This is a genomic window from Williamsia deligens (assembly GCF_024171765.1).
Lineage (GTDB): Bacteria > Actinomycetota > Actinomycetes > Mycobacteriales > Mycobacteriaceae > Williamsia_A > Williamsia_A deligens.
In genome coordinates, this window is record NZ_JAMTCI010000001.1 from 1,476,389 (window position 1) to 1,589,595 (window position 113,207).

At 70.2% G+C, this 113,207-nt stretch carries 113 protein-coding genes and 1 pseudogene (2 of these 114 running past the window's edge); 56 read left to right on the top strand and 58 right to left on the bottom strand.

The window, feature by feature from the left end; genetic code table 11:
• Positions 1-166 carry the 5' end (the start) of a MarR family winged helix-turn-helix transcriptional regulator gene (locus LX14_RS07180; protein WP_253646549.1) on the bottom strand. Its footprint begins 314 nt before the window's first position, so the window shows 166 of its 480 coding nt (coding positions 1-166); the start codon lies at positions 164-166; the stop codon falls past the left edge of the window.
• 104 nt (positions 167-270) lie between these two features.
• On the opposite strand from LX14_RS07180, the gene LX14_RS07185 reads away from it, so the two are divergent.
• Together LX14_RS07185 and LX14_RS07190 are read left to right on the top strand one after the other, a co-directional pair.
• Entirely contained in the window at positions 271-636 is a 366-nt protein-coding gene (locus tag LX14_RS07185; protein ID WP_253646550.1) for a DoxX family protein, read from the top strand.
• 92 nt (positions 637-728) lie between these two features.
• Positions 729-2,081, top strand: a complete 1,353-nt coding sequence (locus LX14_RS07190) for a lipase family protein (RefSeq protein WP_253647923.1) — start codon at positions 729-731, stop codon at positions 2,079-2,081.
• 12 nt (positions 2,082-2,093) lie between these two features.
• Here LX14_RS07190 and dnaB read toward each other — a convergent pair whose 3' ends face one another.
• A complete protein-coding gene (gene dnaB, locus LX14_RS07195; protein ID WP_253646551.1) occupies positions 2,094-4,301 on the bottom strand; it encodes a replicative DNA helicase in 2,208 nt (735 codons plus the stop codon).
• 502 nt (positions 4,302-4,803) lie between these two features.
• On the opposite strand from dnaB, the gene LX14_RS07200 reads away from it, so the two are divergent.
• Positions 4,804-5,856 (top strand): DUF3089 domain-containing protein, encoded by a 1,053-nt coding sequence (locus LX14_RS07200; RefSeq protein WP_253646552.1) that lies wholly within the window; start codon positions 4,804-4,806, stop codon positions 5,854-5,856.
• Between the two features lie 67 nt (positions 5,857-5,923).
• Here LX14_RS07200 and rplI read toward each other — a convergent pair whose 3' ends face one another.
• The 4 genes from rplI to rpsF form a co-directional block, all read right to left on the bottom strand.
• Positions 5,924-6,379 carry a 50S ribosomal protein L9 gene (rplI, locus tag LX14_RS07205; protein WP_253646553.1) on the bottom strand — a complete coding sequence of 152 codons (456 nt, stop codon included), beginning with the start codon at positions 6,377-6,379 and terminating at the stop codon, positions 5,924-5,926.
• 17 nt (positions 6,380-6,396) lie between these two features.
• Positions 6,397-6,663 carry a 30S ribosomal protein S18 gene (rpsR, locus tag LX14_RS07210; RefSeq protein ID WP_253646554.1) on the bottom strand — a complete coding sequence of 89 codons (267 nt, stop codon included), beginning with the start codon at positions 6,661-6,663 and terminating at the stop codon, positions 6,397-6,399.
• Between the two features lie 30 nt (positions 6,664-6,693).
• Positions 6,694-7,215 (bottom strand): single-stranded DNA-binding protein, encoded by a 522-nt coding sequence (locus tag LX14_RS07215; RefSeq protein WP_253646555.1) that lies wholly within the window; start codon positions 7,213-7,215, stop codon positions 6,694-6,696.
• 142 nt (positions 7,216-7,357) lie between these two features.
• Positions 7,358-7,645 carry a 30S ribosomal protein S6 gene (gene rpsF, locus LX14_RS07220; RefSeq protein WP_253646556.1) on the bottom strand — a complete coding sequence of 96 codons (288 nt, stop codon included), beginning with the start codon at positions 7,643-7,645 and terminating at the stop codon, positions 7,358-7,360.
• Positions 7,646-7,789: 144 nt separating this feature from the next.
• On the opposite strand from rpsF, the gene LX14_RS07225 reads away from it, so the two are divergent.
• Together LX14_RS07225 and LX14_RS07230 are read left to right on the top strand one after the other, a co-directional pair.
• The gene (locus tag LX14_RS07225) at positions 7,790-9,793 is read left to right on the top strand and encodes a DUF7064 domain-containing protein (protein ID WP_253646557.1); all 2,004 of its coding nucleotides are present in this window, start codon (positions 7,790-7,792) and stop codon (positions 9,791-9,793) included.
• Positions 9,794-9,796: 3 nt separating this feature from the next.
• Positions 9,797-11,299, top strand: coding sequence for a glycosyltransferase family protein (locus tag LX14_RS07230; protein ID WP_253646558.1), 1,503 nt, complete (start codon positions 9,797-9,799; stop codon positions 11,297-11,299).
• Here the strand turns inward: LX14_RS07230 and LX14_RS07235 are convergent.
• The 3 genes from LX14_RS07235 to LX14_RS07245 are packed head-to-tail and all read right to left on the bottom strand — an operon-like array spanning position 11,203 to position 15,398.
• A complete protein-coding gene (locus LX14_RS07235; RefSeq protein WP_253646559.1) occupies positions 11,203-12,774 on the bottom strand; it encodes a glycosyltransferase family 87 protein in 1,572 nt (523 codons plus the stop codon). The genes LX14_RS07230 and LX14_RS07235 overlap by 97 nt on opposite strands.
• 10 nt (positions 12,775-12,784) lie before the next feature.
• Positions 12,785-14,959 (bottom strand): transglycosylase domain-containing protein, encoded by a 2,175-nt coding sequence (locus LX14_RS07240; RefSeq protein ID WP_253646560.1) that lies wholly within the window; start codon positions 14,957-14,959, stop codon positions 12,785-12,787.
• 34 nt (positions 14,960-14,993) lie between these two features.
• A complete protein-coding gene (locus tag LX14_RS07245) occupies positions 14,994-15,398 on the bottom strand; it encodes a DUF5318 family protein (RefSeq protein ID WP_253647924.1) in 405 nt (134 codons plus the stop codon).
• Between the two features lie 199 nt (positions 15,399-15,597).
• Here LX14_RS07245 and LX14_RS07250 point away from each other — a divergent pair, with 199 nt between their 5' ends.
• From LX14_RS07250 to LX14_RS07260, 3 genes are all read left to right on the top strand, one after another.
• Positions 15,598-16,194: a PadR family transcriptional regulator gene (locus LX14_RS07250; RefSeq protein WP_253646561.1), complete on the top strand. Its 597-nt coding sequence runs from the start codon at positions 15,598-15,600 to the stop codon at positions 16,192-16,194.
• Positions 16,187-17,284, top strand: a complete 1,098-nt coding sequence (locus LX14_RS07255; protein ID WP_253646562.1) for an inositol-3-phosphate synthase — start codon at positions 16,187-16,189, stop codon at positions 17,282-17,284. The genes LX14_RS07250 and LX14_RS07255 overlap by 8 nt, the downstream gene beginning before the upstream one ends.
• Positions 17,285-17,442: 158 nt before the next feature.
• Complete coding sequence (locus tag LX14_RS07260) at positions 17,443-18,288, top strand: DUF1206 domain-containing protein (protein WP_253646563.1); 846 nt, start codon at positions 17,443-17,445, stop codon at positions 18,286-18,288.
• On the opposite strand, the gene LX14_RS07265 is transcribed toward LX14_RS07260, so the two are convergent.
• The gene (locus LX14_RS07265) at positions 18,263-18,865 is read right to left on the bottom strand and encodes a TetR family transcriptional regulator (RefSeq protein ID WP_253646564.1); all 603 of its coding nucleotides are present in this window, start codon (positions 18,863-18,865) and stop codon (positions 18,263-18,265) included. The two genes, LX14_RS07260 and LX14_RS07265, sit on opposite strands and share 26 nt — an antisense overlap.
• A gap of 56 nt (positions 18,866-18,921) precedes the next feature.
• Here LX14_RS07265 and LX14_RS07270 point away from each other — a divergent pair, with 56 nt between their 5' ends.
• Positions 18,922-19,605 carry an enoyl-CoA hydratase/isomerase family protein gene (locus LX14_RS07270; RefSeq protein ID WP_253646565.1) on the top strand — a complete coding sequence of 228 codons (684 nt, stop codon included), beginning with the start codon at positions 18,922-18,924 and terminating at the stop codon, positions 19,603-19,605.
• Here the strand turns inward: LX14_RS07270 and LX14_RS07275 are convergent.
• Positions 19,589-20,836: a lipase family protein gene (locus LX14_RS07275; protein ID WP_253646566.1), complete on the bottom strand. Its 1,248-nt coding sequence runs from the start codon at positions 20,834-20,836 to the stop codon at positions 19,589-19,591. The genes LX14_RS07270 and LX14_RS07275 overlap by 17 nt on opposite strands.
• Positions 20,837-20,941: 105 nt before the next feature.
• Positions 20,942-22,177: a DNA polymerase IV gene (gene dinB, locus LX14_RS07280; RefSeq protein ID WP_253646567.1), complete on the bottom strand. Its 1,236-nt coding sequence runs from the start codon at positions 22,175-22,177 to the stop codon at positions 20,942-20,944.
• A gap of 114 nt (positions 22,178-22,291) precedes the next feature.
• Between dinB and LX14_RS07285 the strand changes: the two genes are divergently transcribed.
• Complete coding sequence (locus LX14_RS07285; RefSeq protein ID WP_253646568.1) at positions 22,292-23,107, top strand: LLM class F420-dependent oxidoreductase; 816 nt, start codon at positions 22,292-22,294, stop codon at positions 23,105-23,107.
• A complete protein-coding gene (locus tag LX14_RS07290; protein ID WP_253646569.1) occupies positions 23,104-23,529 on the top strand; it encodes a thiol-disulfide oxidoreductase DCC family protein in 426 nt (141 codons plus the stop codon). Before LX14_RS07285 ends, LX14_RS07290 begins: the two co-directional genes overlap by 4 nt.
• A gap of 108 nt (positions 23,530-23,637) precedes the next feature.
• Here LX14_RS07290 and LX14_RS07295 read toward each other — a convergent pair whose 3' ends face one another.
• On the bottom strand, positions 23,638-24,516 hold the full coding sequence (locus LX14_RS07295) for a helix-turn-helix transcriptional regulator (RefSeq protein WP_253646570.1): 879 nt from the start codon (positions 24,514-24,516) through the stop codon (positions 23,638-23,640).
• Positions 24,517-24,666: 150 nt separating this feature from the next.
• On the opposite strand from LX14_RS07295, the gene LX14_RS07300 reads away from it, so the two are divergent.
• The 6 genes from LX14_RS07300 to LX14_RS07325 all read left to right on the top strand — a co-directional run bounded on the left by LX14_RS07300 (position 24,667) and on the right by LX14_RS07325 (position 30,461).
• Positions 24,667-25,431, top strand: a complete 765-nt coding sequence (locus LX14_RS07300; protein ID WP_253646571.1) for a glucose 1-dehydrogenase — start codon at positions 24,667-24,669, stop codon at positions 25,429-25,431.
• A 50-nt stretch (positions 25,432-25,481) separates the two neighbouring features.
• The gene (locus tag LX14_RS07305; RefSeq protein ID WP_253646572.1) at positions 25,482-26,519 is read left to right on the top strand and encodes a zinc-binding dehydrogenase; all 1,038 of its coding nucleotides are present in this window, start codon (positions 25,482-25,484) and stop codon (positions 26,517-26,519) included.
• On the top strand, positions 26,516-27,280 hold the full coding sequence (locus tag LX14_RS07310; protein ID WP_253646573.1) for a glucose 1-dehydrogenase: 765 nt from the start codon (positions 26,516-26,518) through the stop codon (positions 27,278-27,280). Before LX14_RS07305 ends, LX14_RS07310 begins: the two co-directional genes overlap by 4 nt.
• Before the next feature lie 128 nt (positions 27,281-27,408).
• Positions 27,409-27,795 carry a cyclophilin-like fold protein gene (locus tag LX14_RS07315; RefSeq protein ID WP_253646574.1) on the top strand — a complete coding sequence of 129 codons (387 nt, stop codon included), beginning with the start codon at positions 27,409-27,411 and terminating at the stop codon, positions 27,793-27,795.
• A gap of 28 nt (positions 27,796-27,823) precedes the next feature.
• The gene (locus tag LX14_RS07320; protein ID WP_253646575.1) at positions 27,824-28,237 is read left to right on the top strand and encodes a (R)-mandelonitrile lyase; all 414 of its coding nucleotides are present in this window, start codon (positions 27,824-27,826) and stop codon (positions 28,235-28,237) included.
• Between the two features lie 142 nt (positions 28,238-28,379).
• The gene (locus LX14_RS07325; RefSeq protein ID WP_253646576.1) at positions 28,380-30,461 is read left to right on the top strand and encodes a PhoX family protein; all 2,082 of its coding nucleotides are present in this window, start codon (positions 28,380-28,382) and stop codon (positions 30,459-30,461) included.
• Positions 30,462-30,464: 3 nt separating this feature from the next.
• Here LX14_RS07325 and LX14_RS07330 read toward each other — a convergent pair whose 3' ends face one another.
• The 5 genes from LX14_RS07330 to LX14_RS07350 all read right to left on the bottom strand — a co-directional run bounded on the left by LX14_RS07330 (position 30,465) and on the right by LX14_RS07350 (position 35,002).
• Positions 30,465-30,848 carry a hypothetical protein gene (locus tag LX14_RS07330; RefSeq protein WP_253646577.1) on the bottom strand — a complete coding sequence of 128 codons (384 nt, stop codon included), beginning with the start codon at positions 30,846-30,848 and terminating at the stop codon, positions 30,465-30,467.
• 52 nt (positions 30,849-30,900) lie between these two features.
• Complete coding sequence (locus LX14_RS07335) at positions 30,901-31,920, bottom strand: CNNM domain-containing protein (RefSeq protein WP_253646578.1); 1,020 nt, start codon at positions 31,918-31,920, stop codon at positions 30,901-30,903.
• The gene (locus LX14_RS07340) at positions 31,917-33,272 is read right to left on the bottom strand and encodes a hemolysin family protein (protein ID WP_253646579.1); all 1,356 of its coding nucleotides are present in this window, start codon (positions 33,270-33,272) and stop codon (positions 31,917-31,919) included. The genes LX14_RS07335 and LX14_RS07340 overlap by 4 nt, the downstream gene beginning before the upstream one ends.
• 80 nt (positions 33,273-33,352) lie before the next feature.
• On the bottom strand, positions 33,353-33,634 hold the full coding sequence (locus tag LX14_RS07345; RefSeq protein ID WP_253646580.1) for a YrhK family protein: 282 nt from the start codon (positions 33,632-33,634) through the stop codon (positions 33,353-33,355).
• A 51-nt stretch (positions 33,635-33,685) separates the two neighbouring features.
• Positions 33,686-35,002: a lipase family protein gene (locus LX14_RS07350; RefSeq protein ID WP_253646581.1), complete on the bottom strand. Its 1,317-nt coding sequence runs from the start codon at positions 35,000-35,002 to the stop codon at positions 33,686-33,688.
• A gap of 99 nt (positions 35,003-35,101) precedes the next feature.
• Here LX14_RS07350 and LX14_RS07355 point away from each other — a divergent pair, with 99 nt between their 5' ends.
• Entirely contained in the window at positions 35,102-35,710 is a 609-nt protein-coding gene (locus LX14_RS07355; RefSeq protein WP_253646582.1) for a TetR/AcrR family transcriptional regulator, read from the top strand.
• Position 35,711: 1 nt separating this feature from the next.
• On the opposite strand, the gene ggh is transcribed toward LX14_RS07355, so the two are convergent.
• On the bottom strand, positions 35,712-37,052 hold the full coding sequence (gene ggh / locus LX14_RS07360) for a glucosylglycerate hydrolase (RefSeq protein ID WP_253646583.1): 1,341 nt from the start codon (positions 37,050-37,052) through the stop codon (positions 35,712-35,714).
• A 163-nt stretch (positions 37,053-37,215) separates the two neighbouring features.
• Between ggh and LX14_RS07365 the strand changes: the two genes are divergently transcribed.
• The 4 genes from LX14_RS07365 to LX14_RS07380 all read left to right on the top strand — a co-directional run bounded on the left by LX14_RS07365 (position 37,216) and on the right by LX14_RS07380 (position 40,203).
• Entirely contained in the window at positions 37,216-37,476 is a 261-nt protein-coding gene (locus tag LX14_RS07365) for a hypothetical protein (RefSeq protein ID WP_253646584.1), read from the top strand.
• A gap of 64 nt (positions 37,477-37,540) precedes the next feature.
• The gene (locus LX14_RS07370; protein ID WP_253646585.1) at positions 37,541-38,710 is read left to right on the top strand and encodes an EAL domain-containing protein; all 1,170 of its coding nucleotides are present in this window, start codon (positions 37,541-37,543) and stop codon (positions 38,708-38,710) included.
• Between the two features lie 89 nt (positions 38,711-38,799).
• Complete coding sequence (locus LX14_RS07375; RefSeq protein ID WP_253646586.1) at positions 38,800-39,495, top strand: YceI family protein; 696 nt, start codon at positions 38,800-38,802, stop codon at positions 39,493-39,495.
• Positions 39,496-39,525: 30 nt separating this feature from the next.
• Positions 39,526-40,203 carry an SDR family oxidoreductase gene (locus LX14_RS07380; RefSeq protein WP_253646587.1) on the top strand — a complete coding sequence of 226 codons (678 nt, stop codon included), beginning with the start codon at positions 39,526-39,528 and terminating at the stop codon, positions 40,201-40,203.
• Positions 40,204-40,227: 24 nt separating this feature from the next.
• Here the strand turns inward: LX14_RS07380 and LX14_RS07385 are convergent, their stop codons facing one another.
• Positions 40,228-40,584, bottom strand: a complete 357-nt coding sequence (locus LX14_RS07385) for a VOC family protein (protein WP_253646588.1) — start codon at positions 40,582-40,584, stop codon at positions 40,228-40,230.
• Positions 40,585-40,670: 86 nt separating this feature from the next.
• Here LX14_RS07385 and LX14_RS07390 point away from each other — a divergent pair, with 86 nt between their 5' ends.
• The 3 genes from LX14_RS07390 to LX14_RS07400 all read left to right on the top strand — a co-directional run bounded on the left by LX14_RS07390 (position 40,671) and on the right by LX14_RS07400 (position 44,052).
• A complete protein-coding gene (locus LX14_RS07390; protein ID WP_308214080.1) occupies positions 40,671-42,263 on the top strand; it encodes an MFS transporter in 1,593 nt (530 codons plus the stop codon).
• Between the two features lie 75 nt (positions 42,264-42,338).
• Positions 42,339-43,163 carry an alpha/beta fold hydrolase gene (locus tag LX14_RS07395; RefSeq protein ID WP_253646590.1) on the top strand — a complete coding sequence of 275 codons (825 nt, stop codon included), beginning with the start codon at positions 42,339-42,341 and terminating at the stop codon, positions 43,161-43,163.
• Between the two features lies 1 nt (position 43,164).
• Complete coding sequence (locus LX14_RS07400) at positions 43,165-44,052, top strand: DUF5996 family protein (protein ID WP_253646591.1); 888 nt, start codon at positions 43,165-43,167, stop codon at positions 44,050-44,052.
• A 7-nt stretch (positions 44,053-44,059) separates the two neighbouring features.
• Here LX14_RS07400 and LX14_RS07405 read toward each other — a convergent pair whose 3' ends face one another.
• The 3 genes from LX14_RS07405 to LX14_RS07415 all read right to left on the bottom strand — a co-directional run bounded on the left by LX14_RS07405 (position 44,060) and on the right by LX14_RS07415 (position 46,439).
• The gene (locus LX14_RS07405) at positions 44,060-44,899 is read right to left on the bottom strand and encodes a sulfurtransferase (RefSeq protein WP_253646592.1); all 840 of its coding nucleotides are present in this window, start codon (positions 44,897-44,899) and stop codon (positions 44,060-44,062) included.
• Positions 44,900-44,960: 61 nt separating this feature from the next.
• Positions 44,961-46,007, bottom strand: coding sequence for a hypothetical protein (locus LX14_RS07410; RefSeq protein WP_253646593.1), 1,047 nt, complete (start codon positions 46,005-46,007; stop codon positions 44,961-44,963).
• A gap of 42 nt (positions 46,008-46,049) precedes the next feature.
• Positions 46,050-46,439: a nuclear transport factor 2 family protein gene (locus tag LX14_RS07415; protein ID WP_372505273.1), complete on the bottom strand. Its 390-nt coding sequence runs from the start codon at positions 46,437-46,439 to the stop codon at positions 46,050-46,052.
• A 124-nt stretch (positions 46,440-46,563) separates the two neighbouring features.
• On the opposite strand from LX14_RS07415, the gene LX14_RS20925 reads away from it, so the two are divergent.
• Together LX14_RS20925 and LX14_RS07425 are read left to right on the top strand one after the other, a co-directional pair.
• Positions 46,564-47,649: a GGDEF domain-containing protein gene (locus LX14_RS20925; protein WP_253646595.1), complete on the top strand. Its 1,086-nt coding sequence runs from the start codon at positions 46,564-46,566 to the stop codon at positions 47,647-47,649.
• A 7-nt stretch (positions 47,650-47,656) separates the two neighbouring features.
• Positions 47,657-49,138 (top strand): amidase, encoded by a 1,482-nt coding sequence (locus LX14_RS07425; protein WP_372505367.1) that lies wholly within the window; start codon positions 47,657-47,659, stop codon positions 49,136-49,138.
• A gap of 20 nt (positions 49,139-49,158) precedes the next feature.
• Here the strand turns inward: LX14_RS07425 and LX14_RS07430 are convergent, their stop codons facing one another.
• From LX14_RS07430 to LX14_RS07460, 8 genes and pseudogenes are all read right to left on the bottom strand, one after another.
• Positions 49,159-49,656 carry a DUF427 domain-containing protein gene (locus LX14_RS07430; RefSeq protein WP_253646596.1) on the bottom strand — a complete coding sequence of 166 codons (498 nt, stop codon included), beginning with the start codon at positions 49,654-49,656 and terminating at the stop codon, positions 49,159-49,161.
• A 62-nt stretch (positions 49,657-49,718) separates the two neighbouring features.
• Complete coding sequence (locus LX14_RS07435) at positions 49,719-50,342, bottom strand: response regulator (RefSeq protein ID WP_308214082.1); 624 nt, start codon at positions 50,340-50,342, stop codon at positions 49,719-49,721.
• Entirely contained in the window at positions 50,339-50,725 is a 387-nt protein-coding gene (locus LX14_RS07440; RefSeq protein WP_253646597.1) for a sensor histidine kinase, read from the bottom strand. Before LX14_RS07440 ends, LX14_RS07435 begins: the two co-directional genes overlap by 4 nt.
• A 17-nt stretch (positions 50,726-50,742) precedes the next feature.
• Positions 50,743-51,582 (bottom strand): annotated as a pseudogene (locus LX14_RS21050) (histidine kinase); the annotation flags it as partial.
• Positions 51,583-51,584: 2 nt separating this feature from the next.
• Positions 51,585-52,370: an ABC transporter permease gene (locus LX14_RS07445; protein ID WP_253646598.1), complete on the bottom strand. Its 786-nt coding sequence runs from the start codon at positions 52,368-52,370 to the stop codon at positions 51,585-51,587.
• Entirely contained in the window at positions 52,367-53,278 is a 912-nt protein-coding gene (locus LX14_RS07450; protein ID WP_253646599.1) for an ABC transporter ATP-binding protein, read from the bottom strand. Before LX14_RS07450 ends, LX14_RS07445 begins: the two co-directional genes overlap by 4 nt.
• Before the next feature lie 73 nt (positions 53,279-53,351).
• Positions 53,352-53,849, bottom strand: a complete 498-nt coding sequence (locus LX14_RS07455; RefSeq protein ID WP_253646600.1) for an SRPBCC family protein — start codon at positions 53,847-53,849, stop codon at positions 53,352-53,354.
• A 30-nt stretch (positions 53,850-53,879) separates the two neighbouring features.
• Positions 53,880-54,449: a TetR/AcrR family transcriptional regulator gene (locus LX14_RS07460; RefSeq protein WP_253646601.1), complete on the bottom strand. Its 570-nt coding sequence runs from the start codon at positions 54,447-54,449 to the stop codon at positions 53,880-53,882.
• Between the two features lie 107 nt (positions 54,450-54,556).
• On the opposite strand from LX14_RS07460, the gene LX14_RS07465 reads away from it, so the two are divergent.
• Both LX14_RS07465 and LX14_RS07470 read left to right on the top strand, forming a co-directional pair.
• A complete protein-coding gene (locus LX14_RS07465) occupies positions 54,557-55,438 on the top strand; it encodes an alpha/beta fold hydrolase (RefSeq protein ID WP_253646602.1) in 882 nt (293 codons plus the stop codon).
• A 1-nt stretch (position 55,439) separates the two neighbouring features.
• Positions 55,440-56,438 (top strand): NADP-dependent oxidoreductase, encoded by a 999-nt coding sequence (locus LX14_RS07470; RefSeq protein ID WP_253646603.1) that lies wholly within the window; start codon positions 55,440-55,442, stop codon positions 56,436-56,438.
• A 15-nt stretch (positions 56,439-56,453) separates the two neighbouring features.
• Here LX14_RS07470 and LX14_RS07475 read toward each other — a convergent pair whose 3' ends face one another.
• A complete protein-coding gene (locus tag LX14_RS07475; RefSeq protein WP_253646604.1) occupies positions 56,454-57,275 on the bottom strand; it encodes a DAPG hydrolase family protein in 822 nt (273 codons plus the stop codon).
• Positions 57,276-57,472: 197 nt separating this feature from the next.
• Here LX14_RS07475 and LX14_RS07480 point away from each other — a divergent pair, with 197 nt between their 5' ends.
• The 5 genes from LX14_RS07480 (at position 57,473) to lon (ending at position 63,139) form a co-directional block, all read left to right on the top strand.
• Positions 57,473-58,099: a TetR/AcrR family transcriptional regulator gene (locus LX14_RS07480; protein ID WP_253646605.1), complete on the top strand. Its 627-nt coding sequence runs from the start codon at positions 57,473-57,475 to the stop codon at positions 58,097-58,099.
• 172 nt (positions 58,100-58,271) lie between these two features.
• The gene (locus LX14_RS07485; RefSeq protein WP_253648037.1) at positions 58,272-59,462 is read left to right on the top strand and encodes a hypothetical protein; all 1,191 of its coding nucleotides are present in this window, start codon (positions 58,272-58,274) and stop codon (positions 59,460-59,462) included.
• Between the two features lie 10 nt (positions 59,463-59,472).
• Positions 59,473-59,994 carry a DUF8176 domain-containing protein gene (locus LX14_RS07490; RefSeq protein ID WP_253646606.1) on the top strand — a complete coding sequence of 174 codons (522 nt, stop codon included), beginning with the start codon at positions 59,473-59,475 and terminating at the stop codon, positions 59,992-59,994.
• Entirely contained in the window at positions 59,991-60,758 is a 768-nt protein-coding gene (locus tag LX14_RS07495; protein WP_253646607.1) for a DUF8176 domain-containing protein, read from the top strand. The genes LX14_RS07490 and LX14_RS07495 overlap by 4 nt, the downstream gene beginning before the upstream one ends.
• 59 nt (positions 60,759-60,817) lie before the next feature.
• Positions 60,818-63,139: an endopeptidase La gene (gene lon, locus LX14_RS07500; RefSeq protein WP_253646608.1), complete on the top strand. Its 2,322-nt coding sequence runs from the start codon at positions 60,818-60,820 to the stop codon at positions 63,137-63,139.
• Between the two features lie 4 nt (positions 63,140-63,143).
• On the opposite strand, the gene LX14_RS07505 is transcribed toward lon, so the two are convergent.
• From LX14_RS07505 to LX14_RS07515, 3 genes are all read right to left on the bottom strand, one after another.
• Positions 63,144-63,809: a cation efflux transmembrane domain-containing protein gene (locus LX14_RS07505; protein WP_253646609.1), complete on the bottom strand. Its 666-nt coding sequence runs from the start codon at positions 63,807-63,809 to the stop codon at positions 63,144-63,146.
• Positions 63,810-64,139, bottom strand: a complete 330-nt coding sequence (locus LX14_RS07510) for an ArsR/SmtB family transcription factor (protein WP_253646610.1) — start codon at positions 64,137-64,139, stop codon at positions 63,810-63,812.
• Between the two features lie 75 nt (positions 64,140-64,214).
• Positions 64,215-65,006, bottom strand: coding sequence for a hypothetical protein (locus LX14_RS07515; RefSeq protein ID WP_253646611.1), 792 nt, complete (start codon positions 65,004-65,006; stop codon positions 64,215-64,217).
• Between the two features lie 272 nt (positions 65,007-65,278).
• Here LX14_RS07515 and LX14_RS07520 point away from each other — a divergent pair, with 272 nt between their 5' ends.
• Together LX14_RS07520 and LX14_RS07525 are read left to right on the top strand one after the other, a co-directional pair.
• Positions 65,279-66,394, top strand: coding sequence for an alpha/beta hydrolase (locus LX14_RS07520; RefSeq protein WP_253646612.1), 1,116 nt, complete (start codon positions 65,279-65,281; stop codon positions 66,392-66,394).
• 17 nt (positions 66,395-66,411) lie between these two features.
• Complete coding sequence (locus LX14_RS07525) at positions 66,412-66,747, top strand: TfoX/Sxy family protein (protein ID WP_253646613.1); 336 nt, start codon at positions 66,412-66,414, stop codon at positions 66,745-66,747.
• A 3-nt stretch (positions 66,748-66,750) separates the two neighbouring features.
• Here LX14_RS07525 and LX14_RS07530 read toward each other — a convergent pair whose 3' ends face one another.
• Together LX14_RS07530 and leuS are read right to left on the bottom strand one after the other, a co-directional pair.
• Positions 66,751-67,452: a YoaK family protein gene (locus tag LX14_RS07530; protein WP_253646614.1), complete on the bottom strand. Its 702-nt coding sequence runs from the start codon at positions 67,450-67,452 to the stop codon at positions 66,751-66,753.
• A 9-nt stretch (positions 67,453-67,461) separates the two neighbouring features.
• A complete protein-coding gene (leuS, locus tag LX14_RS07535; RefSeq protein WP_253646615.1) occupies positions 67,462-70,296 on the bottom strand; it encodes a leucine--tRNA ligase in 2,835 nt (944 codons plus the stop codon).
• A 79-nt stretch (positions 70,297-70,375) separates the two neighbouring features.
• On the opposite strand from leuS, the gene LX14_RS07540 reads away from it, so the two are divergent.
• Together LX14_RS07540 and LX14_RS07545 are read left to right on the top strand one after the other, a co-directional pair.
• Positions 70,376-70,807 carry an SdpI family protein gene (locus LX14_RS07540; protein ID WP_253646616.1) on the top strand — a complete coding sequence of 144 codons (432 nt, stop codon included), beginning with the start codon at positions 70,376-70,378 and terminating at the stop codon, positions 70,805-70,807.
• On the top strand, positions 70,807-71,814 hold the full coding sequence (locus LX14_RS07545; protein WP_253646617.1) for a bile acid:sodium symporter family protein: 1,008 nt from the start codon (positions 70,807-70,809) through the stop codon (positions 71,812-71,814). The genes LX14_RS07540 and LX14_RS07545 overlap by 1 nt, the downstream gene beginning before the upstream one ends.
• Here LX14_RS07545 and LX14_RS07550 read toward each other — a convergent pair.
• Positions 71,771-72,511 (bottom strand): mycothiol-dependent nitroreductase Rv2466c family protein, encoded by a 741-nt coding sequence (locus LX14_RS07550; RefSeq protein WP_253646618.1) that lies wholly within the window; start codon positions 72,509-72,511, stop codon positions 71,771-71,773. The genes LX14_RS07545 and LX14_RS07550 overlap by 44 nt on opposite strands.
• A 53-nt stretch (positions 72,512-72,564) precedes the next feature.
• On the opposite strand from LX14_RS07550, the gene LX14_RS07555 reads away from it, so the two are divergent.
• Positions 72,565-74,088, top strand: coding sequence for a Mur ligase family protein (locus LX14_RS07555; protein ID WP_253646619.1), 1,524 nt, complete (start codon positions 72,565-72,567; stop codon positions 74,086-74,088).
• On the opposite strand, the gene LX14_RS07560 is transcribed toward LX14_RS07555, so the two are convergent.
• Together LX14_RS07560 and LX14_RS07565 are read right to left on the bottom strand one after the other, a co-directional pair.
• A complete protein-coding gene (locus LX14_RS07560) occupies positions 74,061-74,606 on the bottom strand; it encodes a molybdenum cofactor biosysynthesis protein (protein ID WP_253646620.1) in 546 nt (181 codons plus the stop codon). The genes LX14_RS07555 and LX14_RS07560 overlap by 28 nt on opposite strands.
• A 71-nt stretch (positions 74,607-74,677) precedes the next feature.
• Positions 74,678-75,322 (bottom strand): YqgE/AlgH family protein, encoded by a 645-nt coding sequence (locus LX14_RS07565; protein WP_372505276.1) that lies wholly within the window; start codon positions 75,320-75,322, stop codon positions 74,678-74,680.
• Between the two features lie 106 nt (positions 75,323-75,428).
• Here LX14_RS07565 and LX14_RS07570 point away from each other — a divergent pair, with 106 nt between their 5' ends.
• Complete coding sequence (locus tag LX14_RS07570; RefSeq protein WP_253646621.1) at positions 75,429-76,775, top strand: MFS transporter; 1,347 nt, start codon at positions 75,429-75,431, stop codon at positions 76,773-76,775.
• Here LX14_RS07570 and LX14_RS07575 read toward each other — a convergent pair.
• Positions 76,738-77,406: a hypothetical protein gene (locus LX14_RS07575; RefSeq protein WP_253646622.1), complete on the bottom strand. Its 669-nt coding sequence runs from the start codon at positions 77,404-77,406 to the stop codon at positions 76,738-76,740. The two genes, LX14_RS07570 and LX14_RS07575, sit on opposite strands and share 38 nt — an antisense overlap.
• A 107-nt stretch (positions 77,407-77,513) precedes the next feature.
• On the opposite strand from LX14_RS07575, the gene LX14_RS07580 reads away from it, so the two are divergent.
• On the top strand, positions 77,514-78,605 hold the full coding sequence (locus tag LX14_RS07580; RefSeq protein ID WP_253646623.1) for an aminotransferase class V-fold PLP-dependent enzyme: 1,092 nt from the start codon (positions 77,514-77,516) through the stop codon (positions 78,603-78,605).
• Between the two features lie 48 nt (positions 78,606-78,653).
• Positions 78,654-78,959: a GlsB/YeaQ/YmgE family stress response membrane protein gene (locus tag LX14_RS07585; protein WP_253646624.1), complete on the top strand. Its 306-nt coding sequence runs from the start codon at positions 78,654-78,656 to the stop codon at positions 78,957-78,959.
• Between the two features lie 27 nt (positions 78,960-78,986).
• On the opposite strand, the gene LX14_RS07590 is transcribed toward LX14_RS07585, so the two are convergent.
• Genes LX14_RS07590 through LX14_RS07600 form a run of 3 tightly spaced genes read right to left on the bottom strand, consistent with a single transcriptional unit; the run spans position 78,987 to position 82,421 of the window.
• The gene (locus LX14_RS07590; RefSeq protein ID WP_253646625.1) at positions 78,987-80,174 is read right to left on the bottom strand and encodes an acyl-CoA dehydrogenase family protein; all 1,188 of its coding nucleotides are present in this window, start codon (positions 80,172-80,174) and stop codon (positions 78,987-78,989) included.
• A gap of 43 nt (positions 80,175-80,217) precedes the next feature.
• The gene (locus LX14_RS07595) at positions 80,218-81,804 is read right to left on the bottom strand and encodes a glycerol-3-phosphate dehydrogenase/oxidase (RefSeq protein ID WP_253646626.1); all 1,587 of its coding nucleotides are present in this window, start codon (positions 81,802-81,804) and stop codon (positions 80,218-80,220) included.
• Entirely contained in the window at positions 81,801-82,421 is a 621-nt protein-coding gene (locus LX14_RS07600; RefSeq protein ID WP_253646627.1) for a TetR/AcrR family transcriptional regulator, read from the bottom strand. Before LX14_RS07600 ends, LX14_RS07595 begins: the two co-directional genes overlap by 4 nt.
• A 20-nt stretch (positions 82,422-82,441) precedes the next feature.
• Between LX14_RS07600 and LX14_RS07605 the strand changes: the two genes are divergently transcribed.
• Positions 82,442-84,085, top strand: coding sequence for an FAD-binding oxidoreductase (locus tag LX14_RS07605; protein WP_253646628.1), 1,644 nt, complete (start codon positions 82,442-82,444; stop codon positions 84,083-84,085).
• Positions 84,082-85,005 (top strand): diacylglycerol kinase, encoded by a 924-nt coding sequence (locus LX14_RS07610; protein ID WP_253646629.1) that lies wholly within the window; start codon positions 84,082-84,084, stop codon positions 85,003-85,005. Before LX14_RS07605 ends, LX14_RS07610 begins: the two co-directional genes overlap by 4 nt.
• A 270-nt stretch (positions 85,006-85,275) precedes the next feature.
• Here LX14_RS07610 and LX14_RS07615 read toward each other — a convergent pair whose 3' ends face one another.
• A complete protein-coding gene (locus LX14_RS07615; protein WP_253646630.1) occupies positions 85,276-85,812 on the bottom strand; it encodes a Dps family protein in 537 nt (178 codons plus the stop codon).
• A gap of 179 nt (positions 85,813-85,991) precedes the next feature.
• On the opposite strand from LX14_RS07615, the gene LX14_RS07620 reads away from it, so the two are divergent.
• On the top strand, positions 85,992-86,210 hold the full coding sequence (locus LX14_RS07620) for a hypothetical protein (RefSeq protein WP_253646631.1): 219 nt from the start codon (positions 85,992-85,994) through the stop codon (positions 86,208-86,210).
• A gap of 1 nt (position 86,211) precedes the next feature.
• Here LX14_RS07620 and LX14_RS07625 read toward each other — a convergent pair whose 3' ends face one another.
• The 6 genes from LX14_RS07625 to LX14_RS07650 are packed head-to-tail and all read right to left on the bottom strand — an operon-like array spanning position 86,212 to position 91,613.
• Complete coding sequence (locus LX14_RS07625; RefSeq protein ID WP_253646632.1) at positions 86,212-86,820, bottom strand: SAM-dependent methyltransferase; 609 nt, start codon at positions 86,818-86,820, stop codon at positions 86,212-86,214.
• Positions 86,821-86,833: 13 nt separating this feature from the next.
• Entirely contained in the window at positions 86,834-87,610 is a 777-nt protein-coding gene (locus LX14_RS07630; RefSeq protein WP_253646633.1) for a PIG-L deacetylase family protein, read from the bottom strand.
• Positions 87,607-88,629, bottom strand: coding sequence for an acyl-CoA dehydrogenase family protein (locus LX14_RS07635; protein ID WP_253646634.1), 1,023 nt, complete (start codon positions 88,627-88,629; stop codon positions 87,607-87,609). Before LX14_RS07635 ends, LX14_RS07630 begins: the two co-directional genes overlap by 4 nt.
• An 8-nt stretch (positions 88,630-88,637) precedes the next feature.
• A complete protein-coding gene (locus LX14_RS07640) occupies positions 88,638-89,396 on the bottom strand; it encodes a glycosyltransferase family 2 protein (RefSeq protein ID WP_253646635.1) in 759 nt (252 codons plus the stop codon).
• Complete coding sequence (locus tag LX14_RS07645) at positions 89,389-90,057, bottom strand: HAD family hydrolase (protein WP_253646636.1); 669 nt, start codon at positions 90,055-90,057, stop codon at positions 89,389-89,391. The genes LX14_RS07640 and LX14_RS07645 overlap by 8 nt, the downstream gene beginning before the upstream one ends.
• Complete coding sequence (locus LX14_RS07650) at positions 90,054-91,613, bottom strand: catalase (protein WP_253646637.1); 1,560 nt, start codon at positions 91,611-91,613, stop codon at positions 90,054-90,056. The genes LX14_RS07645 and LX14_RS07650 overlap by 4 nt, the downstream gene beginning before the upstream one ends.
• Positions 91,614-91,714: 101 nt before the next feature.
• Here LX14_RS07650 and LX14_RS07655 point away from each other — a divergent pair, with 101 nt between their 5' ends.
• Entirely contained in the window at positions 91,715-92,431 is a 717-nt protein-coding gene (locus LX14_RS07655; RefSeq protein WP_253646638.1) for a GAF and ANTAR domain-containing protein, read from the top strand.
• A 19-nt stretch (positions 92,432-92,450) separates the two neighbouring features.
• Here the strand turns inward: LX14_RS07655 and LX14_RS07660 are convergent, their stop codons facing one another.
• The 3 genes from LX14_RS07660 to LX14_RS07670 form a co-directional block, all read right to left on the bottom strand.
• On the bottom strand, positions 92,451-92,888 hold the full coding sequence (locus LX14_RS07660) for a hypothetical protein (RefSeq protein ID WP_253646639.1): 438 nt from the start codon (positions 92,886-92,888) through the stop codon (positions 92,451-92,453).
• On the bottom strand, positions 92,888-94,051 hold the full coding sequence (locus tag LX14_RS07665) for an EAL domain-containing protein (RefSeq protein WP_253647928.1): 1,164 nt from the start codon (positions 94,049-94,051) through the stop codon (positions 92,888-92,890). Before LX14_RS07665 ends, LX14_RS07660 begins: the two co-directional genes overlap by 1 nt.
• A gap of 425 nt (positions 94,052-94,476) precedes the next feature.
• Positions 94,477-95,961 carry a CCA tRNA nucleotidyltransferase gene (locus LX14_RS07670; RefSeq protein ID WP_253646640.1) on the bottom strand — a complete coding sequence of 495 codons (1,485 nt, stop codon included), beginning with the start codon at positions 95,959-95,961 and terminating at the stop codon, positions 94,477-94,479.
• 119 nt (positions 95,962-96,080) lie between these two features.
• On the opposite strand from LX14_RS07670, the gene LX14_RS07675 reads away from it, so the two are divergent.
• The 10 genes from LX14_RS07675 (at position 96,081) to LX14_RS07720 (ending at position 109,745) form a co-directional block, all read left to right on the top strand.
• The gene (locus LX14_RS07675) at positions 96,081-97,220 is read left to right on the top strand and encodes an NUDIX hydrolase (protein WP_253646641.1); all 1,140 of its coding nucleotides are present in this window, start codon (positions 96,081-96,083) and stop codon (positions 97,218-97,220) included.
• Positions 97,217-99,748, top strand: coding sequence for a DUF6049 family protein (locus LX14_RS07680; RefSeq protein ID WP_253646642.1), 2,532 nt, complete (start codon positions 97,217-97,219; stop codon positions 99,746-99,748). The genes LX14_RS07675 and LX14_RS07680 overlap by 4 nt, the downstream gene beginning before the upstream one ends.
• Before the next feature lie 155 nt (positions 99,749-99,903).
• Positions 99,904-103,671 carry a murein biosynthesis integral membrane protein MurJ gene (gene murJ, locus LX14_RS07685; protein ID WP_253647929.1) on the top strand — a complete coding sequence of 1,256 codons (3,768 nt, stop codon included), beginning with the start codon at positions 99,904-99,906 and terminating at the stop codon, positions 103,669-103,671.
• 7 nt (positions 103,672-103,678) lie between these two features.
• On the top strand, positions 103,679-104,329 hold the full coding sequence (locus tag LX14_RS07690) for a DNA-3-methyladenine glycosylase I (protein WP_308214083.1): 651 nt from the start codon (positions 103,679-103,681) through the stop codon (positions 104,327-104,329).
• Positions 104,326-105,357: an NAD(P)H-dependent flavin oxidoreductase gene (locus tag LX14_RS07695; protein ID WP_253646643.1), complete on the top strand. Its 1,032-nt coding sequence runs from the start codon at positions 104,326-104,328 to the stop codon at positions 105,355-105,357. Before LX14_RS07690 ends, LX14_RS07695 begins: the two co-directional genes overlap by 4 nt.
• An 86-nt stretch (positions 105,358-105,443) precedes the next feature.
• Positions 105,444-106,094, top strand: coding sequence for an RNA polymerase sigma factor SigM (gene sigM / locus LX14_RS07700; protein WP_253646644.1), 651 nt, complete (start codon positions 105,444-105,446; stop codon positions 106,092-106,094).
• Positions 106,091-106,888 (top strand): RsmA family anti-sigma factor, encoded by a 798-nt coding sequence (locus LX14_RS07705; RefSeq protein WP_253646645.1) that lies wholly within the window; start codon positions 106,091-106,093, stop codon positions 106,886-106,888. Before sigM ends, LX14_RS07705 begins: the two co-directional genes overlap by 4 nt.
• A gap of 116 nt (positions 106,889-107,004) precedes the next feature.
• Complete coding sequence (trxB, locus tag LX14_RS07710) at positions 107,005-107,994, top strand: thioredoxin-disulfide reductase (RefSeq protein WP_253646646.1); 990 nt, start codon at positions 107,005-107,007, stop codon at positions 107,992-107,994.
• An 82-nt stretch (positions 107,995-108,076) separates the two neighbouring features.
• Positions 108,077-108,415 carry a thioredoxin gene (gene trxA, locus LX14_RS07715; protein ID WP_253646647.1) on the top strand — a complete coding sequence of 113 codons (339 nt, stop codon included), beginning with the start codon at positions 108,077-108,079 and terminating at the stop codon, positions 108,413-108,415.
• Between the two features lie 136 nt (positions 108,416-108,551).
• A complete protein-coding gene (locus tag LX14_RS07720) occupies positions 108,552-109,745 on the top strand; it encodes an N-acetylmuramoyl-L-alanine amidase (RefSeq protein WP_253646648.1) in 1,194 nt (397 codons plus the stop codon).
• 27 nt (positions 109,746-109,772) lie between these two features.
• Here LX14_RS07720 and LX14_RS07725 read toward each other — a convergent pair whose 3' ends face one another.
• The 4 genes from LX14_RS07725 to rsmG form a co-directional block, all read right to left on the bottom strand.
• The gene (locus LX14_RS07725; RefSeq protein WP_253646649.1) at positions 109,773-110,480 is read right to left on the bottom strand and encodes a hypothetical protein; all 708 of its coding nucleotides are present in this window, start codon (positions 110,478-110,480) and stop codon (positions 109,773-109,775) included.
• 129 nt (positions 110,481-110,609) lie between these two features.
• The gene (locus LX14_RS07730) at positions 110,610-111,614 is read right to left on the bottom strand and encodes a ParB/RepB/Spo0J family partition protein (RefSeq protein ID WP_253646650.1); all 1,005 of its coding nucleotides are present in this window, start codon (positions 111,612-111,614) and stop codon (positions 110,610-110,612) included.
• A complete protein-coding gene (locus tag LX14_RS07735) occupies positions 111,614-112,651 on the bottom strand; it encodes a ParA family protein (protein WP_372505368.1) in 1,038 nt (345 codons plus the stop codon). Before LX14_RS07735 ends, LX14_RS07730 begins: the two co-directional genes overlap by 1 nt.
• A 54-nt stretch (positions 112,652-112,705) precedes the next feature.
• Positions 112,706-113,207, bottom strand: the 3' portion of a protein-coding gene (rsmG, locus tag LX14_RS07740) for a 16S rRNA (guanine(527)-N(7))-methyltransferase RsmG (protein ID WP_253646652.1). Its footprint extends 194 nt past the window's final position; 502 of the gene's 696 nt are visible here — the last part of the coding sequence; the start codon falls outside the window, past its right edge — the gene reads right to left on this strand; it ends in the stop codon at positions 112,706-112,708.

A 113,207-nucleotide genomic window follows, 5' to 3' on the forward strand; every position in this document is an offset into this window, starting at 1 on the left:
CGAGCACCTGGTAGTCGCCCAGCGTCATCTGCGACTGCTGCCGCAGGTCGCCGTCGAGCGTCCGCGGGATCACCACGAGACTGCGGGCCAGCGCCTTCCAGACGCGGAGCTCCCGGTCGTCGAGTGGACCGGTCGGCGCGGCCGCGCCGGAGTTCTCGTCGTCCATGCCGACCCCTCTCTCGCGTCCCGACGACATTACTTGCGTCAGCAACTACTGTCTGCGAGTCTGGGGTCCTTGCTCACGCAACCATCTACCCGGGAGACCACATCATGGGCATCGCCGCCATCATCCTCAGCATCCTGCTGGCACTGATCAGCGCCGGAGCGGGCGCTCCGAAGGCCGGCCTGAAGGGGCCCGCCACCGAGCAGCTCACCGGCCGCGGGTTGAGCGCGAACCTCGTCCGCTTCATCGGTGCCGCCGAGGTCGCCGGTGCGCTCGGCCTGTTGATCGGCCTCGCGTGGCATCCGCTGGGCATCCTCGCCGCGATCGGCCTGGTCATCGTGTTCATCGGCGCCGTGGTGTTCCACGCACGCTTCGGCGACTTCTCCGACGCCGAGCGTCGCGGTGGCGCCGTTCCGTCCGTCGTCGTGGCTCTGCTGTCGGTCGTGACGCTGATCGTCGTGATCGCGGCCTGACTCCGCCGATCACGAGTCGACCCGGCGGTTCGGTTACCGTCGGGGAGACTCCGACACGACGACGTGTCGGATCCCCGACAGAGGACCCCACCATCAGCGCACCAGACCCCGCGCGACACACGACACCGGAACGCCCCTTCGCGGCCCCACACGAGCCGTTCGAGCCGGGACGACGGCCGCTACTCCCGTGCGACGACGAGTTCTATCGACCGGTCGACGGTTTCGAGGACGTCGACCCCGGCACTATCCTCCGGTCGCGCGACGTGGAACTGGCCTTCCTGGGTCTGGTGCCGCAACGGGTGCGCGCGGCGCAGCTGAACTACCGGACCGTCGACCTGCACGGCGAACCGATGGTCGCGGTGACGACCGTCCTCGTCCCCGAGCGCGGCATCGCCGACCGACCGACGCCGGTCGTGTCGTACCAGTGCGCGATCGACGCCATCACCGGGCGATGTTTCCCGTCCTACGCACTACGCCGGCGAGCACACGCCGTCGGTGCCCTGCCGCAGTTCGAGTTCCTGCTCATCTCGGCGCTGCTCGCGGAGGGATGGGTGGTGTCGATCCCCGACCACGAGGGGCCGCAGGGCCTGTGGGGCATCCCGCGCGAACCCGGGTACGTCACGCTCGACGGGCTCCGCGCCGTGCTCGCCTACGAGCCCGCCCACGTGCACCCCAGATCGCCGGCGGCCCTCTGGGGCTATTCCGGCGGCGGGCTGGCCTCCGCGTGGGCCGCGGAGATGTACGCCCGCCATGCGCCCGAGCTGAACCTCGTCGGGGCGGTACTCGGTTCTCCCGTCGGCGATCTCGGGCACACCTACGAGCGCCTGAACGGCGCGCTCTTCTCGGGCCTGCCCGCCCTGGTGGTCAGCGCCCTGCGCCACGTCTACCCCGAGCTCGATCGCATCATCGACGAGCACGCCACCCCGTCCGGCCGCGCGAAACTCGCCGCGCTGCAGTCGATGACGACGACGGAGGCTGTGGTGCGGTTCATGTTCACCGACATGGGCGCATTCCTCGACCGCCCCCTCGACGAGATCCTGGCGCTGCCACAGGTGCGCGAGGTCTTCGACTCCATCCGCCTCGGACAGTCGCCCCCGACGATCCCGGTGCTGATCGTGCAGGCCTGCAACGACACCATCGTCGCCGTCGACGACATCGACGAACTCGTCCGCACCTACGTCGCCGCCGGGACCGACGTGACCTACCACCGCGACCGCTTCAGCGAACACATGCTGTTGCACCCGCTCTCCGCGCCGACAGCCCTGCGCTGGTTGCGCGAACGCATGGAAGGCCGCCCCGTCGACGAGAACCGCCGGCGGACCACCTGGCCGGCCCTGTTCAACCCCTCGACCTATCGCGGCATGATCCGACTGGGGACCATCGCCGGGAAGGTCATGGTGGGCAGACCGATCCCGCGTCGGGAGCTCTCCGAGCTGGACCGCTGACGCCGGACCGAACTACCCGCGGGCCATGTTCCGGAAGCGGGACATGTGGAGCTGGTGGGCGACGGTGATCGTGGCCGTCGGGCCGTTGCGGTGCTTGCCGAGGATGATGTCGGCCTCGCCCGCGCGGGGGTCGTCGCGCTCGATGGAGTCCGGGCGGTGCAGCAGGATGACCATGTCGGCGTCCTGCTCCAGCGATCCGGACTCGCGGAGATCGGAGACCTGCGGCTTCTTGTCGGTCCGTTGCTCGGGGCCACGGTTGAGCTGACTGATCGCGACGACGGGCACCTCGAGCTCCTTCGCCAACAGCTTGAGCTGACGGGAGAACTCCGAGACCTCCTGCTGACGGGACTCGACCTTCTTGCCCGACGTCATCAGCTGCATGTAGTCGATGACGACCAGGCGCAGGTCGTGACGCTGCTTGAGGCGACGGGCCTTCGCGCGGATCTCCATCATCGTCAGGTTCGGTGAGTCGTCGATGAAGAGCGGCGCCTCGGAGATCTCGCCCATCCGACGGGCCAGGCGGGTCCAGTCGTCGTCGCTCATGCGGCCCGACCGCATGTCGGCGAGTTTGATGTTCGCCTCCGCCGAGAGCAGTCGCATGACGATCTCGGTCTTGCCCATCTCCAACGAGAACATCGCCGAGGTCAGCTGATTCGCGATCGAGCAGCTGCGCAGGAAGTCCATCGCCAGGGTCGAGTTGTGGGTGGGGATCATCGACTCGCCGGCGAGGTACAGGTGCGCGGCGTTGTCGACCTGGACGCAGCGGACCGGGACGCTGTCGACCGGTCGCACCGCGACGATGCGCCGCGAGCCCGACGGGCGACGCAGCTCCTTGTGACGGATCGCCTTGCGGTGCACCGTGAAGACGTCGTCGTCGGCGTGGACACGCACCCACCCGGTGGCGGCGCGGCGGTACGAATACCCCAGCCCGGCGGCGAGATCGGCGACGACCGAGGTCATGTGCTGCGTCGCCGCGGGGACGGTGATCCACCCGTCGTCGTCGACGATGCCCCTCGCGTCCAGCAGGCCGGCCAACAGCGCCCGGCGCTGGGCGACCGATCCCCGCAGGTACTCGTACGGGATCCGCCCGCCGAGGTCGGACATGAGGGCCATGACGTCCACCGGCCCCTCGGCGTCGATCCGCATGGCGATCTCGGGGTCGTCGAAGGCCATGCCCGCCAGCGCCGCGACGGTGTACGGGCCATAGCAGAAGCGCTTGCGCGGCAGGCTGAGCGGAGCGGCGTTGCGCACGATGACCGCACCCTCCTGCCCCTGCAGCTGCGCGGTGGTCTGCACCGACGATCCGCTCTCGGTCTCGGTGAGCCACTGATGCTGCTCGTCGGCGACGAGGACGGACCCGTCGGAGAACTCGACCTCGAAACACGGCCGCTCGGTCATGACCTCGGTCGCGGCGACGACACGGGTGGGCAGGCCCTGCGCGTCGAGCAGGTGGTCGCCCACCTTGACCTCACCCATCGTCGTCCAGCCGGTCGGCGTCGGCAGCGGCGTGTCGAGCGCCAGCGCCTTGCCCACACCGGGGCGCGCGGCGACGATGATCATCTGCCCCGGGTGCAGGCCGTTGGTCACGGAGTCGAGATCCGCGAAACCCGTTGGCACACCCAACGACAGGCCGCCGCGGGACGCGATCGAGTCGATCTCGTCCATGGTCGGCTGCAGGAGCTCCTCGAGCGGGACGTAGTCCTCGGCCGTGCGGCGCTCGGTGACCTCGTAGACCTCGGCCTGGGCACGGTCGACGACCTCGGCCACATCCTGGCCGTCGTCACCGCCGTAGCCGAACTGCACGATCCGGGTCCCGGCCTCCACCAGCCGTCGCAGGATCGCCTTCTCGGCGACGATCTGCGCGTAGTAGCCCGCGTTGGCGGCGGTGGGCACCGTGGAGATCAACGTGTGGAGGTACGGCGCACCGCCCACGCGGCGGAGCTCTCCGGCCCTCTCGAGCTCTGCGGACACCGTGACCGCGTCCGCGGGCTCACCCTTGCCGTAGAGCTCCAGGATCGCGTCGTAGACGGCCTGATGGGCCGGTCGGTAGAAGTCGCCGGGACGCAGGACCTCGAGGACGTCGGCGATGGCGTCCTTCGACAGCATCATGCCGCCGAGGACCGACTGCTCGGCCAGGAGATCCTGGGGTGGCTGACGTCCGAAGTCCTCCGAGGGTGGCTCGTCACGCGGCGTATGACCGCGCTCATCCACAACAGCCACAGCTGATCCTCCCGACTCGACCCTGCCCGGTCTGTGCTCGAGGCACCTCGCCCCGCCGCCGGTTCTACCGGTCGGCACCGACACCGCAGAACGGCGCGGGCGACAGGGGATGACACTAGGTCCGGTCGTGGCAACCTCCAACCGGAGCTGTGGACCGATGTGTGCACATCCTGTGGACCGAGGGGGGTGTCGGTGTGCACCGCCTGTGCACAGCTGTGGATGGATCGGGACCCGTACGCCCGTCCACGCAGGTCAAGCGGGGGTAAAGCCGTGGACAAAGAAAATCTGAGATCGTCCGGCGTGTCGCCCCGGTCCGCACAGTCGGGCGTGTTCGGCGACGGGGCAACACACGGGCGCTGTCGGTCGTGTGAACGTCGCCCTACCACGGGGGAACGGCCGATCCACCGCCCTGCCCGCGCCCGGTGACACGAATCCGGCGGCCGGACAAAACAGTACGTCCGTCTTCCGACGGCGGAGAGTCGGATGCGGTCTACTCGACCTCATGAACCGACGTCGTTCCTCGCGCTCCGTGTGGCGCCGTGTCGCCCTGCTGACGGTCATCGCCGTGCTCACCCTCACCGGCTGGGGCGTCGGCACCGCCGGAGCCGCTGAGGGCACCGGCTCGACGGTCTGGCTGTGTCGCCCCGGACAGGCCGACGACCCGTGCGGTGGGCGCAGCGCGGCACCGGTCGACTGCTTCTACGTCTACCCGACCGTGTCCCTCGCGCTCGGGACCAACGCCCCGCGTCGGGTCGGCCCGGAGGAGCGCCTCATCGCCTCACAGCAGGCGGCGCCGTTCGGCGCGCAGTGTCGGGTCTGGGCTCCCGTGTACCGCCAGAGCACCCTGCGGGGCCTGTTCACCGCACGCACGCCCGCGGACCGCAGAGCCGCTCTGGCCCTGGCCTACTCGGACGTCAGATCCGCGTGGCGGGATTACATCGCCCACGACAACGGTGGCCGCGGTGTGGTGCTCGTCGGTCACTCCCAGGGCACCACGATGCTGCGGACACTGCTCCGGGAGGAGATCGAGCCGGCCGCGGTCCACGACAGGCTCGTGTCGGCGCTCCTGCTCGGCGGCAACGTCCTCACCCGTACGGGATCACCTGTCGGCGGGGACTTCACCCGTACCCCGCTGTGCACCGCTCACGACGAGACCGGTTGTGTCGTCGCCTATTCGACCTACGGACGGACCCCGGAGCCCGACGACCGCTTCGGTCGTGTGCCCGCGGACGGCGTCGGCCCGTCGCGCCCGTTCCCGAGCGGGCCGGGCTACGCCGTCGCGTGCACGAACCCCGCCGCGCTCGGGACATCGGCGCCGGCGGCGCTGCACAGTCGTCTGGCCGGACAACGCATCTCGGGATACACCGCGCGGTGCGTCACCGTCGGCGGCGCTCAGGTGCTCGAGGTGTCCGGCGCAGGCCCGGTGCCGGCCTCGGCCCTGCCGGAGCTCCCGAACCGATCGTGGGGGCTGCATCTGCTGGACGTGAACATCGCCCAGGACGACCTCACCGGCCTCGTCGCATCCCAGGCGCGCGCCTACCTGCGGACCCACTGACCGACCGCACAGACACCTCGGCCCCGGACGTGTGGACGTCCGGGGCCGAGGTGTGCGGTGCTGTCTGTCAGCCGGCGGCGACGACCGAGATGTCCACCGAGGCGGTGACATCCGGGTGCAGTTCGACCTTCACGGGGTACGTGCCGACGGCCTTGATGTGACCCTTCGGCAGCGACACCGACCGCTTGTCGACGACAGGGCCGCCCGCGGAGCGGATCGCGGAGGTGACGTCGGCGGTGGTGACCGAGCCGAACAGCTTGCCCGAGTCCTGGGTCTTCACGGTCAGCGTGACCGCGTCGAGGGCCTCGAGGGACTGCTTGATCTCGTTGGCGTGCTCGAGGCCACGCACGGCGCGGGCCTCCTGGGCGCGACGGATGCCGTCGACCTGCTTCTGTGCGCCACGGGTGGCCGGGATGGCCAGACCGCGGGGCAGCAGCAGGTTCCGGCCGTAGCCGTCCTTGACCTCGACGGTGTCACCGGCGACACCGAGGTTCTCGACCTCGGCGGTGAGGATGAGCTTCATGGTGTGATCCCTTCCGCTCAGCGCGCCGTCGAGGTGAACGGCAGCAGCGCCACCTCACGCGAGTTCTTCACCGCGACAGCGACGTCGCGCTGGTGCTGGACGCAGTTGCCGGTCACGCGACGCGACCGGATCTTGCCCCGGTCGGACAGGAAACGACGCAGCAGCGACGTGTCCTTGTAGTCGATGACGAGGTTCTTCTCCTTGCAGAAGGTGCAGGCCTTGGCCTTGACCACCTTCTCGGCGCGGGCCTTACGGCCTCCGCCGCTGCTCTTTGCCTTGGGCATTCGTGGTTCTCCTGATGCAGATGTGTCGTGTCAGAACGGGGGCTCGTCGTCGCTGCCGCCGAACGACCCGCTCGCCGGGGCGCTGCCCCAGGGGTCGTCGGTCGCAGCTCCGCCGGACTGACGGCTCGCGCCGCCACCCTGTGAGCCGGACCCGTAGTTCCCGCCTCCGCCGCCACCACCGCCACCGCGCGATGCGCGGTTGACCTTGGCCGTCGCGTATTTCAGCGACGGACCGACCTCGTCGACCTCGAGCTCGACGACCGTACGCTTCTCACCCTCGCGGGTCTCGTACGAGCGCTGCTTGAGTCGACCGGAGACGATCACGCGTGCACCCTTGGTGAGGCTCTCCGCGACGTTCTCGGCGGCCTCCCGCCAGATGCTGCAGCGCATGAACAGCGCCTCGCCGTCTTTCCACTCGTTCGACTGACGGTCGAACATGCGCGGGGTGGACGCGACGGTGAAGTTCGCGACCGCGGCGCCGGACGCCGTGAAGCGCAGCTCCGGATCTGCCGTGAGGTTCCCGATGACGGTGAGGACGGTGTCGCCGGCCATGGATCAGCTCCCTTGTCGGTGGGGGTCGGTGCGTATGAGTCGGGCTCGGTGTGGGTGATGAAGCCTGTGCCTCATTCGACCCGCCGGGCGGCGATTCGGTTCCGCGTTCGGCGAAATCCGCGTCGACACCCGACCCGTGGGCTCACTTGCCCGAGCGCAGCACCTTCGTCCGCAGCACCGACTCGTTCAGCTTCAGCTGACGATCGAGCTCGGTGACGGTCTTGGGCTCGGCATCGATGTCGATGACGGCGTAGATCGCCTCGGAGTGCTTCTGGATCTCGTACGCCAACCGGCGCTTACCCCAGATGTCGACCTTTGCGACCTTGCCGCCGTCGTTGCGGATCACGTTGAGGAACGTGTCCAACGACGGGGCCACGGTGCGCTCGTCGAGACTCGGGTCGAGGATGACCATCAATTCGTAGTGACGCATGGGGATCCCATCACCTCCTGTGGACTGATATCGGCCACGGACTGTCCGTGGCAGGAGGGTCGCCTGCGTCGGCAACGGGCCAACGGTACAGCAACGAGCCCTGACCAGCGAAATCACAGCGGGGGCACCGGTACTGTCTCCGACGTGCCCGGATGGTGGTCGCCCGACGACATCGACGCCGACTGGGTCCGCGTCGTCCTGGGCATCGGCGACGCGACGGCGTGGCGGGCCGAGCGCGTCACCGAGGGGCGGCCGACCATGACGGCGCGGTTGCACATCTCCCGCACCGACGGGTCGTCGACGTCGGTGGTCCTCAAATGCGTCGACCCGGCCTACACCGGCCCGTCTGATCCGCTGTCGCGCGAGTACCGGTTCCACGTCTGCTCCGGCGACCTGCCGATCCCGACCGCGCGGTGCCTCGCCCATCGGTTCGACGAGGGGACGCGGCGGTTCTGGCTCGTGTTCGACGACGTCGGCCCCGGACACTACGGCGACGACCTCGTGGGTCCCACCTTCACCGCGGGTTTCCTTGCGATCACCTCGCTCGCGACCGTGCACCGGGCGAGCGGTGCCGCCGCGCAGCGACCCGAGTGGATCGATCCGCTCCCCGTCCCCGACCGCGCGTCGCTGGGCGCGGACTACGTCCGCTTCGTGCAGCGGTACGGCGAACGCATCGACCCGGTGCACCTCTCGATCGCCAACCAGGTGGTGGCGGCGATCGGCACCCTCACCGACCACGCCGGTCGCCTCGGCGCGCGCACCGGGATCGTGCACGGCGACCTGCGCTACGGCAACGTCCTCGTCGGTACCCGGGAGGCCGGAAGACCCGTCGTCCTGACGAACTGGGGCCAGGTGTCGTGGGGGCCGTGCGCGGTCGACCTCGCATCGTTCCTCGCGCTGTCGTCTCCCCCGGACACCCGCCGCCAGACCTACGACGAGATCCTGCGCCACTATCAGCTCGCGATGGGCGGGGCGGCGTCGTCCGACGACGTCGACGCCCTCCGCCGCGAGATCCACGACCACGCCTTCCTCGTGCTGGTGCAGGTGATCCGCTGCGCGGTGCAGACGCCCGGGTGGGGGCTCCAGCAGCGGGGGCACCCCTCGGATCTGTGGCTCACGCTGTTCGCCCGCGCCTGCACGTTCCTCGACGACCTCGGTCGTCCGCCGGCCTCGGCCGCATCCGCCCGGCCTGCCGGGTCCGCCCATCCGGGCGACGAGTTCGCCCACCCCGACGCCGTCACCGACGGCCGCAGCGAGGAGTGGACCCTCGCCGTGGCCGACGTCGACGCCGGCGTGGGGGCGTGGTTCCGGTTCGGACGGCACTCCGGTATCACCGAGGGCGCCTACCTCACCCTCGCCGTCACCGGCCCCGACCTCCCCGCGGTGACCCTCTCGACCTCCACCCCCGACCCCGATCCGACGCTCACGGTGATCGCGGACACAGTCGAGTTGCACCACGACGTCGTCGAGCCGTTGCAGCACGTGCATCTGGGCCTGTCGGGGACGGCGAGTGCGGCGGGCTCGGAGGTCGGGCTCGTCGCGGACCTGCACTGGTACACGGCCGCGACCCCGGCGGCCTACGGCGTCTCCCCTCTGCTGCTCATCCCCTGCGCGGTGACCGGCACCATCACCGTCTCCGGGATGGGGGCGGACCGGACGATCACCCTCGACGCGCCCGGCTACCGCGAACACGCCTGGGCGGGCACCGACTGGTGGGAGATGCGGTGGACGGCGTTCACCGCGCACTTCGACGACGGCACCGACATGAACGGGATCGATGCACGCGTCCCCGGTCTCGCGCCGGTGTCGCTGGGTCAGGTGCAGTCGCCGGGCGTCGCGCCGGTCCTCCTCGACGTGTCCCGGGTGCTGAGCGGACCCGACGACGACCCCGACGACGAGACCGCTCCGTGGATCGTCGCGGTGGAGCCCGGCGCGTTCACGCTCACCTTCACCCCGGTCGCCGACGCGTCGGCCCGCCGCCCCGGCCCGGGCGGCCGGGACGCTCTGCTCCGCCGGGCCTGGGGGACCTTCACCCGCAACGACGGTCGCACCGGCGTGGGATGGCTCGAGACCGAGGCGGCACCGATCGGACCGGGCACCCCGCCACGGGGTCTGCACAGTCCACCGCAGCTTCCCCCTAACCTGTAGCCCATGTCCGCCGTGCCCGTCGCCGATCGTCGACGGCTGCGTCGACACGCCCTCCGCGGTGAGACCGCCGTCCTGCTGCTCGTCCTCATCCTGTTCACCCTCGCGTTCATGACGCTGGGTTTCCTCGGCAAACTCGACTGCGGGGGCCCGCCGTACGACGCCGCCGGCCGCAGCGCGCACTGGCCCGTCGGCAAGCACGAGCTGCTGATGCCGTGTTACTCGGATCTGCAGTTCCTGTGGATCGGCCGGGACATCAACAACCACGTCTTCCCGTTCATCCACGGGGGCATCCGACCGGACGGGGTCCTGTTCGGCGGAGCTGTCGAGTACCCCGTGCTGTCGGGTGTCCTCATGTACATCGGCGCGATCGGCGCCCACACCGACACCCAGTTCTTCGTCCACTCGGCGATCCTGTTGGCGCCGTTCGGGATCCTCGTCACCGTCATGTTGGGTCTGCTCACCCGGTGGTGGGCGCTGCTGTGGGCGGCCACGCCCCCGCTGATCCTCTACGCCTTCCACAACTGGGAGTTGCCCGTCGTGGCGACCGCGGTCGGCGCGGTGGCGATCATGGCCTACGGGGAGTCGATCTCACCCACGACCGGCCGACCCCGGATCCCGTTGCGGGTCAGTGCCTCCCTGGCGTCGGCGGTCCTGGCGGTCGGCTTCTGTCTGAAGCTGTACCCGGGACTGTTCGTCGTCCCCCTCGCGCTCTACGTCGCCACCCGCGGTCTGCGACGCGTCGACCCCGCGGCCGGGCGTCGGGCCCTGGACATGGTCGGGGCGGCGTGGGTCGTCGGCACCGCCGTCGTCGTGGTCGCGGTGATCGAGCTGCCGTTCATGATCCTGGGGTACGCGGGCTGGAAGGCGTCACTGACGTTCCAGGGCAGACGGAAGTCCGACGTCGACACCAACTCGATCTGGTACTGGGGGCTGCGACATCTCACCGACGGCATGACCCCCACCTACAACTCGATCGTGGGTGTCGCGTCACCGCTGCTGATCCTGGTGTCGTTCGTCGCGGTGATCACGCTGGGCGTGCGGATGTGGCGGTCGGGTGCCGTGTTCCCGTGGGTGGGGGTGAGCGCCGCGATGCTCGCCGGGTTCATGCTCTTCCACAAGGTCCACTCCCCGCAGTACACGCTGTGGATCCTGCCGTTCTTCGTGCTGCTGCAGGTGCGGTGGCAGCTCATCGCCGTCTACCTCATCGGCGATCTGGCCCTGGACCTCACCATCTTCCGGCTGTTCGGCATCTACACGTCCGGGGAGCCGATGAAGTGGTGGGTGATGACCGGCGTCAACATCGGCGTGTGGTCCCACATGGTGGTCCTGGCCGTCCTGCTCGTCGCGTTCGTCCGGGCGCCCGTCCGGTGGGCACGCCCCGGCGCCGACGACGCGCTCCCCCTGCGCGACTATCCGACAGCGGTCGCGGTCTCCGCGGGACGCGGCCGTCGGGACACCACCGAGTCCGGCGCCTCGTCGAGCACGCCGCCGGCCGGATCGTCGTAGCGACGACCGTCGACGCCGGCGCGGACGAGATCGGCACGGGGGTGGTAGATCTCCCAGATCACCACGGCGCAGAGTCCCAGCACGGCGAGGAACCGCAACACGATGGCGGCCGTGAACCACTGGTCGGGTAGCCATTTCACGTCCGCGGGCAGATAGAGCCCCATCCGCGGGATCCACACCGCGGCGTCGAGCACCATCCACGCCATCAGCAACCGGAACCGCGGGATGGCGAGCACGGCCAGCGGGACCAACCACAGCGAGTACTGCGGGCTCCACACCTTGTTCACCAGCAGGAAGCCGGCGAGGATGAGGAACATCAACTGCGCCACCCGTGGTCGCGTCGGCGCGGTGAGCCCGATCGCCGCGACCGCGATGCACACGACGACGAACAGTCCGACGAACAGTGCGTTCACCAGCGCCGAGCTGCCGTTCACATCGGCACCCCAGCGGTACCCCGACACCCGGGTGACGACCGTGAACCACGTGTCGGGATCGGTGCCACGCGAGGAGTTGTAGCGGAAGAACTCGTACCAGCCGGCCGGGAACAGCGCCATCACGGGCAGGTTCACGACGAGCCACGTCGCCGCCGCGACCGACGCGGTGACGAAGAACTCACGGACCTTGCCCGCACGCAGGCACAGCACGGCCAACGGGATGAGCAGGAGCGCCGGATACAGCTTCGCCGCCGCACCCAGCCCGATGAACAACCCTGCCGCCCAGGGGTTCCGCCGAGCCCACGCCAGCATCGCCAGCGCGAGGAACGCGGTCGCGATGGTGTCGAAGTTGGTGAACGCGTGCACGATCACCAGCGGCGACACCGCGGCGATCGCCGCCGACCAGATGCGTACCCCCGCGGTGAGCGCCGTCGCCCAGATGGTCACCAGCCAGAACAGCGCCAGACCCAGCGCGGACACGACGAAGAACAGCACCACGCTCAGCGCCGACGGGACACCCCAGTGGTCGTGCGCCCACTGCCAACCCATCGCGACCTGCGCCGCGCCGTACATGTACATGCCGGTGAGGACCGGGTACTCCATCCGTCGCTCCTGCGGCGACCCGTCCGGCTTGTTCTCCGTCCACGACACCTTGTAGGGCAGCGCGCCGGTGTCGAGCCGTTCGGCGGTGTAGAGCGGCACGGTGTCGGAGTAGCAGAGAGCGATGTACTGCCGGTGGTTGCTCCAGTCGAGTTGTTGCACACCGGTCTGCGGGTTGGGCGCCTGCTGCAGACAGGCCGCCTTCCCGTACCACCCGAGCGCGAGCGCGACGAGCGTGAGCAGGAGCAGGACGCGCAGCGGGGTGAAGGTGCGGGACCGCCCCACCACCGCGTGCAGACCGACAGGCCCGCCGATCGCGATCGACCCCTCCCGGGCGACGGGGTCGGCGAGGCTGGGCAGGACGCGGTCGTCGGCGGTGCGCTGATCGGGCGCGAGCCGCGTCGGCGACTCGACCGCATCCGAGTCGACCGCATCCGCCACGTCGGGAGCCTCAGCCGCCGTTGGCGAACGGATCGTTCTGCTCCGGGGTCGGGGTCACCACCGTCTCGGTCGGCGGACCGGGCAGCGGGATCGTCACGCCCGGTGCGAGCGTGGCCGACGGCGGCGCGAACGTCGTCCTGGGCGCCTCCGGCTCGGTGGTCTCCTGGCTCCGACGGGTCTGCGTCGGTGCGTCGGTGGTCTGCGGCGCCTCGTACGGGACACCGGCGACACCGCCGATGGCGGCGGGCTCCGGGAAGTCCTCGATCGGCTGCCCGTCCAGCGCACCGTCCATCGCGGCCTGCCAGATGTCCGACGGCAGGCCCGAGCCGTAGACGATGGACCCGGTGTAGTTCTTCAGCGCCACACCGGCATCCGTACCGACCCACACGGCCGTGGACAGCTGCGGGGTGTACCCCACCATCCACGCGTCCTTGTTCTGGCCGGTGTCCCCGAGCTGGGTGGTACCGGTCTTCGCGGCCGACGGCCGACTGCCGTCGTCGAGCGCGTGCCCGCGCGAGTAGGCGGCGATGGGCTGCATCGCCGACGTCACGTTGTCGGCGACAGCCGCGGAGAACCGACGTTCGCCGGCGTCGGCCTTGCGCTGGTACAGCACGGTGCCGTCCGCGGTCTCGACCTTCTGGACGAAGTGCGGCGCGTGATAGACGCCGCGGTTGGCCAGCGTGGCGTACGCCGACGCCATGTCGATCACGCGGGACCGGTACTGGCCGAGGACCACGCCGCCCTCGACGCCACCCTCGATCGGGTTCCCGTCCTTGTCGAGGTTGACCAGCGTCTGCTTGATGTTGCCGAAGCTCTCGGCGATCCCGGCCTGGTGGGCCGCGTCGGCGACAGCCTGCGCCTGCCCGTCGAGGTCGAGCATGAGGCGGTAGTAGACGGTGTTCAACGAGAGCTTCAGCGCCGTCGCGAGATTGCAGGAGCCGCAGCTCTCACCGTCGGAGTTCGTGACGGTGTTCCCACCGGGGGCCGTGAACGACGAGGAGCTGTACACCTTGGACAGCGGGATGCCCTGCTCGAGCGCCGCGACGAGGGCGAACACCTTGAACGACGACCCCGTCTGCAACCCGGCCTGGGCGTAGTCGAAGCCCTGCCCGTTGTTGCCGCCGAAGTAGCCCTTCACCGCGCCGGTCCCGGGGTCGATCGACACGACCGCGTCGCGGATGTCCTTCGGCTCGCCCTCGAGTTGGCCGTTGGCGGCCGACACCACGGACCGCTGCACCTGCGGGTCGATCGTGGTGGTGATCTTCAGGCCCTCGGTCTGCACGTCCTGCTCGGAGATGTTCAGCGAGTTCAGCTCCGCGAGCACCTGCTGCTTGACGAGCCCGTTCGGACCGGAGGTCACGTTGCCCGAGGTGTCGCGCGGCGCGACCACCCGCGGGTACTTCAGCGCCGCCTCGTCCTGGGGCGTCAGCGCGCCGATGGTGACCATGCCGTCGAGCACATACCGCCAGCGCTCCTGGGCGGCAGCCGGGTTCGTCGCGGGGTCGTAGTAGGACGGCGACCGGATGGACGACGCGAGCACCGCGGCCTCCGGGACGGAGACCTGGCTGATGTCCTTGTTGAAGTAGGCCTTCGCCGCCGCCGACACCCCGTAGGCGCCACGCCCGAAGTAGATGGTGTTGAGGTAGGCGGCCATGATGTCGTCTTTGGTCCACTCGTTCGACATCTTCGTGGCGATCGCGAGTTCCTTGAACTTACGGGTGTAGCTGCGTTCGTCGCCGACGAGGGCGTTCTTCACGTACTGCTGGGTGATGGTAGACCCGCCGCCGGCGTCGGCGTTGTTGGTCACCTGACCGAGCGCGGCTCGGGCGAGACCGGAGATCGAGAACCCGGCGTTGGTGCGAAACTCGCGGTCCTCGGCGGCGATCACCGCGTCCTGCATCGCCTTCGGGATCTTGTCGATGGAGACGTCGGTGCGGTTGCCCTCGGGCGGGACGATGCGGGCGATCTCCCCGCCGCGCGAGTCCAGGATGGTGGCCACCTGGTTCTGCTTGATCGCGTCGGGACCCGGCACAGAGGCGCCGAGGTAGGTGAAGAGGAAGACCACCGCCACGACGACGACCCCGAGCGGCACGAGGCAGCCGATCACCCCGGCCACCCAGGCCACCACATTCAGCCGCGACCGCTTCGTGTCCTGCGTCGCGCGCGCACCAGTTCCGTTGCTCACCGTTCTCGTTCCATCGCTCTCGTCGTTGCGCGGATCAGTCTGCACTGCCCGCGGCGCGGCGGGACCGTCGCTGCCGCGGCCGGGGGACCCTTCCTGCGACGAACGACTGCACCAGATGGTTCCAGCGACAGCTGCGGCACACCTCGACGACGTGCACCGAGAACTCCTCGCTGTCGGCTGCGAGCCGCGTGATCTCCTCGATCGACCTGGCCGAGTTGTTCACGGTGCCCAGGCGATCGCCGAACACCCACGACACCAGGGTCAGTTGTTCCTTGCGGCAGATGGGGCAGATGACCTCGCTCGGCCTGCCGTGGAACGCCGCGGCACGCAGCAGGTACGGGTCCGCGTCACACACCGCCCCGACCGCTGTCCGACCGGCGTCGACCTCCGACAGCAGCGAGCGACGCTGGAGCGCGTAGTCCACCGTCTGTCTCTGCACCAGCACGCAGACAAGAGTACGTGGCCCGCCTCGGGCCGGGTCCTGCATCCGGGGCCGGTGCGACGACGTCCCCGGATCGCCGGGCGGCAAACTCCGGTTCACGTCCGGTTTCCTGTCCCGGTTATATCGGCCCGATACATGTGTGTGTAGCATCTGCTGTACACGTTCGTTCGACAGGTCGTCAGAAGGAGTTCATCCAGTGCTGGAGTTGGCGGTGCTCGGTCTCCTCCTCGAGGCCCCGATGCACGGCTACGAGTTGCGCAAGCGGCTCACCGGGTTGCTGGGTGCCTTCCGCGCCTTCTCCTACGGCTCGCTGTACCCGACCCTGCGTCGGATGCAGACCGACGGCCTCATCGTCGAGGACGCCGGACCACAGGGGACGCTCAAGCGGCGGGCGCGACGGGTGTACAAGCTGACGCCGGCAGGCCGGGAACGGTTCGCCGAGTTGGTGGCGGACACCGGTCCGCAGAACTACACCGACGACGGCTTCGGGGTGCACCTGGCGTTCTTCAGCCGCACACCGGCGGTTGCGCGCATGCGCATCCTCGAGGGTCGTCGTCGTCAGGTGGAGGAGCGCCGCGAGGGGCTCCGGGAGGCGGTGGGTCGCTCGACCCGCGCCGTCGACCGGTACACCCGTCAGCTCCACCAGCTGAGCCTGGAATCCAGCGAACGCGAGGTGCGGTGGCTCAACGAGCTCATCGCAGCCGAATCCGCGGCCGAGCCCGACGGTCCGGTCCTCGAACCCGACACAACTGCAGTTTCGCAACAGAATGAAGGAGAGCCCGACCATGGGTGACACAAACTCAGTCCGCGTGGCCATTGTGGGTGTGGGTAACTGCGCCTCATCCCTGGTCCAAGGCGTGCAGTACTACAAGGACGCCGACGAGACCGCCACGGTCCCGGGCCTCATGCACGTGACCTTCGGCAAGTACCACGTCCGCGACGTCGAGTTCGTCGCCGCGTTCGACGTGGACGCCAAGAAGGTCGGGTTCGACCTCTCCGAGGCGATCTTCGCGTCGGAGAACAACACGATCAAGTTCGCCGACGTCGAGCCGACCGGTGTGACCGTGCAGCGCGGCCACACCCTCGACGGCCTGGGCAAGTACTACCGCCAGACCATCACCGAGGCCGACGGCGAGGGCGGCGATGTCGTCCAGGCGCTGAAGGACAACAAGGTCGACGTCCTCGTCTCCTACCTCCCCGTCGGGTCCGAGCAGGCCGACAAGTTCTACGCGCAGTGCTGCATCGACGCGGGTGTCGCCTTCGTCAACGCCCTGCCGGTGTTCATCGCCTCCGACCCCGAGTGGGCCGAGAAGTTCCGCGCCGCGGGCGTGCCGATCGTCGGCGACGACATCAAGAGCCAGGTCGGTGCCACCATCACCCACCGCGTGATGGCGAAGCTGTTCGAGGACCGCGGCGTCGCGCTGGACCGCACCTACCAGCTCAACGTCGGCGGCAACATGGACTTCAAGAACATGCTCGAGCGTGAGCGTCTGGAGTCCAAGAAGGTCTCGAAGACCCAGGCCGTCACCTCGAACCTGCACGGTTCGCTGGCCGGCAAGATCGAGGACAAGAACGTCCACATCGGGCCCTCGGACCACGTCGCGTGGCTCGACGACCGCAAGTGGGCCTACGTCCGCCTCGAGGGTCGCGCCTTCGGCGACGTGCCCCTGAACCTCGAGTACAAGCTCGAGGTCTGGGACTCCCCCAACTCCGCGGGCATCATCATCGACGCCGTGCGCGCCGCGAAGATCGCGCTCGACCGTGGCATCGGCGGACCGGTCATCCCGGCCTCGGCCTACCTCATGAAGAGCCCCCCGAAGCAGCTCGCCGACGACGTCGCGCGCACGCAGCTCGAGGAGTTCATCATCGGAGCCGATTCCTGACGAGCAGAATCGGGATCGGAGCCGACGCCTGATCTGATCTCTCACGACCACGGCCCGTCATCTCTGCGGAGATGGCGGGCCGTCGTCGTGTCGAGGGTCCTTCCGTCCGGCACCCGTGCGGGGATACCGTGCCCGAGTCGGGAAGGGCGGGTGAGGTGATGGCGGGCAACGCGGATCGACCCTCCTCACGCAACCCGTTCACCGCCGCCGTCGACCACGCCACCGACAGCTCCTGGTTCGAGGCGGCCGCGCGCGCCGGCCACGTCGTGAGCGGGATCGTCCACGTGTTGATCGCGTACGTGATCGTGCGGATCGCGGTCGGGGCCGGTGGCAACGCCGACCAGTCGGGCGCGCTGGCCACCGTCGGCGGGACGACCGGCGGCACCACCGCGCTCTACGCCGGTGCCGTCGCGTTCGTCGCGATGGCGCTGTGGCGGCTGGCCGAGGCGGCGATCGGGGTGCACGCCACCGAGCCCGACGATCCCGACGACGACGGCCCGTCGGCCCTGCTGGACCGCGGCAAGGCACTGAGCCTGGCCGTCATCTACCTCGCATTCGCGTGGACCGCAGCCCGATTCGCGTTCGGGGACCATTCCTCGAGCGGGAGCGAGAACGCCGGGATGAGCGCGCGCCTGATGGACTCCACCCTCGGCGTGTGCGCCCTGATCGCCGTCGGGGTCATCGTCGTCTGTGTCGGGGCCTATCACGTCCACAAGGGCGTCACGCGCGCGTTCCTCGACGATCTGACGATCACGGACGTCGCGGTCGTCCGGGTGACCGGCCTGGTCGGGTACACCGCGAAGGGACTCGTCCTCGCCCTGGCCGGCGTCCTCCTGGTCGTCGCCGCACTGCGGTCGGACCCGTCCAAGGCCACCGGGCTCGACGGAGCGGTCAAGACACTCGGCAGCGCGCCCGCCGGCCCGTCGGTGTTGCTGATCGCCGCGGTCGGACTGGCCACCTACGGGGTCTACGCCTTCGTCATGGCCCGCTTCGCGCGGATGTGACCGTCGCGATCACTGCTCGGACCGCCGCGTCGAGTTGCCGACGACGCGCGTCCAACTCCACGGTGTCCGCCGCTGCAAGCGCGCTGCGCGCGAACGTCTGAGGGAGTTCGATCACGACCAGTGCGGTGGTGGACAGACCGTCGTCCCCGAGACGGCGCGCGGCGGCGCCCATCAGCGCCATGCTGCGTTCGTCGACTTCGCGGACCTGATCGAGGGTGGCCGGGGACAGCTTGAGGCCCAGCACGTCCCGTCGCGTCAGGCGCTCCAGGAGGCGGACGTCGTCGGGATGTCGCAGACAGAAGTCGAACGACGCGACGGCGAGCGCCGCAGCCACGTCCGCCCGGGCCAGGTCACTCGTGTCGACCTCCCCGACACCCGCCTGCGACCGCGACACCGCTCGGATCCACGCTCCGGCCAACACGTCGTCGATCCCCGCGAAGCGGTGGTAGATCGACCCGACCGGCGCCCCCGACCGCCGGGCGACAGCGGCCACCGTCGTCTTCCGGACACCCTCGGCGAGGACGCAGGATCGGGCTGCGTCGAGCAGGTCGTCGACGGCGAAGACGGTCCGGGACATGACGGCATCATCGCAGACAGTTGACGAATAATTGTTCTAGAGCTTATGTTCGCCATATGACACCCACCCTGGACATGCGCGACTCGGTCGCCGTCATCACCCTCGGCGACGACGAGAACCGCTTCTCACCCGAGGCTCTCGACCTGCTCGACACCCATCTCGACAGCGCTCGGGACCAGGCCGGGGCGCTGGTGACCGTCGGCACCGGGAAGTTCTGGTCCAACGGTCTCGACCTCGACTGGCTGATGGGCCACGGCGACCAGCTCGAGTGGTACGTCGGGCGGGTCCATCACCTGTTCGAGCGTCTGCTGACCTTCCCCATGCCGACCGTCGCCGCCGTCAACGGACACGCCTTCGGCGCGGGTGCGATGGCCGCGATCGCGCACGACTTCCGCATCATGCGCAGCGACCGCGGCTACTACTGCTTCCCCGAGGTCGACATCGACATCCCCTTCACACCGGGGATGGCGGCGTTGATCCAGTCGAAGACCGTGCCGACCACAGCTGTCGATGCGATGACCACCGGACGCCGGTACTCGGCGACCGAGGCGGTCGACGCCGGGTTGGTCGACGCAACCGAGCCTCTCGACACTCTCCTCGATGCGGCCATCGCGCGTGTCACACCGCTCCTCGGAAAGAACCCCGCGACCGTGGCGGCGATCAAGTCGACGATGTACGCCGGTCCGATCGCGGCGTTGCGCGACCGGACCGGGCGACCGTCGGTCAGTTCGCCGAGTTGAACCGGTCGTAGAGGAACTGCGACGCCGGCAGCGTGCCGAACAGGTACGGGAACACGTGGTTCGCCGCCAGCTTCGGGAAGATCGGCGGGGTGCCGTCGGTCACGACACGCACGTTCGCGCCCTGCGACCGCCAGCTGCGCACCATGGCCATCACCTGGCTGTTGGGGATGATGTCGTCGTTGATGCCCGTGTCCACCAGGACCGGCGCATTCGGCTTCATCTTCCCGATCAGCTGCTCGGCCAACGCCTTCTGGATCTGCGGGTACTTCTGCGAGATCTGGTACAGCGACTGGCCCGACGTGGTCCAGCCGTTCGTGCGCTGGAACCCGTAGCGGAAGACGGTGTCCCCGATGCACGAGGTGGCGAGCTGCTTGAGCGCGGCCTTGCCCGCGGGGCTCGCCTCCCGCTGGATCAGCGGACCGAGCTCCGGGTAGCGCGCGACGAGTCCGTTGACCGTGTAGCCGATGACACCCGCGATGGACGAGCCGTCGACGGCCTTGAGGACGACCTCGAGATCCGCCGGGGGCGCACCTGCGTAGGTGCCCTTGATGTTCAGCTCCGGTGCGTACGTCGAGGCCATCTCGGCTGCCGACGCGGTCGCGCCACCACCCTGCGAGTAGCCCCAGAACCCGATCGGCGATCCGGCGGGCAGCTTGCCCAGGTTGAGCGCAGCGCGGGCACCGTCGAGGACGGCGTGACCCTCCTCGATGCGGTTGACGTAGGTGTGGACCCCCGGCGTGCCCATCCCGATGTAGTCGGTCATGAGGACCCGGTAGCCCTGGTACAGGAGGAGGTTCGCGAACAGGCTCTCGTAGTTCGAGCCGAGCGCGAGGTTCTTCGTGTCGAGGGACGCAGGGAACGCGACGAGCTTCGACGGGGCGCAGTCGTCGCCCTGGCCGATGGTCCCGGGCGCCATGACGACGGTCGGTCGCGGGCCGCGACCGCGCCACGGCGCGAACGGCTCGATGTAGGTGCCGGTGACCGCGGTGGGCGAGCCGTCCTGCAGGCGCGAGGTGTACATGACCGTCTTGGCGGCCCCCGGGAACGGGCGGGGGTCGCCCGGGATCTGCAGGAAGATCGGCGTGGGCCGCGTCTTCACGATCGCACCGTTGCCGGACGGCAGTTGCCCCGGCGGCGTGTAGAACGCGTCGCCCGGTGCGGCCTGCGCTGCGGGCGCACCGATGGCGACGACGGTGGCCGCCGTGACGGCGGCGGTGGCGATGACGGTCATGACCCCACGAAATGACTTCACAGCGCTGACTGTAAGCCACACCACACCTGTTGGACAGACGGGTCGGGCAATGTCCATCTGCCGACCGTCCCCGTCGTGCGTGCGTCAATCGGGCAGCAGCGGCGTCTCGTCGTGGTCGGCGCGTCCGACGAGGGTCCCCCGGGTCACCGACGACGACCCGAAGCGGGATCGGAGATCGTCGAGTGTGGCGTCGAGAGCGCCGGTGTCCATCGCGATGCGGCCACCGCTGACCTGTGCCGACGACCCCTTCTCCTGCTCGCGGAACGGCAGCGACAGTTGGTAGGGATCGGCGTCGGCGAGGTTGGTGAGCGCCACCCCCACGAGCGTGCACCCCCGCTCGGCGATGAGCGGTCCCGCGTCGGCGAGGAGTCGTCGGGCAGCTGCGAGGATCAGCTCCGTGGAGTCGGTGGCGTCGACGAGGGTGTGCGACCGCGACGCCCGGGTGAAGTCGTCGAATCGCAGCCGGAGGACGACGGTGCGGCAGACACGGTCGGCCCGGCGGAGTCTGCGGCCCAGTTTGTCGGCGATGGCCATGACGGTCGCGTCGAGGTCGGCGAATGCGTGTGGACCACGCCCCATCGCCCGCTGGGCGCCGATCGAGCGATGGCGCACCCCGGTCGTCACCCGCCGGGGATCCTGTGCGAGCGACAGCGCGTGCAGGTGTGCGGCGGCGCCCCGCCCGACCATCGATGCGAGCGCCTTCTCGCCGGCGTCGGCGATGTCGCCGACCGTCGTGATGCCGTGCGCATGCAGCTTCGCCGCGGTCACCTTCCCGACGCCCCAGAGTCGCTCGATGGGCAGTGGGTGCAGGAACGTGATCTCACCGTGCGGCGGGACCTCGATCAGCCCGTCGGGTTTGGCCACCGCACTCGCCACCTTGGCGAGGAACTTGGTCCGTGCGATCCCCACGGTGATGGGCAGACCGACCTCACGCGCGACGCGGGCCCGCAGGTCTCGACCGATGTCCATCGGGGACCCGCGGATCCGGCGGAGCCCGCTGACGTCGAGGAAGGCCTCGTCGACGGAGATGCCCTCGACCAGGGGTGTGGTGTCGGCGAAGATCGCGAAGACGTCGCGGCTGGCCTGGGTGTAGGCGGCGAACCGGGGCGGGACCACCACCACGTCGGGGCACAGCCGGCGCGCGGCGCTGCCGCCCATCGGCGTGTAGATCCCGAACGCCTTCGCCTCGTAGCTGGCCGCGAGCACCACCCCGCCACCGACGATCACCGGACGCCCCCGCAGCGACGGGTCGTCGCGCTGCTCGACGGAGGCGTAGAAGGAGTCGAGATCGGCGTGCAGGATCGAGGCCGTCGCCCTCATCCCGGCGCCCTCCGATGTCACCCCACTGCCCACGCGCTCCATCGTCCCAGTCGGCACCGACAGCGATCGCGCGAACTTGTGGCCAAGATCGCCGGGCTCGGGTTGACTGTTCCCATGGCGAAAGACGTTCGCATCGGAGTCCAGATCCAGCCGCAGCACGCCCCCGAGTACGGGATGATCCGAGACGCGGTCCGCCGCGCCGAGGACATCGGTGTCGACGTGGCGTTCAACTGGGACCACTTCTATCCGCTCTACGGCGATCCCGACGGCGCCCACTTCGAGTGCTGGACCATGCTGGCCGCCTGGGCCGAGCAGACGTCACGCATCGAGATCGGCGCGCTGGTCACCTGCAACAGCTACCGCAACCCCGAACTCCTCGCCGACATGGCGCGCACCGTCGACCACATCTCCGGCGGCCGACTCATCCTGGGCATCGGGTCGGGATGGTTCGAGAAGGACTACGACGAGTACGGCTACGAGTTCGGCACGGCCGGTTCACGTCTCACCGATCTGGGACGCGCCCTGCCGCGGATCGTGGACCGCTGGGGCAAGCTGAACCCCGCGCCCACCCGCAAGATCCCCGTGCTCATCGGTGGCGGTGGCGAGAAGAAGACGTTGCGCTACGTCGCCGAGTACGCCGACACCTGGCACTACTTCGTCGACCCCGACAGCTACCGCCACAAGTCCTCGGTGCTCGAGTCGCACTGCGCCGACGTCGGCCGCGACCCCGGCGAGATCGAGCACTCGGCCGGCGTGGAGTTCAACCCGGCCGACGCGGCCTCGGGCGACGCGCTGAAGGACCTCGTCTCCCGCGCCGAACAGCTCCATGCCGAGGGCGTCACGTTCTTCACCGTCGGTGTGACCGGCCCCGACTACGACCTCACCGGCGTGGCCGAGCTCTGCCGCTGGCGCGACTCGATCAGCGGGTGACCGCCCCGCCCTCGGGGCCCGGCGTGCTGTTCTTCGACGGACACTGCGGCATGTGCACCCGGTCGCGAGACCTGTTGGAGCGCATGAACCGGACCGGTGACGTCCGATTGGAACCACTCCAGGCCGCCGACACGGTCGAGCGGTTGTCGGCGGCTCTGGGGCGGCAGCTCTCCCAGGACGAGTTGATGGCATCCATCTGGTGGCTGGGCGACGACGGTCGCGTGTGCTCGGCGGCCGAGGCAGCTGCTGTCGCCGCGGCCGTCGCGACCGGACTGCCGGCACCTCGGTGGGCGTACCGGATCCCCGGCGCGGGACCGCTGTCCGAGGCCGCCTACGGCTGGGTCGCCCGCAACCGCGGACGCTTCCCCGGGACCACCCCGTACTGCGAGCGGGAGCCGTCGGCCTGTCCGTCGACGGATTGACCATCACCCGAGACCGCCACAGCGGCGACGGCACCGTCACGTCGAGGGAGTCGAACACCGTTCCGTCGCAGCATCGTCCGACAGCGAGGTCGCGTCGGGTCGAGCACGTCAGGTGCTGTGAGTGGATCTCGGGGTCTGATGATCGCGGGCCAGCCAACTCCCGAGCAGTCGCATCGATTCCTCGGCTGCCGAATCGGGCGCCGGGGTGTAGACGGTGAGGGTCAGCCCGATGTCACCGGGCAGAGGCATGACCTCGTAGCCGAGTTCGATGTCGCCGACGGCGCTGTGGTGGAACGTCTTCACGCCGGACACGTGTCGCCTGACCTGATGGGCCGACCATCGAGAGCGGAATTCGTCGGACCGCATGGACAGTTCGCCGATCACCTGAGCCAGGGCGCGATCGCGGGGGAAGCGCCCGGACTCGGTGCGCAGGATGGCGACGTTGGTGTCGGCGGCTCGTTGCCAGTTGGGGTAGGTGGTGTGCGACCGCGGATCGAGAAAGATGAAGCGGGAGTGGTTCACCGGACGCTCGGTGGCGATGTACATGTCCGAGTACAGCGCACGCGCCAGATGATTGGTGGCGATCATGTCCTGCGACGCGGTGCAGACGAAGGCCGCGGCGCCGGTGATCGCGTCGAGCATCGCCTGCAGTGGGGGTCGCACCGCCGTCGGTCGCGACGGCGTCGACGGTCGAGCGCGGGTCGACGGGGTCGCGGCATGGGCGAGATCGAGAAGGTGGTCGTGTTCTGCGTCGTCGAGTTCGAGGGTGCGGGCGAGCGCAGACAGCACCGAGTCGGACACCCCGGCGAGGTCGCCGCGTTCGATCCGGGAGTAGTACTCGACGCTGAGGCCCGCCAGGGTCGCGACCTCGCTGCGTCGCAGGCCGGGGACCCGCCGGTCCGACCCAGCAGGCAGTCCGACCTGTTCAGGACGGAGTCGGCCGCGGCGGGTGGTGAGGAAGTCCTTGATCTCCGCGCGGGTGTCCATGTTCTCCGACCATACGGCGACCTCGGCCCGCGAGGGGTGCCCTGCGAGTACACCCATCGACAGTGACTTCCCGGGGTTCTCGATCTGCCGTTGTGTAGACATCACAGCGGTCCGACCGGCCGCTGGACACGATGAGGAGGCAAGGCGGCCGTGCCGGCAATTGATTTCACGACGAAGGTCGCATTCATCACGGGCGCAACTGGCGGGATCGGGCTGGCCACGGCCAGGGCTTTCGCGGATGCGGGGGCGGCGGTGGTGATCGTCGATCTCGACCAGACCGCGCTCGACGAGGCAGCCGCCGACATCGTCGCCGCCACCGGGGTGGACGTTCTCGCGGTCAGGTGTGATGTCACCGACGCTGATGACGTGGAGTCAGCAGTGAACACTGCAATCGAACGCTTCGGGCGAATTGATATGGCGTTCAACAACGCTGGTGTCGAACAACCCCACGCCGACCTTGCCGACGTCACCGTCGACGACTGGGACCGCATCGTTCAGGTCGATCTGACCGGGGTGTTCCTCTGCATGAAGTACCAGCTCGCTGTGATGCTCGAACACGGCGGCGGCACGATCGTCAACACCTCATCGGGGGCCGGGGTGAAGGGATTCGCGGGCCAAGCCGCCTACGCGGCAGCCAAACACGGCGTCGTCGGCCTCACCCGATCGGCCGCCCTGGACTACGCCGCCCGCAACATCCGCATCAATGCCATCTGCCCCGGGATCATCGACACCGAGATGATCGAGCGCTTCTCCGGGGACACCCCAGAAGGCCGGCAACAGGTCATCGACCAAGAACCGATCGGACGGTTGGGAACCCCTGAAGAGATCGCAGCGGCGGTGCTCTGGCTGTCGTCGGATCAATCCACGTTCGTCGTCGGACACGCAATGGTCGTCGACGGCGGTCAAACGGTCTGATTCCGCCCCGACAGAGCAGCCCACTCCTCCACCGAAAAGGAAGAAACGTCATGAAGGCAACACTGATGTACGGCGCCGGCGATGTCCGCGTCGAACAGGTTCGTGACTCCACCATCACCGAGCCGACCGATGCGCTGGTGCGCATCACCGCGACCTGTGTCTGCGGCAGCGACCTCCATCCCTACGGATCGATGTCGCCGGATGACGGACCTGCGCACATGGGGCACGAGTTCATCGGGATCGTCGAGGACATCGGTGCGGAGGTCACGACCCTGCGCACGGGCGACCTCGTGGTCGCGCCGTTCGCGTTCTCCGACGGGACCTGTCAGTTCTGCCGGGCAGGCCTGCAGACCTCATGCGAGCAGGGTGGGTTCTGGGACGGGCTCCCGGGCGAGGGCGGTCAGGCCGAGGCCATCCGCGTCCCCCTCGCCGACGGCACCTTGTTCCCGCTCCCCGTCGCGGCCGACTCGGCCCTGATCCCGTCGCTGCTCACCATCTCCGATGTCCTGGGCACCGGCTACCACGCCGCCGTCCGCGGGGGTGTTCGACAGGGCTCAACAGTCACCGTTGTCGGCGACGGCGCGGTCGGGCTGCTCGCAGTCCTGTCGGCGAAGCGCCTCGGTGCCGAGCAGATCATCCTCATGGGACGCCATCAGGCACGTACTGACCTGGGTCGCGAATTCGGCGCCACCGACGTGGTGTCGGCGCGCGGCGACGAGGGCGTCGCCGCCGTACGGGACCTCACGGGCGGGTTCGGTACGAATGTGGTCCTCGAAGCGGTCGGTCACCTGCCGGCCTATGAGCAGGCGTTCGGCGTCGTGCGCGTCGGCGGGACCATCAGCCGGGTCGGTGTCCCTCAGTACGACGACGCCCCGATCGGATTCGCCAGCCTCTTCGGCGGCAACGTCACCCTGACCGGCGGGCCAGCACCCAGCCGGGCCTACATGGAGGAGTTGTTGCCCCCGATCCTCGACGGGTCGATCGAACCGGGGAAGGTGTTCGACGCCACCACCGATCTCGATGGTGTCCCGGGCGGATACCGCGACATGGCCGACCGCACCTCGCTGAAGGTGCTGGTCACCCCATGATCAGTTACGACTACACCGGACAGGTCGCCCTGGTCACCGGCGCCGCGAAGGGTGTGGGGTTTGCCGCGGCCGCCGCCTTCGCCACCCAGGGGGCCGCGGTCGTGTTGGCCGACCGTGACGCCGACGCCCTTGACCACGCTGTCGACAGCCTCCGCGCCGACGGACACACCGTGCTCGCCGTGACCTGCGACGTCGCGGACGAGGAATCGGTTGCCGCGTTGGTGCGCAGCACGGTCGACGAGTACGGGCGGCTCGACGCGGCCTTCAACAACGCGGGCATACAGGTGCCCCGAATCGACGTGGCAGATGAGCCCGCCGAGAACTTCGACCGCGTCGCATCTGTGAACCTCCGGGGCGTGTGGGCGTGCATGAAACACGAGCTGCGGCAGATGCGCGCGCAGGGCGGCGGCGCGATCGTGAACTGCTCGTCGCTCGGTGGCCTCGTCGGTAACCCCGGGCTGGCCTCGTACCACGCGACGAAACACGGCGTCATCGGCCTGACCTCCAGTGCGGCACTGGAATACGCCCCGCGTGGGGTCAGGATCAACGCGGTGTGCCCCGGCACCATCGACACCCCGATGGTCGCCGACATGCTCGAGAAGGGCGCGCTGGAGGACGGCGCGATGACAGCAGCCATCCCGATGGACAGACTCGGCCGCCCCGACGAGATCGCGGCAGCGGTGCTCTGGCTGTGCAGTTCTGCCGCGAGTTACGTCACCGGCGTCGCGCTGCCCGTCGACGGTGGGTACGTGGCCCGATGAGACTCGCGACGGCGCTGCGGCGAGGAGGTGTCCTGGTCGCGGTCGGGACGATGATGGGTGGATGCGCCGCGCCCGACAATCCGGTCCGCCCCGGGGAAGGGGAAACGGTCGCCCGAGCATCGAGGGCGATGGGTTCGAGTTCGGCGGTGCCACCGACCGTCGCCGCCGAGCGACTGGTCATCACCGCCGGCGGGGTGCGACTTTCCGCAACCCTGCGTGACACCGTTGCCGTGCGGGATCTGTTGTCCCAGCTGCCCCTGAGCATCGAGATGAGCGACCACGGAGGCGTGGAGAAGACCGGTCGGCTTCCCCGACCGCTGACGACATCCGACGAGCCGTCCGGCGCGGACCCAGACTCGGGCGACCTCGGCTATTACGCACCGGGCAACGATCTCGTCCTCTACTACGGCGATCAGTCGTACCACCAGGGCATCGTGATCCTGGGACGCCTGGACGGCGATCTGACAGAACTCGCCCGGACACCGGGCCCGATCACTGTCACCGTGCAGCGGTGACAGCGATGACACATCAGGAGGAGCGACGATGAAGATCACCCGAAGCAGCACCGGCGACAGCGCCGTCTCGACGACCAAGGGCCCGTCGGACTGGTTCACCGGCGACGTGTACGTCGATGCCGCCGCCGCATCGCCACCGCCCTCACGCGTGTCGGCGAGCATGGTGCACTTCATGCCGGGCGCTCGGACGCATTGGCACCGGCACGCTCTGTCGCAGACTGTGTTCGTCACCGAGGGGGTAGGACTCTGCCAGCGTCGTGGAGGACCGATCGAGGTCATCCGGCCGGGCGACCGCGTGCTGTTCGAGGCCGACGAGATCCACTGGCACGGAGCCACCGCGGACAGGTTGATGGTGCACCTGGCGATCAACGAATCCGACGACGAGAACGACGCGGTCGAGTGGCTTGAGCCCGTCACCGACGACGAGTACACCCTCCGCTGACCGGTGAGACGCGGCGCGCGGGGTCCCCGGGCGCAACGATGACGAGCTGCTTTGCCATTCGTTTACTCCACGCTGGAGGGGACTTTACCTCACGCACGTAGCGTTCGCGGGTCACCGTCCCTCCCCAGCCCTGGAGTACTGCGTGGTCCGCATCGCCCTGCCGTTGTTCACCTCGGATCGCACTCGCGCGGGATCGTCGAGTCGCGCGCACGTCACGTGCAGGTACAAGTGCGGTGAGGCCTGCTGGCAGGAGCCGGGCAACACCAGTGACAACGCCTTTTTCGGCGACGTCGTCCGATCGATGGTCTCGCGCAGGTCGGTGCTGACGGGTACCGCGACCGCGGCGATCGGGGTCGGCGCAGCATCGGTGCTCGCAGCATGCGGGGACAGCGGGTCGACCTCGTCCGCGCCACAGACACCCCCTGTCACGGGCACCGGGACGGGGACCGGGATGGACTTCACCGCGGTCGCGCCGAACACCCGCGACGCGGTCGTCGTCCCGGACGGGTACGAGCAGTCGGTGGTGATCCGGTGGGGTGACCCGGTGCTCCCCGGGGCGCCCGAGTTCGACTTCGCCGCACAGACCCCCGAGGCCCAGGAGAAGCAGTTCGGCTTCAACAACGACTTCGCCGGACTGATCCCCGTCGACGGGCAGGCCGACCGCTTCCACCTCGTCTGCAACCAGGAGTACACGACCGAGGAGTTCATGTTCCCCGACTACCGGTCGAAGGAACCCACCGAGAACCAGGCCCGGGTCTCGATGGCCGCGCACGGGATCACCGTCGTGGAGGTGCGCACCGAATCCGGGTCCGGGAAGCTGACCCCGGTTGTGAACGAACGGAATCGACGGATCACCGCGTCCACACCGTTCACGCTGACCGGCCCCGCGGCGGGGAGCGAGTTCGTGCGCACGTCGGCGGATCCCGCGGGTACCCGGATCCTCGGCACCATCGGGAACTGTTCGGGCGGGATCACGCCGTGGGGCACCATGCTCTCCGGTGAGGAGAACTTCCCCAACTACTTCAGCGGGGCGTCGTCGGTCACCGACCCGACGGCGAAGGAGCGCCTCGACCGGTACAGCTTCGACGACGATGCCGACTACCACCAGTGGGGTCGGTTCGAGGAGCGCTTCGACCTCGCGCGGAACCCCAACGAGGCCAACCGCTTCGGGTACATCGTCGAGGTCGATCCCCACGACCCGTCGTCGACGCCGATCAAGCACTCGGCTCTAGGTCGCACCAAGCACGAGTCGGCCACCATCCACGTCACCGACGACGGGACCGTCGTCGCCTACTCCGGTGACGACGAGCGCTTCGAGTACATCTACAAGTTCGTCTCGTCGCGGAAAGTGCGACCGGGCACGGGATCGTCGGCGATGCGGAGCAACCTGCGCATCCTCGACGAGGGAACGCTGTACGTCGCCGTGCTGACCGGCGACAGCCCCCAGCAGGTCGACGGATCCGGGCGACTGCCCACCGACGGGAAGTTCGCCGGCGGCGGCCGCTGGGTGCCCCTGCTGACCGTCGATGAGTCGGGGAAGGCCACATCGCGGATCGACGGGATGTCAGCCGCCGAGGTCGCGGTGTTCACCCGCATCGCGGCGGACAAGGCCGGCGCCACGAAAATGGACCGCCCCGAGGACATCGAGCCGCACCCGACGACCGGCAAGGTCTACTGCGCCCTCACGAACAACAGCAAGCGCGGGACCGACGGGAAAGCCGCTGCCGACGAGCCCAATCCGCGCAACGAGAACAAGAACGGGCAAATCCTCGAGATCACCGACGACCACGCCGGGACCGAGTTCACCTGGGAACTGCTGCTGGTCTGCGGCGACCCGGCGGCCGCCGACACCTACTACGGCGGATTCGACAAGACGAAGGTCAGTCCCATCTCGTGCCCCGACAACGTCGCGTTCGACCCGCACGGCAACCTGTGGATCTCGACCGACGGCAACGCGTTGAAAAGCAACGACGGGTTGTTCGCCGTGGCCCTCGACGGACCGAACCGCGGTGAGACGAAGCAGTTCCTGACGGTCCCGAAGGGCGCCGAGACGTGTGGCCCGATCATCGGATCCGAAAGAGTCCTCGTGTGCGTCCAGCACCCCGGCGAGACCGACGACGCGACCGTCGCGAATCCGGTGTCGAACTGGCCCGACGGCGGGTCGAGTCAACCGCGTCCCTCGGTCGTGGCGATCTGGAAGAAGGACGGGTCGATCGGCGTCTGAGGATCAGCCGCGGTGTGCGGGACGGTCACCGGCCAGCGCGGCCAGCGCGGAGACCAATCCGCCCCCGTTGATCACCGCCCAAGCGATGTTCCCGGGCTTGCCGCCCGACTGCGCTGCCGCCACCGCGTGATTCACGCCGAAGAGCGTCGACAACACCGCGAGCCCCCGCAACTGCGCGCGCACCGGGTCCTGGTCGCCGGCGACGATCGCACCACCGGCGACGAGCGTGCCGAGGTTCCAGATGGCGATCTCCCGTTGCCAACCGGCGTTGCGTCCCCATGCGGTGGTGTCGGCGAACTTGTCCGGGAAGACGCCCTGCACGACGAGGGCGACGGAGGTCCCTGCCAGCCACGTGGCGGTGGCGGCGCGAACGGTGGGTCGGTACACGGTGTCCTCCTCGTCGATCGGCGAGCCGACCGTACCGCGGATTCACGACGGTCTAGGACACCGCCGGCTCCGTGCCACGGAGAATCCGGTCGGCGACGTCGGTCACCGTCACCACACCGAGCGTCGTCTCGTTGTCGATGACCACTGCGAGATGAGTCCGATCGGACCGCATGGTGTGCAGCAGGTCCTCGAGACGTTCCTGGGGTGCCACCCGCACCACCGGGCGCATCAGGTCGCCTGCGGTCGCATCGGCGGGACCCGCGACGGCGTCGCGGGCATGCACCATGCCCACCGGGGCGCCTCCGGATCGCACGAGCAGTCGGAGGTGTCCGGATGCGGCCGCGGCAGAACGGATCTGCGCCGCCGAGGCATCGATGTCGACCTGGGCCGGTTCACGGTCCCGCTCCCCGAGCACGTCGGCGACGGTCAGCTGCTGCAGGTCCAGTGCGCTGAGCAGCCGCCCGCGGTACTCCTCGTCGAGGGCGCCGGTCGTCCCGGAGTGTTCGACGAGGTGCCGGAGCGCCGCGGGGTCCTGGCCCGACGACGTCTCGTCGACCGGTTCGACACCCGCGCGGCGAAGGAACCAGTTCGCGATCGTGTTGAGCGACAGCAGCAACGGTCGGGTGACGACGAGGAACGCCCGCATCGGCAACGCCAGCATGATCGCGGACTTCTCGGGGTGCGCGATGGCCCACGACTTGGGCGCCATCTCGCCGACCACGAGGTGCAGGAACGTCACGATGATCAGGGCGAGGACGAACCCCGCCACGTCGGCCACCCACAGGGGCGCGCCCCATCCCTCGATGAGCGGCGTGAGTGCATAGTGCACAGCAGGTTTCGTGACCGCACCGAGCGCGAGGGTGCACACGGTGATGCCCAGCTGGGCGCCGGCGAGGAGGACCGACAGGTCGGTCGCGCTCCGGACCGCGGCGCGGGCCGAGCGGCTGGTCGCTGCCTCCTCCGCCAGTCGGTGGGTCTTCGCGGCGATGAGTGCGAACTCGACCGCGACGAAGAACGCGCTGGCCGCGATGAGCAGGGCGCTGACGGCGACGATGACCCAGGGGATGCTCATCGCAGGACCTCCGATCCCTCACGCAGGTCGACATCCACGACGGCTGGCACCCTCCGTCGCACCTCGCGCACGGTGAGCGCGAGGCGGTACCGCGGGTGGTCGTCGGTCCGCGCGGCCTCGGTGGGGTCGGGTTCCAGGTCGACGATCACGGTCTCGTCCGCACGGGGGAACCGTTGCAGCGTCGAGAGAATCGCTCCGGCGACGGTCTCGTGGTCTCCCGCGGGCAACCTGTGGCCGACCAGTCGTTCGAGTTCGTCGACCGCGAGGTCGCCCCGGACCGTCCACGACGACTCTGTCGACGACCGGAGTGCGGCGACCACCGCGTCGTGCTCGTCGGCGATGTCGCCGAGGAGTTCCTCGGCGATGTCCTCGCGGGTGAGGATGCCCGCGAATCCGCCGTACTCGTCGATCACGGCGACCATCTGGACGCGTCGGGTGTCCATCTCCTGCAGCACGTCCGGCAGCGGCAGCGACGTCGGTACGGCGACAGCGGGACGGGCGGCGTCCGACGCGGTACCGCTCGTCGAGTGGTCGAGGAGGTCGTGCAGGGAGACGATTCCGTGGAGGTCGTCGTGGTCCGTTCCGAGGACCGGGTACCGGGTGTGTCCGGTCGCCATCCGCGCACGCACCTCGGCCACCGGCAGTTCCGCCGGGACGACGTCGACCCGCGGCCGGGGAACCATCGCGTGGTCCGCTGTGCGCGTGGGGAAGTCGAGGATGCGGTCGAGCAGGGTCGACGTGTCGTCGTCGATCTCACCGGTCGCCCGCGAGGCGGCGACGATGTGGATCAGGTCGCGGGGTGTGGCCGAGTGCTCGACGTCGTGGACCGGTTCGATCTTCAGGGCCTTCAGCAGCAGGTTCGACGACTGGTCGAACAGCCAGATCAGCCACCCGAACAGCGACAGATACAGATTCGTCGAGCGGGCGAGGCGGCGCGCCACAGGTTCGGGCCGGGCGATCGCGAGGTTCTTGGGGAACAGCTCACCGAACACCATCTGCACGCCGGTCGACACGACGACGGCGACGATCGTGCCGATGGTGACGCCGACCGCGGTGCCGACGCCGATCCCGCCCAGGAGGTCGCCGACACCCTGGCCGATCAGGGGCTCGGCGACATAACCGACGAGCAGTCCCGTCACGGTGATGCCCAGCTGCGCGCCCGACAGCATGAACGACGTCCGGCGGGTCACGGTCAGCGCGCGCGCCGCCGCACCGTCGCCGGCGTCTGCCGCCGCGCCCAGTCGCGAGCGGTCGGCGGCCATGTACGCGAACTCCTGCGCCACGAAGTACCCCGTGAACGCGGTGATGACCACGACCACCAGCAGTCCGAAGAGGATCTCGAGGATGATCACGCGTGCAGCATCTCAGCCGGGAGAGGGTCCATGAGCAGCTGACGAACGGGTGAGAGTAAAAGTTCCTTTACTCGCGGGGCTCAGTAGTCATCGCCGACGTCGGCCTGCGCCGACCCGCCGCGAATCCGCTGGATGTGGAACCGCCGACTGAGGCGGATGGCCGGTCGAACGAGGAACTGGATGCTGCCGATGAGGAAGAACCAGGTCGCGGCGAAGGTCGTCGACTCCCAGAAGAACAGGATGCTGCCGATCACGAACCACACGGCGATGAGGAAGTCGTTGGCGATGCTCGCCGCCTCCCACCGCTGACGCACGATCAACTCGTCGTGCCCGATGCGGAAGCTGAGATCTCTGTCGGTCATCGTCCGAGTGTCCTCGACCGACCGACCTACCGGGCAGGCCGGTGGCCTGGTTCAGCGACAGCGCGGTACCGGCACCCCGGTGAAGCGGTCCTCGACCCACCGGGCGGCTCCGGGCACGTTGGTGATCTCCGGTAGCGCGTGTCCGACAGCTGTGCCGGGCAGCAACGGCGGGAACGGGATCAGATCCAGCGTGACGGGGACACCCCGGCCGCACCACGTCGAGGCCAACACCCGGACGTTGCGGGTCGGGACGGCGTCGTCGTTGACGTTCGACGACAGCAGCACCGGCGATGTCGGTGTGAGCCGACCGACCGTCTGTTCCTCCACGACTCGGCGCCCGACCGGGTCGTTCATCACCGCCGTGCCGAGCGAGCCACCACTCTTCGTCCACTGCGACGAGCGTTGGAACGAGTAACCCAGCGTCTGCAGGACGCACTGGTTCGCGGTGTCACGCATCATCGCCCGACCGCTCGCGTTCAACACCCGCTCCAGGACCGGCTCGATCTCGGGGTTCGTCCGGACGGCACCGTTGAGGAAGTACCCCACCGCTCCGATCAGCGTGCTGCCCTCGGCCCGGGCCAGGGTGTCGGCCAGCTGCACCGGCGGTGCGCCGGAATACGTCCCGACAAGCCGCATCTCCGGGGCGTAGGCCGGTTGCAGCTCCGCGGCGGCCGCGACGGCGTGGCCGCCCTGGGAGTACCCCCAGAACGCGACGGGACTGGCGGACGTCAGCGATGTCCGCGGCAGTCGTACGGCTGCTCGAGCGGCGTCGATGACGGCGTGGGCGGAGTCGACCCTGTTCGCGTACGGGTGCGGTCCGGGCGTCCCGAGGCCCAGGTAGTCGGTGAACACCACGGCCATCCCGCGCGACAGCAGGTAGTCGACGGCGATCTGCTCGTAGGCGATCGACGCGTCGATGGGCGGACGGTACTGGACGAGAGATTGCAGCGCGATGGACGGGGCGCACTGTCGACCCGCGCCGATGGTCCCGGACGCCAGGGACACCAGCGGGCGCGGCCCCCTGCCCCGCCACGGAGAGCTGGGCTCAAAGTAGGTGCCGGTCACCGCGACAGGGCGATCGTGCTCGTCGAGGCTGCGGTACATGATCCGCCGCGCCGAGCCCGGGAAGGTGCCGTCGCCGGTGGGCACCGAGAGCGGCACGGCGAACGGCTGCTGACGGATCACGTCGCCGGGCGCGGTGCCGGGCAGGACGGCGGGCGGGTCGTAGAACGAGCCCCACGGACCGGCCGGCGCGGGGACGGTGGCCGGACTCGCAGACGCACCGGGGGCCGTCGTGAGCGTCGCCATCGTGGCGAGAGCCGTGGCCGCGCCGACGATGCCGAGGAGGTGCCGGATTCGGTGCCGCATGGATCGTCCCCTTCGACGTCGCGATGTCGGACAATTACAGACAGCTCATGTCCGTAAAGTCAACGGTCGGCGCAGCGAGAGTGCTGCCATCATCGAGATGTGTCGTCGACCCCCAATCCCCGACGCGGCCGACCCCGTGATCCCGACATCGAGTCCCGTGTGGTCGGCGCGGTCGAGGCGGTCTACTGGAGCACCGGGTGGGCCGGGTTCACCGTCGACGCGGTGGCGCGAACGGCAGGGGTGGGCCGCGAGGCGATCTACCGACGGTGGCCCACGAAGATTGCTCTCCTCGTGGGCGCGTTGGAACGGACGACGCCCCTGCCGCATTCGATCGACACGGGTTCGTTGCGCCGCGACCTGATGGAGCTGGCCCGGCAGCTGCTGTCCACATACCGATCCCGGTCGGGCATGGTCGCGATCCGGGTGGCGGTGGACGCGCGAGCCTTCCCCGATCTCCTCGAGCCGCTGACGCACACCATCAGCCGCAGCCGCTTCACGACGACGCGCGACATCGTCCGGCGCGGGGTGGCCCGGGGGGAACTGCCCACCGACACCGACATCACGCTGCTACTGGAGATGCTCACCGGCGCGGTGCTCAGTCATGTGTTGTTCGCGCACGACCACGGCACGGAGTCCGCGGACGACGACAGGTACGTCGGCGTCGTCGTGGACATGACCCTCGCGTCGGTCTCGACCGGCGCGCGCTGAGTCAGTCGAGCCAGTCCAACACCGCCGCCGCGGTCCAACTCTGCTGCATGCTGCCGAGTGGCTCGCCGGTGAAGGGCTCGTAGTACTCGGCGAACGACCCGTCCTGCGCCTGACGAAGCCCCTCGTCACGCAGGCGGACCGCACGCTCAGGCCACCCACGCCGGGCGAACGCCCACGAGAACAACCACGTCATCACGGGCCACACCGGACCTCGCCAGTACTCCTTGGGCCGGAAGTCGGGGGAGATCGGTGACGTCGACGGCGGCACGACGTAGCGCAGATCCGGGTGCCCGCAGAAGCGCGGACCGTCGAACACCCGCACCAGCGTCCGTTCGCGGTCACGCGGCAGCCCGCCGCACAGCAGTGGCGCGAACGCCGCGATGGTCTCGGTGGTGATCCACCGCCCGGCACGGAGATCGAAGTCGCGCGCCATCCCGTTGCGCTCGGAGCTCGCGGCGACGACGCCGGCGCGGAAGCGGTCCGCCCACGCGCGCAGATCGCGGACGTCGGAGCGCGGCTTGGCGTAGTCCTCACCGATCGTCGCCAGCACCTCGCACGCCACCGCGAAGATCGCACTGACGAACACGTCCTCCACCGCGAAATCCATGACGGCCGGGAGCTTCTCGTCGTCGTAGTGCGCCCGCTTCATCTGCTCGACCAGCCACAGATACCGGTCGTACTCGGTGTCGCTCGGGCGCATCGCCGAGTCGTCGACGTGGTCGAGATCGGCCCGGCGGTACGGCGGCAGGTCGTCGCCGACGACGACGTTCGCGTACGCCGCATCCCACCGGGGCGAGTTGTCCATGCCGGACTCCCAGCCGTGGAACAGCGTGATCCGACCGCGGCCCTGGGGATCACGCGCGTGCGCGAGCCACCGGTGCCAGCGCACCAGGTTGCCCCAGCGGCGGTCGATGAACTCGTCGGCGGCCTGACGGGTGGTGCGACCGCGCCGACGGGAGTGGTCGAGGATGCGCTGCACGGCGATCGCGTGCACGGGGGGCTGGGTGATGCCCGAGGTGTCGACGAACGTCGGAGCATGGGCGGCCAGTCGGGCGGTCTCCCACCGCGCCGGGCCGGGGAAGTACCCGTCGCGACCGTTCGCGAACACGATGTGCGGGATCATCCCGTTGCTCCACTGCGCCGAGAGCAACGTGTCCATCTCGATGACAGCGCGTTCGACGCTCAACGGGGCCAGTCCGACCGCGACGAACGCCGCGTCCCAGCTCCACATGTGCGGGTACAGCTTGGGCGCAGCACTCGTCATGGTGCCCAGGTCGTTGCCGCGCAAGAGGTACGCCGCACGGGCCGCCAGTTGCGTGGAGGTGAAGCCCACGTTCGCCACGCCCGCCATTCTCACCGTCGGCCGCCATCGGCGCTCGTCAGGGCCTCTGAAGGCCGATGTGCACACGGCGAATTCTCGTTATTCGATCGTTACTCCGACACGATCGGGCGGCTGTTGTCGCTGTGGGTGGGGATCACGCGGTCGACTGCCTACCGTCGAGGACATGACCGAGATGAAGTCGATCGCCGATCACGTGGCAAGTGGCGATTCGCTGGCCGAGACGGCCCGCGCCCTCGACGTCGCCGAGGACGAGGTGAACCGGTGGGCGCACGAGATGATGCTGATCCTGCGGGTCGACACCGTGACCGCCCTCGCCGATCAACTCCGCCGGATGCAGTACGGGGCGCCGACCACACAGCCGTGGGACCGGTCACTGTTCGTCCGCAAGCACGCTGACAAGGCCCCGGCCGAGTCGGTGGCCTGAGGCGACCGGGCACGACAACGCGCTCACGGCGCGCCATGTACGTCAGCGTGATCGAGAGGGAGTCATGCAGTTCGCGCCGGTTCGGCGACTGTCCGATGGGGCACTCGCGGCCGCGGAACTCCGACTACGGGGTTCCGGTCACACGCGTATCCGCAAGACCGAGGACCTGCTCCGCGCCGCGAGCCTGATGAGCCAACAGATGCCGGTGCGGTCGGCCACCCCGTCCGCCGCTCCCGGCGTCGCCACCGCGGTCGACGTCGCCGATGCACTGCCGCTGCTGGTGTCGATCGACCTCGACATCACCTCGACCTTCACCGACTCCGACCTGCACCCGCTCAGCAAGGTCGTCGTGTGCGTGTCACCGGACGACGTGATCGCCCACCCCCACCGCTGCCTGGCCACCATCGTCGAAGCCCGGGAACTCGGGCGCCTCATCTGTGTCGACGACATGGGATCGGCGGACAACGCCCTCGCGATGCTCCCCCTGATCGAACCGGACATCATCATCACGCCCCGGGAACTGTTGGCACGCATGGTCGAACCGGAGATGGCCGATCTCGCGAACGCGCTGCAGGCGTACGTCGAACGCAGCCACGCGGTGATCGTCGCCGAGGGCGTCGACACCGAGGACCTGCGCGAGGCCGCGCTGACCGTCGGGGCGTCGTACGGGGTGGGTGCGCTTTACCCGGCGTCCACGGATCCCCTCGGCATGATCGACGGGCCCGTCGTCCCGCTGCCAGAGACACCGGTCTGGAACACGCCGCGCACCGACCTGCCGACGCCGTACGCCATCGCCTCGCAGGGAGTCCGCCCGCGGCGCGGCACGAAACAACTCCTCATCGAGATGAGCAAGACGCTGGAGGCCCAGGCTGCCGGTGTCGGGCACTCGATGATCGTCATCGGCACCTTCCAACACAAGCGACACTTCACCACCGAGACCTCGAAACGGTGGCATCTGCTGTCCGAGGCGACGGGGTTCGCAGGTGTCTACGGCGTCGGCCTCGAGGACCGCATCGAGGGCAACGTCCAGCACGCGCCCCTCGAGCCCGAGGACGACCTCGTCAACGAGTGGACGGTCGCCGTCCTCGGACCGCACTACGCCGCGCTGCTGTCCGCCCGCGATCTGCACGACAACGGACCCGATCTCGACCGCACCTTCGACTTCGTCCAGAGCTTCGACCGCGTCACCGTCACGCAGGCCGTCAACAGCATCCTGTCGCGCTTCACGGGCTGATGGGTTCCCGCCGGGATCTCGCCCGCCGACCCGAATCGGACATCGTCGGTACGCTCGGTGCCTCACCAGGATGCGGGAGGCGCACGTCGATGCGGAAGAAGCTGTTGTGGGTGGCGGGGATCGTCGTCGTGATCGCCGTGGTGGCGGTCGTCGCCGGGCCGTGGGTCTACAAGAACTGGATCGCCGGTGACGCCGATGCCGAACTGGCGCTGCCGTCGCAGACGAGTGCGGCCACCGTCGACGTCAACGGCACGTGGGGCGTGGTCGCCGGCCCCACCTCGGAGGACGCACGCACCCAGGCCGGATATCGCGTCGACGAGGTGTTGCGGGGCGAGAACATCACCGTCAACGGCCGCACCCAGCAGGTGACCGGCACCGTGCAGGTCGCCGGCAACCGACTCTCCGAGGGCACCATCACGGTCGACGTCGCGTCGATCCGGAGCCCGGAGTCCGCGCGCGACAACCGTTTCCGCGGCGAGAACATCATGAACACCGCACAGTCCCCGACAGCCACCTTCCGGGTCACCGAGCCGGTCGACCTCTCGGGTGTGTCGGCGAGCGGCGCGCCCGCCACGGTGCGCACGGTCGGGACGATGGAGATCAAGGGACGCAGCCGACCGGTGACCACGGAGCTGAAGGTGGCGCGGTCCGGTGACTCGGTGATCGTGCAGGGGTCCGTCCCGGTCCGATGGGCCGACTACGGCGTCGAGGCCCCGAACCTCGGATTCGTGCAGGTGCAGGACACCGGCACCGTCGAGTTCCTGGTCAACCTCGCCCGACGCTGACGCCCGTGACGCGTCGGTACTGTCGCGGGCATGCCCACCGCTCTCGTCACCGGCGCGTCCCGCGGCCTCGGTGCCGCCATCGCCCGCGCTCTCGCCCCCACCCATGACGTGCTCCTCGGCGGACGCCCCAGCGGTGAGTTGGACGCGCTGGCAACGGAGCTCGACGGGGCGTCGACGTTCCCGGTCGAGTTGACCGACCACGACGAGATGGAGGCGGCGACCGAGGCGATCACCGGCCTCGACGTGCTCGTCCACAACGCGGGCGTCGGGTCCATCGGTCCGGTGGAGGACACCTACCCCGACGAGTACCGGGCGATGATGGAGGTCAACTTCATCGCTGTCGCCGAACTGACGCGTCAATTGCTGCCCGCGCTGCGGGAGGCGGGTGGCCACGTGATCGTCATCAACTCCGGCGCGGGCCGGGATGCCAAGCCCGGGTGGAGCGCCTACGCGGCGAGCAAGTTCGCGGTGCGGGCCTTCGCCGACGCACTCCGACACGAGGAACCGCTGCTGCGGGTCACGACGATCTACCCGGGTCGGATCGACACGGACATGCAGCGCGACATCGTCGCGATGGAGGGCGAGGAGTACGACGCGAGCCGCTTCCTGCGGGTGGAGTCGGTGGCCGCGGCCGTCGTCGCAGCGGTCACCACACCCGCGGACGCCCATCCGACCGAGGTCGTCCTGAAGCCGACCGGCCGGGCCTGAGGCCGCGACCGGTCGGCGGGACGGTCAGCTCGGCGGGGAGTAGATCTGCAGGTCGTTGCCGTCGGGATCGGCGAACGGGGCGATGCGTCCCCAGTCGTGGTCGCTGATGCCGCCGGGGAAGTCGACGCCCTTGTCCCGCAACGCCGAGACCTCGTCGTCGATGGTCCCGTCGGGTTGGAAGGTGATGACGGCGCCGCCACCGTCCCCGCTCCGCGAGGTCCCCTCGCGGGCGTTCAGACCGATGGTCATGGTCCCCGCGTCGATCTCGGACCAGTCCGATCCGGTCGACTTCACCGACAGACCGAGCGTTTCGCTGTAGAACCGCACCGCGCGGTCCATGTCGTCGACAGGTACCCACACCGTCGTGTTGCCCGTGGCCATGCTTCTCTCCGTTCGTCGAGGTCACCTCACGCATGCCCACTGTCGGCCTCGGCCAAACACGCCGGCCGCGATTACAGTTCTCAGCCGTGGACAGCACGTCGGCCTGGGCACCCCTCCGAAATGCCGTGTATCGCAACCTGTTCATCGCCCAGTTGGTGTCCAACATCGGCTTGTGGATGCAGACGGTGGGCGCGCAGTGGTTCCTCGTGGACCGTGGTGCGAGCCCGACCATGATCGCGCTGGTCCAGACAGCGGGACTCGCGCCCACCCTTCTGCTGTCGCTGCCCGCCGGGGTTCTCGCCGACCTCGTCGACCGTCGTCGGCTGTTGATCGCGACGTCGGTCTACTCGGTGCTCGGTGCGGCGGCGTTGGCGGCCATCGCCTGGGTCGGGGTCCTCAGCCCGGTCTCGCTTCTGGCGATGACCTTCCTGCTCGCCTGTGGTTCGGCCCTGACGTCACCCGCATGGCAGGCGATACAACCCGAGCTCGTCCCGCGGGAACAGATCCCCGCCGCCTCCTCGCTCGGGAGCGTCACCGTGAACGCCGCCCGGGCGGTGGGTCCGGCGCTGGGCGGCGTCGTGGTCGCGGTCGCCGGTCCGACAGCCGTGTTCGCGCTCAACGCGGTCTCCTACGTCGCCGTCATCGGCGCGCTCGTCCTGTGGCACCGTCCGCGCACCGACCGTGCCGTCGGTCGTGAGTCGCCGGGTTCGGCGATCGTCTCGGGCCTGCGCTACGTCCGGTCCGCGCCCATCGTCCGTCGGATCATGCTGCGGTCGGCGATCTTCGCGTTCCCGGCATCAACGCTGTGGGCGCTGCTCCCGCTCGCGTCGTCGGAACATCTGCACCTCGGTGCGACCGGGTACGGCGCGATCCTGGGTGTCCTCGGTGTGGGTGCCGTCGCCGGGGTGGTGGTGATCCCGCGCGCGCGACGGCGGTTCGACGCGAACACCATCCTCGCGGCCTCCGCGCTGCTGTATGCGGCCGGCGTCGTCGCCGCAGGATGTCTGCCGCTCGCGGCCGCGGTGCCGCTCCTCCTCCTCGCGGGAACCGCGTGGATCGGCACGCTGACGGTGCTCAACGCAGCGGTGCAGCTGTCGGTGGCGACGTGGGTGCGCGCCCGGGCCATGTCGGTCTACCTGCTGGTGTTCATGGGATCGCAGGCCGTGGGCTCGTTCCTGTGGGGCCTGGTCGCGAACGCGATCGGCCTCGGCCCGACGCTCGCCGTGGCCGCCGGCCTCCTCGTCCTCGTCGCGGCGAGCGTCCGCGTCCTGCCGCTGCGGGCCGAGACGGGAACGCTCGACCGTGCGGTGTCGACGGCATGGCCCGCGCCCACGGTCGTCTTCGACGTCGACCCCGACGACGGCCCGGTGCTCGTCACCGTCACCTGGAGAATCCGTCCCGGCGACGAGCGGGAGTTCGTCCGGGCGATGGCGGCCGTCGGCCGTTCCCGACGCCGCACGGGTGGCTACCACTGGGGCCTGTTCCGCAGCGAGTCCGACGCGGACGCGATGCTCGAACACTTCATGGTCCCGTCGTGGTCGCAGTACGTCACCCAGACACAGACCCGATGGACCGCATCGGACCACGAGGCCATCGAGACCGCACGCGCGCACACGATCCCGGACTCGGTCGTCCAGCGGTCGTACGTCGCCGTGGCCGACAGGGCCGGCGGTGCCTGATTCGTCAGGCGTGACAGAGCTGTCCGTTCTACGGTGTGACGGACACAGCGCGTGGACCCAGCGAAGGGACAGAGAATGCCGACAGTGACCACCGGTGACGGCGTCGAGATCTTCTACAAGGACTGGGGCTCGGGTCAGCCCGTCGTCTTCAGCCACGGGTGGCCGTTGTCCTCGGACGACTGGGACGCGCAGATGATGTTCTTCCTCGCCAACGGTTATCGCGTTGTCGCCCATGACCGTCGCGGACACGGCCGATCCGAGCAGGTGGACTCCGGGCACGACATGGACCACTACGCCGACGATCTCGCCGCCGTCGTGAACCACCTCGACCTGACCGACGCGATCCACGTCGGCCACTCGACGGGTGGCGGCGAGGTCGCCCACTACCTCGCCCGCCACGGTTCCGATCGCGCCGCCAAGGCCGTCCTGATCAGCTCGGTGCCGCCGATCATGGTGAAGACCGAGAGCAACCCGGACGGGATCGACAAGAGCGTCTTCGACGACATCCAGGTGCAGGTCGCCACCCGACGCGCGGACTTCTTCCGCACCTTCGCGGAGGGACCGTTCTACGGCTACAACCGGGACGGCGCGACGCCGTCCGAGGGCGTCATCGCCAACTGGTACCGGCAGGGCATGACCGGCGGGGCGAAGGCCCACTACGACGGCGTCGTCGCGTTCTCCCAGACCGATTTCACCGAGGACCTCCGGTCGATCACGATCCCGACCCTGGTCTTGCACGGCGAGGACGATCAGGTGGTCCCCTACGAGAACACCGGCGTCCGATCGGCCGAGCTGCTGCCGAACAGCACGCTGAAGACCTATCCCGGCTTCCCCCACGGGATGCCGACCACCGAGGCCGCGACCATCAACGCGGACCTGCTCGAGTTCTTCCGGTCCTGAGGTGGCCGTCGAGCCCTGGCCCTCCCTCCGCGTCGACGACTGGGTGGGGACTCGTGATGCCGTGCATCTGTGGTCGCAGATCGTCGGCAAGACACGGATGGCGCTGGCGCCGCCGCTGAACCACTGGTGGGGGGTCACGCTCTACGTCGACGCGACCGGTCTGACGACGTCGTTGATGCCGGTGGGTGACAGGGCCCTCGAGATCCGGTTCGACTTCCTGACCCACGAGGTGGTGTTCCTCACCACCGACGGCGACGTCCGGCGCATGCCGCTGCGGTCGCGATCGGTCGCCGACTTCTACGGTGAGTACCTGGGTCACCTGGGCGAACTCGGCATCGCGGTGGACCTCTTCGGCTCGCCTGTCGAGCTGCCGGAGGTCACGCCGTTCGCCGACGACACCGCCGAGCGCCCCTACGACGCCGAGGCCGTCGCGGCGTTCTGGCGTCTGCTCGTCGACGCGCACCGGGTGTTCTCCCGCTTCCGCGGCGAGTTCCGGGGGAAGTCGAGCCCCGTGCACTTCTTCTGGGGCGCATTCGATCTCGCGGTCACCCGTTTCTCCGGGCGCCCGGCACCACTGCACCCCGGTGGGATCCCGAACTGCCCCGACGACGTCATGTACGAGGCCTACAGCGACGAGGTGTCGAGCGCGGGCTTCTGGCCGGGCGGCGCCGAGGAGGGGGTCTTCTACTCCTACGCGTATCCCCATCCGGAGGGGTACGACACCCATCCGGCCGTCGAGGCACCGGCATTCTGGGATGGCGCGCTCGGCGAATGGGTACTGCCGTACCACCTCGTCCGACAATCCGCCGACCCCGACGCGACACTGCTCGCCTTCCTCCGACAGACGCACCGTGCGGCGGCGGAGACAGCGGACTGGCCGACGGCCTGAGAACCCGTCAGCGCGGGTCGGGTCCTGTCGAAGCGGGCCTGTCGGGATCCGACGACCACTGTGACCACGACCCCGGGTAGAGAGTCGCGTCGATGCCGGCGATCGCCAGTGCGGCGATCTGGTGCGCGGCGGTGACACCGGAGCCGCAGTAGACGGCGGTCGGTGTCGCCGGGTCGACGCCGACCGTCGCGAAACGGGCGCGCAGGTCCGACGCCGACAGGAATCGGCCTGTGCCGTCGACGTTCTCGGCGGTCGGCGCACTGATGGCGCCGGGGATGTGACCGGCGCGGGGGTCCACGGGCTCGGCCTCACCGCGGTACCGCTCCCCGGCGCGGGCGTCGAGCAGCGTTCCGCGGAACGCCCCCACCTCGTCGATCCCGAGGGTCGGCAGATGCCCCGGCTCCAGCGTCACCGTGCCGACCGAGGACGCGGCCTCGTCGCCGGCGCGGATGTCGTGGCCCGCCTCCTGCCATGCGGGCAGACCCCCGTCGAGGAGAAGCACGTCGTCCAGTCCCGCCCACCGGAGCAGCCACCACGCCCGCGCGGCGGCCTGGTTGGCGTTGTCGTCGTAGGCGACGACGGTGCTGTCGTCGCGGATGCCCCATCGACGGGCGGCGGCCTGCAGGGAGGCGATGTCAGGCAACGGATGCCGCCCGGCCGCGGGATCGGGCGGTCCCGCGAGTTCGGTGTCGAGGTCGACGTAGACCGCACCGGGGATGTGGCCCTCCCGATGACGGTCGCGACCGCGGTCGTCACCCAGCCGCCAGCGGACGTCGAGCACCACCGGCGGGTTCGGCGACGCCAGCCGTGCGGCCAGTTCGTCGGCCCTGATCGTCACCTCAGCCATCGATCCTCCTGCCCGCGGACACGTGCGACCTGTCTACTCCCCCGGGGGCCCCCGGGCCTGTTCACTCCCCCGCCGACTGCTCCCGGTGTCGCCGCGCCCGCTCGCGGTACCCGTAGGTCGCCTCGAGGATGTCGTCGTAGCTGTCCGCGCTGGACCCGACCGCCCCGGCGACGGTGCCCATCGACGTGGCGAGCCACGCCAGGCACAGATATCCCCGCAGTCCGGCGTCGCCGCCGATCTGGGAGGCGAGGTACCCCTCGTCGATGACCGCCATGGCCGCACACAGGGTCACGACGAGCAGCCCCGCATAGAGCACGGCGGCGTTCAGGACGATCGTCATCGTGGTGGCGGCGTTGTACAGCCGTGCCCGGTACCGGGGGAGCTCGCCCCGGCGTTCCCACAACCTGTTGTTCACGATGAGCCACACGGTCATCACGGCGATCGACAGCACCGACAACCCCGCGAGTCGCCACGGGCTCAGGGCGTTCGCCATCGCCCAGATCGACGAGTAGAAGACACCGAACGAGGCGGTTGCCGCGGCGGCTGCCATGACCCCGGTCAACGTGGGGATGAGTCGCCACGGCCGGTTGCCGCGCACCATCCCGAGCACGATCCGGCTGCGTCCGAGGGTGGACCGGGTGGCGAGGTACTCGGCGTGGTCGGTGTCGCCGGGGTACCACCGCGCGCCGCGCACCCGCGGGGTCGCCTCCTCGTCGCGCAGGCGTCGGATCGCGTCGACGATGACGGCCACCAACCGACGACGCGGCGCGATCCCGAGCGCCGGGAGCGAGACCAGCGCGGTGGCCGCGTCGTGGTCGATCTCGACCATGAGTTCCCGACGACCGCGAAGCCGCGGGAACTCGGTGACGACGACGGCCGCCGACGAGTCGCGGTGGGTCCGTTCGATCAGCTCGGGCACCATCAGGCCGCCCTCCGGATCGAGGGTGAGCGGCTCGCTGTCGACGGTCACCGACACGACGCCGAGCGCGTCCTGCAGCTCGCGGGCGAGACGGTCGCGGATGCTCGCGACGGTGGCACTGGGCGGCCCGGGGTCGGCGACGATGCGGACGTCGTCCGACGACGGCCCGGACTGGGGTGTGGTGGACATCGGTGATGCCCGTACCCACCGTCGGGCGCCGTCACACGTGCGTCAGGAGACGGCGATGTCCTTCTCGGGGTCCCAGACCGCACGCATGCTGACCACGCGGCCGTCCTCGTCGAACCGCATGATGTCCACGGGGGTCACGGTGAAGGTGTTGTCACCGGCCCTGGTGTGCAGGACGAACTCGAAGACGGCGGTGTCGCCCGCGACCTTGGCCCACCGCAGCTCTGTCGAGGGGCTCATCGCGCACACCCCGCCGTAGAACTCGAGGAGCGACTCCCTGGTCGACCGGATGTCGCTGCCGATGGGGTCCTCGACCGTCGCGCCGTCGGCGAAGAGTCCGACGACCTTCTCCGCGTCACCCGCGGCCAGGTACTCAACGTAGTTGTGGACGGCCTCGGTGATGCGGTCCACGGACACCTCTGCGGTCACGGCCAACCTCCGGATCGAAAACGAGAACGTGTTCTAGTTCGGCCGAGAGTAACTCATCTCGAGGTCCGAGCACACGATCGGCCGTACTCGTAGGACAATCACACGTGCGGTGCGCGGACCACCGCCCGACGTGACGACGACGAACCACTGGAGGCATCCCCTGAGACGCTCACTCGCCGGCGGGATCGCCTGGGTCTGCCTGTTCGTCGCGGCTGCGTGGATCGCGATGGTCTGGGCGCCGGGCGGGCCGGACTCGACCGCCCGCTACGTGCTCGTCGGCCTCGCCGCCGCGGTGGCCGTGGCAGTCGCCGTCGTGTGGTTGTCGCGACCGGAGCCGGGGCCACGGATCCGCACCGCCTTCGTCGCCGCCTCCGACATCGCCGCGCTGGCGGCGGGCGTCGCTGCGGTGGACGGCCGTGTCGGCCTCGTGGCAACGGTGCCGCTGGCGTTCGTCGGGATGTACGTCGCCGTGTTCTCCGAGCGTCCGGCGTTCGGTGGCCAGATGACGGCCGCGGCGGTGGTGCTGTTCCTGGTGACGATCGTGGGGATCGCCGACGGCGGTCAGGACATCGCCGAGTTGTCGCCGTTCCTGGTCCAGGGCGTGTTCGCGGCCCTGGTACTGCCTCTGATCCTGCATCATGGTTTCACCATCGTCGGGAGACGCCTCCCGACGCAGACGGGGGAACCGATGCAGGACTCGTTGACCGAGGTGTTGACACGCCACGGGCTCTACTCGGCGGCGGCGACCAGCCTCTCGGCGCTGAACCGCAAGAGCCGACTGGTGGTCGTGCGCGTCCACCTCGACCAGTTCCAGGACATCACCGTCGGTGACGGTCGTGAACGCGGCGAGCAGGTGCTCAAGCGCGTCGCGCACCGACTGGCGCAGGGCGTGCGCGGCGGTGACTTCGTCGCCCGGACCGGCGACGCCGAGTTCTCCGCGCTGGCCGGCGTCACCGACGAGGGCGTCGAGATCTTCGCGAACCGTTTCCGTGAACTCGTCTTCGACGTCGAGGACCCGGTGCCCGTCAGCGCCAGTGTCGGTGTGGCCTTCTCGGCCACCCCCATCCCGGCGTCGGGCGTCCAGGCGGCCATCGACGATCTGCTGCACCGTGCGGAGGTGGCCATGCAGGCCGCCCAGGACGCGGGCGGCGACCGCGTCGAGATCGACTGGAGCGGCGACCCGGCGGCTGCGGAGGGCGGCGGCGCCACCGCCTGATCCCGTGATCGACCGAGACAGTTACCTGGCGCTCGACGCGACCGCCATGGTCGACCTCGTCCGCCGCGGTGAGACGACGGCCTCCGAGCTGCTCGACGCCGCTATCTCCCGTGCTGACGCCGTCGACGCCGCGATCCGCGCGATCACCCGCCGCCTCGACGACAGCGCGCGCACGCGGGCCCGGGACACCGTCGACGGCCCGCTGGCCGGGGTCCCGTTCCTGCTGAAGGATTTGTTCCAGGCGCAACGTGGCGTCGTCGAGACCGCCGGCTCCCGGTCGTGTAGGGACGTCGTCGCACCGGAGACCGACACCATTGTCGCGCGGTGGGAAGCCGCCGGGGCGATCGTGTTCGGGCGGACCAACGTGCCCGAGTTCGGCGCGAAGGGGACGACCGAGCCGGAGCTGTTCGGCCCCACGCACAACCCGTGGGATGTCACCCGGACGCCCGGCGGATCGTCGGGGGGATCGGCCGCGGCGGTGGCGGCCGGAATCGTCCCCGTGGCCGGGGCCAACGATGGTGGCGGCTCCATCCGCATCCCGGCCGCGTGCTGCGGGGTGTTCGGCCTCAAACCGGGTCGCGGGGTCATCCCGACGGGGCCGTCGCACGGGGAGTTCTTCCACGGCGGGGCCGTCAGTGGTGTCGTCTCCCGATCGGTCCGCGACAGCGCCCTGTTCCTCGACGTCGCCCGCGGCACGGATCCCGCTGCACCGCCGTATGTCTTCGCCGATCCCCCGCGATCCTTCGTCGATGCCGTCGCCCTCGATCCCGGCAGTCTTCGCATCGGGGTACAGACGCATTCGGCGCTCAACGATTCACCCGACCCCGAGGTGGTCGCCGCAGTCCACGCGACGGCCGACCTCCTGACGGACATGGGACACGTCGTCGTCGAGGCGCGCCCGGCGATCGACGAGGACCAGTTGGCGCAGGACTTCCTGGTGCCGTGGTTCGTCCATGTCGCCGCCACCGTCGACGACCTCCGACGCACGGGGGCGAGGGACGACGACTTCGAACTCGACACGCTCGTCCTCGCCGCCCTCGGACGGTCGGTGAGCGGCGTGGCCTACGAGCAGGCCTTGATGCGCTGGCACGACCACGTGCGCGCCCTCAGCGCCTTCCACCGCGACCACGACCTGCTGTTGACCCCCACACTCGCCCGGACGGCTCCCCGTCTCGGCGAGTACGCGACGTCGTCGCTGGAGAGAATCGGGGCTCGTGTCGCGCTCCGGGCGCACCTCGGTGCGGTGATCGGTGCGACGGGCGCGGCGCAGGCCGGTGTCCTGCGCAACCTCTCGTGGGTGCCGTACACGCAGCTGGCCAACGTCACCGGTCGGCCGGCGGTCAGCGTGCCCCTGCACACCGCGTCAGACGGCCTGCCGATCGGGATGCAGTTCATCGCGCCGCCGGGCGGTGAGGGCCTGCTGTTAGCGCTCTCGGCGCGTCTCGAGGAGGCCCTGCCCTGGGCCGACCGCCGACCCGCGATCGGCTGAGCACGCGGATCGGCTGAGGGCTACCAGCCCATCGACCCGGGGATCCCCTTGAACGGTCCGACGACCTTGCTGGTGACCCAGCCCCCGTAGAAGTTGCCCGGCTGGGGGACGACCGTCTCGCCGTCCACGGTGGCGCGGTCGACGAGAGCGGGCATGACGGCGATCGCACCGGCGAGATCGGTGAAACCCGGTGTCGGGCGGGGATATGTCCATGCCGCTCGGTGCGCGGCCTTGTCGGGGGTGACCAGGTCGAAGTACGCCGCCTCGCCCTTCCATTCACACCACGACGCGCCCTGCGTCGGCCGCAGCGCGCCGTCGACGAAGGCGTCGGCCGGGATGTAGTAGGTGGGCGGGTGACTCGTCTCCAGGACCCGCCATCCGCGCGTCGCGGAGGCGATGGTGTGCCCACCGAGCTCGATGGTGATCGATCCGGCGAACGTCTCCAGCCGCGGCGGACGGGGGTAGTCCCAGACGGATTCCTGACCGGGGCCGGGCTTCTCGGGTGTGGGTCGTCGCATGGAATCCAGCGTACGGGCGCCGCATGCGTGCGGGGTGTCGCTCGCGCCGTCGACCGGGACAGTCAGAGGACGCCGCGTTCGTAGGCGACACGCACTGCGGCCGCGCGGTCGCGCACCCCGAGCTTGGAGTAGATGTGCAGCAGGTGGGTCTTCACCGTCGCCTCGCTGATGACGAGCGACTTCGCGACCGTGCGGTTGGTCCCCCCTTCGGCGATACCCGCCAGCACCTCCACCTCGCGCGCGGTGAGCTCCTCCGCCGGCCGACGACCCATCAGGGTCGCCACAGCGACGGGCGCCAGGACGCTCCGTCCTGCGGCCGCGTCGACGACTGCGGCGATGAGTTCGTCGCGGCCCAGCGCCTTCAGCAGGTACCCGTCGGCCCCGGCGTCGACGGCGGAGGTGATGTCGCGGTCGGCGTCATAGGTGGTGAGCACGAGGATGGCGGGGCGTCGAGGGTCGCGCCGGCGGAGGTCGACGATGGCCGGCACACCGTCGCCGTCCGGCATCCGCAGGTCCATCAGGACGACGTCGGGGTCATGCCGGGCGGCCAGAGCGACGGCCTGCGGGCCGGACGACGCCTCGGCGACGACCGTGATCCGGTCGTCCGAGGACAACATCCCCGTCACCCCGTCGCGGACAATCGGGTGATCGTCGGCGACGAGGACGGTGATCGGGTGCCCGCTCACGCCGGCACCGCTGCGCTGACGACGCATCCCGATCCGGGCGCGGTGACGACACCGACCGTGCCGCCCGATCCCGCCATCCGCTCCCGCATCCCGCGCAGTCCGTTGCCCTCGTGGACGGCGCCGGCGTCGAAACCCGTCCCGTCGTCGACGATGTCGAGGAGGACGCCCTCCTCCACGTAGGACAGGCGCACCTGCACGCTCCTCGCCCCGGCATGACGGGACACGTTCGACAGCGCCTCCTGGGATATGCGGAGGAGGTCCTGGTCGCTCTCGGTCGGCACCGGGTCGCCCTCGATCTCCACGGCCGTCGCGATGCGATGCACCGTGCCCCATGCGTCGACGAGGTCGGTGAGCGCAGTCGACAGCGGAGCGGCGTCGAGCATGGGCGACCCAGCGCCGAGACGGCACGGCGGGCCTCGCCGAGCCCGTCGCGGGCCAGTCGTTTGGCGGTGTCGACGCGGGCGGCCCAGTCGTCGTCCCCGTCGATCGCCTCGAGCTGGCTGACGATGGCCACCAGGTCCTGCGCGACGGTGTCGTGGATCTCCCGGGACAGACGGGCCCGTTCCTCCAGCACGCCCTGCTCACGAGCGCGTTCGAGGAGCTGGTCCTGCAGTTCGGCGTTCCGCCGGTGTGCCTCCTCGAGCGCTGCGACACCCGCCTCGCGCTCGGCCACTTCCCTGTCGCGCCGGGCGCCCACCCAGCTGAACAGGACCACGAGAGCGGTGTTGACGACGATCAATGCGAGGTAGGCGGGCCACGCCCGGGGGATCTCGGCGAACCCGCCGATCTGTGCGGCCGCGGTGATGACAGCGTTGGCCGTCATCGCCGTCCACAGGACGACGCCGGAGAACAGCATCAGCGCGGTGAGGTAGCCGACGAAGGCGTAGATCCCGAAGAACGGGCTCACGGCGATCAGGCACCCGGTGATCACGAACTGCGCACCGAACACCACGACCCGTGTCGGCATCGAGAGTGTCGTCGACCGGATCCAGCTGCACTGCAACGCGAACGCTGCCACCGACAGGCACACGAGCGCTGTCACCCGCCACCCGGTGGTGGTGACCCCGGTGCCGATGCTGATGAGCGCTGCGGCGAGGATCAGCGCGCCCGGGACGAGGATCAGGAACACCGGTGCGATGTCGAAGCGGTCCCAGTTCAGCGGCTGGGCCGCGGTGCGTCGGGGAGCACCCATGGCGGGATTCTCCCACGATCCCCGGTGTCCGTCGGGGGCTGCGGACATCCTCACTCCCACCGGAAGGCGCGCACCGCCACCGCGGCCAGGATCACCGTCCACGCCCCGAGCACTCCGAGATGCATCAGCTGCGGCCACGCGCCGTGTGCGCTGTCGGTGAGTGCCCCGACGGCCGCGCCACTGGGGCTGGCGTCGGAGATGCCCCGCAGCCAGCCGGGCATCGTCGCGCGCGGCACCCACAGTCCGGCGAAGAACTGGAGCGCGAAGAACACCACGGTCCCGACTGCGGACGCTATCTTGTTGCGGCGCAGCACACTCGCGATCACCATGCCGATCGACAGCATCGCCGCGGCCGCGAGGACGAACGACACGCTGAACCCCACCGGGTTCCCGGGCAGCGGGGCGCCCGTCGCGGTGGGGGCCAGCACCATGAGAGCAGCCACGACGACCTCGATGCCGAACGTCAGGACCACCTGCGCAGCCAGCAGGGACACCGGCGAGGCAGGCGTCGTCCGCAGTCGCCGGAGGATGCCCATCTCGCGGTATCGGGTGAGGACATCGGGCAGGATCTGCACGCTGAGCAGCACGACCGAGAACATCACGAGGATCGGCTGATACGCGCCGAACCAGCTCAGCCCGCCGAGCCCGTCGATCGCCCGGCGGGTCGCGGGGACGGCACCGAGCACCACCGACGCGATCACGGGCAGCGCAGCGACCCACACCACCAGGGCAGGGTTGCGGCGCAGCAGTCGCGCCTCGGAGACGAGGAGCGGCCGGAATCCGCGCGGGAGGAGCGTGGTGGGGGTGGGACGGCCGAGGACGGCGTGCGGGGTCATCGGGACACCTTTCCGGGAGCGGTGAGGGCGACGAACGCGTCGTCCAGGGTGGGCTCGTGGACGTGCAGATCCGTTGCGGTGACGTCCTTCTCGCGCAGGGTCGAGACGACGTCGGCGAGCGTCTGGTCCGTTCCCCGGATCCGGTAGACGGAACCGGATGCGGACACCTCGGTGACGCCGGGGAGTCGGCGCAGCAGATCGGGGTCGATCGGCGCGGACGGTGTGACCGTGATGATCTGCCCGTCGCCGACAGCGTGCGCCAGTTCTGTCGGGCTGCCCTCTGCGACCACGCGGCCGTGGTCGATCACGACGACCCTGTCGCACAGGCGCTCCGCCTCCTCCATGAAATGCGATACCAGCAGCAGGGTGACCCCGCCGGCGCGCAGGTCCTCCAGCAGCGACCACACCTCGCGACGCGCCTGCGGGTCGAGTCCGGTCGTGAGCTCGTCGAGGATCGCCACCCGCGGTCGCCCGACCAGCGCGAGCGCCACGGACAGGCGCTGCTTCTGCCCACCGGAGAGCGTCGCGAACGGCGACGCGAGATGGTCGGCGAGTCCGAGCCGGGCGGCGAGCTCACCCGTGTCCGCGGGGTCGGGATACAGCGCCGCGTAGAGATCGAGCGCCTCGCCGACGCGGAGCTTGTCCGGGAGCATGGACTCCTGCAGTTGGATGCCGAGAACGTCGCGGAGGCCGGGGGATTCGTGGGCGGGGTCGAATCCGGCGACGTCGACGGTCCCACCGTCGCGGTCGCGGAGACCTCCGATGCATTCGACCGTGGTCGTCTTGCCGGCACCGTTGGGACCGAGGATGCCGACGATCTCCCCCTCGTCGACGGACAGTCCGACGTCGACGACGCCGCGTCCTCCGGGATACGTCTTTCTCAGGTGTTCGACTCTGATGATCGCCATGCGTCCACGGTCGCCGAGTCCGACGCCCCGGACATCAACCGGTCGGTCCGAGCGGGATCAACCGATCGGTGGATCAGCGGGGCGTCGCCTGGGGGTATCCGCGGCGCACGGTGCGGTCGAGGATGCCGAGTGTCGCTCGGAGGGACTCGGGGTTGATGACCGGGAACAGGTCGGCGTCGCGATAGTCCGGGTGGATGTCCGACCAGTCGAGGTAGGACGTCACCACCGTCGCGTCGCCGTCGGACTCGAGTCGGTAGCCGTAGACGTGCCCGATGGGTGGTCGCATGACACCGACGATGCTCCAGGCGATCTCGCGGTCGCGCTCGAACGTCGTGATGGTGACGGTTACGTCGTACTCCCCCATCGGCCGGTCGCCCAGGGCCTCCCGGTCCATGTGCACGACGAAGGTGTCACCCGCCGCGGTGACGCGGTCGCCGTCCGCGGCCATGAGCATCCCCGACGAGTCGATCGCGACGTGTCCCTGCGGATCGGTCAGCACCGCGAAGACGTCGGAAGGCGATGCCGCGATCCGCCGCTGCGCCTCGAGTCGGGTGGTCTGATCAGTGGCCATGGCGCCGAGGGTACGGCGACAGCGCGCCGGTCAGACCGCGCGATCGAGCAGCGACTCCACCATGGAGCGGGCGCACGCCCAGGGCTCGACGTCGTCCACGGACGTCGACAGCGCCGCGGCCCCCTCGTAGAGCAGGGCGATCTGGTGACCCAGGGCGCGCGGGTCGTCGGCACCGAGCTCGCGGCAGAGGTCGACGATCATCGCGGCGAAGGCGTTCTTCTGCGTCTGCACGAACGCGGCGACCTCCGGCATCTCCGATGCCGCCTCCACGGCGGCGTTGTGGAACGGGCACCCTCGCATCCGTCCGTCCCCCCGCTGCGGCAGCACGAACAACGACAGCACCCGCTCCCGCGGCCCGTCCACGTCGAGGGTCCGGGGATCGGTGCGCAGGTCGACGAGGCGCCGCAGATACTGCTCGACCAGATCGACCTTGCTCGGGAAGTACTTGTACAGAGTCCGTTTCGACACAGCGGCTCGCGCCGCGATGAGATCGACACCGGTGGCGTTGATGCCGTCGACATAGAAGAGCTCGGTGGCGGCACCCAGGATCCGTTCCCGGATCGCGGGCTGTCCGGGGGTCGTCGACGCAGCGGATGTCACGCGTCCTCCTTTCGTCGAGCCCCTCGGTAGACCGATCTGTTTACAGCGCGGCCACGTTGCCCTACGGTGAGCGGGTACAGATCAGTTTACCTCCGAGGAGACCGCCGATGTCCACCCCTGCATCGCACGACGACCGACCCGCCGCACCGAGCCCGACGACGTCCTGGGCGCAGGTGCCCACGAGGACCATCACCGTCGGTGACATCGACGTCGCCTACCGCAGCTACGGCCGTGCCGGCGGTGTACCCGTCGTGTTCCTGCACCACCTCGGCGCCAACCTCGACAACTGGGACCCCCGGGTCCTCGACGGGATCGCCGCACGCCATCACGTCATCGCGTTCGACAACCGCGGTGTCGGCGCGACCGGCGGTAGCGTCCCCGACACCGTCGAGGGCATGGCCGACGACGCGATCGCCGTGATCGAGACGCTCGGACTGACGAGGGTCGACCTGTTCGGCTTCTCCCTCGGCGGCTTCGTCGCACAGGTGATCACGACGGTCCGCCCCGACCTGGTCCGGAAGCTGATCCTCACCGGGACCGGTCCGGCCGGTGGTGAGGGCATCACCGACGTCACGCGGATCACCTACTCCGACAGCATCAAGTCCGTCCTGACCGGCAAGGACCCGAAGACCCGTCTGTTCTTCACCCGCACCATCAACGGCAAGGCGCAGGCGAAGGCCTTCCTGTCCCGGCTGAAGGAACGCACCGACGATCGGGACAAGGCGGTGTCGCTGCGCGCCTTCCGCACCCAGCTCACGGCGATCCACTCCTGGGGCGCCCAGACGCCCGCCGATCTCGGCGCCATCACGCAGCCGACCCTGGTCGCGAACGGCGACGACGACCGCATGGTCCCGACATCGAACTCGCACGATCTCGCGCGCCGCATCCCGAACGCGACGCTGCGGATCTACCACGATGCAGGCCACGGCGGCATCTTCCAGGCCCACGACCAGTTCGTGCCCACCGCACTCGAATTCCTGGAGGCCTGAGATGAAGGCCTTCGTCATCGAGAAGTACTCCGGTCCGGTCCACGCGGCGGAGGTCCCCGAACCGACCGTCGGGCCCGACGACGTCCTCGTCGACGTCGCCGCGGCGAGCGTCAACCCGCTCGACATGCTCATCCGTGGCGGGACGTTCAAGCAGCTGCTCAAGTACCGGTTCCCGCTCGCGCTGGGCCACGACGTGTCCGGCACGGTGACCGCGGTGGGATCAAATGTCACGGGGGTCGCGGTCGGGGACGAGATCTTCGCGCGTCCCCGGGATCTCCGCATCGGGACCTTCGCCGAACGCATCGCGATCGATCACCGCGACGTGGCACCCAAACCCGCATCACTGTCGTTCGCCGAGGCGGCCGCGGTGCCGCTCGTCGCGCTCGCGGCGTGGCAGATGCTGGTCGACACCGCTCTCGTCGGGCCGGGCTCGAAGGTGCTCGTACACGCCGGCGCCGGCGGCCTCGGGTCGACGGTGGTCCAGCTGGCGCGTCACATCGGGGCCCATGTCGCGGCCACCGCCGGCACACGGTCGGTCGCTCTCGTCCGAGCCCTCGGTGCCGACGAGGTGATCGACTACCGGACAACCGATTTCGCCGAAGTCCTCTCCGGGTACGACCTGGTGATCGACGCGGTCGGCGGCGAGAACCTGCTGAAGTCGTTCACCGTGCTGCGGCCCGGTGGGCTGGCCCTGGGCGTCACGGGTCCGCCGGACGCCGGCTTCGCCCGGCAACTCGGGGCACCGAAACCGTTCGAGCTCGTGCTGTCGCTGTTGAGCAGGAAGGTCCGCAGGGCGGCGACGAAGAACGGTGTGACGTATCGCTTCTTCTTCATGCACGCCGACGGCGCGCGACTGCGAGAGCTCGGCGCTCTCTACGACCAGGGGACACTACGACCGGTCGTCGACTCCACCTTCGCGTTCGACGACACCCTCGACGCGCTCGCGCATGTCGAGGCGGGGAAGACGCGCGCGGGCAAGGTGGTCATCACCCGCGATTGAGCGGCCGCAACCGGCTCAGGAGTACTCCCGGTACAGCTCGGGCAGGAAGCGCGACAGGTGGTTCATCTCCTGACCGCAGTGCAGCAGCAGGTCGCGCGCGAGGTCGAGTCCGAGGAACAGGTCACCGGGATCGACCGACGCCCCACGGCCGATCGCGCACGCCGCCTGACCCAGGTCGGGGACATGCAGGCCCCGGATGTTCAGGTGGAAGCGGCTGCGCATCTCCACACCACCGGACACAGGACGGACCTGGTGGGCGAGCCACCCGAGATCGACAGGCGCGATGGAACTCCCGACGCGCCCCACGATCGTGGTGTGCCCGTCGGGCACGGTGAGACCGATACTGCGCGGGTCCCGGAAGTCGATCGCGAGCTGCTGCATCTTCGGACCGATGAGCTCGTCGACGAAGCTCGTGTTGCCGACGTACTTCGCGCGGTCGGGGATGGCGGCGGCGGTCTTGTCGACCTTGAGCGCGGCGTACTCGTGGGCGTCGGGGTGCCACAGCTTGTAGCGGGCCGACTCGGTCGAGTGCCACCCGAACCACCAGTCCCACATCGCCGCGGTGTTGCGCGGCATCGACGTGAGGGCCGCGATGAAGAGCACGCCGTCGGACCTCTGCCCGTACCCGAACTCGATCGGCGAGTACCCCGACGCCCGCAGGTCGGTGGCGATCGACTCGAACGGCGGAATCGACGCAGCCGGGAGCGCCGGCCCCACGACGGCGTCGGCGACGCCCTGTTGAGGCGGATCCGTATGGGGCCTGAAGTACTTGGCGTAGGGCTGTGCGAGGTCCTCGGCGCGATAGCCCTGATAACGGACAGTGCACTTCTTGCCCACAGCGCTCCCTGATCCTGCGGTCGTCCTAAACCGCCACCTACCGTTGCTCAACACCGGTTGAGAGTATCCCCGTGCGCCGTGGGTGGGGAGCGGCGACGCGCGACCCACTGGAGTTCGTCCCATGGAGCGCGGTTGGCTACCGTGATCGCCACAACATGGTTTCGGCCGCGTCGGGGGTCGGTCGCCGAGTGGGAGGTTTGACCATCGACGCACCTGTCCCCGGGCTCAGCGATGATCGGGTCCCGGCCGAGGACGGCGCCGCCCCTCCCCGACCGACCCGCCGCGACGGCATCATGTCGGCCGCTGTCGTGGTGCTCGCCGAGCGTGGACCGCGGGGGTTCACCCATCGTGCGGTCGACGCACAGGCCGGACTCGGCCAGGGCGCCGTCAACTATCACGCGCCGTCACGGTCGAAACTGCTGTCGCTGGCCCTCGAGGAGGTGTTCCGTCGCGACACCGAGACCGTCATCCGTCACTTCGCCCTCGACGACTGGTCACCGGACACGGTCGTCGCGGCCATGACCGCCTTCATCGACGACATGACCACGGGCGAGAACAGGATGCGGGTCATCGCCCGCCATCACCTCCGCGGTGAGTCGGTCACCAGCCCGGAGGTGAAGACGGCATTCGACGAGCAGCAGGCAGTCTTCGTCCGCACGGTCCAGGACGGGTTCGCGTCGGCAGGCCACCCCATCGGCCTGGCGCGCGCGGAGCTGTTCCGCATCGCCGTCGACGGGCTCCTGAGCCGTCAGGTCATGTACGGGGCAGAGCCCCTGACCGCCGATGTGATCGAGGAGATCGCCCGGCGGCTCGTCGAGTCCTGATCAGCGTGATCGGTTGTCCACAGGTTCGCTCCCCGCGTTTGTCCTGTACATACGCACGTGATTAACTCTGCTCAACATATCGACCCGGGGGATGCCGGCGCACGCTCGTGCGCCCGGAGCGCCTGACCGATCACAAGGAGAAGTGACCGTGTCACAACTGAATTCACAACGGATGACCAAGGCCACCGCCGGCGTCGTGCTGGCCGCCGCCCTCGCCTCGGCCGCCGCCGGGCAGGCCGCCGCCGCCCCGGCACCCGGCACGGCTCCTCCGGGAAGCGCACCTCCGTCGAACGAGATGGCGCCCGGCATCGCGCCCGCCACGCCCGCCCCGGCACCGGCGCCGACCGCCCCCCAGGGCCGCAGCATCATCCCGGCCCCCACCTATGACGCACCGGTGATCTACGAGGACTCGCCGGAGTACACCCCGCCGGTCTACTCGGGCGCCTACAACCCGGTCCCGCCGGTCATCACCGCACCGCGTCGGGTCGCGCCCGTCAACCCGATCCTGCCCCGCCCCGGCACCATCAAGCTGGGCAACTTCCGCGCACCGCAGCCCGCGTGGCTGTCCGACGCCGACGCGCGCAACCTCAACGGTCAGGCCGCGACGATCGAGGCGCGCACCGCGACCTACTACGAGTCCATCGGCTTCCCGAAGGACCAGGCCGCGCGTACCGCCGCCTCCACCACCGTCGGCATCCTCGTCGGTGGTGCGACGGGAGCAGCCATCGGAGCCGTTCCCGGGGCGATCATCGGCCTCCCGGTGGGTGCCGGTGTCGGTGCGATCGCGGGTGCCATCACCGGCGGAGTCATCTCCGGCGGTGCCCTCGCCGGCCCAGGCGCTGGGGTGGGCGCACTCGTCGGACTGGGTGTCGGTCCTGTAGCCGGTGCTGCGGGCGGTGGCGCCCTCGGCGCTCTCATCGGCGGCGGTATCGGTGGCGCCATCGGATACGCCGTCGGCGCCGGCGACCCGGGTGGCGACCCGAACGCCCCCCTCGGTGGCGCGACGAACGAGGATCCGCGGAAGTCGAAGCCGGCTCCGCCCAACCCGGACGCGAACCAGTACGAGCTCCACCTCGACCGCAAGGGCCTGCCGGGTGGCGGGAAGATCGACTACGTGGTGGCGAAGAACGGTGACGTGCGCGGCCAGGTGGCCGTCGGCCCGATCGACGCACCCATCGTGATCGACCACGACGGCGCCGACGCCCCCTACAAGGCCGCCGGGGTGTTCGCCCAGACCGCGCGCGACTCGGTGAACGCCGCTGTGATCAACTTCGGGCGTGAGGCGCAGCGCGCATTCCCCGGACTCCAGATCGACTACCCGCAGTACGCGTCGGCGTCGGTGGGGGGCAAGCACCGGAAGTGACCGGTCCGCGGTGACACGTCTTCACGGCGGTCGGATGCTCGCGTGTGCGGCGGTCGCCTCGGTCTCGCTCGTGGCGGCATGCGGTACGGACGCCGCACCCTCCGGCCAGGACTCCGCGCCGGCCGGTTCGGTGTCGGCGTCTGCGCTGCCGGCAATCACGCCGATCACCTGCGATCCGTCGACAGTCGCTCCGGGTGAGACCGTCACCCGGAGCGCCGGCGGTCACGACTCGGCGATCTCCGTCGTCGCCGACTACCACTGGGCGATCATCACCGCGCGGGACAGCGCCCGCGCGATCGACGCCATCGCGCCGAACGAGGACATGGGCAAGCCGCAGTTCATCGAGCAGGCGCTCGCGGGCTACCCACCGGGCACGACCTACTGCCTGCGGCTTCGCCAGACAGCGCCGGACACGGTGCTGTTCACGCTGACCTACCAGTCGCCGGCCGGGGCAACCGGTGAGTACAAGCTGCGCGCCACCGTCTCCGGTCCGCCCGGCGACGTACAGCTGCGGGGCGAGGTGGCCCAGTGAGCGACGACCGCGAGCCGGACCAGCGCGGCCCCGACAGGGTTCCCGACATCCCCGAGGAACCGGCCGCACCGACGTCGTTGCCGGAACCGCCGTGGTTCGCGATGCGTACACCGGAGCCGCCCCGCGGATCGCCGGAGGCGCCACCTCTCGCGGGCGGTGAATACCGCTCGCCGGAATCGTGGTCGGCCGGTCTCGAGCAGATCGCCACCGCGCGGCGCCCACAGCGCCGCCGACGACGTCTGCGTCCCCTGCTCCTCGCGGTGGCGGTCCTCGTCGTCATCGGCGGCATCGTGGCCGGGATCGTCGCGCTCGTGGGGTCGAGCACATCCGGCGGCGGCACCTCGGCGACGCAGGCGCGGGTGGAGTTCTGCGCCCCCGGCACCCGCGGCGGGGTGACCACCGTGTCCGCGGCGCAGGAGGCCACGACACCCGTCGGCGCCGTGGCGACCTTCCTCGACGCGGCGATCCGCACCCGATCGGCACCCGCCGCCCGCGCGGTGATGTCGCAGGCGGCGCCGGCCCCGACCGTCGGGCAGCTGCAGACCTGGATCTCATCGCTCCCGGCGACCACGGACGGGTGGTGTGCGCAGATCTCGACGACCGAGTCGGCGGCACGGGTCCTCGTCGACGTCCGCCTGCGCACCGCGAACGGTGTCGCCGAGGTCGCGCGCGGCACCTCGTTCTACGTGTCGACGTCCGATTCCGGTCGCTGGACCATCGACGCCATCGTGGCCGATTCCGCTGTGAACGAACAGCGGGGTTGAGCGGGAACAGCTCAAGCGTCCGACCAGTTGAGCCGTTCATGCTCAACACTGGAGGAAGCATGAGCGAACGTCTCCCCGTCCTGTTCCTGACCGACCCGATCGTCCTGCCCGGGATGGTCGTCCCCATCGAGCTCGACGACGCTGCGCGCGCCGCGGTCGACGCCGCCCAGGCCGCGGGCGGCTCCGACAAGCTGCTCGTAGCCCCACGGCTCGACGACCGCTACCCGTCGCATGGTGTGGTGGCGTCGATCGTGCAGGTCGGCCGCCTCGCCGGCGGTGAACCCGCCGCCGTCGTCAAGGCCGAGTCGCGGGCACACATCGGGTCCGGGACCACCGGTCCCGGCGCCGCACTGTGGGTCGAGGTCGATCTCGTCGACGAAGGCCCCGTCTCCGACGAGACGCGCGAGCTGGCCGCCGAGTACAAGAAGCTGGTGCTCGCGATCCTGCAGCGCCGTGAGGCATGGCAGGTCATCGACTCGGTGAACCGCCTCACCGAGCCGTCGGCTCTCGCCGACACCGCCGGCTACGCGTCGTACCTCAGCGACGTCCAGAAGCGTCAGCTCCTGGAGACCCCGGACGTCGGAGACCGCCTGCGGGCGCTCATCGGCTGGACCACCGACCACCTCGCCGAGGTGGAGGTCAACGACAAGATCGCCGGCGACGTCCGCGACGGGATGGAGAAGCAGCAGAAGGAGTTCCTGCTCCGTCAGCAGCTGGCCGCCATCCGCAAGGAGCTCGGCGAGGGTGAGCCCGAGGGTTCCGACGACTACCGCGCCCGCGTGGAGTCGGCCGACCTCCCCGACGCTGTGCGGACGGCCGCGCTGCGCGAGGTCGACAAGCTCGAGCGCTCCAGCGACCAGAGCCCCGAGACCGGCTGGATCCGCACCTGGCTCGACACCGTCCTCGACCTGCCCTGGTCGGTGACGACGACCGACTCGACCGACATCGTCGAGGCGCGGCGCATCCTCGACGCCGACCACCACGGGCTCTCGGACGTCAAGGACCGCATCGTCGAATACCTCGCCGTCCGCGCACGTCGTGCCGACAGGGGCCTGCAGGTCATCGGTGGACGCGGCTCGGGTGCCGTCCTGGCACTCGCCGGTCCCCCCGGGGTCGGCAAGACCTCACTCGGCGAGAGCGTCGCGAAGGCGTTGGGCCGCAACTTCGTCCGCGTCGCGCTCGGGGGCGTCCGCGACGAGGCCGAGATCCGCGGGCACCGTCGCACGTACGTCGGCGCGTTGCCCGGCCGGATCGTGCGTGCGATCAACGAGGCCGGGTCGATGAACCCGGTCGTCCTGCTCGACGAGGTCGACAAGGTCGGCTCGGACTTCCGCGGTGACCCCGCGGCGGCCCTGCTCGAGGTGCTCGACCCGGCGCAGAACCACACGTTCCGCGACCACTACCTCGATCTCGACCTCGACCTGTCCGACGTCGTGTTCCTCGCGACCGCCAATGTGGTGGAACAGATCCCGGGTCCGCTGCTGGACCGCATGGAGCTCATCACCATCGACGGGTACACCGAGGACGACAAGGTGGCCATCGCCCGCGACCACCTGCTGCCCCGGCAGCGGGAGCGCGCGGCACTGACCGACACCGAGGTCGTCGTGACCGACGACGCACTGCGGGAGATCGCCGCGAACCACACCCGGGAACCCGGTGTGCGGCAGTTCGAGCGGTTCCTCGCGACGGCGCTGCGCAAGGCCACCACACGACTCGCGGACGGTTCCGTCGAGTCGGTGACCATCGACGTCGAGAACCTCACCGACTTCATCGGTCGGCCCCGGTTCACGCCGGACTCCGACGAGCGGACCGCTGTCCCCGGTGTCGCGACGGGTCTCGCCGTGACCGGCATGGGTGGCGACGTCCTGTACATCGAGGCGACGGCCACCGACGGCAAGCCGGGCCTGAACCTCACCGGCCAGCTCGGTGACGTGATGAAGGAGTCGGCGCAGATCGCGCTGTCCTACGTGCGATCACACGCCGAGCAGCTCGGTGTCGATCCGGCCGCGCTGGAGAAGGGCATCCACGTCCACGTCCCCGCGGGAGCGATCCCCAAGGACGGCCCGTCGGCGGGTGTGACGATGGTGACGGCGCTGGTGTCGATGGCGACCGGTCGGAAGGTCCGCGCCGACGTCGGGATGACCGGCGAGGTCACCCTCAACGGGCGCGTGCTGCCGATCGGTGGGGTGAAGCAGAAACTGCTCGCCGCCCAGCGGGCCGGCCTGACGACCGTGTTCGTCCCGCACCGGAACGCCCCCGACCTCGACGACGTGCCCGCCGAGGTGCTCGCCGCCGTCGACGTGCGCTCGATGACCGATGTCGCCGACATCGTCGCGGTCGCGCTGGAGGACGCGTCGGAGTCGGTGACCGCCGCGGCCTGATCGGTCAGGTGCAGCAGTCGCACGTGGTGCCCGGGTTCGCCTCGAACCCGGGCACCACCGGTGTGCAACAGGCGTCGCCCCGCCAGGCGTTCGTGCCTTCTCGGACCGCGATGACCGCGATGACGAGAGCGGCGACCGGGTCTGCCCATGACCATCCGAGCAGGCCGTCGACCACGAGCCCGGCGAGCACGACGGCGGAGAGATACGTGCACAGCAGGGTCTGTTTCGAATCGGCCACCGCAGACTGCGAGCCCAGCTCGCGACCGGCGCGGCGCTGCGCATACGAGAGCACCGGCATCACCACGAGACTCGCGGCGGTGAGCACGATCCCCACTGTCGAGTGGCGGGCGTCGGTGACACCGGCGAGGCTCCGGACGGCGTCGACGGTCACGTAGGCGGCGAGTGCGAAGAACGACTCCGCGATGACGGGGAGTGCGACGCGTTCGCGCGACTCCGGGTCCCGGCCGGCGAACTGCCAGGCGACGGCCGCGGCCGAGGAGACCTCGATGACCGAGTCGAGACCGAAGCCGATCAGGGCGGTCGACGAGACGCGGCTCCCCTCGAGCAGGGCCACCACCGCCTCGATCACGTTGTAGGAGATGGTGATCGCCACGAACCACCGGATGCGGCGGGTGACGATCGCACGACGCGGGTCGTCCAGGACCGCCATTCAGCAGCACCCCTCGGCGTCGGAGTCGGGGCAGCAGGCTGGATCGACTGCGAGGACGACGCCGGTCAGGTCCTGCAGAGCGCGGCCGATGCGGCGATCGGCGAGCTCGTAGCGGACCCGTCGACCCTGCGGCACCGCGACGACCAGACCGCACCCCCGCAGACACGCCAGGTGGTTCGACACGATCTGTCGCGACACCCCCAGCTCGTCGGCGAGACCGGATGGATTTGCGGGCGACGCACTGAGCAGCTCAAGGATGCGGGCCCGAGTCGGGTCGGACAGGGCCTGCCCGAACCGGACGAGCGCGTCGTGGCGCACGGCTGTGGTCATGCGGGGTGACGCATACAGATTTCGCTGTACCGACGCGAGCTGTCCCCGGCGGCAACGGCGACCACAACCACGGACTCAGGCCCCGCAGACACCCGACCCGGTGTCGGACTCCCGGCACCAGTAGACGGTGGGAGCGTCTGCGAACGCGAGGACGGGGGCACCCTCCGCCGAGGTCAATGATCCGGTCCATGTCATGCCGGGGGTGATCCGCCCTGCGCCCTCTCCGACGTGTTGTGTCTCTGACGTGAATACAACCTGCATCGACGACCCGGTCTGACGCCAGGTGGCGTCCCACGTCGACCCGTTGGACGCGCCGTTCGCGAGCTTCACCGTGGCGGTGCCATCGGAGCGCAGAGTCACCAGCCGACCGTGGCCCATCCAGTCACCGGTGAAGTCGACCGATGCGGGGGTCGGCGGCGGCACCTGGGCCGTCGACCCGACAGGGGTGTATTTCCATACGAAACCGGCGTCGGAGAAAGTGAATCCCTTACCCGTGCTCTGGTCCATGCACGAGACACCGGAGGAGCTGGTGTTGCAGGCGAAACCGTCCGCGGCCAGCTCGGTTCCGTAGGGAAGGACCGGTGTCTGCTCCAGCGGGAATCGCCAGAAATCGGCCTGCCCCCGATAGGCGAACTCGGCGTCACGCCCGCGCTCGACTCGGATCGCATTGGGGCGGACCGTCGTGCCCACCGGACTCGGGACTGCTGTGGGCGCCCCCGCGACACCGATCGACGGATCCGTGTTGGACGCCGGTTGACAGCCGGCGACAGCAGCGGAGGTCAGGATCGCGCAGCGCCATCGTCCGCTCGGACTGACGAAGTAGTACCCGGAGGCCCCCTCTGACACCGCGAGGTAGGAGCCGGCCACGACCGTGGGCGTCGGGGCGGTGGTTGTCGCCGAGGGAGAGACCGTCGGCGCGACGGTGGATGTCCGCCCCACGGATGGGCTGGATGACGGCGCCCCGATCTTGTCGCTCTGCGCGCTGCAGGCAGTGCACGCGACAACCAGGGCGCCGATCATGACCAAGAGGCGCAGGGGACGGCGCGCAGGGTGCAGCATCCCCCGATCGTGGCGGCCACGTACGGGGCGGTCCATCCTCCGAACGGAGCACACCATCAACCGGATCTAAGATGGCGCCCATGGTGATGGCGGATCGTCCCGAGGTCGAGACAGCGTCGGCCCCGGTGACCGCGTTGGCGATGGTCGGGCTCGCGGAGAGCATGCTGAACGGTCTCGCGCGCGTCCCGTTCCGGCGGTTCTGGCAGGGACCCGGCGGACTCCTCGACAACATCGGGCAGTCGGTGACCCGCCAGACCATCCGGTCGTTCATGGGCTACGCGATGTCGCTGCCGATCGACGAGTTCCGGTCGATGGAGAAGATCCTCGACGAGATCTGCCGGGTCGTCATGCCGCCGTTCATCAGCCTCACCGACAGCGTCGAGATCACCGACGACACCGTCGGTGGTGTCGAGGGCATCTGGTGCCGGGCGAAGGCGAGCACCGACGAGTACGTCGAGAACGTCACCGACAAGGAGACGATCACCGCAACGCTGCTGTACCTGCACGGCGGTGGCTACATCGGCACGTCGCCGATCATGTACTCCGCGTTCGCCGCATCGCTGGTCAACATCACGGGGTACGAGGTCTTCATCGCCGACTACCGGATGGCGCCCGAGTTCCCGTTCCCCGCCGGCGTGCACGACGCCGCCGACGCCTACCGCGGTCTGCTCGAGCGGGGCATCGACGCGGACCACATCGTCATCGCCGGCGATTCCGGTGGCGGTGGGCTCGCGACCTCGCTGGTGTCCTACCTGCACGACCACGACCTGACCAAACCTGCTGCGGTGATGCTGTTCTCGCCGGAGGTCGACCTCGACCTCAACCATCCGTCGATCACGGCGAACGCCCAGCTCGACATCCTCCCGTGGAACGTGCCGGTCAGCCCGTACCTGCAGGGCGTGCAGCCGAACGACGGCCGGGTCACCGCCATCTACGCCAAGCCCGACCCGGCGTGGTTCCCTCCGACCTTCGTCTGTTGGGGCGCCGACGAGATGTTCCGCGACGGCATCCGCGCGTTCGCGCAGGCGCTGTCCGAGGCCGGGGTGACGGTGTACTCGATGGAGGAGGTCGGGATGTTCCACGTGTTCCCGATCCTGATGCCGTGGGCCGAGTCGTCCCGCCGGGTGTTCCGGGCGCTGCGTGAACTGTCGCACCGCCACGTCGAATCCGACCCGGCCGCGATCGCGACCCACTGAGAACTGCGTCGCGGGCCATGGCGTACGACGAGGCACTCGCCGACCGCATCCGCGACGCGATGGAGACCGAGCCGCATCTCACCGAGAAGCGGATGTTCGGCGGACTCGCGTTCCTCGTCGACGGTCACATGGCCGTCGTCATCCTGAGCAGGCAGCAGGGGCTCATGGTCCGCGTTGATCCCGACGAGGCCGACGCACTGATGGCGCGGGACCACGTCGGCCCGATGATCATGTCCGGCAGACCCGCTCGCGGATGGCTGCGCATCGACCCACCGGGCCTCGTCGACGACGACGTCCTCGGCGACTGGGTCGACCGCGCGGCCTCCTACGTCCTGACCCTGCCCGCGAAGTGAGGATCAGTCCTCGGGTTCCGCTGCGTCGGCGTCGATCTGGCGGGCGTCGTAGACGACCATGAGCGCCACGACGACCATGGCCACCGCGCAGACCGCCACCGCCGGAGTACCCAGCCATCGCGAGATGATCGCCCCCACCACCGCTCCCCCGGCGAAGGCCGCCACCACCGCGCTGTAGAGCGCGCACCGTCGCCGACTCTCGCCGTCGCGCTGCGTGAGCGCGGCGTGTAGGGATTCGACGAAACGCATCAGGTTGCCGGTGGTGGCGATCGTGATGATCGGCAACCCGCCGATGCTCCGGAACAACTCCATCTGCATCGCGGCGACGAACGCGATCGGCACGGTGACAACCACATTCGGCCACGACGCCGGGACCGCGGCCACGAGACCCAGCACCGCCGCCTGCGCCAGGGTGACCGACAACAGCAACGCCGCACTCGTCGCGTCGCGCCACCAGGTGCGCAGCATCGTCGCTACCAGCACCCCGACGACGAACGCGAGGATCGACCACAGGTGGGCGACGGCGCGATGCCACTCCCCTGCCGCACTCGACGTCGCCAGCAGGATGACGTTGCCGGTCTGTGTGTTCGCGAACACCCCGCCCCGGGTGAGATAGGTGTACGCGTCGAGGAACCCACCGACGCCGATCAGGATCAACACGAACCGCGGCGTCGACGCGGTCGCGACCTTCCCCGGCTCGATCATCCGATGCCCCTACGGGACGACGTTGACCATCTTGCCGGGCACGAAGATCACCTTGCGCGGCTCACCGTCGAGCAGGGCCGCGATCTTCTCGTCGGCCAGCGCCGCGGACACCACGGTGTCCTCGTCCGCCTCGGCACCCACGGTGATGCGGCTGCGCACCTTGCCCTTCACCTGCACCGGGATCTCGATGGTGTCCTCGACGAGCAGAGACTCTTCCGCCACCGGGAACGGCCCGTGCGCCAACGACTCCGGGTGACCGAGCGCCGACCACAGCTCCTCGGCGATGTGCGGTGCGACCGGCGCGACCATCGAGATCAGCGGTGACACCGCGTCACGCGGGGCACCGTCCGGGTACCGCTTGGTGAGGTGGTTGGTGTACTCGATCAGCTTCGCCACCGCGGTGTTGAAGCGCAGGGCCGCATAGTCCTCCCGCACCCCGGCGATGGTGCGGTGCAACGTCTTCGTCGTCTCCTCGGCGGGCGCCTCGTCGGTCAGTCGGACCGCGCCGGTCTCCTCGTCGACGGTGAGACGCCACACGCGCTGCAGGAACCGTTGCGCGCCGACGACATCCTTCGTCGCCCACGGACGCGACTGGTCCAGCGGCCCCATCGACAGCTCGTACACGCGCAGCGTGTCGGCACCGTAGTCGCGACAGATGTCGTCGGGGGTGACCGAGTTCTTGAGCGACTTGCCCATCTTCCCGTACTCGCGGCGGACGGGCTCCCCGTGATGGAAGTACCCGCCGTCGCGCTCCTCGACCTCCTCGGCCGGGACGTAGATCCCGCGGGCGTCGGTGTAGGCGAACGCCTGGATCATGCCCTGGTTGTACAGCTTCCGGTACGGCTCGATGCTCGAGACATGACCGAGGTCGAACAGGACCTTGTGCCAGAACCGCGCGTACAGCAGGTGCAGGACCGCGTGCTCGACGCCGCCGATGTAGAGGTCGAGGCCACCGGGGTCGTTCTCGCCGTGCAGATCCGGCCGCGGACCCATCCAGTAGCGCTCGTTCTCGGGTTCGCAGAAGCGATCCTGGTCGGTCGGGTCGATGTAGCGCAGCTGATACCACGAGCTGCCCGCCCACTGCGGCATGACGTTCGTGTCGCGGGTGTAGTGCTGGAGGCCGTCGCCGAGGTCGAGTTCGACGTTCACCCAGTCCGCCGCCTTGGCCAACGGGGGAGAGGGCACGCTGTCGGCGTCGTCGGGATCGAACGAGACGGGCGCGAAGTCATCGACCTCCGGGAGCTCCACGGGCAGCTGCGACTCGGGGATCTGGTGGGCGTTGCCGGCGTCGTCGTAGACGATCGGGAAGGGCTCACCCCAGTACCGCTGGCGCGCGAACAGCCAGTCGCGCAACTTGTACTGCACTGTGCCCGTGCCGGTCCCGTCGGCCTCGAGCCGTTCGATGATCGCGGCTTTCGCCTCGTCGACGCGCAGGCCGTCGAGGAAGTCGGAGTTCACCAGGGGACCGTCACCGATGTACGCCGCCTCGGCCACACCCTCGTCGGATCCGATGACCTCGACGATGGGCAACCCGAACGCCGTCGCGAACTCGTGGTCGCGGGTGTCGTGCGCGGGGACCGCCATGATGGCGCCGGTGCCGTACCCGATGAGGACGTAATCTGCGATGAACACCGGGACGTGCTGCCCGTTCATGGGATTGACCGCGAACGCGCCGGTGAAGACGCCGGTCTTCTCCTTGTTCTCCTGACGCTCCAGGTCCGACTTCGCGGCGATCGACGCCCGGTAGTCGGCGACAGCGCGGGCAGGGGAGTCGGCGCCGCCGGTCCACCGCGAGTCGACGTCGGCGGGCCAGGTGTCGGCGGTGATCACGTCGACGAGGTCGTGCTCGGGGGCGAGCACCATGTAGGTGGCTCCGAAGAGGGTGTCGGGCCGGGTCGTGAAGACCTCGATGGGGGAGTCGGTCCCCGGGACTGAGAACGACACCCGCGCGCCGCGCGACCGGCCGATCCAGTTCTGCTGCATCGACTTCACCTTGTCGGGCCAGTCGAGCACCTCGAGGTCGTCGAGCAGTCGGTCGGAGTAGGCGGTGATCCGCATCATCCACTGCCGCAGTCGCTTACGGAACACGGGGAAGTTCCCCCGGTCACTGCGACCGTCGGCCGTGACCTCCTCGTTGGCCAGCACCGTGCCCAGACCCGGGCACCAGTTGACCATCGAATCGGACTGGTAGACCAGGCGATACGAGTCGATGACGGCGGCGCGGCCGGCCTCGTCGAGCTCGGCCCAGACCGATCCGTCGGCGGGGGAGCGCGTGCCCGCCTCGAACTCGGCGATCAGGTCGGCGACGGGGCGTGCCTTGTCGGCGTCCTCGTCGTACCAGGCCCCGTGGATCTGCAGGAAGATCCACTGCGTCCACTTGTAGAAGTCGACGTCGGTGGTCGACACACGGCGACGCTCGTCGTGACCGAGGCCAAGTCGACGGATCTGCCCGAGGTAGCGCTCCACGTTCGCCTCGGTGGTGGTCCGCGGATGCGTGCCCGTCTGTACGGCGTACTGCTCGGCGGGCAGGCCGAAGGCGTCGAATCCCATCGTGTGCAGCACGTTGACCCCGACCATCCGGTGGAAGCGTGCGTAGACGTCGCTGGCGATGAACCCGAGCGGGTGCCCGACGTGCAGACCGGACCCCGACGGGTACGGGAACATGTCCTGCACGAACAGCTTGTCCGAGGTCCCCGCGATGTCCCCCGCGAGCGGACCGACCGGATTGGGCGCCTCGAAGGTGCCGCGCTCGGTCCAGATCCGCTGCCAGCGGGCCTCGATGTCACCGGCGAGCGCAGCGCTGTAGCGGTGCCCGGTGGTCGTGACGGTGTCGTCTGTGCTCACGCTGACCAGCGTAAAGCGTGGCCGGTGCCCCACCGACCTCCGGTTCGGCCCGCGGCGACACAGCTCGTATCCTGGGTCGGTGACCACTGCTGCCCTCGTCCTCGGAGCGCTCGACGCCGTCCTGGCCGTCGCCGTCGTGACCGTCGGTGCACTGGGCATCACCCGGCGCCTCCCCCGGAACCGCGTCGTCGGCATCCGCACCCCGCTGACCCTGCGATCGGACGATGCGTTCCGCGCCGCCCACGCGGTCGCCGGTCCGGGCTTCCTCGGTGCCGGCCTCGTCGCCGCCCTGGGTGCCGTGTTCGGGCTCGCCGGGGGATCGGTGATCGGGGTCGTGTTCTCCGCGATCGCCCTGGTCGCGGCGCTGCTCGTTGTCGGCGCCGCCGCGTCCTTCGGTTTGCGTGCGGCAGCCCGGGTGCCCGAGGTGGACGAGGGGTCGTCCTGCGGCACCGGCGGATGCGGCAGTTGTGTGTTGGCCGGAGCCTGCGGGACCGCCGACTCCGCCGTCTGATGCTGCGCCGGCTCCACGTCGACGGGTTCATCCTCGCGATCCTCGCGGCGGTCGTCGTCGCGTCGGTCCTCCCCGCCCGAGGGGCGTTCGCCGACGTCATGTCGTGGGTCGTGGTCGCGGCGATCGCCCTGCTGTTCTTCCTGTACGGCGCTCGGATGCATCCCCGCGAGGCCCTGGAGGGCCTCATCCACTGGCGGCTGCACGTGACGATCCTGGCGTTCACGTTCGTCCTGTTCCCGCTGATCGGTCTCGCGTTACGCCCCCTCGCCGAACCCGCTCTGGGTCACGACCTGGCGGTCGGCGTCCTCTTCCTCTGTCTGCTCCCGTCCACCGTCCAGTCGTCGATCGCGTTCACGTCGATCGCGCGGGGGAACGTGGCGGGCGCGATCGTCAGCGCGTCGGCGTCGAACCTGATCGGCGTCATCCTCACGCCGCTGCTGGTCGTCGTGCTGCTCAGCGGCGGCGGGTCCGGGGTCCACATCGACGCGTCGTCGATCCTGCAGATCGTCCTGCAGATCCTGGTGCCGTTCATCGTCGGACAGCTGGCCCGCCCACTGGTCGGTGGGTTCCTCGGACGTCACGCCGGGCCGACGAAACTGGTCGACCGGGGCTCGATCGTCCTGGTCGTCTACGTCGCGTTCAGCGAGGGTGTGCGCGAGCACATCTGGTCGATCGTGCAGTGGTGGCAGATCGTCGTCGTCATCGTCGGGTCGATCGCGCTCGTCGCCGCGATGCTCGCTCTCACAGGGCAGGTGGGACGACGGTTCCGCTTCTCCCGGGCCGACGTCGTCGCGATCCAGTTCTGTGGCACCAAGAAAAGCCTCGCGACGGGTCTGCCGATGGCCGCCGTGCTGTTCGCGGATCAGCAGATCGGCCTGATCGTGCTGCCGCTGCTCATCTTCCACCAGATCCAACTGATGATGTGCGCGTGGTACGCGGCGCGGTTGTCGCGGGAGGAGCCGGCTACTTCTTCTGCCGACGGCTCCCCGCATGCCAGTCCTCGGTGACACCCTCGGCGCCGGGGTCCACCCCGAACGCGCGCAGCTGAGGACGCTCCCGCAGGGACCGCTTCATCTCCGCGAACCCGGGGAAGCTCGCCAACCCGATCACGTGGTCCCACAGCTCGAGCGCGTCCACCTCGTCGGGCAGGCGACTGATCACGGGCCCGAAGAACGCGACGCCGGTCGGCGGGGAGAACTGCAGGATCGGCGTGCCGACGTCCTTGCCCGTCAGTGACAGCGCGTGATCGGTCTCGTCCTGGATCACCGCGTCCCGCCCGTCGTCGTCGAGTGCATCGACGTGGTCGGCGGGGAGGCCGAGCCCGGCGAGGACCGGCGCCACGAACTCCGCGGTGCCGCGATGCGCCTGACCGTCGGCATCGTGCGGCGCCTCCTCACCGTCGAAGATCGCGGTGCCGAGCGCCCCGTAGAAGTGTCCGACGGCGTCGTCACCCTCGCGGTCGCGGATGCTCGACGCGACACGCAACAGCTTGAGCCCGGCGGTGTGCTGCGCCTCGTACTCGGGCGGGAAGTGGCTCGCGTAGTCGACACCGGCGTTGAGCTGCCGCAGCGAGATGAACCGCCAGCCGACGGTGTAGTCGCGCTGCCGGGCCACGATCCGGACCCACTTGCTGGTCATCCATGCGAAGGGGCAGACCGGGTCGAACCAGAAGTCGAGGTCGGTGTGCTCGGGTGTCGACGGCATGGCCCCCACTCTGCCCGGTTTCGTCGTCGAGGCGCTCGGGTATGCGGCATGCGATGCCGACCCCCGCAGACGTCGCCGCGTTCCTCGGTACCGCGATCACCGGCGGACCGATCGAGCGCCGGCGACCCCTCCGGGACGTGGTCGACGACTCGCGGACCCTGGGGCCCGGCGACGTGTACATGGCGTTTCCCGGCACTCACCGCCACGGCCTGGACTTCGAGGACGACGCGCGGCGGGCGGGGGTCGCACTCGTCGTCAGTGACCGCGCCGCCGCGCACCTGCCGACCGTCGTCGTCGACGATCCTCGTGCCGTCGCCGGACCCCTCGCCGCGTGGTTCCACGGTCACCCGTCGCGGGAGATGCGGGTGCACGGGGTCACCGGCACCAACGGCAAGTCGAGTACCGCGGCGATGGTGCACGCCGGCCTCCTGGGCGCCGATGGGCGCCCGGGTCTGCTGTCCGGCGTCGAGATCACCGGGCCCGGGATCACCACCACCCCTGTGCGCACCACGCCCGAGGCGGCAGTCGTCCACCGGACCCTCGCGCACTTCGCCCGCACCGGGTGCGACTCCGTCGCGCTGGAGGTGTCGTCGCACGCCGCCGTGCACCGCCGGGTGGACGGTGTCGCGTTCGCGTCGATGACGCTGACCAACCTCTCCCCGGAGCACCTCGACTTCCACGGGACGATGGAGGCGTACTTCCGCGCCAAGGCGTCGTTGTTCGCGCAGGACCGCACCGAGCGGGCCGTCGTCTCGGTCGACGACGACCACGGCCGCAGGCTCGCACGCGCTGTCCGCGTGCCCGTGGTCACCCACTCCGTCACCGACCCCGGTGCCGACGTGTACGCATCGGAGGTGCGCGCCCCCGACGCGGACGCCGACCATCGCGGTCACCGGTTCACCGTGCACACGGCGGGGGGAGAGGCCGAGATCCGTCTGCAGGTCCTGGGTCCACACCAGGTGGCCGACGCGGTCGCGGCCGTCGCGGTCCTCACCGCGGACGACCTCCCCGTCGATGCGGCGGCCGAGGGGATCTCGGCGTTGCGCACGATCTCCGGTCGCTGCGAACCGGTGTCGGTGGGCCAGCCGTTCACCGCCCTGGTCGACTACATGCACAACGTCGCGGGTCAGCTGGCCACCCTGCCGTTCCTGCGATCCCGCACTCCCGGTCGGCTGGTCGTCGTCATCGGGGCGACCGGCGATCGGGACCCGGCCAAGCGACGTCCCATCGGGGCCACCGCCGCGGCGTGGGCGGACCTGGTGGTCGTCACCGACGAGAGTCCGGGGACCGAGGACCCGGCGGCCATCCGTGCCGAGGTCCGCGCGGGCGCCGAGGCGGCCGGGCACGTGCAGGTGCTGGAGGTCCCCGATCGCGACAGCGCACTGCGCACGGCGGTGTCCGGCCTGCGCCGCGGGGACACCGTGGTCGTCGCGGGGCGGGGGAGCGATCGTCGACAGGTGTTCGGCGACAAAGTGATCCACTTCGACGACCATGCCCGGCTCGTCATCGCGGTGGAGGACGAGTGCAGCGCCCCCGCCATCGGCACGATTCAGATCGGTTGCGCCCGGCGCACCTGATCGGCGGCACGGGCGGGGTCGAGTTCGACGTCGCAGGCGACCACACCGGGGCCGACGACCAACACCCCGGACGACAGCGGTTGTGCGCGCAGGCCACCCCGGCCGATGAGCGCCTTGCGGGTCCCGTCCCCGGCCATCGTGTCCATCCACGAGCAGGGATGCGCGGGACGTCCGCCGCGGAACCGGATCGGCCCGTCGCCGGTGTCCAGGGTGAACTCCTGCCCACGCAGCGGATCGAGTTCCAGCCCCCGCGTCATCACGTTGCGTCGGGCGAGATCGGGATCGGCGTCACCGGCAGCCGCCTCCCAGGCCTCCAGGGCGAGGAACGTGACCGCGGCCTCGGTGTGGGCGCGGACCCCGAAGAAGCGGTCGCCGCGGATCCCCTTGTCGGCGACGATCTCCACCGTGGTCGGGGTGTCGGTCACGACGTCGGCCGCGGCACCGTCCTTCGGTCGCCCGAAGTAGGCGTGTCGCGGGGACACCAGCAACGACACCACCTCGATGTCAAAGGTGTGCATGTCCCCACGGTGGCACAGCCATTCCCGTCTCGGCGTTCCTCGGGACGTTCGCGGGGCGTTCCGCGGCGCGCTCAGTTGCGATCGACGTCGATCGGATGCGTCGCGAGCAGGGGCAGTGGCCACGGCTGACGACGCAGGACGGACGCGAAGACGTCGGTCTGCGCGGAGGCGAGCAGATCGCCGGGGAGGGCGGACCCGACGAGCCAGGAGTCGCGGCGCAACTCGTCGTCGAGTTGGCCGATACCCCACCCGGAGTAGCCGGCGAAGATCCGCACACCGTCGAGGACGTCGGCGAGTTCCTCGGGCTCCGCGTCGAGGTCGACGAGGACAACACGACCGTCCACCGGGCGCAGGCCGTGGACGTCGTGGGTGTCGACACCGCGTTTGACGACACCCAGGCACAGTGCGGCGTCCTGCTTCACGGGGCCGCCGATGAACACCGCCCGGGGCGCCGCGGCCAGGTCCGTCCAGCGCGGCAGCAGATTGTGGATGGCCGTCTGGGTCATCCGGTTGATGACGACACCCAGGCTGCCGGCGTCGTTGTGTTCCACGATGTAGATGACCGACCGTCGGAACGTGGGCTCGACGAGGGTGGTCGAGGCGATCAGGATGCTGCCGGCGCGGATGCGGTTCGCCGAGACGATGTCGTCGGGGCCGTGCGGATCCGGGCCCCCCGGATCGGGGCCCTGGTGCTCGGGATCCTGGGGCGACGCCACCGCCCCATTGTGGCACGCAGCACCGATGCGGGTGGGGAGTCGGAGACCTGACGACGTCACCGTCTTCACAGGTCGCGACCGCGGTTTCGTCCGTACGCTCTCAGGGGTGAAAGCCGTTCGTGCACTGTGTGAGCGCCCCTTCGCCGGGCGGCTCCTCGCGGTGCGCATCGCCAGCCAGGTCACGGACGGGCTGTTCCAGGCGGCACTCGGTGGCGCGATCCTGTTCAACCCGGAACGCCACGCCGACCCGTTGGCCGTCGCGGGCGGGCTCGCCGTACTGCTGCTCCCGTACTCGGTGATCGGGCCGTTCGCCGGTGCGCTGCTCGACCGCTGGGACCGCCGCACCGTGCTGATCTGGGCGAACGTCCTGCGTGGGCTGATGATCTGTCTCGCCGCGGCCACCATCTTCGGCGGTGTGCCCGACTACCTCGTGCTGACGACGGCACTGGCGGTCACCGGCGCGAGCCGGTTCGTCGCGTCGGGTCTGTCCGCGGCACTGCCGCATGTCGCGATCCGCGAACGCCTCGTCACCACCAACGCCGTCTTCACCACCATCGGTTCGGGGGCACTCGCGGTGGGTGCGGGACTCGCGCTGGGCCTGCGGGCGATCTTCGGTTCCGACAACACGGGCAGTGCGGCGACGACGATCTCGGCTGCTGCGCTGGCGTTGGTCGCCGCCGCGACAGCGGTGGGGTTCGGGCGTCTGTCCCTCGGACCCGACCATCCCGACACCGACGGCGCCCATGTGTCCCCGCAGCATCCACAGGGCAGTGTGGTCCGCGCCGTGGCCGTCGGGTTCGCGCACGGTGCGCGGGCCGTCCTGCGCGCCCCGACGGTGTCGGCCGCCCTGGGTGCGATCGGCGCCCATCGCCTCGTGTTCGGTCTGAACACCCTCTTGCTGCTCGTGTTGGCCCGGCACTCGGGGTCGTCGTCCTCGTCCTCCTCGTCGTCCGACGGCCTCGCCGGCATCGGTCTGGTCGCCACACTGACGGCGGTGGGGTTGGTCGCCGCGGCGGTGGTGACGCCGGTGTCGATCGCCCGGATCGGGCGCCGGCGCACGCTCGTCGTCGCCCTCGCCCTGGGGATCGTCGCCGAGGTGTCCCTGGTGTCGTTCGACACCGTCGTCATCTGCGTCGCGGCACTCGTCCTGGGCCTGATTGGTCAGATGGCGAAGCTGTGCGGCGACGCGGCGATGCAGCTCGACACCGACGACGCGGTCCGCGGGCAGGTGTTCTCGGTGCAGGACGCGGTGTTCAACGTCGCCTATGTCGGAGCGGTCACCGTCGCCGCACTGACCGTCGCCACCGACGGGCAGTCGCCGATGCTGCCCGTCGTCGGCGCGATCCTCTACGCGCTCGGGATCGTCGTCGTCGGTCTCGTGCATCCCCGTGACGCCACAGGCGCGGGCGGGGTGGTCACCCCTTCTCGGCCCGTGGACCGTCTCCCGACGTGAGTCGCTGATCCTCGCGGCCGCTGCCGTCGGCGAAATCGCCCTCGCCACGCAGGATCCAGCGGTCTGCCACGCCGTCGCCGTCCACGTCCACCACAGCGGCGTCCGCCCGGTCGTCGCCGTCGAGATCGACCAGGACGCGTACCGGCGCGGTGTCCGCCCCCACGGCGAACACCAGTCCCACGCCCGCCGGGGTGCGCCCCGACCCGTGTGATGCCTCCGGCTGCGGGGCGGGTGGTGCGGGCGGCGACGCCGCGGATGTGGGTGGAGCCACGGCGGGTGCGGCCGGATGCGCGGCGGGGGAGATGTCGTGCACGCGGTGATCCCACAGTCCGCGGCCGGTGTCGGAGAACCAGTGGGCACCCCCGGCGCCGTCGACATCGACCCCGACGAGATCGGCGCGGCCGTCGCCGTCGCTGTCCCACAGGACGTCGTCCCGACGGCCGTCGCCGTCGAAGTCGAGCGTGACGGCGTCCGGGACGGCGTCTCCCGACAGGTCGCGGTCGGCCGGGGACGTCCAGGTGTGCAGGGAACCGTCCCCGGTGCCGAAGGAGTAGACGAGGCCGACCGGATCGTGACCGGACGGATCGGAACCGGCGGGGGACGCGGTCGGGTCGAGGTGTGAGGGGTCCACACCGATTGGACGCGGTGGCCGGCGATCCGGTTCCCCTCGTGCGCCGGACGGCTGTGCGCGGGTCGGCGGTACGGTGACAACCGCGTCGTGAGCGGAAGGCCGGTGGCATGTACATCAGCGAGTTGGGCGAGCTGTGGCACCGTTCGCGCGTCGCACCCGACATCGTCCATCTCGACTCGGCCGCGGCGTCACGATCGTCGGACGCGGTCATCGCCGAGGTCACCGCGCACCTGTGGCGTGAGTCCGCCCGTGGCGCATACGTCGCCGCCGAGCAGACCTCCGAACGCCTCGACCGCGCCCGCCGCGACCTCGCCGCGATGATCGGTCACCAGCCCGGGGGGATCGCGTTCCGCGAGAGCGCGCTGTCCGCCCTGCGCGCCCTGCTGACCTACTGGAACATGCCGCTCTCGGCGACGGTCTGGGTGTGTCCGACGGAGTACGGGCCGAACCTCGACCAGTTCGAACGTCGCGGGTACTCCGTGCACGCCATGCCGTCCACGGACGGCACCGGGCGGGTCAACACCGACGCGCTGGAGAACATGCTGCAGTTCGAGCAGCCCGACTTCATCCACGTGTGCCACATCGGTTCGCACAGCGGGATCGTGCAACCGGCGGCGAAGATCGTCGAACTCGCCCACCGGGCGGGCGTGGCCGTGGTGGTCGACGCGGCGCAGGCCATCGGTCAGGTGGACTGCGCGACCGGGGCCGACATCGTCTACGGCACCAGCCGCAAGTGGCTCGCCGGTCCCCGCGGCGTCGGGTTCATCTCCGTCCGTGACGATTCCCTGCACCCGGTGGAGATCGAGAGCTCGGAGGCGTTCATCGCCGGCCGCATCGGTTTCGGTACGGCGGTGCAGGAACTGCAGAGCTACGGGCTGGAGCGCGTGCGACGGGAGCTCGCCGCCATCGGGGAGTACACCCGCACCCGCCTCGACGGCGTCGGCAGCTGGGAGGTGGTCGAGCCGGTCGACGAACCCTCCGCCATCACCACCCTCGCCCCGCCGCCCGGCTGGCAGGACAGCGACGTCGCCGCGGCCCGGGAGGCGTTGCGGTCCCGCGGCATCCTGGTCACGTGCGGCGATGCGTGGCGCGCGCCCCTCGCCGGTGAGCGATCGGTGCTGCGCATCAGTCCGCACCTCGACGTCGAGGACACGCATCTCGACGATCTCGCCAGGGAGCTACTCAGCATGGGGTGGTGAGACGTAGCGTTGTTTCCGGACATATCGGAACCGATGCGAGGAGTCACCATGAGCACCACCGCAGCAGCCGTCGAGATCCTGGCGGAACGGTCCACGACCACCACGAGTGTCGGCGTCATCGGCTACATCATCATCGGCGGGCTCGCCGGATGGATCGCCAGCAAGATCATGGGCACCGACAAGCAGATGGGCATCGGCCTCAACATCGTCGTCGGCGTCATCGGCGCCTTCCTCGGCGGGTTCCTGTTGAGCTTCGCCTTCGACACCGCCAGTGGCGGTTGGTTCTTCACGTTCCTCACCGCACTGCTCGGCGCGGTGATCCTGCTCTTCATCGTCAAGCGCGTCCGCAGGTAGCGGGGCCCGTGAGCAGCGCCGTCCGGTTCAGCCCAGACGCCGGGTGGCCTGCTTCACCAGCCCTCCACCGATGATCAACCGTTGGATCTCACTGGTCCCCTCGTACAGACGCAGCAGACGCGCGTCCCGGAAGATCCGCTCCACCGCCACACCACGCATGTAGCCGGCACCGCCGTGGACCTGGACGGCCGTGTCCGCAACACGACCCAGCATCTCGGTACAGAACAACTTCGCCATGGACGGGGCGAGCCGTCTGTCGGTCTCGTCCACCCACTGCCTCGCCGCCTCCGCGACGATCGCCCGGCCCGCCATCACCTCGGTCGCCATGTCGGCCAGCATCGCCTGCACGAGTTGGAATCTGCCGATCGGTGTGTCGCCCTGCGTGGTGACCGCGGCCCAGTCGACCGACTCGTCGAGAGCCCGCTGCGCCTGGCCCACCGCGATCGCCGCGATGTGGATGCGTCCCCGCGCCAGGATCGTCATGGCCGCGCGGTATCCGACGGCCGGATCGCCGCCCACGAGAGCCGCCGCCGGCACGCGGACCTGATCGAGATAGACCGTGGCGGTGAGTGATCCGTCCTGCCCCATCTTGGAGTCCGACGGCCCGACCGTGACCCCGTCGGCGTCGGCGGGGACAAGGAACACGGCGATACCGGGTCCGTCGTCACCGGCGGGGCGGTAGCGCGCGAACACCACGAACAGGTCGGCGACGGGTGCGTTGGTGATGTAGCGCTTCTCGCCAGAGAGCACCCAGTCGTCGCCGTCCGCCACGGCCTTCGTGCGGAGACCCGCCGGATCGGACCCTGCACCCGGCTCGGTGAGGGCGAAGGAGGCGACGACGTCCCCCGACGCGATCCGCTCGAGCCAGGTCTCCTTCTGCTCGTCGGTGCCGAACTGCACCAGCACCTGCCCGGCGATCCCGTTGTTGGTCCCGAACATCGAGCGCAGCGCGAGGCTCGTGTACCCGAGGACGTGGGCGAGCCGGACCTCCTGGGTGAGGTCGATGCCGAGCCCGCCCCAGCGCTGCGGGATGGCGAAGCCGAAGAGGCCCAACTCCTTGCAGGCCGTGCGGAGGTCGTCGGGGATGGCCCCGGCGTCGGCGATCTCCTGCTCCCGCGGGATGACCCGCGTGCGGACGAACTCGTCGGTCGCGGCGAGGATCGCGGCGAACTCGTCGGCGTCGACCTCGGACTGCGGGGACACGGCGGTGCTCATCGCCCCACGATAGGCCGACTCGCGGACCGGTCCGGGGGATCGGTCAGGCCGAGTGCGCCGCACCGATCTGATCGAGGATGTGGACGACGGCCGGACGCGCCCGTGCCGTGTCGGCGTCGACGAGACCGATCCGCGTGCGTCGGTGCAGGATGTCGTCGGCATCGACTGCGCCCTCGGCGATCACGGCGAACTCGATCTCGGCGCGGGTGACGTCGACGCCCGGCGCGATGGGCGCCAGGGGAGCTCCGACGGTGGACATCGCGACGACTCGGTCCGCCTCACCACCGTGACGCGCCAGCAGTGACGCGGGCAGGCGCCGGTTGCGCGTGCCCTGCGCGCCGATGAGGGGGATGGACGCGGTGACGCAGGGGTGGGCGTCGAGACCGCTGTGGGCGATCGCGGCGTCGAGGGCGTCGCTCGCCATCCGCCGGTAGGTGGTCAGCTTCCCGCCGACGACGGTGATGACACCGTCGTCGTTGCGGCTCACCGAGTGCTCACGCGACACGTCCGCGGTCTCGCCGTCGGACTCCAGGAGTGGGCGCAGTCCGGCGAACGTGCCGATGACGTCGTTGCGGGAGAGAGGTTGCGCCAGAGCGACGTTGAGCGTGTCGAGGATGAAGTCGACGTCGTCGTCGGTGGCCTGGGGTACGTCGGGGACCGGGCCGGGGGCATCGGTGTCGGTGAGGCCGATGTGGACCCGACCGAGCTGCGCGGGGATGGCGAAGACGAACCGACTGCGCGACCCCGCGACCGGCACCGTGAGAGCCGCGGTGGGGTTGCCCAGACGTGCGGCGTCGACGACGAGATGTGCACCCCGACTGGGCCGTACGGCGATCGAGGCGTCGACGGTGTCCGCCCACACCCCGGTGGCGTTGACGACCGCGCGGGCCGCGACGTCGACGGTGTCGCCGGTGGTCGTGTCGACCAGGCGGGCGCCACGGCCGGTCACCTGCTCTGCGCGCATCCGCGTGACGATGGTGGCCCCGTGTGCTGCGGCGGTGCGCGCGATCGCCACCACCAGCCGGGCGTCGTCGACGAGTTGCCCGTCCTGCGAGGTCCACGCACCGACCAGTCCGTCGGCGGACACCGCGGGACACAGGCGGCGGAGGTCGTCGGCATGGATCCTCCGCGGGGGTGCGAGCACCTCGCGCGGGGTCCGCGCACCCCGCCGGAGCAGGTCGCCGAGGACGAGTCCGGAGTGCACCATCGCCGACGACGTCGCCGCGTCGAGACGGCCACGCACACCCGACGGCCCACCCGGCACCGACCGGCGGATCGGGATGGCCTGGGTCAGCGGCGACACCAGATGGGGCGCGATGGTCGTCATCAGGTGATTGCGCTCGACCGCGCTCTCCCAGGCGATCCCCACCCGCCCGGACGCCAGGTAGCGCAGCCCGCCGTGGACGAGTTTGCTGCTCCAGCGGGAGGTGCCGAAGGCGAGGTCGTGGGCCTCCACCAGGAGCACGGAGAGTCCGCGGGACGCCGCGTCGAGGGCGACGCCGACACCGGTCACCCCGCCGCCGACGACGAGGACGTCCCAGGGTGCGCGCTGCGCGGCCACGCGGGCGCGGTCGGCCTCACGCCGTCGGGGACTCAGGTCCCCGACGAAATCGGTCCGTCGGGTCGTCATCGCTCCGCCACCGTCCTGCCATCGGGTACGTCGTCGGCCGGGTCGGGGGCGAGGTACCCACGCACCATACGGGCCAGTTCCGGGGTCCAGTCGTCGCCGAGGAGGGCAGCGACCGCCGCGCGTCCCGTGATCGCCGACTGCGCCACCAGGACGAGCATCGCGGCGACCCGCTCCGGCTCGCCGGCGCGCACCGCGCCGAGGGCCTGGGCGCGGGCGATCCGGGTGCCGAGGCTGTCGAGCGCCATCTGTTGGGTGGCACCGAACCGCTCGAACACGTAGGGCGTGAGCAGGTCCGGCTGCCGCCGGGCGAGGAGTCCGAAGAGCCGGTCGGCGGTCACCGCGTCGGCGACGTCGACCACGGCGGAGACGATCGAGGAGAGGACGCCCTCGCCGCGCTCGAGTGCCTCGTCGATGTCGGCGAGGTGTCCGGCGCTGAGCGCCGTCAGTTCGCGGGTGAGGAGGTCGCGGATGACGGCGGAGATCTCCGGCCAGTGCCGGTAGACGGTGGGGCGACTGACGCCCGCCTCCCGCGCCACCTCGGCGAGCGTGATCTTGCGGCCCTCGCTGCGCATCAGGCAACGCCGGGCCGCGTCGAGCACATCATTACTGGTTGACATGTTGTGTAAAACTGTAACGCATGACGTCACCGGTGTCCCCCGCATCGCTGCCCGCACCCCCCATGCGCTGGGACGGCTGGGGGGACCCCGACCGCGAGACGGTGCTGTCGGAGTCGGTGCTGGCCCTGATCCGTGGTGCCCTCGGTGTGAGCGGGACACCGACGCCGCGGCGGTCGCTGACCGACGTGGAGGTGGCGCCCACCCGACTGACCGACGACGACATCGCCGGACTCGTCGAGAGGGTGGGGGACGGACACGTGTCGGTCGGGGGCACGGACCGACTCCTGCGAGCGGCCGGCCGCAGCACCCCCGACCTGCTGCGCCGGCGGGCGCACATCCAGGCGGCGCCCGACGCCGTGGTCCTGCCCGGGTCGACCGAGGAGGTCGCCGCGGTGCTCGCATGGTGCGCGGACGCCGACATCGCGGTGGTCACCTACGGCGGCGGCACCGCCGTCACCGGTGGTCTCACCCCGATCGCCGGTGACCACCGTGCCGTGATCAGCCTCGACCTGCGTCGGCTCGACGGCCTGGCGGAGGTGGACGACCTGTCGCGGATCGCCGTGCTCGGTGCCGGGGTGACCGGCCCGCGGGCCGAGGAACTCCTCGGGCAGCACGGGCTGTCGCTGGGACACTTCCCGCAGAGCTTCCGGTTCGCGACCATCGGCGGGTTCGCCGCGACGCGCTCGTCGGGTCAGGCGTCGGCCGGGTACGGACGCTTCGACGAGATGGTCGTGGGTCTGACGCTGGCGACCCCGCGCGGTGTGCTGCGGCTGCGTCCCGTCGAGCACTCCGCCGCCGGCCCCGACCTCCGCCAGGTGGTCCTCGGCTCCGAGGGGACGTTCGGTGTGATCACCGAGGTGGCGGTGCGGGTCCATCCGGTGCCGCCGACGGCGGCGTCGCAGGCGTGGCGCTTCCCCGACTTCGCCACCGGTGCCGCAGCGGTGCGGGCCGCCGCGCGGTCCGACGCCCGTCCCACGGTGCTGCGGATGTCCGACGAGGCCGAGACCGCGGTCAACCTCGCCGCACCCGGGGCGATCGGGGCCGACGCCGCCGACGCGCCGGGCGGCTGTCTCGTCATCACGCGCTTCGAGGGTGAGGAGGACGACTGCCTCGACCGCCGTCGGCGGATCGCGGCGATCCTCTCCGACGCGGGAGGAGTCGACCTCGGGTCCGACCCGGCGGACACCTGGGCCCACGGCCGGTTCGACGCCCCGTACCTGCGCGATGCCCTGCTGGCGATCGGGGTCGGATGCGAGACGCTCGAGACGGCGACGACCTGGTCGGGGATCGAGGCCCTCCGCACCGCCGTCGCCGACGCACTGAGCAACACCCTCGGGACCGACACCCCCGATCGTCCGGGCAGTCCCGCCCTCGTGCTCTGCCACATCTCGCACACCTATCCGACCGCGGCGTCGCTCTACTTCACGGTCGTCTACCGCCTCGCCGACCGCGACCCCGTCGCACAGTGGATGCAGGCGAAGGAGGCCGCGTCGCGGGCGATCGTCGCCCACGGCGCCACGATCACCCATCACCACGCGGTCGGCACCGACCACCGTGACCACCTCGACGCCGAGATCGGCGACCTGGGCGTGGAGATCCTGCGGGCGGTCAAGAACGCGCTGGACCCCTCCGGCGTGATGAATCCCGGCAAGCTCATCCCGTGAGCCCCGCCGCCCGCGCCCCGCGCACCATCCGCGAGGTCGTCGCCCTGGTCAACCCGCACTCCCGCCACGGCTCGGCCACGGGTGCCGCCGACGCCGCGATCACCGCGCTGCGCGCCCGGGGGATCGGGGTCGACGTCCGGTCGGGGACGGACGCACTCGACGCACGACGGGTCGCCGCGGAGGCGGTCGCCGGCGACGCCGACGCCCTTGTGGTCATCGGGGGCGACGGGACCATCGCGGGGGCGCTGGCGTCGGCATGCGGCACCTCCATGCCGGTCGGTGTCATCCCGGCCGGGACCGGCAACGACCACGCTCGTGCACTCGCCGTCCCCGTCGGCGATCCCGACGCCGCGGCCGACATCATCGCCGCTGGTCACACCCGTGCGGTCGACCTCGCCGCCCTGCAGGCCGGATCGGAATCGATGGTGTTCGGCACCGTCGCCGCCATCGGGCTCGACGCCGCCGTCACCGAACGCGCCGTCGCGATGCGATGGCCACGGGGGCAGGCGCGGTACCCGCTGGCGGCCGTCGCGGAGATCGCCCGGCTGCGACCGCATCCGGTCGAGGTCACCGTCGACGACGAGGTGCTCCGCCTCGACGCCGTCATGGTCGCCGTGGGGAACACCCCCACCTACGGCGGAGGGATGCGCGTCTGCCCGGACGCGCAGATCGACGACGGTCTGCTCGACGTGACCGTCGTCGCCCACACGTCACGGTCACGCCTGCTCCGCCTGTTCCCGACCATCTATCGCGGCACCCACGTCCGCCACCGGGGAGTGCACACGCGCAGGAGCCGCTCGGTCTCGGTCCGGTCCGCCGACCCGTTGCCGGTCTCGGCCGACGGCGAGATCCTGGGGGTGACCCCGGTCACAATCGACATCCGCTCCCGCGCCGTGGAATTCCTCGTCCCCGCCCTCTGACCGCCGTACGCAGGCGTTTATCCACACATTCCACAGGCGACTGTGGACAACCGGGCGACACCTGCTGTCCGCCAACGGGTTCACCGAACCGTCATCGAACCCGCCACGGCGACAACCGTTCTCGTCGATGTCACAAAAAGCGTGGGCGGTCCGGAGTGATCCGAACCGCCCACGCGGGCGACGCCTCCCGGGCAGGAGAGAGCGTACGACTATGGGGTTGTCGCCTCGGACTGTCCGCAACAGCGGAGCCGATGGCGTGGAGCGAGCTGGTCAGCGTGCCTTGTCGGCCGCGTCCTTCTCGCTCGTCGCGCCTGCGTTGGAGAGTTCTCCGGTGTAGCTCTCGAGGTGCGCACGCACGAACCAGTGGAACTTCTCGAGCTCGGCGGTCTGGCCGATGAGGATGTCCTCGGTGACCGGGTCGAGCTTGCCGGTGGTCTCGATCGCGTCGCGGTGCGAGCTGATGACACCGACATAGACAAGGTCGAGCGCGCCGAGGTGCGCCTGCACGGTGTCGCGGCCGAGGCTGTAGTCGTCCCAGCTGCGGTCTTCCTCGATCGCCTTGGCGGTGCCCTTCGGCGACGCCCCGAGGGTGGCGATGCGCTCCGCGAGGGTGTCGGCGTACCCGCGAACCAGCTCCACCTGGGGATCGATCATCTCGTGAACGCCGATGAAGTTCGTCCCGACGACGTTCCAGTGGATGTGCTTGAGCGTCAGATGGAGGTCGTTGAAGGCGCTGAGGCGCTCCTGCAGGGTGGCGACGACGCCGGCCGCGCTCTCCTCGGTCAGTCCTGGTGCTGTGAAAGCCATGTCCCCTACGCTAGGGACGCAGCGGCGTGACGCCCACACCCGGCGACTGATCGCAACCATAACGACGTGGAGATCACGCGGGGGTAACGTGCGCCGTGACCGCGCCGAGACGACTCCGTGTCCCTGTCGTTACCTCACGGGTGACCGGTCCGCGATGCCCGGCTGACACGGTGGACCTCATGGACAACTACGGCAGCGGATTGCAGCACCGTCCGCTCATGGGCCGGCCGACCACCGGATACCGCGGCGTCGTCGCGACCGTACTCCTGCTCGCGCTCGTGACATGCCTGTTCATCGTCGCCCTGCCGATGCTGGGATCCCTGGTCATCGCCGGGGCCGTCGTCGCGATGTTCGCCGGGGCCGGGGCGGCGGCGCTCTACGTCCTGTCCCGCGACTGACTCACCGGTCGGGGGCGAGTCCGTCCGACACCGCCACCGACCGCTCGCCGGGCGCCGGGAAGACGTCGAGGACGACGTCGTCGTCGCGATAGCGGGCCATGGGTGCACCGAGGTGGCGCCGCAGATGCTCGTGGACGTCGTCGCCGCTGCGGACGTGCTCGGGGACCGGGTGTCGGAAGTGCACGGCGACCAGGGTCGCGCCCGCCCGGCTGCAGTCGGCCAACCACGTCATGACGCTGTCGAGGTCCTCGTCCGCGAGGTAGTACAGCACCTCGCTGACGACGACGAGGTCGTGGTGTCGGCTCGGTCTCCAGGTCACGATGTCGCCCACCTCGAGCCGGACGCGATCGGCCGCGGCGGCGAGACGACGGCGGGCGGTCTCCACACCGCGGGGATGCAGTTCCACGCACGTCAGCCGCTCGCACCGGTCGAGAAGGACTTCGCTGAGGACCCCGGTCGACGACCCGAGTTCGAGGGCGTCGGCGTACCGGGCCCGAGGGAGTGCGGCGACCGTGAGGTCGCGTTTGCGCTTCTCGTACCAGTGCTGCTCGAAGCCCCACGGGTCCGGGCCCGCGCCGTACATCGCGTCGAAGTAGCCCGGGTCGGTCACGTCACCACCCGGGTCACGTGAAGAACAGTTCGGTGTCGGTGACCAACCGGTCGAGCACCGCCGGCGGGAGGACCGCGCGATCGGCCGGGTGATCGGACAGGTCGGCGATCTGACTCGTGAACTGCTCGACCGCACGACGTTTCGCCGCGACGACGTCCGGCGGCAACGACAGCACCCGGCTGCGTTCCCACGGGACGGACACGTCGCCGGGCCTCGCCCAGTGCCACATCCACACCGGGTACTCGAGATAGACGCTGCCCGACGCCGCCGATGCCGTCGCCGCAGCCCAGCCGACCGCCGCGTGGTCCGGGTGACGGTCTCCCCGCCACACGCCGACGACGACGTCGTGCCCGCCGAACGTGCTGATGGCGGCCTCGATCTCGACCACGAGGTCCTCCGCGTGGCCGGCCAGACCACCGTCGGGGAACGTGCGGTGCTGCACGTGCTCGACACCGAGCTCGTCGAGGGCGAGGACGAGTTCCCGCCGACGACGCTCCGCGAGTTCATCCGGTGTGTGGGTCGGGGAGCCGGGGTGGGAGGCACCGCCGTCCGACAGACACAGGACGGTGACGCGGCCGCCGTCGCGCACGGTCTGGGCCATCAGCCCACCGGCACCGAGCACCTCGTCGTCCGGATGTGCGGCCACCACCAGCATCTTCACCGCCGGCGTGCGGGCCGGATGGTCGGCGTCGAGCTCGGTGAACGGGTGCTCTGCGATCCATTCGCGCCACCGGGCGGCCGGGGCGACGCCCGGATCAGACCCGTTGAACGCAGGCGTCGGGTCCGTCACGGTGCGACGACCTCGTCCTTGAGGCCGTCGGACGTCGCGACGAGGTCGCCGAGGGCGGCGGTGGCAACGAGATCGCCGAGGGCGGCGAGATCGTGGTCGGCGTGCGACTGCCGGATGTAGACGGTCAGGTCGGCGACGGCCGCGGCGTGGGCAGCGTCGCCGACCATCGGTCCGGGCCCGAGTGCCCGTCCGGCACGGTCGAGGACGGTGTCGGCGACAGCCTCGACGGCCGCACGGGTCCGGAGGGCGGTAACGCGCGCGACGGCCAGATCGTGCGGGTGACGGTCGACGACGGCCGCGGCCTCCCGCAGGACCGCACGTCCCGTCCAGATCGCGGTGTCCACGGCGCCGAGGTGCGACCGGGAGAGGGCGTCGTCGCGGTGTCCTCGGTGTACACGGTCGGCGACTCGCTGCGCGCCCCCGAACCAGCACGCCGCGACACCGATCGCACCGTGCCAGAAGCCGGGACGGTCGAGGTAGTCCGATCCACTGGCGACCCGTCGAGCGACGACGTCATCGAAGCGGACCGCATGGGTCCGGGTGGCCGCCATCCCGGCGGCGTGCCAGTCCCGGTCGTCGACGACCGCGACACCGCTGCGACGCAGGTCGACGGCGAACATCGCGCGGGTCGGTCCGGCCTCGCCGTCGCCCTCCCACGCGGTGACGAGGGCATGGGTGCACCCCACCGCACCCGAACACCACGGCTTCACGCCCGACAGATGCCAACGCCCGCCGCTGCGGCGGGCCCGGAGACGGACCCCGCTCGCCTCGGCCGCCCAGACACCCCACAGCTCGTCGGGTCCCGGGGCGGCTCCGTCCAGGTCCTGCAGGATCTGCGTCGCGTCCACGTGGGCCTCGACGAGCCGGCCGACCGGGATGTCGTCGCGGGCCAGGGCGGCGAGCGCGTCGAGACGCTCCTGGGTGCGCCCGGACCCCGGCGCGGGCAGGCTCACCCCCGCGACCGCCTGTCGCGCGCGGGTCACCGCGTCCCGCTTCTGCACTGCCGAGACGTCGGCCACCCACGCGATCACGAGGACCCGGCGATCTGCGGTGTCACACCGGGCGCTGCAGGCCGGGCGTCTTCCGGGGGGTCCATGAGGTCGACGAGGGCATCGGCGAAACCGGCCGGAGCGCGACCGTGTCGACGCGTGGACGTGGCGACGGGTGTCTCGGTCCCCCAGCAGACGGTGTGGCCGGCGGCGAGCAGGGCGTCGACGACGTGGACGTCCTCGTCGTGCGCGACCTGCGGGAAACCACCGATCGCGGCATAGGCCGACGCTCTCACCCCGAGATTGGCGCCGTGGACGTGCCCGTGTCCGCCCGGGTGCCGCTGTACGCGGTACTCGGCGTCGAAGACCTGCCCGGCGTCGCTGCGCCACCCCTCCCAGTCGCGGGCGACGACGGTGCCCGCGACGACGTCGGCGCCGGCGTTCGCGAGGTCGACCTGACGACGGAGCCAGTCGAGGGGTACGCGGGAGTCCGCATCCGTCGTGGCGAACCACACGTCACCGTCGGTCGGTTGCCCGGCGAAGCCCGCCCGACGCGCACCACCGACGGTGCGGAGATCCACGGTCACCACGCGCACGCCGGGACCCGGCACGGCGTGCGACCCGTCGGAACAGGCATCGAGGACCACGGTCACGTCGACCGGGACGCCGGCCTCGGCGGACGCCGCCGCGAGCGCGTCCAGCGCCCCCGGCAGTTCCCGTTCCTCGTCGTGCACGGGGACGACGACGACCACGCGCCGGATCGGCGCCCGGACCCGTGTCATCGCGGTCTCACGCATACAGCGGGCAGTTCGCGAGGACGTCGGCCGGATCGCGGTAGGTCTCGCTCGCACCCGCCGCGATCAGCTCCGCGGAACCGATCCCGCCCGAACACACCCCGATCCCCCCGACACCGAGGGGTGTGGCCGCGAGGAAGTCCCAGGTGGCGTCGCCCATCATGACCGCCGCGGACGCGGAGACCCGCGCCCGGCCGAGCGCGATGTCCACGACGGTCCCGTCGGGCTTCGCCGTCTCGACGTCCTCCGAGGAGGTCACCGCGTCGACGAGATCGTCGACGTCGAGGAGCTTGCGCAGCGCCTGCAGTTCGTGATCGGGCGCGGACGTCGCCAGCACCACCGTCATGCCGTGGTCCTTCGTGGCGCGCACGAGCTCCCGCGCACCCGGCAGGACGGTCAGCTGATCGACGCGGTCGCCGTAGCGGTCGTCGTGTCCGGACGACAGCGCCGACGACAGGGAGTCGTCCGCGCGATCCGCCCCGGCGATCTCCATCAGCTCACCGACGAGCAGGCCACCGTCCTTGCCGATCCGACGGTGGATCTCGGTGTGCGGCACCGACAGTCCCTGCGCGGCGAACGACTCCCACCATGCGACGACGTGGTCGTACACGGAGTCCACCAGCGTCCCGTCGATGTCGAACAGGACCGCCTGGATGCGGCTCACACGCGGGCGCGCATCTCGGCGCGTGCGGGGTTGTCCTGCTGGTCGGCCTTCGGGTCGTCCATGTCGGACTTCTCCGCGACACCCTCGGCGATGGCGTCGCCGACGCTCGGGTCGATCCGTCGCCAGTACTCGAGCGCACGCTCGAGCACCGGCGCGGAGACCCCGTTGAGCAGGTGGCCGACGACGTTGTCGACCAGCCGCTCCCGGGCCGAGGAGTCCATCACGTCCCGGATCAACGCCCCGGCCTGGCCGAAGTCGTCGTCCTCGGGGTGATCGACGTACGCGCTGCGGACGATGGCACCGTCGGCGGCCCAGCCGGGGTCGAGTGTCGCCGGCGGGTCGGAGTGTGCACCGCCCTTCGAGTTCGGGGCGTAGACGGGATCGCTCACGGGCGTCACCCGCATCGCGCCGTCCTTTGAGTAGCTGTGCGCCGGGACGGTGGGCGCGTTGACCGGGACCTGTTTGTAATTGGCGCCGATCCGGTAGCGGTGTGCGTCGGAGTAGGCGAACGACCGCGCCAGCAACATCCGGTCGGGGCTGAGACCGATCCCGGGCACGAGGCTGTTCGGCTCGAACGCGGCCTGCTCGATCTCGGTGTGGTGGTCGGAGGGGTTGCGGTTCAGGGTGAGTCGCCCGACCTCCCGCAGCGGGTAGTCGGCGTGCGGCCACACCTTGGTCAGGTCGAACGGGTTGTACCGGTAGGCGGCAGCGTCGTCGTAGGGCATCAGCTGCACCTTGAGCGTCCACGACGGGTGGTCCCCGGCAGCGATCGACTCGAATAGGTCACGGGTGTGGTAGTCGGTGTCCGCCGACGCCATCTGATCGGCCTCGTCCTGAGTGAAGCACTCGACGCCCTGGTCGGTGATGAAGTGGTACTTCACCCAGTGCTTCACGCCCTCGGCGTTGACCCACAGATAGGTGTGCGAGGAGTAGCCGTTCATGTGGCGCCAGGTGCGGGGGATACCGCGGTCACCCATGAGCCAGGTGACCTGGTGCGCGGACTCCGGCGACAGTGTCCAGAAGTCCCACTGCATGTCGTGATCGCGAAGGTTGTTGTCCGCCCGGCGTTTCTGCGACCGGATGAAGTGCTGGAACTTCATCGGGTCCTTGATGAAGAAGATCGGCGTGTTGTTGCCGACCATGTCGTAGTTGCCCTCGCGGGTGTAGAACTTCAGCGCGAAACCGCGGGGGTCCCGCCAGGTGTCGGGGCTTCCCCGCTCGCCGGCCACCGTGGAGAACCGGGACAGGACCTCCGTCTTCTCGCCGGGCGAGAAGACTGCGGCGGCGGTGAACTCCGTGACGTCCGCGGTGGTCTCGAACACACCGAAAGCGCCACTGCCCTTGGCGTGCGGCTGGCGCTCGGGGATGCGTTCCCGGTTGAACTGCGCCATCTGCTCGATGAGGTAGTGGTCGTGCAGGACGATCGGGCCGCCTGCCCCGACGGTCAGCGAGTGTTGGTCGCTCGGCGCCGGCGCACCGGAATCGGTGGTCGTGCGCGGCTGCGTCCCATATGAATCGGCGCCAGAAAGGTTGGCGGACTTTGAATTCGGCGACATGAGGCCTCCGGCCGTCGGTCGTACGACGAGCACCCGAGGGCTTCAGGCCGTGTGACCGATACTATCCAGACACCCTGCACTGTCAACCGAGAGAACCGACGATGAACGCTGGCGGCAAGATCACCGGCGCCGAACTGACCGCGCTGGCGCGCGCACTGCACGACCGTGGCGAGGACCTCGGCGAGGACGCGTTGCTGCCCTCGGTGACGCAGAGCGCCCTGGAGTACGTCGACGGCGCCGACTTCGTCGGCATCACGCTGGTCGACGGCAGCACGCTGACGTCGGTGGCGCCCACGGACCCCGTCGCGGCACGCCTCGACGAGCTCCAGCACGAACTCCGCGAGGGACCGTGCCTCGAGGCGGCCTGGGCGGATCAGAAGGTGCTCGTGGAGGACCTGGACACCGAGACGCGGTGGCCACGGTTCGTCCGCCGGGTGCGTGACGAGACAGCCGTCCGGTCGATCCTCGCCTACCAACTGTTCCGCGGCGAGTCCGCCATGGGTGCACTGAACATCTACGCGACCGGGGCGCATGCCTTCTCGGCGGAGGCGCAGGAGGTGGCGCTGGCCGTCGCGACCCACGCGTCGTTGGCGCTGCACACCGCTCGTCGCGGCGACCAGTTCAGCAGTGCCCTCGCCAGCCGCGACGTCATCGGCCAGGCCAAGGGCATCGTGATGGAACGGTTCGACGTCGACGCCGTGCGCGCGTGGGACCTCATCCGGAAGCTGTCGCAGGACACCAACATCCGCGTGGCCGACGTGGCCCGGCAGCTCGTCGAGGCAGACCACCCCATCCGGCACCGCGACCTGCTCAACTGAGCGTCGGTGATCCGTCGGATCAGTCGGGGCGGGACTCGTGGCCGGGGCGGCCGTGCGTGCGCCGGCTCTCCTTCATCTCCGACTCGAAGACGTGACGCCTCCCGTCGAGCAGCTCGTCACGGACCTGCTTCTCGGCGGCACGCACGGTGTCGTAGTAGTTGTCGTCGTACTCCTCGACCAACTGGAACGACCACCGGCCGGGAAACGTGTTGAGCCCCACCACGTCCCGACGGACGCTGTCCGCCAGGGCCTGGTGACCCGCCTTCTCCAGCAGGTCCGCGGCCTCACCGAACGCGAGGTCCGCGTGTCCGGACAGCTGGTGCAGCTCGAACAGGTGCCCGCGGACGCGCTCCACGCACTCCAGCGCCTCGGTCATCTTCCCGACGGCCTCCACGGTGGCGTCGTCGACACCGGCAGGCCGGCGATGCGGGTCGTCGGCGGGCTGTTCGTCCCGCATCACTCGACCGTGAACCGGGTCAGGATCGAGTGCACCGCCTGCGTGACCGTGACGCGGTCGTAGGACTGGACGAAGTCGAACGTGCGCTCGAGATCGTCGGCCTCGACATGGAGATCGCGGGCGGACAGCAGCGCACAGAAATGGGGACCCAGCACGGCCACGTTCCACTCGTCCACCAGCGGGTCGTCGGGCTCGAGCGGAGCGTGCTGCACGTTGCCGTCGATCATGTTCGCCAGGCCCACGCCGTACACGCCCGCGAGACCGGCCCGCCCGGAGAGTTCCCGCCAGCGGTCGGCGGTGAGGGCGGTGAAGTGACGCGCGTGCTGGAAGGTGCCCAGCACGACCACCGCGGTGCCCGCGGCAGAGGCTTGCGCCTCCAGCGACTTGCTCATCTCGATGAGGAGACGCTTGGACCCGCGGCGCGGCTGATGGGCCGCAGTACCGATGAGGTACGGCGTCGAGAGTCCCGGATCGGGTGTGGCCCACACGGGGACGTCGGGGAGGGGCTCGAGGTCGTCGAGAACGACTTTCGCCGGGTCGTCGACGGGCGCGAAGAGGGCCCCCATCCCGTACGTCGCACCGATGGTCTGCGCAGCCATCAGACGCTCGTCGTTGTCGACACCCTCGGCGATGACGACGGCGTGGCTGCGCTCGACGTGCGCGGCGAGTGCGTGCGCCAGGCGGGCCTTGTCCGGTTCGGTGGTGCTCGACAGCAATTCCGGACCGGTGATGATGATGTCGGGCTCGATCAGCGCGAGCAGCGTGATGGCGTACTCGCTGACGCCGAGTCCGTCGACGCAGATCGTGTGACCCGCACGCCGGGCCGCGGTCACCTTCGTCATCGTGCGGTGCGGGCTGTGCAGCACCTCGTCGGGTCGGATCGAGATCGCGAGCCGCTCGGACCCGACCTCGACGGCGTCCAGATCGACCGAGTCGAGGTCGACCGAGACCAGGAGAGGGAGGCGCGCGGCCGCGGTCTGAGCGCGGTCGCTGCGGGCGAAGGCGAACTTGTGCCGGTCGAGCGCCATCTCCTGCTGCATGAGGCGCGCGGCGTGACGGAGGGCTTCGGCGGTACCCAGGGCGGAACCGCGCGGGCCGCGGACCTGGAGTTCGATGCCGGCCAGGACACGGTCACGCAGACGGCGGATCGGGGCGAACTGCATCCCGACCTCGAGAGCGCCGACGAATGAGTCCTCGTCGACCCCGAGCACCGGGCGTTCCTGGTGGACGGGTTGTGAGTCAGTGGACATGGACGTCACCTGCTAACGGGGCGACCGAAGGCTCAAGGACAACAGTCTCGTTGTGGGACATCGGGCGTGTCGCGAGAGCCCTGAGCTCCCGACGGACGTCACGACGATGGGTCAGTGTCATGTGCTCTCCCGTCGCACCACCACCGTTGCGGTGCGATGTACGCACCACGGTGGTCCTGATCGGGGGATCCCGGATGGCGGGACCGTGGACGGGGGCCGCTGCTCGACCTGGTACCCAGAGTAACGGGATGTCACGACGCGGTCCAGAGAACGTCACGCAACGGACCCGGCCGTAGGTGTCGGTCACGAATCGATAACGGGAGCCTCCAGCGGAGAGGTCAGACGCCTCCGGGGCCCGCATGGGGATTCTCGGGCTGACGCTCCCACCAGGACCGCAGCGCGGACTCGGCGGCGTCGCGATCCAGAGGGCCCGAGTCCAGGCGCAGCTCCTTGAGGTGCTTCCACGCCCGCCCGACGAGCGGACCGGGTGGCAGACCGAGGAGCTCCATGATCGCGTTGCCGTCGAGGTCGGGGCGCACACGTGCGAGGTCCTCGGCGGCTGACAGCTCGGCGATGCGCCGCTCGAGGTCGTCGTAGGTGCGTTGCAGCCGGGCCGCACGCCGCTTGTTCCGGGTGGTGCAGTCCGCGCGGACCAGCTTGTGCAGCCGGGGGAGGAGCGGGCCCGCGTCGGTGACGTATCGCCGCACCGCCGAATCCGTCCACCGACCCTCGCCGTAGCCGTGGAACCGCAGGTGCAGGAAGACCAGCGTCGCCACGTCCTCGACCACGGCCTTGGGGTATTTCAGCGCGCGCATGCGCTTGCGCACCATCTTCGCGCCGACGACCTCGTGGTGGTGGAAGGAGACGCCACCGTCGGGCTCGTGCCGCCGGGTCGCCGGTTTGCCGATGTCGTGCAGCAGTGCGGCCCACCGCAGCACCAGGTCGGGGTCGCCGTCCTCGAGGTCGATGGCCTGCTGCAGGACCGTCAGGGAGTGCCAGTAGACGTCCTTGTGCTGGTGGTGCTCGTCGATCGCGAGCTTCATCCCGGGGATCTCGGGGAGCACACGGTCGGCGAGACCGGAGTCCGTCAGCGCGACGATCCCCTCGACGGCGTGCTCGCCGAGGATCGTCTTGTCCAGTTCCGCGGCGATGCGCTCGACGGTGATCCGCTCGATCGAGTCCGCCATCTCCACGATCGCCGTCCGCACCCGGTCGGACGGGGTGAAGCCGAGCTGGGCGACGAACCGCACGGCGCGCAGCATCCGCAGCGGGTCGTCGGTGAAGGACACGGCCGGTTCCGACGGGGTGTCGATGACGCCGGCGAGGACGTCGTCGAGGCCGCCGAGCGGGTCGAGGAACTCCTGGTGACCCCCGGGGCCGAGACGGACGGCCATGGCGTTGATGCGGAAGTCCCGGCGGACGAGGTCGCCGTCGAGCGTGTCGCCGAACTCGACGGTGGGGTTCCGGGTCACCTGGTCGTAGGTGTCCGCGCGGAACGTGGTGATCTCGATGTGTTGCCCGGCACGGGAGGCGCTGACCGTGCCGAACGCGATCCCGGTGTCCCAGACGGCGTCCGCCCATCCCCGCAGCAACGACTGCACCTGCGCGGGGCGCGCGTCGGTGGTGAGGTCGAGGTCGGTGCCGAGTCGGCCGAGGACGGCGTCGCGGACGGACCCGCCGACGAGATACAGCTGGTGGCCCGCCTCGGCGAACCGGTCGGCGAGGGGATCGAGGACGTCGGACAGGGTCCGCAACGACACGGCCGCACCGGCCAACAGGCGGGTGCGGCGGTCCTCGGATGCCCCTGTGGTCGATCCCGTCACGAGCGAGCAGCCTACCCATCACCGCGCACGGCGAGGTCGTCGCCGACGCCCCCGACCGGCGCCGCGAGGGCTCTTGACGGTTGCCCGGCGCTGGGTTAGGGGACCTATAGCATCAGGGGATGTCCGCCGAACCCCACGACACCGATCCCGCCTCGGCGGGCGCGGGCGATCGTGGCGCGCCGGGGCGTCCACGGCGACGTCGAGGACGTCGGCGGGGAGGCCGCGGGCGTGGCGGGGCGGCCACGGCCACGGCCACCGAGGGCACCACCCGGGCCGCGGACGCCGCCGCGCCGGCGACCCCGTCCTCCGACGGCCAGGCCACGCAGGGCGGTGGCCCGGAGCCGGGCCGCTCGTCGCGTCGGGGTCGTCGGGGTCGTCGTCGCGGGGGACACCGTCCCGATGCGGCCCAGGGCCGCGCCGAGGGTGCGCCCGACACCGCGGCCGTGATCGTCACCCCGGCGGTCACCTCCGACGGCGCCGTGACCACCCCGGGCGACACCCCGTCGGTGAAGCCCTCCGACGTGTCGGCCCGGACGCGACCCGCCGGCCGGTCGAACGGGTCCCGCAAGGGCCGGCCCCGCTCCGACGGCGGCACGGCGCGTGACGGTCGTCGCCGCGACGACGGTGATGCCGACGCGCCGAAGCTCCGCACGGTGCGCGAGACGTCGGCCGGTGGTCTCATCGTCTCCGGCATCGACGGGCCCGACGACGCCCGGTGCGCCGCACTCATCGGCCGCGTCGACCGTCGAGGCCGGATGATGTGGTCACTGCCCAAGGGACACATCGAGACCGGTGAGACCGCCGAACAGACCGCCGTGCGGGAGGTGGCGGAGGAGACGGGCATCGAGGGCAACGTCGTCGCCCCGCTGGGCAAGATCGACTACTGGTTCGTCAGCGAGGGCAAACGGATCCACAAGACGGTCCACCACTACCTGATGCGCTCGACCGGGGGCGAACTCTCCGACGCCGACTACGAGGTCGCCGAGGTCGCCTGGGTCCCGCTGACCGAGCTGCCCCACCGCCTGACCTACTCCGACGAACGTCGCCTGGCCCGCGCCGCCACCCAGGTCATCGCCGACCTCGCCGACGACCCCGAACTCCTCGCGCGATCCGAGGCCGATTCGCAGCGGACCGAGCCGAACGACTACGAGAAGGCGGCGGCGGCGCGCAACCAGCGACGGAACGAACCCGCCCGTCCTGTGCGACCGCGGCGGCGGCGCCGTCGCGAGGCACCCGGGACGGACACCGCCGGCGGATGAGGTCCCACGCCCCGGCGCAGGATCGCCGTCGCCCCGCTCTCGTCGTGGCGGTCGTCGCCCTGCTGGCCGCGATCGCCGTCCCGATGACCGCGACCCCTGCTCCCGCGCGTGCGGCCCCGGCCCACTCGTCTCCGGCGCTCGCCGCGCCGGCCCAGAGCGCACCCGGACAGTCGACCCGGTTCCCCGAGGCGGCGCGGTTCGTGAGCCTCGCGCTCGGATCGGTCACACCGGCACCGGTCACCACGTCGAGCCCGTCGACCGTCACGGTCACCGGCACGCTCACAAACATCGGCGACCGCGATGTGCGCGACCTGGTCGTGCGGCTGCAACGCGGTCAACCGGTGGCGTCGGGATCGCAGACACGGACGTCGCTCACCGTCGACCCGTCCCAGTACGAGGTCGTCACACCGTTCGTCGCGGTGCCCGGCACGCTGGCGCCGGGGGCCAGTACGTCGTTCCGCATCTCGGTGCCGCTCGCCGGTGACCCGCGCACCCCCGGCCTGGAGGTCGATCGCCCCGGCGTCTACCCGTTGCTGGTCAACGTCAACGGCACGCCCGACTACGGTTCGGCGGCTCGGCTCGACGACACCCGCACGCTGCTGTCGGTGCTGGGCGTCCCCGCCGATCGCACCCGCACGCCGGCGACGCCCGTCGCCCCGGTCACCACGAACCCCGCCCGGACCACCGTGCTGTGGCCGCTCGCGGCACCCGGCCAACTCGCACCCGGGGTACCCGGTGTCGGTGGTGACCCCGTCCGTCTCATCAACGAGGACCTCGCGACGTCGGTGCGATCGGGTGGGCGGCTGCGCGGTCTCCTCGACACCGTCGGTGAGGCCACGCGGGACCCGTCGTCTGCCCTGGCGCGCAGCATCTGTCTCGAGATCGACCCCGACCTGCTGGTGACACTGCAGGCGATGTCGCGCGGATACGTCGTGTCGACGAACCCCGCGGACCCCCGCGCGCCGACCCGCGACGGCACGGGTGCGAGCGACGCCGCCGACTATCTGTCCGACCTGCACGACGTCGCCGGCCGGTCGTGTTCCGTCGCGATGCCGTTCGGTCAGGTCGACCTCGACTCGCTCTCCCGCGCGGCCGACCCGGCGCTGACCCGCACCGGTCTGCGCTCACCCGCCGACCTCGTCGACTCCATCCTCGGCGTCCGCAGCGTCCGGGGGATGGTGCTCCCGACGAGCGGGGCCGTCTCCGACGCCGCGGCGCAGCTCATCACCGACAGCGGGTCGACGAGCGCACTGCTCGGAGCGTCGTCGGTCGACCGCTCGCTGCCCACCGCGGACGGGCGATACCGCGTCGGCTCCCTGTCGGTGGCGACCTACGACCCGGCGGTCACCACCGCGCTGGCCGCGATGGGCGCTGCTCCCGACACCCCGGCGATCACACCCGCGGACGAACGGTTCGACCTCGACACCGAGTCCCCCCAGGCACGCCGTGGCTCGGCGACCGGGGCCATCACGTACGCGGCACTGTCGCCCACCACCGACGCCGAGACCGTCCGGATCGGCGGCACCCCCGACGACCCCACCACCGGCCGCAGCGAGGTGATCGCCCCGCCGGCGGTGTGGTCGGCGTCCGCCGACGACGCGGCGGCGGTGCTCGGGACGGTCGACACCCTGCTCCGCAGCGATCTCGCCGCACCGCTGCCGTTCGGGGACCTGGTGGGTGCCGCCGCATCGGCGACGACACCCGCCTCGATCCGACTCCCACCGGACACCACCGTGGCGATGACCTCTCTCGACACCGACACCGTCACCGCGATCTCGCGGACGGCGTCCACCCTCTTCGCCCTCGAGGCGTCGATGGTCGCCGGCAACGACGTGGCCATGTCGCCGCGGACCTATGTGGCCCCGCTCGCCGAGGACCTGCTGCGCGCGATGCGCTCGGCACCGGTGGACTCGACGTCCGATCGGCGAGCGGTCACGCAGGTCGCGCGCACGCGCGTCTCGGCGGTCGGCGTCGCGGTGAACCGGATGCGTGACGCGGTCGCGATCCTCGATCCGGGTGGCCGCTACACCCTGGCCTCCGAACGGTCGCCGCTACTGCTGGTGGTCCGCAACGACCTGCCCCTCTCGATCCGCGTCCGGCTCGACACCAGCGCGCCGAAGGACCTCGACATCGGCGACATCGGGGTGGTCGAGATCCCCCCGCGGGGCACCCGACAGATCCAACTGCCGACCCAGGCGCGGTCCTCGTCGTCGATGACCGTGAACATCGCCCTGGTGACGTCCAGCAACGTCGCCGTCGGGTCCGCCATCGACCTGTCGGTACATTCCAACGCCTATGGCAAACCGCTGTTCATCATCACGATCTGTGCGGGCGTCCTGCTGGTGTTGCTGGCCGGCCGTCGGCTCTGGCATCGGTTCCGTGGCCAACCCGATCCGGCCGACCTCGACCGGCCCGAACCCGACGACCGTGACCGCCTGATGGCCGACAGCCGCTACCTGCACAGCGCGGACGTCTCCGGGGTCGACGTCCCGGTGTCGGACGACCGGCAGGACGGCAGGACACCGTGACCACACCCGAGGACCCGCGCGGTCCCCGTCCGCCGAGCGGCCGTCGCGCGACGCCGCAACGCATCGGACCGGCCGGGCAGGCACCGACCATCCGGGCACGTCGTGGGCCCGCTCCCGCACCCGCCGCCGGTCCGCCGCCACCCCGGTCGGGACCGATGTCGCGCCGACCCGATTCCGCGATCGCCGTCACCACCCAGACCGAGGCGCTCGACGACGTCGTCGACCCGTTGCCGGCGTCCGCGGCGCAGCCGTCGGACGAGAGCGTCCTGCGGACGAGCGGTTCCATCGCGTTCGCCACGTTGACGAGCCGCATCACCGGCTTCATCCGCACGGTGCTCGTCCTGGCCATGCTGGGCGGCGCTGTCGCGTCCGCGTTCCAGGCCGCCTACGTGCTCCCGAGCATCGTCGCCGAGGTCGTCCTCGGCGCGGTGCTCACCGCGATCGTCATCCCGGTGCTGGTCCGCGCCGAGGCGGAGGACGAGGACGGCGGCGAAGGCTTCATCAACCGCATCTTCACGCTGGCGCTGACGATGCTCGGCACCGCGACGGTGATCGCACTCGTCTGCGCGCCGGTCCTGACCTATCTGAACCTCGGCAACGGCGAGGTGAACCGGCCGCTCGCAACCGCTCTGGCGTACATGTTGCTGCCGGAGGTGCTGTTCTACGGGCTGTCGGCGCTGTTCATCGCGATCCTCAACATGAAGGGCGCGTTCCGTCCGGGCGCGTGGGCGCCGGTGTGGAACAACGTCGTCCAGATCGCCACCCTCGTCGCGTTCTACCTGGTCCCCGGGGACCACACCCTGAACCCCGTCCGCATGAGCGACCCGAAGCTGCTCGTCCTCGGCCTCGGCACCACGCTGGGCGTGGTGGTGCAGGCGTTCATCCTGCTGCCCGCGCTGCGTCGGGCCGGGGTCCGCCTGCGGCTGCGATGGGGCCTCGACGACCGGCTGCGGACCTTCGGCAAGATGGCCGGCGCGATCGTGCTCTACGTCGCGGTGCTGCAGATCGGGTTCTTCATCACCTACCGCATCGCGTCCGGCGCGGACTCCTCCGGCGTCAGCGTCTACGCGACGCACTGGCAGCTGCTGCAGCTGCCCTACGGCGTCCTCGGCGTCACGATCCTGACCGCGATCATGCCGCGGCTGTCCCGCAACGCCGCTGCGGACGACACGGCCTCCGTCGTCGACGACCTCTCGCTGTCGACGCGGTTGACGATGGTCGCGCTCGTCCCGGTCATCACGTTCATGACGTTCTTCGGCCCGGCGATCGCCATCGCGATCTTCGACGTCGGCAAGTTCGACCTCGACGCCGCCGACCAACTGGGCATGGTCCTGTCCTGGGGCGCGTTCACGATCATCCCGTACTCGATGACGCTGGTGCAGCTACGCGTCTTCTACGCCCGCCAGGACGCGTGGACGCCCACCGCCATCGCCGTCGGCATCACGGTGGTGAAGGTCGCGTCGTCCTACCTCGGCCCGGTCCTGTTCGACGACGGACACACGATCGTGCGGTGGCTGGCGTTCTCCAACGGCCTCGGGTACCTCGCCGGCGCGATCGTCGGCCACTTCCTGTTGCGCCACCGTCTCGGATCCATGCGGATGACCAACGTCGCCCGGACCACCGTCCTGACGATCGGCGCGTCCGTCGTGGGCTGCGCGGTGGTGTGGGGCATCGCGCAGGCCTCGGGGCTCCACCGTCTCACCGACGACCACGGCAAGGTCGCCTCCATCGGCTACCTGGCGTTGGTCGCGCTCGTGACGCTCGGCCTGATCTACACCGCGCTGGTCCTGCTGCGGATCCCCGACGTGATCGCGGTGAGCGTCGCCGTGCGCCGCATGCTCGGTCGGGTGATCCCGGCCGTCGCACCGCGCGCCGAGCCGCCGGGCGAGTCCGTCGCGGAGATGACGGTGCAGTTCCCGCGCATCACCGGGGAGGAGTCGACCCCGTATTCTGGCCAGGTCCAGGTCATGCGCAGATTCGACAGCGGGACATCGAGCTGGCAGGCATATTCGGAACACACCGGCGGTGCCGTCGGCCAGCGACGCGGGGGCCCGCCCCGCCCGGGCGAGACGCCCGCGGACATGCGCTACCGACGGAGAGGAATGGGATTCGTGGGTGTCAGCAGCGGCGACCCGACAGACGGGTCGCGGCCGGACGGCGCGACCCCTGCCGAGACGCCCACCGGTGGTGGGCTGCAGGACCTCCCGGGTTCGGTGCACACCGACCCCCGCCTGTCGGCGCTCCGCCCGGACGGCACACCGCGATCCGCGCCGGATGCCGCTGCGGCGGGCCCGGCAGCGCAGGACGGTCCGCCCCCGGTGCCTCCGGGTGCTCCGCCGGTGTCGACGCCGGAGCCGGCCGGACGCCGCGGCCCACGACTGGTCCCCGGGGCAGCTGTCGCCGGTGGTCGCTATCGCCTCCTCACCGCACACGGTGGCACGCGCGGGCTGCAGTTCTGGCGTGCGCGCGACATCAACCTCGACCGCGACGTGGCACTGACCTTCGTCGACGCCGACCAGACCGCACCCACACCCGCCCCCGGTGACACCGTCGGCGCGCGCGGCGAGGGACCCCAGGCGGTGCTCTCCCGCACGCTGCGCCTGGGTCGGGTCAACGCACCCGGGATCGCCCGTGTGCTCGACGTCGTCCGCGGGTCGTCCGGCGGGATCGTCGTGTCGGAGTGGGTCACCGGGTCGTCGCTGGCCGAGGTGGCCAAGACCAATCCCTCTCCGGTGGGCGCCGCGCGGGCTGTACGAGCGCTGGCCGCCGCGGCGGAGTCGGCCCATCGCACGGGCAGTGCGCTGTCGATCGACCATCCCGACCGGATCCGGATCTCCCGCGACGGCAACGCCGTCCTGGCGTTCCCGGGCACGCTCGCCGGCGACGACAAGTCCACGGACGTCCGGGGTCTCGGCGCGGTGCTCTACGCCCTCCTCCTCGCCCACTGGCCCCTGCACCCCACCGAGGTCGGTGCCCTGGCGACCACCGCGACCGTGGACGACCCGATCGGTGGACTCGAGCCGGCCGTCCCGTCGGCGGCGGGCGGCCCGGCCGAGCCGCGCGCGCAGCGTCCGGACGTCCCCTTCGAGATCTCGGCTGTCGCCGCACGCGCGCTCGAGGGCAACAGTGGGATCCGGACGGCCGCGACGATCCAGCATGTCCTGGACCAGGCGACCGTCGTCGACCAGAAGACGGACCTCATGCCGGTCGTCGGCACCGACGGTGACCGTCCGGCACCCACCAGCAATGTCGCACCGGGCTCGGGCGGCAAGCGGTTCTCGTTGCGCGACATGTCACCTCGCTCGATCCGGGTGCTCGCGATCGCCGCCGGGGCGGGGCTGTTGATCCTGCTGCTCGTCATCGCGCTGATCGTGTGGCTGTCCGACGCCGTCGGTCCCGACGAGTCACCGACCGACATCAACTCGATCCTCTCGACGTCGCAGTCCGCCGGCGCGGGTGCGACCGCCGGCGCGCCCGTCCAGAGTGCTCCGGTCGCACTGCGATCGGCGACGGTCGTCGACTACTCCCGGCAGGCACCCGACTCGTCGGCGAACATCGGCAACGTGATCACCGGGCAGTCGCCTCCCTGGCGCACCGATCTGTACCGCGGTGGTCCACGCTTCGGCAACCTCAAGCCGGGCCTCGGCGTCATGCTGGCGCTGCAGAACCCGGCCGCTGTTCGCACGGTGACGGTGCGGACAACGAATCCCGGTGTGTCGCTGCAGATCCGCACGTCGCCGTCTGCCGACGCCGCATTCGACGACACCGTACCGGTGGCGGCCATGACCGTCGGTCAGCCGACGACGACAGTGACGGTGGACCAGCCCAGGCAGAGCCCGTACATCCTGGTGTGGCTCACCGAGCTCCCTCAGGTGGGGCGCGGCTACCAGGGTGTGATCAGCCAGATCTCGATGACGGCCTGAGATCGTCGTGTCCGATGACACCCACGCTGCCACAGGGGATCTCGTCCGCGGCGACGACGGTCTGCTCCGTCCCGTGTGGGCCGCGAGCCCCGGGTTGATGCAGGACTACTACGACACCGAGTGGGGCGTCCCCGCCCACGGCGAGAACGCCTGGTTCGAGCGGTTGAGTCTCGAGGGGTTCCAGTCGGGCCTGTCGTGGGCGACGATCCTGCGCAAGCGCCCCGCGTTCCGAGAGGTGTTCGCGGACTTCGACGTCGACACCGTCGCAGACTTCGACGACAGCGACGTCGAGCGGTTGATGGGTGACACCCGCATCGTCCGCAACCGGGCCAAGATCCTCGCGACGGTCGGCAACGCCCGGGCGACACAGGCACTCCGGTCCGACGGCGGTCTGGAGGACCTGATCTGGTCCCACCGTCCCGACCGCACGCCGATGCCGCGATCGATGGCGGAGGTCCCGACGGTGTCGCCCGAGTCGACGGCGCTCGCGAAAGACCTGCGACGTCGAGGTTTCCGCTTCGTCGGACCGACGACCGCGTTCGCGCTCATGGAGGCGCTCGGGGTCGTCGACACCCACCTCGTGGGCTCGCATCGGCGCGGCTCGTCGGGCGTGTGGGCGCCGGACGGGACGTTCGTCGGTCGTGGGGTCACCGGATGACGCGGCTCGACGAGCTCGACATCCCCCTGATCGGCGCGCCGATGGCGGGCGGTCCCACCACCGACGCCCTCGTGATCGCCGTCTCGCGGGCGGGTGCGCTCGGGATGCTCGCCACGGCATACCGTCCGCCCGAGGCGACAACCGCCTCGATCGCCGCCGTCCGCGACGCAGGTGTGTCGGCGTTCGGCGTGAACCTGTTCGTCCCCGACGAGCCCGACCTGACCGCGGGTGCGCATGATGCGCTCGTCGCGTACCGGGAGCTGTTGCAGCAGAACCATCCTGGCGGGGAACCCGGCCCGGTCGAGGTGGAGCCGCACGACGACTACCCTGCGATCCTCGCGGCGGTGACCGAGGCCGCCCCGCCGTGGGTGTCGTTCACCTTCGGGCTCCCGGATGCACGTGACGTCGAGGCGCTGCATCGTCGGGGGTCGTCGGTGATGATCACCGTCACCACGGCCGCCGACGCCCGGGCCGCCGAGGAGCGCGGGGCCGACGCCGTCTGGGTCCAGGGGCCCGAGGCGGGTGGTCACCGGTCCACGTTCTCGGTCGCCGAGACCCCCTCGGACACACCGCTCGACACGGTGCTCGCCGAGGTCCGCGACAGCACGCCGCTCCCACTGGTCGCCTCCGGGGGAGTGGCGCAGGGATCCGATGTCCGCCGACTCCTCGACGGTGGCGCCACAGCCGTCGGGGTGGGCACGCTCCTGCTGCTCGCCGACGAGGCCGGTACGAGCGATGCATACCGCGCCGCGCTGACCGATCCCGCGTTCGACGAGACCGTCCTCACCCGCGCGTTCTCCGGCCGTGTCGCCCGCGGGCTGCGCAACCGGTTCCACGACACCTACGCGTCGGACGCGCCCGCGATGTTCCCCGCCGTCAACACGCTGACCGGACCGCTCCGTCGTGCGGCCACCGCGGCCGGTGACCCCCACGGGGTGTCGCTGTGGGCCGGGACCGGTCACCGTGCGGTCCGACCCGGTCCGGCGGCGGACATCATCACCGAGCTGTGGTCGCAGGCGACGTCCTGACGGCGCCGACAGCACCTGCCGCCCGTTCATCCACAGGTGCCCGTGCTCACCTGTGATCGCCCCGACGTGGGCATTAGTCTCCCCCCATGGCCGACGAGGGGGACGCGCGCAGTGACGCCGACCTGCTCGCGGCGCACGTCGCCGGCGATCGTGACGCCTTCGCGGTGCTGATAGCCCGCCACCGCGCCCACCTGTGGGCGGTGGCCGCGCGCACGAGCCTCAACGACGACGACGCCGCCGATGCGCTCCAGGAGGCGTTGCTCAGTGCGCACCGCGGTGCCCGCAGCTTCCGTTCGGACGCGAAGGTGAGTTCCTGGCTGCACCGGATCGTCGTGAACGCGGCCCTCGACCGGATGCGCCGCGAACGGCACCGTCAGCTCACGGCGCCGCTCGACGCCGCCACCGACGGGATCGCGGACCCGGTCGACGCCACCGGTCATGTCGACCTGCGGCTGTCCGTCGGCGGGGCCCTGGCGACCCTCCCGGCCGATCAACGGGCGGCCGTGGTGGCCGTGGACGTCGAGGGCTATTCGGTCGCCGACGCGGCCACCCTCCTCGGGGTGCCGACCGGCACGGTGAAGAGCCGCTGTGCGCGAGGCCGCGCGAAGCTCGCGGTGAGCCTCGGACACCTCCGCGCAACAGACCTCGGGAGCGCCGAGGGAACCACGCGGGCCTCGGCTGCGTCAGATGGAGGAGAGCGTCCGGACAGGGCGCGCCGGGCGGGGGGTGGATCGTGACCGACGACCGGACACCGGCGGGGGAGCCGTCGGGTGAGTCGGCGGCGGGGGAACCCACCGTCCCCCTCGACCTCATCGCCGACCTGCACGCCGGTGTCCTGTCCGAGGAGGACGCGCGCTCCGTGCGGGCCCGTGTCGACGCCGATCCCCGCGCGCAGCGCGTCCTGGCCGCCCTCGACGCGACGGTCGCCGACCTCCGGGATGCCCCGGTGGAACCGGTCGAACCCCCACCGGCGGTCGCTGCCGCGATCGAGGAGACCCTGCGAAGCCTCCGCGACGAGCACGCGGTGCCGCCACACCCGGCCGATGACCCCCGGGTCATCGCCCTGGACGCCGCGCGCGACCGTCGGCGACGACGAGGACTGCTGCTTGCCGCGGCGGCCGCGGTGGTGGTCGCCGTCGTGACCGGCATCATCGCCGTCTCCACGGCGACCCAGCCCTCGTCCGACTCCGTCCGCGCCGACGACACCACCCCGCCGTCGACACAGGCGTCGACCGGCGCAGCCCCCGTGTCACTTCTCTCCGTGCTCGGGCGGACCGAACCCACCCTGGGCGACGCCTCCGACCCCGCGTCACGACTGCGGGGATGCCTCGCGGCCAACGGTGTCCCCGCGTCCACAGCAGTGCTCGGTGCCGGGCCGGTCACGGTCGACGGGGACCGGCGGATCGTCGTCCTGTTGACCACGGGTGTCGCCGGCCGGTTCGACGCGCTCGTCGTCGGCCCCGACTGCGCCGCGGGCCGGGCGGAGACCATCTCGCGACAGGTGATCGGGGCCACCGCGCCCACCCGCTGACCTGGGAAGAGTCGGGGGCACCGAGTGCCGGGTCGCGGATCGGGTGAGCGCGACCGCGGGAACAGAAGCCCCTACTCTTGCGTTGGACCAGCCGTTCGCGCAAGAGAAGAGGACCGATGAGCGACACGGGTACCGGAACGATCCACGATGTGATCATCGTCGGGTCCGGACCGGCCGGATACACAGCAGCCGTCTACACCGCCCGCGCGGAACTCGCGCCGGTCGTGTTCGAGGGGACCCAGTTCGGCGGCGCGCTGATGACCACCACCGAGGTCGAGAACTTCCCCGGCTTCCAGGCCGGGATCCAGGGTCCCGCCCTCATGGACGAGATGCGGGAGCAGTCGCTGCGCTTCGGTGCCGACCTGCGGATGGAGGACGTCGACGCGATCCGTGCGACCGGCGACATCAAAGAGGTCGAGGTCGCCGGTGAGGTCCATCGTGCGCGGGCGCTGATCCTGGCGATGGGCGCCGCCGCGCGCTACCTCGACGTCCCCGGCGAGGCCGACCTGCTCGGTCGCGGGGTGTCCGCGTGTGCCACCTGTGACGGGTTCTTCTTCAAGGACCAGGACATCGCGGTCATCGGCGGTGGCGACTCGGCCATGGAGGAGGCGACCTTCCTCACCAAGTTCGCGCGCAGCGTCACCCTGGTGCACCGCCGCGAGGAGTTCCGGGCGTCGCGCATCATGCTCGACCGGGCACGCGCCAACGACAAGATCCGGTTCATCACCAACGCCGGTGTCGAGGAGGTCCTCGGTGACGGCTCCGTGACCGGGATCCGGCTGCGGGACACCGTGACCGGCGAGACGTCCGTCCTCGACGTCACGGGGATGTTCGTCGCCATCGGTCACGATCCGCGCAGCGGCCTCGTGCGGGGTCAGGTCGACCTCGACGAGGACGGGTACGTGGTCACGGTCGGCGGCACGACCGCCACCTCGCTCGACGGCGTCTTCGCCGCCGGCGATCTGGTCGACCACCGGTACCGCCAGGCCATCACGGCGGCGGGTACCGGGTGCAGTGCGGCCATCGACGCCGAGCGCTGGCTGTCCGAACGCTCGGACGGCGCTGTCGCCGTCCCCGCCGATGTCGCAGTCGCAGCCCTGAGCTGACGACGCGGCCCCGACCACCAGGCACGGCCGCCACGCATCGTCGCGTGGCCACCAGAACCACCACCACAACAGGAGGAACACCATGGGTGCCAACACAGTCACCGTCACCGACGACACGTTCGCGAGCGAGGTCCTCGGCGCCGACAAGCCCGTCCTCGTCGACTTCTGGGCCACCTGGTGCGGCCCGTGCAAGATGGTCGCCCCCGTCCTGGAGGAGATCGCCGCCGACAACGGCGACAAGCTCACCGTCGCCAAGCTCGACGTGGACGCCAACCCGGCGGTCGCGCGGGACTTCAAGATCATGTCGATCCCGACCATGATCCTGTTCGAGAACGGCCAGCCGACGAAGACGATCGTCGGTGCCAAGGGCAAGGCCGCCCTCCTGCGTGAGCTGGACGGCGTCATCTCCGCTCCCGCCTGACGCGCGACCCACATCTCCTGGTCCGGTCCTCGACACAACGTCGGGGACCGGACCAGGCATGTTGGCTCGCGGTCCTCCGACCTGCGAGACTCTCAGGAGTTCGTCCGATCTCCCCGTCGACAGAAGGGCTCGTGTGATGGCTCTGTACCGCCTGGGGGATCAGGGGTCGGCTGTCATCGAGATCCGGTCGCTGCTGGCCGAACAGAGTCTTCTCCCGCACGCGCCGGCCGCCGGCGGGCGACACAGCGCGACCGATCCGGTGCAGGAAGTGCCCCGTCCCGACGGCGCCGCGGTCTTCGACGAAGCCACCGACCACGCCGTCCGCGCCTTCCAGCAGCACCGCGGGCTCATCGTGGACGGCATCGTGGGGCCGGCGACCTTCCGTGTCCTTCGTGAGGCCTCGCACCGACTGGGCACCCGCACACTCGCCTACACCGTCAGCACCCCGATGCACGGCGACGACGTCGCCACCCTGCAGTCACGTCTGCAGAACCTCGGCTTCTACACCGGGCTCGTCGATGGATCCTTCGGCCCGTCGACGCACTCCGCCCTGTGTACCTATCAGAGCGAGAACGGGATGTCGCCCGACGGCATCTGCGGCCCGGACACACTGCGGTCGTTGGAACGACTGGGCACACGCGTGACGGGCGGTTCGCCGCATGCGATCCGCGCCGAGGAGTACGTCCGTCGGTCCGGACCGCGTCTGTCGGGGAAGAGGATCGTGATCGATCCCGGCACAGGTCGAGCCGACCACGTCGTCGACGAGGCGACGGCGTCGCTCGAGACGTCGCTGCTCTGGGACCTGTCGCACCGGCTGGAGGGCCGGATGGCCGCCGCGGGCATGGAGACCTTCGTGTCGCATCCCGTCGACGCCGATCCCGAGGACACCGAGCGCGCGCGCACCGCCAACGCCTTCGGCGCCGATCTGGTGATCGCACTCCGCTGCGCGCGCTACTCGTCGCCGGTCGCATCGGGCGTGGCGTCCTTCCACTTCGGGAACTCCCACGGATCGGTGTCCACCATCGGACAGTCCCTGTCGGGGTACATCCAGCGCGAGATCGTGGCACGAACCGCTCTGCAGGACTGCCGATCCCACGGCCGTACCTGGGACATCCTGCGCCTGACACGGATGCCGGTGGCCCAGGTCGACGTCGGTTACATCACCAGCCCCCACGACGTCGCGATCCTCACCGACGACGTCGTCCGCGACACGATCGCCGACGCGATCCTCGTCGCCGTGAAGCGGCTGTACCTGCTGGGTCAGGACGACCAGCCCACCGGTACCTACACCTTCGCCGATCTGCTCGCCTCCGAGCAGATCGCCCGCTGACTCTCTCCTGACGTCGCTCCCGTCGGCTCAGCCGACGGGCGTGGCCACCCGCGTCCGTTCCCGACCGGTCACGTCGATCGTCGCCATGATGACCAGGTTGTCCAGAGCGCTCTCGACCGCGTTCTTCCAGCCCAGGCCCTCGTCGAGCTCGAGCCGATAGCGCGGGAACCGATGGTGCGCGGCGACCAGCTCGAAACCGGCGTCGGCGAGGAAGTGGGCGTCGACCATGCACCCGGCGCAGAGCCCGCCGGGAACGGCGTTGTCCCGGAGACCACTGGTGGGGTCCGCGTCACCCACGGCGGAGGAGCGGACGATGCCGAATGCCTCCACTGCGCGCACGCCGCGTCGGATGAGATCGCCGAGGACCGCGTCGATCAGAGCCTGTGCCGTCCCCGGCCGCCCCGCCTCCACGCGGATCGAGGTGAGCAGGACGGCGTCCGGGCTCACCGGCGATGTCGGGAACAGACGCGCTCGCGGAACCCGACCCGGCGGGGCGTAGAACGCGGTGCCGACGATGCGGTCCGTCCGGGTGTCGACGGCGGTCTGCGCACACCGGCCCCAGTCGAGCATGACCATCGAGACCCACGCCTCTTTGTCGAACTCGGTGTCGATGACCCGACCCGAACCGGGGTCGGGATTCGCCGCCGGATCGACCTCCCAGAAGACACACCGGCGGGTGTGACGGGGCAACGCCTCGAAACGATCCAGTTCGAAGGGCCGAATGGCGATGGTCACCGGTCGCACCCCGGTCGCAGATCCAATCCCGGTATGGTGCAACACCTTCCGCGTCCGGAACCGCAGCACAAAACGCGGATCGTCACAGTGACGTTGTGAACGCGACCTCGTGTACCCGAATCCACGGCGTCAGTGATCGCGATTCTGCGCCAACAGGTCGACGATGCGTTCGAGGTCGTCGACCGACCCGAACTCGACCACGATCTTGCCCTTCCGCTTGCCCATCGCAACGGTCACGCGGGTGTCGAGACGGTCGGACAGGCGATCCGCGACGTCCTGCAATCCGGGCATCGTCATCGGGCGGCGACGCGGGGGAGCAGGGGCCGGCGTCGGACCGTCGTGGTTGGCGAGGGTGACGGCTTCCTCGGTGGCCCGCACCGACATGCCCTCCGCGACGATCCGTGCGGCCAGCGCCTCCTGTGCGTCCGCGCCGGACTCCAACGACAAGAGGGCACGCGCGTGGCCCGCGGACAGGACGCCGGCGGCGACCCGCCGTTGCACGGGGATGGGCAGCTTGAGCAGACGGATCATGTTGGTGACCACAGGCCGCGAGCGCCCGAGGCGGGCGGCGAGTTCGTCGTGGGTGACCCCGAACTCCTCCAGCAGCTGCTGATACGCGGCAGCTTCTTCCAACGGGTTCAGCTGCACGCGGTGGATGTTCTCCAGCAGCGCGTCGCGCAGCATGTCGCCGTCGTTGGTCTCCCGGACGATGGCAGGGATCGCCGCCAGGCCGGCCTGCTGACTGGCCCGCCAGCGCCGCTCGCCCATGACGAGCTGGTAGCGGATGTCGCCCTGGGGGGCGGGGAGACGGCGGACGACGATGGGCTGCATCAATCCGAACTCGCGGATCGAGTGCACGAGTTCTGCGAGGGCCTCGTCGTCGAAGGCGGTGCGCGGCTGCTGTGGGTTCGGCTCGATCTCCGCGGGCGGAATCTCCCGGTAGACCGCACCGGCATCGTCCACCGGGGGCACAGCGGCGCCGGGTGACGGCGCCTGGGTGGGGGAGCCGTCACCGAGGACGACGTCGGCAGCCGCATCGGTCAGGCGAGGTCCCTCGTCCGGGCCTGTCGGGATCAGCGCGGCGAGTCCGCGGCCGAGGCCGCCCTTGCGTGACGCCGTGGGTCGTCCGCTCATCACTTCTGTCCTTCCCCGTCGGCGCGACGCGCCCGCAGGCCGATCTCCCGACCGGCGTCGAGGTAACTCATCGCCCCCCGGGAACCGGGGTCGTACTGGATGATGGTCATCCCGAAGCCCGGGGCCTCGGACACCTTGACGCTGCGCGGGATGACCGTCGTCAGCACCTTGTCGCCGAAGTGCCGACGGACCTCTTCGGCGACCTGATCGGCCAGCTTCGTCCGACCGTCGTACATGGTCAGCAAGACGGTCGACACGTACAGGTCCCGGTTGAGATGAGCCTGGACCAGTTCGATGTTCTGGAGGAGCTGCCCGACGCCTTCGAGCGCGTAGTACTCGCACTGAATAGGGATGAGCACCTCCTTGGCGGCGACCATCGCATTGACCGTCAGCAGGCCCAGGGACGGTGGGCAGTCGATGATGACGTAGTCGATCTGGCGCTGACGGAGCACCTCGGGGTCCAGCGCGTTCCGCAGACGCGTCTCGCGGGCCACCATGGACACCAGCTCGATCTCGGCGCCCGCGAGGTCGAGCGTGGCCGGGACGCAGAAGAGGCCGTCGGAGGCTGTTGACTGCGCGATGGCCTCCTCGAGGGTGACCTCGCCGAGCAGCAGTTCGTAGACCGACGCGATGTCGGGGTCCCTGTGGTCGATCCCGAGTGCCGTGCTGGCGTTGCCCTGCGGGTCGAGATCGATGACGAGGACACCGAGGCCGTGGATCGCGAGAGCCGCGGCGATGTTGACCGCCGTCGTCGTCTTGCCGACGCCACCCTTCTGATTGGCCACCGTGATGATCCGGGGCTCGGCGGGGTGGGGGAGGTGGCCGGCCAGTCCGCGGGTCAGCACGTGGCTGGCGCGCTCAGCGGCCGCCGCGATGGGCGTGTCCGCATAGCGTTCAGACGACGATGTTTCACGTGAAACACGATCGGATGAGGATGCCGGCGGGGTGCGCGGACCCGGTGGAGTCGGTCGGCCTCCGCGCCCGCCGGAGGGACTGTCCGCCACCACGTCACTCCTTCGACCGCGCCTGCCCAACATCCTGCGCTGCACCCCATCGCTGCTCACTCCTCGACCGGAGTCGGTCACCGGCCGCTACCGTCGAGTCTTACGACGACGCGAACCGGCGCTCTCGGCCCGTCGCGCGCGCACGATCGTCGTCGGCACAGAAAGAATATCTGCCCCGACTGTCTCCACGCTCAGCGCGGTCAACCCGACCTTCCCGACGGCCGCACGGTGGGTGGTGACCTCGTCCTCGGCGGACGCGCCCTTGATCGCCACCATCTCGCCGCCCGGGACGATGAGGGGGGCGGACCACCGAGCGAGGCGATCCAGCGGCGCGACGGCGCGCGAGGTCACCACGTCCGCGTCACCGATGGCGGATCGGACTGCCTTCTCCTCGGCGCGTCCGCGAACGAGCTCGACGTCGACACCGAGCGTCGCTATCGCCTCGGACAGGAATGCGTGTCGGCGCTCGAGCGGTTCGACCAGTGTCACCGTCAGGGACGGCCCGGCGAGCGCGATCGCCAGCCCCGGCAGACCCGCACCGCTGCCGATGTCCACGACCCGCACGTCGTCGGGCAGCGCGCGCGCCACC

Excerpts from the sequence above, each read along its gene's own strand:
- LX14_RS07295 (WP_253646570.1), bottom strand. The coding sequence starts at position 24,516 with ATGGACACCCGCGCGGAGATCAAGGACTTCCTCACCACCCGCCGCGGC.
- LX14_RS07310 (WP_253646573.1), top strand. The coding sequence starts at position 26,516 with ATGATCAGTTACGACTACACCGGACAGGTCGCCCTGGTCACCGGCGCC.
- LX14_RS07505 (WP_253646609.1), bottom strand. The coding sequence starts at position 63,809 with ATGGCGGTCCTGGACGACCCGCGTCGTGCGATCGTCACCCGCCGCATC.
- LX14_RS07545 (WP_253646617.1), top strand. The coding sequence starts at position 70,807 with ATGCTGCGCCGGCTCCACGTCGACGGGTTCATCCTCGCGATCCTCGCG.
- LX14_RS07230 (WP_253646558.1), top strand. The coding sequence starts at position 9,797 with ATGTCCGCCGTGCCCGTCGCCGATCGTCGACGGCTGCGTCGACACGCC.
- rpsF (WP_253646556.1), bottom strand. The coding sequence starts at position 7,645 with ATGCGTCACTACGAATTGATGGTCATCCTCGACCCGAGTCTCGACGAG.
- LX14_RS07445 (WP_253646598.1), bottom strand. The coding sequence starts at position 52,370 with ATGACCCCGCACGCCGTCCTCGGCCGTCCCACCCCCACCACGCTCCTC.
- LX14_RS07380 (WP_253646587.1), top strand. The coding sequence starts at position 39,526 with ATGCCCACCGCTCTCGTCACCGGCGCGTCCCGCGGCCTCGGTGCCGCC.
- LX14_RS07520 (WP_253646612.1), top strand. The coding sequence starts at position 65,279 with ATGGTGATGGCGGATCGTCCCGAGGTCGAGACAGCGTCGGCCCCGGTG.
- LX14_RS07665 (WP_253647928.1), bottom strand. The coding sequence starts at position 94,051 with ATGCAGTTCGCCCCGATCCGCCGTCTGCGTGACCGTGTCCTGGCCGGC.
- LX14_RS07555 (WP_253646619.1), top strand. The coding sequence starts at position 72,565 with ATGCCGACCCCCGCAGACGTCGCCGCGTTCCTCGGTACCGCGATCACC.
- LX14_RS07595 (WP_253646626.1), bottom strand. The coding sequence starts at position 81,804 with ATGACGACCCGACGGACCGATTTCGTCGGGGACCTGAGTCCCCGACGG.
- LX14_RS07510 (WP_253646610.1), bottom strand. The coding sequence starts at position 64,139 with ATGACCACAGCCGTGCGCCACGACGCGCTCGTCCGGTTCGGGCAGGCC.
- LX14_RS07305 (WP_253646572.1), top strand. The coding sequence starts at position 25,482 with ATGAAGGCAACACTGATGTACGGCGCCGGCGATGTCCGCGTCGAACAG.
- sigM (WP_253646644.1), top strand. The coding sequence starts at position 105,444 with ATGGCCGACGAGGGGGACGCGCGCAGTGACGCCGACCTGCTCGCGGCG.
- LX14_RS07590 (WP_253646625.1), bottom strand. The coding sequence starts at position 80,174 with ATGAGCACCGCCGTGTCCCCGCAGTCCGAGGTCGACGCCGACGAGTTC.
- LX14_RS07470 (WP_253646603.1), top strand. The coding sequence starts at position 55,440 with ATGAAGGCCTTCGTCATCGAGAAGTACTCCGGTCCGGTCCACGCGGCG.
- LX14_RS07450 (WP_253646599.1), bottom strand. The coding sequence starts at position 53,278 with ATGGCGATCATCAGAGTCGAACACCTGAGAAAGACGTATCCCGGAGGA.
- LX14_RS07465 (WP_253646602.1), top strand. The coding sequence starts at position 54,557 with ATGTCCACCCCTGCATCGCACGACGACCGACCCGCCGCACCGAGCCCG.
- LX14_RS07455 (WP_253646600.1), bottom strand. The coding sequence starts at position 53,849 with ATGGCCACTGATCAGACCACCCGACTCGAGGCGCAGCGGCGGATCGCG.
- LX14_RS07375 (WP_253646586.1), top strand. The coding sequence starts at position 38,800 with ATGCGGAAGAAGCTGTTGTGGGTGGCGGGGATCGTCGTCGTGATCGCC.
- LX14_RS07215 (WP_253646555.1), bottom strand. The coding sequence starts at position 7,215 with ATGGCCGGCGACACCGTCCTCACCGTCATCGGGAACCTCACGGCAGAT.
- LX14_RS07560 (WP_253646620.1), bottom strand. The coding sequence starts at position 74,606 with ATGCACACCTTTGACATCGAGGTGGTGTCGTTGCTGGTGTCCCCGCGA.
- LX14_RS07695 (WP_253646643.1), top strand. The coding sequence starts at position 104,326 with ATGACGCGGCTCGACGAGCTCGACATCCCCCTGATCGGCGCGCCGATG.
- LX14_RS07345 (WP_253646580.1), bottom strand. The coding sequence starts at position 33,634 with ATGACCGACAGAGATCTCAGCTTCCGCATCGGGCACGACGAGTTGATC.
- LX14_RS07485 (WP_253648037.1), top strand. The coding sequence starts at position 58,272 with ATGACCAAGGCCACCGCCGGCGTCGTGCTGGCCGCCGCCCTCGCCTCG.
- LX14_RS07655 (WP_253646638.1), top strand. The coding sequence starts at position 91,715 with ATGAACGCTGGCGGCAAGATCACCGGCGCCGAACTGACCGCGCTGGCG.
- LX14_RS07430 (WP_253646596.1), bottom strand. The coding sequence starts at position 49,656 with ATGCGACGACCCACACCCGAGAAGCCCGGCCCCGGTCAGGAATCCGTC.
- LX14_RS07600 (WP_253646627.1), bottom strand. The coding sequence starts at position 82,421 with ATGTCAACCAGTAATGATGTGCTCGACGCGGCCCGGCGTTGCCTGATG.
- LX14_RS07265 (WP_253646564.1), bottom strand. The coding sequence starts at position 18,865 with ATGTCCCGGACCGTCTTCGCCGTCGACGACCTGCTCGACGCAGCCCGA.
- murJ (WP_253647929.1), top strand. The coding sequence starts at position 99,904 with ATGTCGCGCCGACCCGATTCCGCGATCGCCGTCACCACCCAGACCGAG.
- LX14_RS07350 (WP_253646581.1), bottom strand. The coding sequence starts at position 35,002 with ATGCGGCACCGAATCCGGCACCTCCTCGGCATCGTCGGCGCGGCCACG.
- LX14_RS07605 (WP_253646628.1), top strand. The coding sequence starts at position 82,442 with ATGACGTCACCGGTGTCCCCCGCATCGCTGCCCGCACCCCCCATGCGC.
- LX14_RS07650 (WP_253646637.1), bottom strand. The coding sequence starts at position 91,613 with ATGTCGCCGAATTCAAAGTCCGCCAACCTTTCTGGCGCCGATTCATAT.
- lon (WP_253646608.1), top strand. The coding sequence starts at position 60,818 with ATGAGCGAACGTCTCCCCGTCCTGTTCCTGACCGACCCGATCGTCCTG.
- LX14_RS07255 (WP_253646562.1), top strand. The coding sequence starts at position 16,187 with ATGGGTGACACAAACTCAGTCCGCGTGGCCATTGTGGGTGTGGGTAAC.
- LX14_RS07185 (WP_253646550.1), top strand. The coding sequence starts at position 271 with ATGGGCATCGCCGCCATCATCCTCAGCATCCTGCTGGCACTGATCAGC.
- LX14_RS07395 (WP_253646590.1), top strand. The coding sequence starts at position 42,339 with ATGCCGACAGTGACCACCGGTGACGGCGTCGAGATCTTCTACAAGGAC.
- LX14_RS07270 (WP_253646565.1), top strand. The coding sequence starts at position 18,922 with ATGACACCCACCCTGGACATGCGCGACTCGGTCGCCGTCATCACCCTC.
- LX14_RS07580 (WP_253646623.1), top strand. The coding sequence starts at position 77,514 with ATGTACATCAGCGAGTTGGGCGAGCTGTGGCACCGTTCGCGCGTCGCA.
- LX14_RS07530 (WP_253646614.1), bottom strand. The coding sequence starts at position 67,452 with ATGATCGAGCCGGGGAAGGTCGCGACCGCGTCGACGCCGCGGTTCGTG.
- LX14_RS07550 (WP_253646618.1), bottom strand. The coding sequence starts at position 72,511 with ATGCCGTCGACACCCGAGCACACCGACCTCGACTTCTGGTTCGACCCG.
- LX14_RS07720 (WP_253646648.1), top strand. The coding sequence starts at position 108,552 with ATGGCTCTGTACCGCCTGGGGGATCAGGGGTCGGCTGTCATCGAGATC.
- rplI (WP_253646553.1), bottom strand. The coding sequence starts at position 6,379 with ATGAAGCTCATCCTCACCGCCGAGGTCGAGAACCTCGGTGTCGCCGGT.
- trxA (WP_253646647.1), top strand. The coding sequence starts at position 108,077 with ATGGGTGCCAACACAGTCACCGTCACCGACGACACGTTCGCGAGCGAG.
- rpsR (WP_253646554.1), bottom strand. The coding sequence starts at position 6,663 with ATGCCCAAGGCAAAGAGCAGCGGCGGAGGCCGTAAGGCCCGCGCCGAG.
- LX14_RS07640 (WP_253646635.1), bottom strand. The coding sequence starts at position 89,396 with ATGCGTGAGACCGCGATGACACGGGTCCGGGCGCCGATCCGGCGCGTG.
- LX14_RS07730 (WP_253646650.1), bottom strand. The coding sequence starts at position 111,614 with ATGAGCGGACGACCCACGGCGTCACGCAAGGGCGGCCTCGGCCGCGGA.
- LX14_RS07735 (WP_372505368.1), bottom strand. The coding sequence starts at position 112,651 with ATGTTGGGCAGGCGCGGTCGAAGGAGTGACGTGGTGGCGGACAGTCCC.
- LX14_RS07365 (WP_253646584.1), top strand. The coding sequence starts at position 37,216 with ATGACCGAGATGAAGTCGATCGCCGATCACGTGGCAAGTGGCGATTCG.
- LX14_RS07285 (WP_253646568.1), top strand. The coding sequence starts at position 22,292 with ATGGCGAAAGACGTTCGCATCGGAGTCCAGATCCAGCCGCAGCACGCC.
- LX14_RS07320 (WP_253646575.1), top strand. The coding sequence starts at position 27,824 with ATGAAGATCACCCGAAGCAGCACCGGCGACAGCGCCGTCTCGACGACC.
- trxB (WP_253646646.1), top strand. The coding sequence starts at position 107,005 with ATGAGCGACACGGGTACCGGAACGATCCACGATGTGATCATCGTCGGG.
- LX14_RS07275 (WP_253646566.1), bottom strand. The coding sequence starts at position 20,836 with ATGACCGTCATCGCCACCGCCGCCGTCACGGCGGCCACCGTCGTCGCC.
- LX14_RS07585 (WP_253646624.1), top strand. The coding sequence starts at position 78,654 with ATGAGCACCACCGCAGCAGCCGTCGAGATCCTGGCGGAACGGTCCACG.
- LX14_RS07620 (WP_253646631.1), top strand. The coding sequence starts at position 85,992 with ATGGACAACTACGGCAGCGGATTGCAGCACCGTCCGCTCATGGGCCGG.
- LX14_RS07370 (WP_253646585.1), top strand. The coding sequence starts at position 37,541 with ATGCAGTTCGCGCCGGTTCGGCGACTGTCCGATGGGGCACTCGCGGCC.
- LX14_RS07260 (WP_253646563.1), top strand. The coding sequence starts at position 17,443 with ATGGCGGGCAACGCGGATCGACCCTCCTCACGCAACCCGTTCACCGCC.
- LX14_RS07675 (WP_253646641.1), top strand. The coding sequence starts at position 96,081 with ATGTCCGCCGAACCCCACGACACCGATCCCGCCTCGGCGGGCGCGGGC.
- LX14_RS07335 (WP_253646578.1), bottom strand. The coding sequence starts at position 31,920 with ATGAGCATCCCCTGGGTCATCGTCGCCGTCAGCGCCCTGCTCATCGCG.
- LX14_RS07525 (WP_253646613.1), top strand. The coding sequence starts at position 66,412 with ATGGCGTACGACGAGGCACTCGCCGACCGCATCCGCGACGCGATGGAG.
- LX14_RS07200 (WP_253646552.1), top strand. The coding sequence starts at position 4,804 with ATGAACCGACGTCGTTCCTCGCGCTCCGTGTGGCGCCGTGTCGCCCTG.
- dinB (WP_253646567.1), bottom strand. The coding sequence starts at position 22,177 with ATGAGGGCGACGGCCTCGATCCTGCACGCCGATCTCGACTCCTTCTAC.
- LX14_RS07680 (WP_253646642.1), top strand. The coding sequence starts at position 97,217 with ATGAGGTCCCACGCCCCGGCGCAGGATCGCCGTCGCCCCGCTCTCGTC.
- LX14_RS07660 (WP_253646639.1), bottom strand. The coding sequence starts at position 92,888 with ATGCGGGACGAACAGCCCGCCGACGACCCGCATCGCCGGCCTGCCGGT.
- LX14_RS07615 (WP_253646630.1), bottom strand. The coding sequence starts at position 85,812 with ATGGCTTTCACAGCACCAGGACTGACCGAGGAGAGCGCGGCCGGCGTC.
- LX14_RS07410 (WP_253646593.1), bottom strand. The coding sequence starts at position 46,007 with ATGTCCACCACACCCCAGTCCGGGCCGTCGTCGGACGACGTCCGCATC.
- LX14_RS07385 (WP_253646588.1), bottom strand. The coding sequence starts at position 40,584 with ATGGCCACGGGCAACACGACGGTGTGGGTACCTGTCGACGACATGGAC.
- LX14_RS07315 (WP_253646574.1), top strand. The coding sequence starts at position 27,409 with ATGGGTTCGAGTTCGGCGGTGCCACCGACCGTCGCCGCCGAGCGACTG.
- LX14_RS07440 (WP_253646597.1), bottom strand. The coding sequence starts at position 50,725 with ATGCTCGACGCCGCTCCGCTGTCGACTGCGCTCACCGACCTCGTCGAC.
- LX14_RS07405 (WP_253646592.1), bottom strand. The coding sequence starts at position 44,899 with ATGGCTGAGGTGACGATCAGGGCCGACGAACTGGCCGCACGGCTGGCG.